This is a genomic window from Actinoallomurus rhizosphaericola, assembly GCF_024055675.1.
Classification (GTDB): Bacteria; Actinomycetota; Actinomycetes; order Streptosporangiales; family Streptosporangiaceae; genus Actinoallomurus; species Actinoallomurus soli.
In genome coordinates this window covers 1-115,343 of record NZ_JAMXMW010000014.1, presented here as the reverse complement: position 1 = coordinate 115,343, position 115,343 = coordinate 1, and the positions used below count along the sequence as shown (strand labels likewise).

At 71.6% G+C, this 115,343-nt stretch carries 104 protein-coding genes (1 of these 104 running past the window's edge); 60 read left to right on the top strand and 44 right to left on the bottom strand.

The window, feature by feature from the left end; all coding sequences use genetic code 11:
- The 13 genes from NE234_RS28325 to NE234_RS28265 form a co-directional block, all read left to right on the top strand.
- A protein-coding gene (locus NE234_RS28325) for an L-rhamnose mutarotase (protein ID WP_252783723.1) crosses the window boundary here: on the top strand, positions 1-26 show its final stretch. 292 nt of this gene lie to the left of the window's left edge; the window shows 26 of its 318 coding nt (coding positions 293-318); the start codon falls outside the window, past its left edge; the stop codon is at positions 24-26.
- A gap of 19 nt (positions 27-45) precedes the next feature.
- Positions 46-1,209, top strand: coding sequence for an L-rhamnose isomerase (rhaI, locus tag NE234_RS28320; RefSeq protein ID WP_252783722.1), 1,164 nt, complete (start codon positions 46-48; stop codon positions 1,207-1,209).
- 1 nt (position 1,210) lies between these two features.
- Positions 1,211-3,250: a bifunctional aldolase/short-chain dehydrogenase gene (locus NE234_RS28315; protein ID WP_252783721.1), complete on the top strand. Its 2,040-nt coding sequence runs from the start codon at positions 1,211-1,213 to the stop codon at positions 3,248-3,250.
- A gap of 370 nt (positions 3,251-3,620) precedes the next feature.
- Positions 3,621-6,212, top strand: coding sequence for an alpha-L-rhamnosidase-related protein (locus NE234_RS28310; RefSeq protein ID WP_252783720.1), 2,592 nt, complete (start codon positions 3,621-3,623; stop codon positions 6,210-6,212).
- A gap of 107 nt (positions 6,213-6,319) precedes the next feature.
- A complete protein-coding gene (locus tag NE234_RS28305; RefSeq protein WP_252783719.1) occupies positions 6,320-9,505 on the top strand; it encodes a family 78 glycoside hydrolase catalytic domain in 3,186 nt (1,061 codons plus the stop codon).
- A gap of 68 nt (positions 9,506-9,573) precedes the next feature.
- The gene (locus tag NE234_RS28300) at positions 9,574-10,980 is read left to right on the top strand and encodes an L-fucose/L-arabinose isomerase family protein (RefSeq protein ID WP_252783718.1); all 1,407 of its coding nucleotides are present in this window, start codon (positions 9,574-9,576) and stop codon (positions 10,978-10,980) included.
- 49 nt (positions 10,981-11,029) lie between these two features.
- Positions 11,030-14,995, top strand: coding sequence for a family 78 glycoside hydrolase catalytic domain (locus tag NE234_RS28295; RefSeq protein ID WP_252783717.1), 3,966 nt, complete (start codon positions 11,030-11,032; stop codon positions 14,993-14,995).
- A gap of 43 nt (positions 14,996-15,038) precedes the next feature.
- Entirely contained in the window at positions 15,039-18,041 is a 3,003-nt protein-coding gene (locus NE234_RS28290; RefSeq protein WP_252783716.1) for a glycosyl hydrolase, read from the top strand.
- Positions 18,042-18,150: 109 nt separating this feature from the next.
- Positions 18,151-20,205, top strand: coding sequence for an alpha-L-rhamnosidase-related protein (locus NE234_RS28285; RefSeq protein ID WP_252783715.1), 2,055 nt, complete (start codon positions 18,151-18,153; stop codon positions 20,203-20,205).
- A 44-nt stretch (positions 20,206-20,249) separates the two neighbouring features.
- Positions 20,250-22,766: a glycoside hydrolase family 127 protein gene (locus NE234_RS28280; protein WP_252783714.1), complete on the top strand. Its 2,517-nt coding sequence runs from the start codon at positions 20,250-20,252 to the stop codon at positions 22,764-22,766.
- Positions 22,763-25,888, top strand: coding sequence for a family 78 glycoside hydrolase catalytic domain (locus NE234_RS28275; protein WP_252783713.1), 3,126 nt, complete (start codon positions 22,763-22,765; stop codon positions 25,886-25,888). The genes NE234_RS28280 and NE234_RS28275 overlap by 4 nt, the downstream gene beginning before the upstream one ends.
- 100 nt (positions 25,889-25,988) lie before the next feature.
- The gene (locus NE234_RS28270; RefSeq protein ID WP_252783712.1) at positions 25,989-28,652 is read left to right on the top strand and encodes a family 78 glycoside hydrolase catalytic domain; all 2,664 of its coding nucleotides are present in this window, start codon (positions 25,989-25,991) and stop codon (positions 28,650-28,652) included.
- A gap of 133 nt (positions 28,653-28,785) precedes the next feature.
- Positions 28,786-29,151 (top strand): hypothetical protein, encoded by a 366-nt coding sequence (locus tag NE234_RS28265; RefSeq protein WP_252783711.1) that lies wholly within the window; start codon positions 28,786-28,788, stop codon positions 29,149-29,151.
- A gap of 6 nt (positions 29,152-29,157) precedes the next feature.
- Here NE234_RS28265 and NE234_RS28260 read toward each other — a convergent pair whose 3' ends face one another.
- The 5 genes from NE234_RS28260 to NE234_RS28245 form a co-directional block, all read right to left on the bottom strand.
- Positions 29,158-29,691, bottom strand: a complete 534-nt coding sequence (locus NE234_RS28260; protein ID WP_252783710.1) for a hypothetical protein — start codon at positions 29,689-29,691, stop codon at positions 29,158-29,160.
- 145 nt (positions 29,692-29,836) lie between these two features.
- On the bottom strand, positions 29,837-31,681 hold the full coding sequence (locus NE234_RS28255; RefSeq protein WP_252783709.1) for a DUF2075 domain-containing protein: 1,845 nt from the start codon (positions 31,679-31,681) through the stop codon (positions 29,837-29,839).
- A 522-nt stretch (positions 31,682-32,203) separates the two neighbouring features.
- On the bottom strand, positions 32,204-33,010 hold the full coding sequence (locus tag NE234_RS28250; protein ID WP_252783708.1) for a hypothetical protein: 807 nt from the start codon (positions 33,008-33,010) through the stop codon (positions 32,204-32,206).
- Between the two features lie 572 nt (positions 33,011-33,582).
- Positions 33,583-33,723, bottom strand: coding sequence for a DUF397 domain-containing protein (locus NE234_RS46090; RefSeq protein ID WP_406567085.1), 141 nt, complete (start codon positions 33,721-33,723; stop codon positions 33,583-33,585).
- Positions 33,720-34,541: a helix-turn-helix domain-containing protein gene (locus NE234_RS28245; protein ID WP_252783707.1), complete on the bottom strand. Its 822-nt coding sequence runs from the start codon at positions 34,539-34,541 to the stop codon at positions 33,720-33,722. The genes NE234_RS46090 and NE234_RS28245 overlap by 4 nt, the downstream gene beginning before the upstream one ends.
- A 145-nt stretch (positions 34,542-34,686) precedes the next feature.
- Here NE234_RS28245 and NE234_RS28240 point away from each other — a divergent pair, with 145 nt between their 5' ends.
- From NE234_RS28240 to NE234_RS28230, 3 genes are read left to right on the top strand one after another with little or no spacing between them, the layout of a single operon-like run.
- Complete coding sequence (locus NE234_RS28240; RefSeq protein ID WP_252783706.1) at positions 34,687-34,995, top strand: hypothetical protein; 309 nt, start codon at positions 34,687-34,689, stop codon at positions 34,993-34,995.
- A 2-nt stretch (positions 34,996-34,997) separates the two neighbouring features.
- Positions 34,998-35,399, top strand: a complete 402-nt coding sequence (locus tag NE234_RS28235; RefSeq protein ID WP_252783705.1) for a hypothetical protein — start codon at positions 34,998-35,000, stop codon at positions 35,397-35,399.
- On the top strand, positions 35,399-35,998 hold the full coding sequence (locus tag NE234_RS28230; protein ID WP_252783704.1) for a DUF6879 family protein: 600 nt from the start codon (positions 35,399-35,401) through the stop codon (positions 35,996-35,998). Before NE234_RS28235 ends, NE234_RS28230 begins: the two co-directional genes overlap by 1 nt.
- 9 nt (positions 35,999-36,007) lie before the next feature.
- Here the strand turns inward: NE234_RS28230 and NE234_RS28225 are convergent, their stop codons facing one another.
- Entirely contained in the window at positions 36,008-36,355 is a 348-nt protein-coding gene (locus NE234_RS28225; protein WP_252783703.1) for a hypothetical protein, read from the bottom strand.
- Between the two features lie 194 nt (positions 36,356-36,549).
- Between NE234_RS28225 and NE234_RS28220 the strand changes: the two genes are divergently transcribed.
- Entirely contained in the window at positions 36,550-37,107 is a 558-nt protein-coding gene (locus NE234_RS28220) for a dihydrofolate reductase family protein (RefSeq protein WP_252783702.1), read from the top strand.
- Between the two features lie 115 nt (positions 37,108-37,222).
- Here NE234_RS28220 and NE234_RS28215 read toward each other — a convergent pair whose 3' ends face one another.
- Positions 37,223-37,654 carry a TIGR03667 family PPOX class F420-dependent oxidoreductase gene (locus NE234_RS28215; RefSeq protein ID WP_252783701.1) on the bottom strand — a complete coding sequence of 144 codons (432 nt, stop codon included), beginning with the start codon at positions 37,652-37,654 and terminating at the stop codon, positions 37,223-37,225.
- A 213-nt stretch (positions 37,655-37,867) separates the two neighbouring features.
- On the opposite strand from NE234_RS28215, the gene NE234_RS28210 reads away from it, so the two are divergent.
- From NE234_RS28210 to NE234_RS28195, 4 genes are all read left to right on the top strand, one after another.
- Positions 37,868-38,728 (top strand): GON domain-containing protein, encoded by an 861-nt coding sequence (locus tag NE234_RS28210; RefSeq protein WP_252783700.1) that lies wholly within the window; start codon positions 37,868-37,870, stop codon positions 38,726-38,728.
- Between the two features lie 130 nt (positions 38,729-38,858).
- On the top strand, positions 38,859-39,383 hold the full coding sequence (locus NE234_RS28205) for a MarR family winged helix-turn-helix transcriptional regulator (RefSeq protein WP_252783699.1): 525 nt from the start codon (positions 38,859-38,861) through the stop codon (positions 39,381-39,383).
- 11 nt (positions 39,384-39,394) lie between these two features.
- Positions 39,395-40,099, top strand: coding sequence for a DUF998 domain-containing protein (locus tag NE234_RS28200; RefSeq protein ID WP_252783698.1), 705 nt, complete (start codon positions 39,395-39,397; stop codon positions 40,097-40,099).
- A 341-nt stretch (positions 40,100-40,440) separates the two neighbouring features.
- The gene (locus tag NE234_RS28195; protein ID WP_252783697.1) at positions 40,441-41,850 is read left to right on the top strand and encodes a hypothetical protein; all 1,410 of its coding nucleotides are present in this window, start codon (positions 40,441-40,443) and stop codon (positions 41,848-41,850) included.
- Between the two features lie 176 nt (positions 41,851-42,026).
- Here NE234_RS28195 and NE234_RS28190 read toward each other — a convergent pair whose 3' ends face one another.
- The 3 genes from NE234_RS28190 to NE234_RS28180 all read right to left on the bottom strand — a co-directional run bounded on the left by NE234_RS28190 (position 42,027) and on the right by NE234_RS28180 (position 44,715).
- On the bottom strand, positions 42,027-42,491 hold the full coding sequence (locus NE234_RS28190) for a hypothetical protein (RefSeq protein WP_252783696.1): 465 nt from the start codon (positions 42,489-42,491) through the stop codon (positions 42,027-42,029).
- 98 nt (positions 42,492-42,589) lie between these two features.
- A complete protein-coding gene (locus tag NE234_RS28185) occupies positions 42,590-43,522 on the bottom strand; it encodes a carbohydrate kinase family protein (protein ID WP_252783695.1) in 933 nt (310 codons plus the stop codon).
- Complete coding sequence (locus tag NE234_RS28180) at positions 43,519-44,715, bottom strand: cytochrome P450 (RefSeq protein WP_252783694.1); 1,197 nt, start codon at positions 44,713-44,715, stop codon at positions 43,519-43,521. Before NE234_RS28180 ends, NE234_RS28185 begins: the two co-directional genes overlap by 4 nt.
- Positions 44,716-44,820: 105 nt before the next feature.
- On the opposite strand from NE234_RS28180, the gene NE234_RS28175 reads away from it, so the two are divergent.
- Positions 44,821-45,666, top strand: a complete 846-nt coding sequence (locus tag NE234_RS28175; protein WP_252783693.1) for an SAM-dependent methyltransferase — start codon at positions 44,821-44,823, stop codon at positions 45,664-45,666.
- Between the two features lie 22 nt (positions 45,667-45,688).
- On the opposite strand, the gene NE234_RS28170 is transcribed toward NE234_RS28175, so the two are convergent.
- Complete coding sequence (locus tag NE234_RS28170; RefSeq protein WP_252783692.1) at positions 45,689-46,918, bottom strand: cytochrome P450; 1,230 nt, start codon at positions 46,916-46,918, stop codon at positions 45,689-45,691.
- Between the two features lie 229 nt (positions 46,919-47,147).
- Between NE234_RS28170 and NE234_RS28165 the strand changes: the two genes are divergently transcribed.
- Positions 47,148-47,792: a GNAT family N-acetyltransferase gene (locus tag NE234_RS28165; RefSeq protein WP_252783691.1), complete on the top strand. Its 645-nt coding sequence runs from the start codon at positions 47,148-47,150 to the stop codon at positions 47,790-47,792.
- 93 nt (positions 47,793-47,885) lie between these two features.
- On the opposite strand, the gene NE234_RS28160 is transcribed toward NE234_RS28165, so the two are convergent.
- From NE234_RS28160 to NE234_RS28150, 3 genes are all read right to left on the bottom strand, one after another.
- Positions 47,886-48,665: an SDR family oxidoreductase gene (locus tag NE234_RS28160; protein WP_252783690.1), complete on the bottom strand. Its 780-nt coding sequence runs from the start codon at positions 48,663-48,665 to the stop codon at positions 47,886-47,888.
- Positions 48,666-48,735: 70 nt separating this feature from the next.
- Positions 48,736-49,314, bottom strand: coding sequence for a TetR/AcrR family transcriptional regulator (locus tag NE234_RS28155; protein WP_252783689.1), 579 nt, complete (start codon positions 49,312-49,314; stop codon positions 48,736-48,738).
- A gap of 44 nt (positions 49,315-49,358) precedes the next feature.
- Positions 49,359-50,222, bottom strand: a complete 864-nt coding sequence (locus NE234_RS28150; protein WP_252783688.1) for a helix-turn-helix transcriptional regulator — start codon at positions 50,220-50,222, stop codon at positions 49,359-49,361.
- 157 nt (positions 50,223-50,379) lie between these two features.
- Here NE234_RS28150 and NE234_RS28145 point away from each other — a divergent pair, with 157 nt between their 5' ends.
- Complete coding sequence (locus NE234_RS28145; protein WP_252783687.1) at positions 50,380-51,303, top strand: NADP-dependent oxidoreductase; 924 nt, start codon at positions 50,380-50,382, stop codon at positions 51,301-51,303.
- A gap of 67 nt (positions 51,304-51,370) precedes the next feature.
- On the opposite strand, the gene NE234_RS28140 is transcribed toward NE234_RS28145, so the two are convergent.
- Together NE234_RS28140 and NE234_RS28135 are read right to left on the bottom strand one after the other, a co-directional pair.
- Complete coding sequence (locus NE234_RS28140) at positions 51,371-53,350, bottom strand: ABC transporter ATP-binding protein (RefSeq protein WP_308206939.1); 1,980 nt, start codon at positions 53,348-53,350, stop codon at positions 51,371-51,373.
- Positions 53,347-55,080 (bottom strand): ABC transporter ATP-binding protein, encoded by a 1,734-nt coding sequence (locus NE234_RS28135; RefSeq protein ID WP_252783686.1) that lies wholly within the window; start codon positions 55,078-55,080, stop codon positions 53,347-53,349. The genes NE234_RS28140 and NE234_RS28135 overlap by 4 nt, the downstream gene beginning before the upstream one ends.
- 312 nt (positions 55,081-55,392) lie before the next feature.
- Between NE234_RS28135 and NE234_RS28130 the strand changes: the two genes are divergently transcribed.
- Positions 55,393-56,346 carry a hypothetical protein gene (locus NE234_RS28130; RefSeq protein ID WP_252783685.1) on the top strand — a complete coding sequence of 318 codons (954 nt, stop codon included), beginning with the start codon at positions 55,393-55,395 and terminating at the stop codon, positions 56,344-56,346.
- A 137-nt stretch (positions 56,347-56,483) separates the two neighbouring features.
- Here NE234_RS28130 and NE234_RS28125 read toward each other — a convergent pair whose 3' ends face one another.
- The 3 genes from NE234_RS28125 to NE234_RS28115 are packed head-to-tail and all read right to left on the bottom strand — an operon-like array spanning position 56,484 to position 60,344.
- Positions 56,484-57,479, bottom strand: a complete 996-nt coding sequence (locus NE234_RS28125; RefSeq protein ID WP_252783684.1) for an aldo/keto reductase — start codon at positions 57,477-57,479, stop codon at positions 56,484-56,486.
- Between the two features lie 49 nt (positions 57,480-57,528).
- Positions 57,529-58,281: a DUF429 domain-containing protein gene (locus NE234_RS28120; protein WP_252783683.1), complete on the bottom strand. Its 753-nt coding sequence runs from the start codon at positions 58,279-58,281 to the stop codon at positions 57,529-57,531.
- Positions 58,282-58,304: 23 nt separating this feature from the next.
- Entirely contained in the window at positions 58,305-60,344 is a 2,040-nt protein-coding gene (locus NE234_RS28115) for a translocation/assembly module TamB domain-containing protein (RefSeq protein WP_252783682.1), read from the bottom strand.
- 105 nt (positions 60,345-60,449) lie between these two features.
- On the opposite strand from NE234_RS28115, the gene NE234_RS28110 reads away from it, so the two are divergent.
- Positions 60,450-60,947, top strand: coding sequence for an LURP-one-related/scramblase family protein (locus NE234_RS28110; protein WP_252783681.1), 498 nt, complete (start codon positions 60,450-60,452; stop codon positions 60,945-60,947).
- Positions 60,948-61,072: 125 nt separating this feature from the next.
- On the opposite strand, the gene NE234_RS28105 is transcribed toward NE234_RS28110, so the two are convergent.
- The 3 genes from NE234_RS28105 to NE234_RS28095 form a co-directional block, all read right to left on the bottom strand.
- Positions 61,073-61,768 carry a nucleoside triphosphate pyrophosphohydrolase gene (locus NE234_RS28105; RefSeq protein WP_252783680.1) on the bottom strand — a complete coding sequence of 232 codons (696 nt, stop codon included), beginning with the start codon at positions 61,766-61,768 and terminating at the stop codon, positions 61,073-61,075.
- Positions 61,769-61,796: 28 nt separating this feature from the next.
- The gene (locus NE234_RS28100) at positions 61,797-62,747 is read right to left on the bottom strand and encodes a DNA polymerase domain-containing protein (protein ID WP_252783679.1); all 951 of its coding nucleotides are present in this window, start codon (positions 62,745-62,747) and stop codon (positions 61,797-61,799) included.
- Positions 62,748-62,812: 65 nt separating this feature from the next.
- Positions 62,813-64,012, bottom strand: a complete 1,200-nt coding sequence (locus NE234_RS28095) for an MFS transporter (protein WP_252783678.1) — start codon at positions 64,010-64,012, stop codon at positions 62,813-62,815.
- Positions 64,013-64,846: 834 nt separating this feature from the next.
- Here NE234_RS28095 and NE234_RS46085 point away from each other — a divergent pair.
- Positions 64,847-65,074, top strand: a complete 228-nt coding sequence (locus NE234_RS46085; protein WP_406567084.1) for an ArsR family transcriptional regulator — start codon at positions 64,847-64,849, stop codon at positions 65,072-65,074.
- Positions 65,075-65,083: 9 nt separating this feature from the next.
- Positions 65,084-65,587, top strand: a complete 504-nt coding sequence (locus NE234_RS28085) for a MarR family winged helix-turn-helix transcriptional regulator (protein ID WP_252783676.1) — start codon at positions 65,084-65,086, stop codon at positions 65,585-65,587.
- A 39-nt stretch (positions 65,588-65,626) separates the two neighbouring features.
- On the opposite strand, the gene NE234_RS28080 is transcribed toward NE234_RS28085, so the two are convergent.
- Entirely contained in the window at positions 65,627-66,778 is a 1,152-nt protein-coding gene (locus NE234_RS28080) for an epoxide hydrolase family protein (protein WP_252783675.1), read from the bottom strand.
- Between the two features lie 203 nt (positions 66,779-66,981).
- On the opposite strand from NE234_RS28080, the gene NE234_RS28075 reads away from it, so the two are divergent.
- Complete coding sequence (locus tag NE234_RS28075; RefSeq protein ID WP_252783674.1) at positions 66,982-67,800, top strand: SDR family oxidoreductase; 819 nt, start codon at positions 66,982-66,984, stop codon at positions 67,798-67,800.
- 15 nt (positions 67,801-67,815) lie between these two features.
- On the opposite strand, the gene NE234_RS28070 is transcribed toward NE234_RS28075, so the two are convergent.
- Complete coding sequence (locus tag NE234_RS28070; protein ID WP_252783673.1) at positions 67,816-68,487, bottom strand: FadR/GntR family transcriptional regulator; 672 nt, start codon at positions 68,485-68,487, stop codon at positions 67,816-67,818.
- A gap of 23 nt (positions 68,488-68,510) precedes the next feature.
- Here NE234_RS28070 and NE234_RS28065 point away from each other — a divergent pair, with 23 nt between their 5' ends.
- The gene (locus NE234_RS28065) at positions 68,511-69,761 is read left to right on the top strand and encodes a CynX/NimT family MFS transporter (RefSeq protein WP_252783672.1); all 1,251 of its coding nucleotides are present in this window, start codon (positions 68,511-68,513) and stop codon (positions 69,759-69,761) included.
- Positions 69,762-69,783: 22 nt separating this feature from the next.
- A complete protein-coding gene (locus tag NE234_RS28060; RefSeq protein ID WP_252783671.1) occupies positions 69,784-70,728 on the top strand; it encodes an MBL fold metallo-hydrolase in 945 nt (314 codons plus the stop codon).
- Positions 70,729-70,738: 10 nt separating this feature from the next.
- Here the strand turns inward: NE234_RS28060 and NE234_RS28055 are convergent, their stop codons facing one another.
- Positions 70,739-71,548, bottom strand: a complete 810-nt coding sequence (locus NE234_RS28055) for a M15 family metallopeptidase (protein WP_252783670.1) — start codon at positions 71,546-71,548, stop codon at positions 70,739-70,741.
- A gap of 46 nt (positions 71,549-71,594) precedes the next feature.
- Positions 71,595-72,323: an SDR family NAD(P)-dependent oxidoreductase gene (locus NE234_RS28050; protein ID WP_252783669.1), complete on the bottom strand. Its 729-nt coding sequence runs from the start codon at positions 72,321-72,323 to the stop codon at positions 71,595-71,597.
- A gap of 330 nt (positions 72,324-72,653) precedes the next feature.
- Between NE234_RS28050 and NE234_RS28045 the strand changes: the two genes are divergently transcribed.
- Positions 72,654-73,541, top strand: a complete 888-nt coding sequence (locus NE234_RS28045) for an MBL fold metallo-hydrolase (protein ID WP_252783668.1) — start codon at positions 72,654-72,656, stop codon at positions 73,539-73,541.
- Here NE234_RS28045 and NE234_RS28040 read toward each other — a convergent pair.
- A complete protein-coding gene (locus tag NE234_RS28040) occupies positions 73,503-74,363 on the bottom strand; it encodes an ATP-binding protein (RefSeq protein WP_252783667.1) in 861 nt (286 codons plus the stop codon). The two genes, NE234_RS28045 and NE234_RS28040, sit on opposite strands and share 39 nt — an antisense overlap.
- A gap of 147 nt (positions 74,364-74,510) precedes the next feature.
- Between NE234_RS28040 and NE234_RS28035 the strand changes: the two genes are divergently transcribed.
- The 3 genes from NE234_RS28035 to NE234_RS28030 are packed head-to-tail and all read left to right on the top strand — an operon-like array spanning position 74,511 to position 76,314.
- The gene (locus NE234_RS28035) at positions 74,511-75,323 is read left to right on the top strand and encodes a DUF5753 domain-containing protein (RefSeq protein WP_252783666.1); all 813 of its coding nucleotides are present in this window, start codon (positions 74,511-74,513) and stop codon (positions 75,321-75,323) included.
- Positions 75,320-75,427: a DUF397 domain-containing protein gene (locus NE234_RS46080; protein ID WP_406567083.1), complete on the top strand. Its 108-nt coding sequence runs from the start codon at positions 75,320-75,322 to the stop codon at positions 75,425-75,427. The genes NE234_RS28035 and NE234_RS46080 overlap by 4 nt, the downstream gene beginning before the upstream one ends.
- 38 nt (positions 75,428-75,465) lie before the next feature.
- Positions 75,466-76,314: a GNAT family N-acetyltransferase gene (locus NE234_RS28030; protein ID WP_252783665.1), complete on the top strand. Its 849-nt coding sequence runs from the start codon at positions 75,466-75,468 to the stop codon at positions 76,312-76,314.
- Between the two features lie 40 nt (positions 76,315-76,354).
- Here NE234_RS28030 and NE234_RS28025 read toward each other — a convergent pair whose 3' ends face one another.
- Entirely contained in the window at positions 76,355-76,570 is a 216-nt protein-coding gene (locus tag NE234_RS28025; protein ID WP_252783664.1) for a hypothetical protein, read from the bottom strand.
- A gap of 122 nt (positions 76,571-76,692) precedes the next feature.
- Positions 76,693-77,442, bottom strand: a complete 750-nt coding sequence (locus tag NE234_RS28020; protein WP_252783663.1) for a nucleotidyltransferase family protein — start codon at positions 77,440-77,442, stop codon at positions 76,693-76,695.
- A gap of 223 nt (positions 77,443-77,665) precedes the next feature.
- Here NE234_RS28020 and NE234_RS28015 point away from each other — a divergent pair, with 223 nt between their 5' ends.
- The gene (locus NE234_RS28015; protein WP_252783662.1) at positions 77,666-78,541 is read left to right on the top strand and encodes a DMT family transporter; all 876 of its coding nucleotides are present in this window, start codon (positions 77,666-77,668) and stop codon (positions 78,539-78,541) included.
- The gene (locus tag NE234_RS28010) at positions 78,538-79,428 is read left to right on the top strand and encodes a DMT family transporter (protein WP_252783661.1); all 891 of its coding nucleotides are present in this window, start codon (positions 78,538-78,540) and stop codon (positions 79,426-79,428) included. The genes NE234_RS28015 and NE234_RS28010 overlap by 4 nt, the downstream gene beginning before the upstream one ends.
- Here the strand turns inward: NE234_RS28010 and NE234_RS28005 are convergent.
- Positions 79,385-80,701, bottom strand: a complete 1,317-nt coding sequence (locus tag NE234_RS28005) for an MGDG synthase family glycosyltransferase (protein WP_252783660.1) — start codon at positions 80,699-80,701, stop codon at positions 79,385-79,387. The two genes, NE234_RS28010 and NE234_RS28005, sit on opposite strands and share 44 nt — an antisense overlap.
- Before the next feature lie 188 nt (positions 80,702-80,889).
- On the opposite strand from NE234_RS28005, the gene hpnC reads away from it, so the two are divergent.
- The 7 genes from hpnC to hpnH all read left to right on the top strand — a co-directional run bounded on the left by hpnC (position 80,890) and on the right by hpnH (position 88,747).
- A complete protein-coding gene (hpnC, locus tag NE234_RS28000) occupies positions 80,890-81,720 on the top strand; it encodes a squalene synthase HpnC (RefSeq protein ID WP_252783659.1) in 831 nt (276 codons plus the stop codon).
- 4 nt (positions 81,721-81,724) lie between these two features.
- Positions 81,725-82,582 carry a presqualene diphosphate synthase HpnD gene (hpnD, locus tag NE234_RS27995; RefSeq protein WP_252783658.1) on the top strand — a complete coding sequence of 286 codons (858 nt, stop codon included), beginning with the start codon at positions 81,725-81,727 and terminating at the stop codon, positions 82,580-82,582.
- Positions 82,579-84,030 (top strand): hydroxysqualene dehydroxylase HpnE, encoded by a 1,452-nt coding sequence (gene hpnE, locus NE234_RS27990; RefSeq protein ID WP_252783657.1) that lies wholly within the window; start codon positions 82,579-82,581, stop codon positions 84,028-84,030. Before hpnD ends, hpnE begins: the two co-directional genes overlap by 4 nt.
- Positions 84,027-85,040, top strand: coding sequence for a polyprenyl synthetase family protein (locus tag NE234_RS27985; protein WP_252783656.1), 1,014 nt, complete (start codon positions 84,027-84,029; stop codon positions 85,038-85,040). Before hpnE ends, NE234_RS27985 begins: the two co-directional genes overlap by 4 nt.
- A complete protein-coding gene (gene shc, locus NE234_RS27980) occupies positions 85,040-87,091 on the top strand; it encodes a squalene--hopene cyclase (protein ID WP_252783655.1) in 2,052 nt (683 codons plus the stop codon). The genes NE234_RS27985 and shc overlap by 1 nt, the downstream gene beginning before the upstream one ends.
- The gene (locus NE234_RS27975; RefSeq protein WP_252783654.1) at positions 87,088-87,678 is read left to right on the top strand and encodes a phosphorylase family protein; all 591 of its coding nucleotides are present in this window, start codon (positions 87,088-87,090) and stop codon (positions 87,676-87,678) included. The genes shc and NE234_RS27975 overlap by 4 nt, the downstream gene beginning before the upstream one ends.
- Before the next feature lie 64 nt (positions 87,679-87,742).
- Positions 87,743-88,747: an adenosyl-hopene transferase HpnH gene (hpnH, locus tag NE234_RS27970; RefSeq protein WP_252783653.1), complete on the top strand. Its 1,005-nt coding sequence runs from the start codon at positions 87,743-87,745 to the stop codon at positions 88,745-88,747.
- A gap of 40 nt (positions 88,748-88,787) precedes the next feature.
- On the opposite strand, the gene NE234_RS27965 is transcribed toward hpnH, so the two are convergent.
- The 4 genes from NE234_RS27965 to NE234_RS27950 form a co-directional block, all read right to left on the bottom strand.
- On the bottom strand, positions 88,788-89,123 hold the full coding sequence (locus NE234_RS27965) for a hypothetical protein (protein ID WP_252783652.1): 336 nt from the start codon (positions 89,121-89,123) through the stop codon (positions 88,788-88,790).
- Between the two features lie 8 nt (positions 89,124-89,131).
- Positions 89,132-90,154 carry an SDR family oxidoreductase gene (locus NE234_RS27960; protein WP_252783651.1) on the bottom strand — a complete coding sequence of 341 codons (1,023 nt, stop codon included), beginning with the start codon at positions 90,152-90,154 and terminating at the stop codon, positions 89,132-89,134.
- A gap of 127 nt (positions 90,155-90,281) precedes the next feature.
- A complete protein-coding gene (locus NE234_RS27955) occupies positions 90,282-91,280 on the bottom strand; it encodes an alpha/beta hydrolase (RefSeq protein ID WP_252783650.1) in 999 nt (332 codons plus the stop codon).
- Positions 91,281-91,435: 155 nt separating this feature from the next.
- A complete protein-coding gene (locus NE234_RS27950) occupies positions 91,436-91,930 on the bottom strand; it encodes a universal stress protein (protein WP_252783649.1) in 495 nt (164 codons plus the stop codon).
- 106 nt (positions 91,931-92,036) lie between these two features.
- Here NE234_RS27950 and NE234_RS27945 point away from each other — a divergent pair, with 106 nt between their 5' ends.
- Positions 92,037-92,450 carry a MarR family winged helix-turn-helix transcriptional regulator gene (locus tag NE234_RS27945; RefSeq protein WP_252783648.1) on the top strand — a complete coding sequence of 138 codons (414 nt, stop codon included), beginning with the start codon at positions 92,037-92,039 and terminating at the stop codon, positions 92,448-92,450.
- Between the two features lie 54 nt (positions 92,451-92,504).
- On the opposite strand, the gene NE234_RS27940 is transcribed toward NE234_RS27945, so the two are convergent.
- Positions 92,505-93,533, bottom strand: a complete 1,029-nt coding sequence (locus NE234_RS27940) for a mechanosensitive ion channel family protein (RefSeq protein WP_252783647.1) — start codon at positions 93,531-93,533, stop codon at positions 92,505-92,507.
- 242 nt (positions 93,534-93,775) lie between these two features.
- Between NE234_RS27940 and NE234_RS44555 the strand changes: the two genes are divergently transcribed.
- Positions 93,776-93,901 carry a hypothetical protein gene (locus NE234_RS44555; RefSeq protein ID WP_256529509.1) on the top strand — a complete coding sequence of 42 codons (126 nt, stop codon included), beginning with the start codon at positions 93,776-93,778 and terminating at the stop codon, positions 93,899-93,901.
- Positions 93,902-93,991: 90 nt separating this feature from the next.
- Positions 93,992-95,623, top strand: a complete 1,632-nt coding sequence (locus NE234_RS27935; RefSeq protein ID WP_252783646.1) for an alpha-amylase family protein — start codon at positions 93,992-93,994, stop codon at positions 95,621-95,623.
- A 5-nt stretch (positions 95,624-95,628) separates the two neighbouring features.
- On the opposite strand, the gene kynU is transcribed toward NE234_RS27935, so the two are convergent.
- On the bottom strand, positions 95,629-96,804 hold the full coding sequence (gene kynU, locus NE234_RS27930) for a kynureninase (RefSeq protein WP_252783645.1): 1,176 nt from the start codon (positions 96,802-96,804) through the stop codon (positions 95,629-95,631).
- A 12-nt stretch (positions 96,805-96,816) separates the two neighbouring features.
- Entirely contained in the window at positions 96,817-97,665 is an 849-nt protein-coding gene (locus NE234_RS27925) for a tryptophan 2,3-dioxygenase (protein WP_252783644.1), read from the bottom strand.
- Positions 97,666-97,798: 133 nt separating this feature from the next.
- Here NE234_RS27925 and NE234_RS27920 point away from each other — a divergent pair, with 133 nt between their 5' ends.
- A complete protein-coding gene (locus NE234_RS27920; protein ID WP_252783643.1) occupies positions 97,799-98,254 on the top strand; it encodes an Lrp/AsnC family transcriptional regulator in 456 nt (151 codons plus the stop codon).
- A 132-nt stretch (positions 98,255-98,386) separates the two neighbouring features.
- On the opposite strand, the gene NE234_RS27915 is transcribed toward NE234_RS27920, so the two are convergent.
- Positions 98,387-98,839, bottom strand: a complete 453-nt coding sequence (locus tag NE234_RS27915; RefSeq protein WP_252783642.1) for a cysteine dioxygenase — start codon at positions 98,837-98,839, stop codon at positions 98,387-98,389.
- 256 nt (positions 98,840-99,095) lie between these two features.
- Between NE234_RS27915 and NE234_RS27910 the strand changes: the two genes are divergently transcribed.
- Positions 99,096-99,293, top strand: a complete 198-nt coding sequence (locus tag NE234_RS27910) for a DUF3072 domain-containing protein (RefSeq protein WP_252783641.1) — start codon at positions 99,096-99,098, stop codon at positions 99,291-99,293.
- A gap of 113 nt (positions 99,294-99,406) precedes the next feature.
- On the opposite strand, the gene NE234_RS27905 is transcribed toward NE234_RS27910, so the two are convergent.
- The 4 genes from NE234_RS27905 to NE234_RS27890 form a co-directional block, all read right to left on the bottom strand.
- Positions 99,407-101,056, bottom strand: a complete 1,650-nt coding sequence (locus NE234_RS27905; protein WP_252783640.1) for a long-chain fatty acid--CoA ligase — start codon at positions 101,054-101,056, stop codon at positions 99,407-99,409.
- Between the two features lie 206 nt (positions 101,057-101,262).
- A complete protein-coding gene (locus tag NE234_RS27900) occupies positions 101,263-103,812 on the bottom strand; it encodes an FtsX-like permease family protein (RefSeq protein ID WP_252783639.1) in 2,550 nt (849 codons plus the stop codon).
- Entirely contained in the window at positions 103,812-104,624 is an 813-nt protein-coding gene (locus NE234_RS27895; RefSeq protein ID WP_406567081.1) for an ABC transporter ATP-binding protein, read from the bottom strand. Before NE234_RS27895 ends, NE234_RS27900 begins: the two co-directional genes overlap by 1 nt.
- A complete protein-coding gene (locus NE234_RS27890) occupies positions 104,621-104,854 on the bottom strand; it encodes a hypothetical protein (protein ID WP_252783638.1) in 234 nt (77 codons plus the stop codon). The genes NE234_RS27895 and NE234_RS27890 overlap by 4 nt, the downstream gene beginning before the upstream one ends.
- A 165-nt stretch (positions 104,855-105,019) precedes the next feature.
- Here NE234_RS27890 and NE234_RS27885 point away from each other — a divergent pair, with 165 nt between their 5' ends.
- The 3 genes from NE234_RS27885 (at position 105,020) to NE234_RS27875 (ending at position 109,128) form a co-directional block, all read left to right on the top strand.
- Complete coding sequence (locus tag NE234_RS27885; protein WP_252783637.1) at positions 105,020-106,273, top strand: sensor histidine kinase; 1,254 nt, start codon at positions 105,020-105,022, stop codon at positions 106,271-106,273.
- Positions 106,261-106,914, top strand: coding sequence for a response regulator (locus tag NE234_RS27880; protein ID WP_252783636.1), 654 nt, complete (start codon positions 106,261-106,263; stop codon positions 106,912-106,914). Before NE234_RS27885 ends, NE234_RS27880 begins: the two co-directional genes overlap by 13 nt.
- 138 nt (positions 106,915-107,052) lie before the next feature.
- Positions 107,053-109,128 carry a glycoside hydrolase family 3 C-terminal domain-containing protein gene (locus NE234_RS27875; protein WP_252783635.1) on the top strand — a complete coding sequence of 692 codons (2,076 nt, stop codon included), beginning with the start codon at positions 107,053-107,055 and terminating at the stop codon, positions 109,126-109,128.
- Between the two features lie 91 nt (positions 109,129-109,219).
- Here the strand turns inward: NE234_RS27875 and NE234_RS27870 are convergent, their stop codons facing one another.
- Complete coding sequence (locus NE234_RS27870; protein ID WP_252783634.1) at positions 109,220-109,819, bottom strand: LURP-one-related/scramblase family protein; 600 nt, start codon at positions 109,817-109,819, stop codon at positions 109,220-109,222.
- Between the two features lie 114 nt (positions 109,820-109,933).
- A complete protein-coding gene (locus tag NE234_RS27865) occupies positions 109,934-111,460 on the bottom strand; it encodes a UxaA family hydrolase (protein WP_252783633.1) in 1,527 nt (508 codons plus the stop codon).
- A 348-nt stretch (positions 111,461-111,808) separates the two neighbouring features.
- Between NE234_RS27865 and gvpJ the strand changes: the two genes are divergently transcribed.
- From gvpJ to NE234_RS27825, 8 genes are read left to right on the top strand one after another with little or no spacing between them, the layout of a single operon-like run.
- Positions 111,809-112,234 carry a gas vesicle protein GvpJ gene (gene gvpJ, locus NE234_RS27860; protein ID WP_252783632.1) on the top strand — a complete coding sequence of 142 codons (426 nt, stop codon included), beginning with the start codon at positions 111,809-111,811 and terminating at the stop codon, positions 112,232-112,234.
- Positions 112,231-112,968, top strand: coding sequence for a GvpL/GvpF family gas vesicle protein (locus NE234_RS27855; protein ID WP_252783631.1), 738 nt, complete (start codon positions 112,231-112,233; stop codon positions 112,966-112,968). Before gvpJ ends, NE234_RS27855 begins: the two co-directional genes overlap by 4 nt.
- A 1-nt stretch (position 112,969) precedes the next feature.
- Positions 112,970-113,206, top strand: a complete 237-nt coding sequence (locus tag NE234_RS27850; RefSeq protein WP_252783630.1) for a gas vesicle protein GvpG — start codon at positions 112,970-112,972, stop codon at positions 113,204-113,206.
- 6 nt (positions 113,207-113,212) lie between these two features.
- Positions 113,213-113,596, top strand: a complete 384-nt coding sequence (locus NE234_RS27845) for a gas vesicle protein GvpO (protein WP_252783629.1) — start codon at positions 113,213-113,215, stop codon at positions 113,594-113,596.
- Positions 113,593-113,976, top strand: coding sequence for a gas vesicle protein (locus tag NE234_RS27840; protein ID WP_252783628.1), 384 nt, complete (start codon positions 113,593-113,595; stop codon positions 113,974-113,976). Before NE234_RS27845 ends, NE234_RS27840 begins: the two co-directional genes overlap by 4 nt.
- Positions 113,969-114,742, top strand: coding sequence for a GvpL/GvpF family gas vesicle protein (locus tag NE234_RS27835; protein WP_252783627.1), 774 nt, complete (start codon positions 113,969-113,971; stop codon positions 114,740-114,742). Before NE234_RS27840 ends, NE234_RS27835 begins: the two co-directional genes overlap by 8 nt.
- The gene (locus NE234_RS27830; protein ID WP_252783626.1) at positions 114,739-114,969 is read left to right on the top strand and encodes a gas vesicle protein; all 231 of its coding nucleotides are present in this window, start codon (positions 114,739-114,741) and stop codon (positions 114,967-114,969) included. Before NE234_RS27835 ends, NE234_RS27830 begins: the two co-directional genes overlap by 4 nt.
- Positions 114,950-115,240, top strand: coding sequence for a gas vesicle protein K (locus tag NE234_RS27825; RefSeq protein ID WP_252783625.1), 291 nt, complete (start codon positions 114,950-114,952; stop codon positions 115,238-115,240). Before NE234_RS27830 ends, NE234_RS27825 begins: the two co-directional genes overlap by 20 nt.
- Positions 115,241-115,343: the final 103 nt, after the last annotated feature.

Genomic DNA, 115,343 nt, shown 5'->3' with positions numbered 1-115,343 from the left:
TCGCCGAAGTCTTCCATCTCGACTGACGATCGGGGATCACGAACAATGACAACCGACAGGGCCCAGGTCAAGGCGGCACTGCGCAGGCAGCGCATCGAGACGCCGTCGTGGGCGTACGGCAACTCGGGCACGCGCTTCAAGGTCTTCGCCCAGCAGGGCGTGCCGCGCACGCCACAGGAGAAGATCGACGACGCCGCGCAGGTGCACCGCTTCACGGGCGTCGCGCCGACCGTCGCGGTGCACATCCCCTGGGACAAGGTGGACGACTACGCGGCGCTGGCCGAGCACGCCCGCGAGCGCGGCGTCACGATCGGCGCGGTCAACTCGAACGTCTTCCAGGACGACGACTACATGCTCGGCAGCGTCACCAACCCGGACCCGAAGGTACGGGCGAAGGCGCTGAAGCACCTGCTCGAGTGCGTCGACATCATGGACGCGACCGGCTCGCGGGATCTGAAGCTGTGGTTCTCCGACGGCACGAACTACCCCGGCCAGGACGACATCCGCGCCCGGCAGGACCGCCTCGCCGAGGCCCTGGCCGCGGTGTACGAGCGGCTCGGCGAGAACCAGCGGTTCCTGCTGGAGTACAAGCTGTTCGAGCCGGCGTTCTACACGACCGACCTGCCGGACTGGGGCACGTCGTACGCGCACTGCCTCAAGCTCGGCCCGAAGGCGCAGGTCGTCGTCGACACCGGGCACCACGCGCCGGGCACGAACATCGAGTTCATCGTGGCGTTCCTGCTGCGCGAGGGGAAGCTCGGCGGCTTCGACTTCAACTCCCGCTTCTACGCCGACGACGACCTGATGGTGGGCGCCGCCGACCCGTTCCAGCTGTTCCGGATCATGCACGAGGTGATCCAGGGCGGAGGGTACACCGACGACGTCGCGTTCATGCTCGACCAGTGCCACAACATCGAGCCGAAGATCCCCGGTCAGATCCGCTCGGTGATGAACGTGCAGGAGGCCACGGCCAAGGCGCTGCTGGTCGACGTCGAGGCGCTGCGCGAGGCGCAGCAGAACCGCGACGTGCTCGGCGCGAACGCCGTGTTCATGGACGCGTACAACACAGACGTCCGCCCGCTGCTCGCGGAACTGCGCGAGGAGATGGGCCTGGACCCGGACCCGATGGCGGCCTACGCCCGGTCCGGCTACTTCGAGAAGATCCGCGACGAACGCAAGGACGGCCAGGCGGCCGGTTGGGGGGCTTGAGTTGAGCATCGTCGACGACCTGCTGAAACGCTGCCACGAGCTGGGTTCCGACCCGCGCAACACGAACTACGCGGGCGGCAACGCCTCGGCGAAGGGCGTACAGCCGGACCCGGTGACCGGCGGTGACGTCGAGCTGATGTGGGTGAAGGGTTCGGGCGGCGACCTGGGCACGCTGAAGGAGTCGGGCCTGGCGGTGCTGCGCCTGGACCGGCTGCGCGCCCTGGTGAACGTCTACCCGGGCGTCGAGCGCGAGGACGAGATGGTCGCCGCGTTCGACTTCTGCCTGCACGGCAAGGGCGGCGCGGCACCGTCGATCGACACCGCCATGCACGGCCTGGTCGACGCCGCGCACGTCGACCACCTGCACCCGGACTCCGGCATCGCGATCGCGACCTCCGCCGACGGCGAGGAGCTGACCCGCCGCATCTTCGGCGACCGCGTCGTGTGGGTGCCGTGGCGGCGGCCCGGCTTCCAGCTCGGCCTCGACATCGCGGCGATCAAGAAGGACAACCCGCAGGCCATCGGCTGCGTCCTGGGCGGCCACGGCGTCACCGCATGGGGCGACACGAGCGAGGAGTGCCAGGCCAACTCCCTCGACATCATCCGCACCGCCGAGGCGTACATCGCCGAGCACGGCCGGCCCGACCCGTTCGGCGCGGTCGTCCACGAGACGCTGCCGGAGGCCGAGCGGCACGAGCGCGCCGCCGCGCTGTTCCCGCTGATCCGCGGGCTGGCCTCGACGGACCGGCCGCAGGTCGGGCACTACACCGACTCGCCGGAGGTCCTGGACTTCGTGGCGCGGGCCGAGCACCCGCGGCTCGCCGCGCTCGGCACCTCCTGCCCGGACCACTTCCTGCGCACCAAGGTCCGGCCGCTCGTCCTCGACCTGCCGCCGACCGCCCCGATCGAGGACGTCAAGGCCCGCCTGCGCGAGCTGCACGAGGCGTACCGGGAGGAGTACCGCGCCTACTACGAGCGGTACGCCACCGAGGACTCCCCGGCGATGCGCGGCGCGGACCCGGCGATCGTGCTGGTCCCCGGCGTCGGCATGTTCAGCTTCGGCAAGGACAAGCAGACCGCCCGCGTCGCCGGCGAGTTCTACGTCAACGCGATCAACGTGATGCGCGGCGCCGAGGCGCTGTCGACCTACGCGCCGATCGCCGAGTCGGAGAAGTTCCGCATCGAGTACTGGGAGCTGGAGGAGGCCAAGCTGCGGCGCATGCCGAAGCCGAAGCCCCTCGCCACCCGCGTCGCGTTCGTGACCGGCGGCGGCTCCGGCATCGGCGCGGCCACCGCGCGCCGGCTGGCAGCCGAGGGCGCGTGCGTCGTCGTCGCCGACCGCGACGCCGCCGCGGCCGAGAAGGTCGCGGCCGAACTCGGCGCGTCGGCGCTGCGCGCGACGGACGTCGCGATCGCCGTGGCCGCGGACGTCACCGACGAGGCCGCGATCACCGCCGCGCTGCGCGAGGCGGTCCTGGCCTTCGGCGGCGTCGACCTGGTCGTCAACAACGCCGGCCTGTCGCTGTCCAAGCCGCTGCTGGAGACGACGGTCGCGGACTGGGACCTGCAGCACGACGTCATGGCGCGCGGCTCGTTCCTCGTCTCGCGCGAGGCCGCCCGCATCATGATCGAGCAGGCCATGGGCGGCGACGTCGTCTACGTCGCCTCGAAGAACGCCATCTTCGCCGGGCCGAACAACATCGCCTACAGCGCGGCAAAGGCCGACCAGGCGCACCAGGTGCGCCTGCTGGCCGCCGAGCTCGGCGAGCACGGCATCCGCGTCAACGGGATCAACCCCGACGGCGTGGTGCGCGGCTCGGGCATCTTCGCCGGCGGCTGGGGCGCCAAGCGCGCCGCCGTCTACGGGGTGCCGGAGGAGAAGCTCGGCGAGTACTACGCCCAGCGGACCCTGCTCAAGCGCGAGGTGCTGCCGGAGCACGTCGCGAACGCGGTCTTCGCCCTCACCGGCGGGGACCTGACCCACACCACCGGGCTGCACGTGCCGGTGGACGCCGGGGTGGCCGCGGCCTTCCTCCGCTGACCCGCCCAGTGCGGGGCGGCCCCGCCACCGGCCGCCCCGCACGGCATCCGTCCTCCCCGCCCGCTCCTCCGCCCTTCCGCCTCGTCGCTCCCTGCGCTCGCCCGCCTCTCCGCCCGCCGCCCGAACCTCAACGCGATCCTCCGCCCACCCGAGCCTCGCCGCCCTCCGCCCCTCGCCGCCTGAGCCCCTCCGCTCGACACCGATCCGTACCGCTGCCCGCCGCCGCACACCGTCGTCTCCGTGCGCGCCCGTCCTCTTCGCCGTCCACCGCGCCGTCCGCGATCGCCTCTCACGTCGCTCGCCGGCCACATCGGGGTTGTTCATTCCGCTGCATCCAGAAAGGGAGCCCGAACGGATGCGAATGCGCTCGATGCTTCGACCACGCCCCCTGCACGTCCTCGCCTGCCTCGCGCTCGGCGCGACGAGCACGGTCGTGGCCCTCTCGCCCGCGCGGGCCGACGGGCAGGAGGCGGCCGCGGCGAACGCGGCGACGGCCCTCGCGAGCCTGCCCGCACCCGACTGGCGCAAGTACGTGCAGGGCACGTCGCACGCCGAGGTGTCGCCGGTGCGCATCGTCTCGAGCACCGGCGACGTGACGAACCCGGAGGGCCTGCTCGGCGAGGGCACGACCACCCTGCACCGCGAGGCGCCGAAGCCCAAGCCGGCCTGGCCGTCCGGCACCTCGGCCACGGCCTCCTCTTATCACGCGCCCAACGGCGGCAACGACGGCACGCCCACCTCGTACGAGCCCGGCCACGCCGTCGACGGTGACGCCAAGACGTTCTGGAACGACGCGAACCCCGACACCTATCCGGCCTGGCTGCAGATCACCAGCCCGGCGCCCGTGAAGCTGCCGGGCATCACGGTCCTGTCCAACAGCGACGGCGTCCCGATGGACTTCACCGTCGCCACCTGGAACGGCTCGGCCTGGGTGACCCAGGCGACGGTGACCGGGAACACCGACGTCCAGCGCGCCGTGGCGTTCCCGCAGGAGGTCACGACCGACCAGGTACGGATCACGGTCACCAAGGACCAGCCAAGCTCGCGGGGCGACTTCACCCGCATCAACGAGGTCTGGCCCGGCGTCGTCTCCGATCCGGCGCAGGCGAGCGTCACCCTGGACTTCGGCAAGGTCGTCGTCGGCTACCCGACGCTCCGGTTCAAGGGCGCCTCCGACGACCACCCCGGCGTACGGCTGGCGTTCTCCGAGACCCTGCAGTACCTCACCGACCGGTCCGACTTCACCCGTTCGGACTTCTCCGGCGGCCCGGGCACCGACCAGTACGCGCCGCCCGAGAAGTCCACCACCTGGACCGACGCCAAGGGGTGCCAGAGCGGCACGAAGGTCTGCGCGGACGGCCTCCACGGCTTCCGGTACATGAGGATCAGCCTGGACGCGCTGCCGAGCGACGCACCCGTCGCCGAGCCGTACGGCACCGTGAAGCTCAAGGACGTGACCCTCCAGTCGACGGCGCTCTCGGGCGGGCCCGGCGCGTACCGCGGCTGGTTCGAGTCCTCCGACGACGCCCTGAACCGGTACTGGTACAACGCCTCCTACACGAACGAGCTGATCACGGACACGTTCCGCCCGACCGACGTCGAGCCGCGGAACGCCGACAGCCCGAGCCTGGACGGCAAGCTGGTCCTGCAGGACGGCGCCAAGCGCGACCGCGACCCGTACGTCGGCGACGTCGCCGTGTCGGGCCGCACCGACTACCTCACCCACGCGGTGCCCGAGGCGGCCCGCAACGTCCTCGCCGACCTGGCCGACCACCAGCGCGCGGACGGCTGGATCCCGCCGGCGTCGATCAACGACTACACGCTCCCGCTGTTCGACTACCCGCTGTGGTGGGTGACCTCCAGCTCGGACTACGTGCTCTACTCCGGCGACACCGCGTACGCGGCGAAGTACTACCCGAACCTCGTCAAGACCCTCGACACCTGGTACCCGTCGGTCACCGACGCGCGCGGCCTGCTGTCCAAGGGCCTGAACGGCACCGGCGGTTACGGCGACTACGCCTTCCTGCCCCGCACCGGCGAGGTCACCTACTACAACGCCCTCTACGTGCAGGCGCTGAAGGACGCGGCCGGCCTGGCCCGCTCGCTCGGCCACGTCGCCGACGCCGACCGCTGGCAGCAGCGCGCGCAGGACGTCGCGAAGGCGATCAACACGTACCTGTGGGACGCCAGGACCGGCGCGTACCTCGACTCGGGCACCGGCGCGGTCCGCCACGGCCAGGACGGCAACGGCCTCGCGATCGTCGCGGGCGTCGCCTCCCCGGACCAGGCGGCCGCCGCGCTCGGTCACCTCGCCAAGGCCACCGCCCAGCCGTACGGCAACGCGTTCATGGACAACGACACGCTCGTGTCGGACGGCAGCAAGCGGGTCTACGCCTTCACCTCCTACCCGGAGATCCAGGCGCGCTTCCAGTCCGGCCAGGCCGACTCCGCGATCGAGGAGATCAAGCGGCTGTACGGCTGGATGACGGCCCACGACCCCGGCATCACCGACTGGGAGGGCATCGGCGAGAACGGCTCGCTGTACGAGGGCGCCTACACCTCCATGGCGCACGGCTGGTCGACGGGCGTGGTGCCCGCGCTGAGCAACGACCTGCTCGGCGCCGTGCCGACCGGGCCGGGCTTCGCCACCTGGACGGTCGCGCCGAACCCCGGTTCCGTGCAGTGGGCCCGCGGCGTCCTGCCCACCCCGCACGGTGACCTGCGGGTGACCTGGACCCAGGGCCACAGGGCGATCCTCACCCTCGCCGTCGACGCGCCCACCGGCACCTCCGGCGACATCGCGGTGCCGACCGGCGGGAGGCAGGTCGTCGTCCGCGTCGACGGCGAGGTCGCCTGGGACGGCACCGCCGCGCTCGCCCACCGGGCGACGACCGACGGCGCCCACGTCACCCTGCACGGCTTCGGCGCCGGCCACCACACCATCCAGGTGACCGGCCGGTGACCCGGGCCGCCCGCACCTGAGGAGACCACGGCGGGCGGCGGCCCCGGCCGCCCGCCCGCCGCATCGGGGAGTGTCCATCCGCCGGATCCCAGAAGGGAAACCCGAGAATGCGACTCGTACCAAGGTCCACCCGCCTACCACTGTCCGTCCTCGCCATCGCGTCCGCCACGCTCATGACCACGACCGTGGCCGGCGCCGCCCCCGCGTTCGCCGCGTCCACGCCCGTACGGGTGGCCGCGACGACGACCGAGCGTGCGACCGACCCCATCGGGATCGACGCCGCCCGGCCGCGCCTCGGCTGGCGGCTGGACTCGGCCGCCCGCGGCCAGTCGCAGACCGCGTACGAGGTCGCCGTCGGCTCGAAGCCGCGCGCGGCCGACGTCTGGGACAGCGGGCGCGTGCAGAGCCCGCAGTCCGTGGACGTCGCCTACGGCGGGCCCGCGCTCGCGCCCGCCCACCGGTACTACTGGCGCGTCCGCGTCTGGGACGCGCAGGGCAAGGCGACGGCCTGGAGCAAGATCTCTTACTTCGAGACGGGCCTGTCCGCCAAGGACTGGACGGCGTCGTGGATCGGCGGCTCGGCCACCACGCCGAGCCTGTCGGGCGCGCACTGGATCTGGTACCCGGAAGGAGACCCGGCCTCCAGTGAGCCCGCGTCGACCCGGTACTTCCGCCGGACCGTCGACCTCGGCAGCGGGGCGATCACCCGCGCCCTGTTCACCCTCACCGCCGACGACGGCTTCACGCTGTACGTCAACGGGACGCGGATCGCCGCCTCGCCCCAGGTCACCGACTCCTGGAAGCAGGGGCAGCTCGCCGACGTCACCAAGGCGCTGCACCCGGGGACCAACACGATCGCGATCGCGGCGGTCAACACCACCGAGAGCCCCGCCGGGCTGATCGGCCGGCTGCGCGTCGAACGCTCCGGCGCCGCGCCCGTCGACGTCATCACCGACGGGTCGTTCAAGGCAGCCAAGGACGCCGCGGACGGGTGGGAGAAGCCCGGCTTCGACGACTCCTCCTGGCCCGCCGCCAAGGACACCGCCGCCTACGGCCAGGGACCGTGGGGCACGCAGGTCATCGAGCCGTCGCAGCCCGTTCCCTACCTGCGGCGCGGCTTCACGGTGACCAAGCGCGTCGCCGCCGCCCGCCTGTACGTCAGCGCGCTCGGCCTGTACGAGGCCCGCATCAACGGCCGCCGCGTCGGCGACGACCACTTCAACCCGGGCTGGACCGACTACACCAAGCGCGTGCAGTACCAGACGTACGACGTCACCGCGCTGCTGCGGCGCGGCGACAACGCGATCGGCGCGCTGCTCGGCGACGGCTGGTACTCCGGCAACATCGGCTTCGCCGGCACGCACGTGTACGGCACGCGGCCCTGGTTCCTCGGGCAGCTGCGGATCGACTACGCCGACGGCACCTCCCAGACCGTCGGCACGGACGGGTCGTGGAAGACCGCGCCCAGCCCGATCGCGGCCTCCGACATCTACATGGGCGAGACCTACGACGCCCGGAACGAGCAGTCCGGCTGGGACGGTCCCGGCTTCGACGACTCCTCCTGGCAGGCGGCCGAGACGGGCACCGGAGTGAAGGCGAACCTGGTCGCGCAGTCCGCCCCGCCGGTCCGCGTCCAGACGGTGCTGCACCCGAAGAAGATGACCGAGCCGAAGCCCGGCACGTACATCTTCGACCTGGGCCAGAACATGGTCGGCTGGAACCGGCTCACCGTCTCCGGCCCGGCCGGCACCACGGTGACGATCCGCAACGGCGAGGTGCTGAACCCCGACGGCACGCTCTACACCACGAACCTGCGGAACGCGGCCGACACCGACCGGTACACCCTCAAGGGCGGCGGCACCGAGACGTACGAGCCGCGCTTCACCTACCGCGGCTACCGGTACGTCGAGGTCACCGGCTACCCGGGCAAGCCCGATCTGGACGCGGTCGCGGGGGTCGTCGCGAACGCCGACGCGCCGCAGGCCGGCACGCTGACCACCTCCGACCCGCTGGTCAACCAGATCCAGCACAACATCGTGTGGGGCCAGCGCGGCAACTTCTTCAGCGTCCCCACCGACTGCCCGCAGCGCGACGAACGCCTGGGCTGGACCGGCGACATCACCGCGTTCGCGCCCACGTCCACGTTCAACATGGACGCGGACACGTTCCTGGCCAAGTTCGCCACGGACCTGACCGACGCGCAGCACTCCGACGGGTCGTTCACCAACGTCGCGCCCGACGTCGGCAACACCGGCTCCGGCACGGCCGCCTGGGGCGACGCGGGCGTCGTCGTCCCGTACACGCTGTGGCAGCGCTACGGCGACCTGCGGGTCGTCCGGGACCACTACGACGCGATGAAGAAGTGGATCTCCTACCTGGAGAGCCACAGCAGCGGCCTGATCCGGCCCAACGAGGGCTACGGCGACTGGCTCAACGTGAACGACGACACCCCGAGAGACCTCATCGGCACCGCCTACTTCGCGCACTCCACCGACCTGATGGCGCAGATGGCGGAGGCCGTCGGCGACTCCGCCGGCGCGGCGTCCTACCGGGCCCTGCTGGGCCGGATCAAGGACGCGTTCGACGCGAGGTTCGTCACGCCGGACGGCACCGTGGGCAACGGCAGCCAGACCTCGTACGTGCTGGCGCTCACCTTCGGCCTGCTGCCGGACGCGCAGACCGGCCCGGCGGCGGACAAGCTGGTGGCCAACATCGACGCGCACGACGGCCACCTGACCACCGGGTTCCTGGGCACCGGAGCGCTGCTGCCGGTACTGACCGCGACCGGGCACACGGACGTGGCGTACCGCATCCTCGGCCAGAAGACCTTCCCGTCGTGGGGCTATGAGATCGGCAACGGCGCGACCACGATCTGGGAGCGCTGGGACGGCATCAAGCCCGACGGCACCTTCAACGACCCGGGGATGAACTCCTTCAACCACTACGGGCTCGGCGCGGTCGGCGACTGGATGTACCAGAACATCGGCGGCATCGCCCCGGCCGCGCCCGGCTACCAGCGCACGATCATTCGGCCGCGTTCCGGCGGGTCGCTGACGTCGGCGTCGGCGAGCTACCGGTCCGCCTACGGCGACATCGCCACCCGGTGGCGGCGGTCGGGGAGCCGCTTCAGCCTCGACGTCACCGTGCCGGTGAACACCACCGCCGAGGTGTGGGTGCCGGCCAAGGACGCGAGCAAGGTCACCGGGGACGGCGCGAAGCCCGTCCGGTCCCAGGACGGCTACGCCGTGTTCGACGTCGGCTCGGGCCGCTGGCACTTCGACAGCCGCGGCTGAAAGACCGGCGGCGGGCTCGCGGAACCGGCCACCGCGGGCCCGCCGCCTCACAAAGAAGGAGAGAGAAGATGACCGACACGAAGGTCCGCGTAGGACTGGTCGCGGGTGGACTCGGCGCGTACTGGCCGCAGTTCCCGGACCTGCTGCCGCAGCTGAAGCGGTCCGCCGAGCGCGTCTCCGAGCGGATGCGCGCGCTCGGGGCGGACGTCGTGGACGTCGGCTTCATCTCCGACGCGCAGGAGGGCGCCGCCGCCGCGGAGCGGCTGCGGGTCGCGGACTGCGACCTCATCGTCGGCTTCCTGACGACGTACATGACCGCGACGATGCTGGTCCCGATCGCCCAGCGCAGCGGCGCCCCCGTCCTGCTGATCAACCTGCAGCCGACCGAGTCGATGGACCACGCGACCTTCGACACCGGCCAGTGGCTGGCCTACTGCGGCGCGTGCCCGCTGCCGGAGATGGCCAACGCGTTCCTGCGCTGCGGCATCCCGTTCCGTTCGGTGTCGGGGTACGTCGAGGACGAGCGGGCCTGGGCGAAGATCGGCCGCTGGGTGCGGGCGGCGGGCGTACGGGCGGCGCTGCGCCGGGGCCGGCACGGGCTCATGGGCCACCTGTACCCGGGCATGCTCGACGTCTCCACCGACCTGACCCTCGTGCCGGCGAACTTCGGCGGTCACATGGAGGTCCTGGAGTTCGACGACCTGCGGGTCCGCGTCGAGAAGGTCACCGACGCCGAGGCGGAGGCCAAGAAGAAGGAGGCCGAGGAGGTCTTCGAGCTGGCCGACTCGGTCAACGACGAGGACTTCTCCTGGGCGGCGCGCGTCGCGGCCGGCCTCGACCGGCTGGTCGCGGACTTCGAGCTCGACAGCCTCGCCTACTACCACCGCGGCCTGGACGGCGAGGTCCACGAGCGCCTCGGCGCGGGCATGATCCTCGGCGCGTCGCTGCTGACCGCGCGCGGCGTCCCGGCCGTCGGCGAGTACGAGCTGCGCACCTCGCTGGCGATGCTGATCATGGATCGGCTCGGCGCGGGCGGCTCCTTCACCGAGTTGCAGGCGCTGGACTTCCAGCGGGGTCACGTCGAGATGGGCCACGACGGCCCGGCGCACCTGGCCATCAGCGACTCCAGGCCGCTGCTGCGCGGCCTCGGCGTCTACCACGGCAAGCGCGGGTGGGGCGTGTCCGTCGAGTTCGACGTCAAGCACGGACCCGTGACGGCGTTCGGTCTCCGCCAGGGCCGCGACGGCCGGTTCGCGTTCATCGTCTCCGAGGGCGAGGTCGTCGACGGGCCGCTCCTGCAGATCGGCAACACGACCTCGCGCGTCGACTTCGGCTGTGACCCGGGGGAGTGGACCGACGCCTGGAGCGCCACCGGCATCTCGCACCACTGGGCCCTCGGCACCGGCCACCGGCTCGCCGACCTGCGCGCCCTCGCGGACCTGATGGAGATCGAGTTGATCCACGTACGCCCCTGAGCTTCGCCACCACGCACACGTCGGGGGACGTTCTTTTCGAGGAGAAGGTGTGACGATCACCGCACACATGCGCGGGATGCCACGGCTGCTGGTGCCGGTCGCGCTCGCGCTCGCCGCGGTCCTGGCGCCGGGAGCGCCGGCCCGCGCGGACGCCGCGCGGCTCGGCGCGACCGGCCTGCGCACCGACGCGCTGGCCACCGCGCTCGGCATCGACGACGCCACGCCGACGCTGAGCTGGCGGCTCACCGCGCCCGGCCACGACGAGGCGCAGGCCGCCTACCAGGTCCAGGCCGCCTCCACCCGTGACGGGCTGGACCACCCCGACCTGTGGGACTCGGGCCGGGTCGCGGCCACGAGCGCGAGCGCCGTCTACCGGGGCGCGGCGCTGAAGTCGCGGGAGCGCGTGTGGTGGCGCGTCCGCGTCTGGGACGCGGCCGGCCGGGTCTCGGCCTGGAGCGATCCGGCCTGGTGGGAGATGGGCCTGACCGCCAAGGACGACTGGTCGGCCAAGTGGATCGGCGACGACCGGTGGGTGAATCGTAAGCCCACGCCCGTCACCGTCAAGGTGCCCGCGCAGGACGCCCGGTACGTCCGGGTGGACGTCACGAAGCTGGGGCTGCCGATCGTCGAGGGCGGCTCGCTGCTGTCCCGGCTGCAGCTCGCCGAGATCGTCGTCGCAGACTCGGCGCACCCGGACGCCGACCTGGCCGAGGGCGCCACCGCCACCGCCTCCGACGTGCGCAGCTATCCCGGCAAGTGGGAGCCGGAGTACCTGACCGACGGGTCGCTCAGCACCGAGCAGGCGCCGTTCGGCTACACCAGCAACGCCTACAAGTCCCAGGACCCGGGCCACGACATCTGGGTGCAGCTCGACCTCGGGCAGACCCGGCACTTCGACCAGGTCGTGCTCTACCCGCGCACCGACACGATGACCGACGACGGGAAGACCCCGAACTTCCCCGTCGACTTCACCGTGCAGACCGGGGACGACACCGCGAACCTGCGCACCGTCACCACGGTCACCGGCCAGGAGCCGCCGCCGGCCTACCACACCGACTTTCCGCCGCTGCCGATCCTCGCCAAGCAGTTCGACCTGGGCAAGGACGTCCGCGACGCGCGGCTCTACATCACCGCGCTCGGCCTCTACGACGCCACCATCAACGGCAGGCCGGTCAGCGACGCGGTGCTGGAGCCGCCGAACACCGACTACCGCAAGCGCGTCGTCTACTCCACGTACGACGTGACCCGGCTGCTGCGCACGGGCGGCAACGCGATCGGCGTCCGCCTCGGCAACGGCACCTACAACGTCGCCCCCACCGCCGACCGGTACACCAAGTACGTCGGCGCGCAGGGCGCGCCGCGCCTGCTCGCCCAGCTCGAGGTGACGCTGAAGGACGGCACGACCCAGAGGATCGCCACCGACGCGTCCTGGCGCAGCGACCTGGGACCGACGACGTTCTCGCAGTGGTACGGCGGCGAGGACGAGGACGCCCGCCGCGACCGGCCCGGCTGGGACGCCCCCGGCGCGGACCTGTCCGGCTGGCGGCCCGCCGTCGAGACCGCCGACCCGGGCATCGCCGTCGCCGCGCGGACGTCCCCGCCGATCGTCCCGGTCGGCCGGGAGCACACCGTGGCGATCACCCACCCCGAGTCCGGGACGTACGTCTTCGACATGGGCGCCAACGTCTCGGGCTGGCCGGTGCTGCACGTCAGCGGGCCGCGCGGAACGACCCTCACGATCAAGCCGGGGGAGCGGCTCGGCGACGACGGCCTCGTCGACCAGGGCACGATGATCGCCGGCGGCGACCGGCAGCCGCCCGTCGAGGACCACTACACCCTCGCCGGCGGCGGCACGCAGACCTGGCACCCGCGCTTCGTCTACCACGGCTTCCGCTACCTCCAGGTGACCGGCCTGCCATCGGCGCCTACCACGGGTGACGCCGAGGCGATCGTGCTGCGCGCCGACAACGCGGCGGCGGGCACGTTCAGCAGCTCGGACCTGCTGTTGAACGACATCCACAAGATCACGCAGGCGTCGATCGCCGGCAACATGTTCAGCATCCTCACCGACTGCCCGGACCGGGAGAAGCTCGGCTGGTTGGAGCAGACGCACCTGGTGCAGGGGTCCGTCGCGCGCGACTTCGACGTCGAGGCCTACTACCGCGACTTCCTGCAGAACGTCGCCGAGGCCCAACTGCCCGACGGGCACGTGCCCGACATCGCTCCCGAGTACGTCGTCTTCAGCGGCTCGGCCCGCGACGACCCGAACTGGGGCAGCGCGATCATCATGGCCGCCTGGCAGCACTACCAGTCCTACGGCGACGTCGGCACGCTGCGCACCTACTTCCCGGCCATGGGCCGGTACTTCGACTACCTGACGTCGAAGGCGAGCGGGAGCCTGCTGAACTACGGCTACGGCGACTGGGCCGGCACCGACTCCTCCACGCCGGTCGGCATCGCCGCGAGCTACGGCTACTACCGGGACGCCGTCGCGCTCGGAAAGATCGCCCGGCTTCTCGGCGAGGACCCGTCCAAGTACGACAGCGCGGCCGGCAAGATCGCCGCGGCGTTCAACACCAAGTACCTCAAGGACGGGACGTACGGATCGGGCAGCCAGGCCGGTGATGCGTTCGCCCTGGACATGGGCGTCGTGCCCGCCGACCAGCGTCAGGCCGTCACCGACCACCTGGTCACGTCCATCGAGGACAAGGGCTACCACCTGACCGTCGGGGAGATCGCGCTGCCCGCGGTGTTCCGGGTGCTGTCCGCCGCCGGCCGGGACGACGTGCTGCTGAGGATCGCTCAGCAGGTCACCGCGCCGAGCTACGGCTACCAGGTGGTGCACGGCGCGACCACGCTGACCGAGTACTGGGACGGCCCGACCGGCTACGGCTCCCAGGACCACTTCATGCTCGGCGCGATCGACGAGTGGTTCAACGCGGGCCTGGCCGGCATCCGGCAGGCCGACGGCGGCGCCGGCTTCACCGACCTGGTCATCCGCCCGGCGGTCGTCGGCGACCTCACGAGCGCGAGCGGGACGTACGAGACGCCGCGCGGCCAGGTCGCCAGCTCCTGGCGCCGCGAGGGCGGCACGCTGCACCTCGACGTGACCGTGCCGCCGGGCGCCCCGGCGCGCGTGGAGGTCCCGCTCCTCGGCGGGGACCACGTGACCGCCACCCCGGGCGCGAAGTGGGTCGGCGTGCAGAACGGCCACGGCGTCTACGAGGTCGGCTCCGGGCACTGGTCCTTCACCGCCGTGACCGCCTCCTCCGCCACGCAGGACCGGCAGCAGCTGGCGGTCGAGCCGCCGTTCGGCGTGAACGTGCCCGTCCTGCCCGGATCGGCGACGTCCGCGAAGTTCCGGGTCACGAACCTGGAGGACCGCGCGGTGACCGTCCGCCCGGGCGTCTCGGCCTCGGCCGGCTTCACGGCCTCGGTGTCCGGCGGCCCGGTGCGCGTCCCGGCGCACGGCTCCGTCCAGATCCCGGTCACGCTGAAGCAGGACGACACGGGCGTCTCGTCCGGGACCGTCACCCTCAAGGCCGGTGACGATGGCGCGTCCGCGCCGGTCGCCCTGACCTCGAACCTCGTCCGCGCCGCGACCATGTCGGCCTCCAGCACCCACAGCGGCTCCGCCCCCGCCTGGGCGAACGACGGAGGAACCGACTCGGAGGTCTGGCTCAACGGCGTCGGCGGCTGGAACGATGACACCGCGGGCGAGTTCCCCGACACGCTGACGGCGACGTGGAACGCACCGGTCACCCTCGGCCGGGTGCGCGTCCTCACCCTGGACAGCGCCAAGTCGTCGGCGGCCAAGTCCGGCATCCGGGACTTCGACCTCGAGGTGCGCACGGGGGACACCTGGCGCACGGTCGCGACGGTCAGCGGCAACACCGCGGGCACCGTCGAGCGGACCTTCGACCCCGTCCAGGCGTCGGCGCTGCGCGTCGTCGTCCACGACTCCAACGACCACAAGTACAGCCGGGTGATCGAACTCGAGGGCTACGCCTCGTGACCGGCATCTCAGCACAACCCCTGCAGCACCGAAGGATTCATCGATGAAGACCGAATCGCCGGCGGGCGGGTTCAGCCGCCGCGGCTTTCTCCTGACGGCCGGCACCGTCACCGCGGCCGCGGCCCTCACCTGGGGCTCCCCTCTCGGTGAGGCCGTTGCCCGCGCCGCGGGCACCGGGACGGCCGGCAGGTTCGCCCGGCCCGACACGGCCGTGGGGCCAAAGTTCCGCTGGTGGTGGCCGGACGGCAACGTCGACCCCGACGAGATCCGCCGCGAGGTGGACCAGATCGCCGACGCCGGCTTCGCCGGCGCGGAGATCGCCGCCGTCCACCACAGCATCGCCGACAAGTCGGTGCTCGACCCGGCCGGGCACGGCTGGGGCACCCCGGCGTGGGTCGCCGCGGTCGAGGCGGCCCTGGACCAGGCGCAGCGGCGCGGCGTGACGATCGACCTCACGATCGGCCCGTCCTGGCCCGCCGCCGTGCCGACGATCACCCCGGACGACACCGCGGCGGTCAAGGAGCTGGCGTACGGCGCGGTCAACGTCGCGGCCGGCGCGACGTACAACGGCCCGGTCCCGGCCCCGAGCCGGGCGCCCTCCTCCGCGGCGAAGGTGAGCAAGCTCGTCCTCGTGCAGGCCGCCCGGGTGAACACGGCCAACTCCACCCGCAAGGAGACCGGCCTGGACCTGGCCTCCGTGCAGGACCTGACCGGGCAGGTGTCGAACGGGCGGCTGTCCTGGACCGCGCCGTCCGACGGCTCCTGGGTGATCATCAGCCACTGGGAGCGGGGCTCGGCGCAGACGCCGGAGTCCGGGCCGCACACCGTTCCGGCGGCCTACGCCGTCGACCACTTCAGCGCCGCCGGCACCAAGGCCGTCACCGACTTCTGGGAGAGCCACATCCTCACCCCGTCGGTGCGCGACCTGATCAAGCGGGCGGGCGCCACGCTGTTCGAGGACTCGATCGAGATCGAGACCAAGGCGCTGATGTGGACCCCCGACCTGCCCGCGGAGTTCGCCGAGCGCAAGGGCTACTCGGTGCTGCCGTACCTGCCCGCGATCACGCAGGACAACGGCAACCAGCTCTACGCGTACGAGGCCGCGCTGACCCGGCGCGTCCGCTACGACTACTGGGACGTCATTTCCCAGCTGTTCAACGAGAACCACATCACGGCGCTGCAGGACTGGGCGCACTCGGTCGGCCTGGAGTTCCGCTGCCAGCCGTACGGGCTGAACACCGACGCGATCGCCTCGGCGGGGATCCTCGACGTGCCGGAGGGCGAGTCGATCGGGTTCCACAACCTCGACGACTGGCGGAGCCTGGCGGGCGGCCGCGACATGGCCGGCCGGAAGATCCTGTCCGGCGAGATGGGCGCCTACACCGGCGGCGCGTACAACACGACGTGGAAGAAGTTCCTGCTCACCGTCGGCGGTGCGTACGCGGCCGGGCTGAACCGCAGCGTCATCCACGGGTTCTCCTACGCCACCGCGCCGAACGTGAAGTGGCCCGGCTACGCCGCCTTCACCCCGTACAGCGGGGCGATCGGGTACGCCGAGTCGTGGGGGCCGCGCCAGCCCACCTGGCGGCACATCAAGGACATCTCCGGTTACCTGCGCCGCGTCCACCAGGTGCTGCAGACCGGCACGCCGCGCGTCGACGTGGCGGTCTTCCGGCAGACCGGGTACTCCAAGACCGGCATCGGCGTGTCCTGGTTCACCGCGACCGGCATCACGCTGGGCTGGAACCACCAGTTCATCAGCGCGCCGCTGCTGGACCTGCCGAACGCCGACGTCCACAGCGGCCGCCTCGCCCCCGACGGCCCGCAGTACAAGGTCGTCTTCATCGAGGGTGACCACTTCTACACCATGGACTCCACCCTGCAGCTCGGCGTCGCACAGAAGCTGCTGAGGTTCACCAAGGCGGGCCTGCCGATCCTGCTGCTCGGCGACTGGTCCGCGCCGGTGGTGCCGGGCGTGGGGTCCGACGCCGAGAACGCCACGCTGCGGTCGGTCGTGGCGGACCTGCTCAAGCAGCCGAAGGTCAAGGTCGTCGCCACCCTCACCGACGTGCCGGCCGCGCTCGCCGCCCTCGGCGTCACGCCGGACGTGTCCTACGCGCAGAGCTCGACGCTGCTGAACTTCCACCGGTACGACGACAAGGACAACGTCGACTACTACTACCTGTGCAACGGCAAGCACGCCGAGACCGTCAAGCCCGCGGTCGCGCCGATCGACCACCAGGTGTCCTTCACCCGCAACCACAAGAACGCCGTGCCCTACCTCCTCGACCCCTGGACCGGAGAGGTGCGGCGGGTCGCCCTCTACACCGAGGACGGCGACAAGGTCACGCTGCGGGTCGCCCTCCAGCCCGGCGAGGTCATGATCGTCGCGCTGGCGAGCCCCGGAAGCCTCGGCGACGCGCCCGGACGGACGCACGCCACCGCCACCGAGGCCGCCGAGGTCGTGCTCGCCGACGGCAAGCTCATGGCCCGCGCGACGAAGGGCGGCACCTACGCCACCACCCTGTCCACCGGCACGACGGTACGGACGGAGATCCCGGACGTCCCCGCGCCGATCACGCCCGCGAGCTGGCAGCTGGAGGTCGAGGACCTGCAGCCCGGCGCGTCCGCGACCGAGACCAAGACGGTCATGCACCAGCTGACCCTGGACACGCTGCAGCCATGGCCGAGCATCCCCGAACTGGCGGACGTCTCGGGCATCGGCCGCTACACCACGACCGTCGAGCTGCCCCGGCCCTGGACCAGCGCGTACGGCGCGTACCTCCAGCTCGGCCAGGTCTTCGACACCTGCCGGGTCACGGTCAACGGCAAGCAGTTGCCGCCCGTCGACCAGATCAACCCGGTCGTAGACGTCGGCCCGTACCTGCGGGCCGGGACCAACACCATCACGGTGGAGGTCGCGACGACCCTGAACAACCGGCTGCGGGTCTCCGACCCGACGGTCTACGGCGTGGCGTCGCGCCAGGCGTACGGGCTCATCGGCCCGGTCAGCCTGGTCCCGTACGCGCAGGCCGTGATCGCCTAGCCGGTTCCCGACCCCGGGCCGGGCGCGGGGATCCTCCGTCTCCCCGCGCCCGGCCCGGCCCTCCCCGCTCAGATTCACCCTTCCGCACCACCAGAAATCCGAGGTCGCAGTGAGCCCCTGGAAGCGACGCCACCGTCTCGCCCTCACCGTCGCCGGACTGGCCGCCCTGGCCGCGCCCGCCCTGACCGTCCCGCCGGCCCTCGCCGGGACCACCGCCGCGAAGGCGGTCGGGGCCCACCCGTGGGACGCCTACAACCTCTCGCCGAAGACCCGGACCGTACGGCCCACGGCGATCTACAAGACCAACGGCACCGTGACCGACCCGTCCGCCGTCCTGAGCGGCGAGACGACCCGGATCAGCGGCAACGGCTCGTACCTCACCCTCGACTTCGGCAAGGACGTCGGCGGCCTGGTCACGTTGCACTTCGCCGGCTCCGACGGCGCTCAGCGGGTCGGCCTGGCGTTCAGCGAGTCCTCCGACTACGCCGGCACCGACACCGACGCCTCCACCGGCGGGCCGCGCAAGATCGACGGCAACCTCTACGCCGACGTGAACGGCCCGACCACCTACACCACGCCCGCCCAGTACCAGCGCGGTGGCTTCCGCTACCTGACGCTGTTCACCACCTCGGACGGCAGCGTCGACCTCGACGGCGTGTCCGTGCACTTCACCGCGGCGCCGGCGATGAAGAACCCCGCGCAGTACGCGAACTACTTCTACTCCAGCGACCCGCTGCTGAACCGCATCTGGTACGCGGGCGCCTACACCGTCCAGCTCAACACGATCGACCCGAAGACCGGCCGCACCTGGGAGCCGCCGGCCGCGCTGTGGGACAACACCGGCGACGTCGGCGTGGGCGACACCATCCTCGTCGACGGGGCCAAGCGCGACCGCACCGTCTGGCCGGGCGACCTCGGCATCGAGATCCCGACGGCCTACGCCGCCTTCAACGACACCGTCTCGGCGCGCAACGCGCTCACCACGATCTTCCAGCACCAGAAGAGCACCGGTGAGCTGCCGTACTCCGGCCCGATGATGAACAAGTACGGCTCCGACACCTACCACCTGTGGACGCTGTCGGCGAGCTACGACTACTACCGCTACACCGGCGACTCGGCGTGGCTGACGAGCGTCTGGGACGCCTACAGGCTCGGCGTCGACTACAGCCTCGCCAAGATCGACGCGAACGGCCTGCTGTCCATCACCGGCACCGGCGACTCGGTCCGCATCCTCACCAAGGGCGAGAACTTCACCGCCAACGCCCTGCTGTGGCGGGTGCTGAACACCGGATCGGAACTGGCCACCGCGCGCGGCGACGCGGCGCTCGCCGCGTCGTACGCGAACAAGGCGGCGGCGCTGAAGACCGCGATCAACAAGTACTTCTGGGACGACGCCGCCGGGGCGTTCAAGTACTACCCGACCCAGACGATCCACCCGCAGGACGGCAACTCCATCGCGGTCTGGTACGGCCTCGCCGACGCGGACCAGGCCCGGCGGATCAGCGCGCAGCTCACCACGAACTGGAACGACGTCGGCTCCACCGCCCCGGAGAACAAGGGCAACCCCGGCGTCTTCTCCGGCTCGCTCGAGGTCAACGCGCACTTCGCGGCGGGCGGCCAGGCCGCCGACCAGGCCGGCGTGGACCTGATCCGCCGCGAGTGGGGCTACATGCTGAACAACCCGGAGGGCACCCAGAGCACGTTCTGGGAGTCCTACCGGGCGGGCGACACGTGCCTGTTCTGCAGCAACTACGTCAGCCTCGCGCACGGCTGGGCGACCGGCCCGACGCCGGCGCTCAGCTCCTACGTCCTCGGCGTCGCCCCCGACACGCCCGGCGGGACCACGTTCCACTTCATCCCGCACGTGGCCGCCCTGACGTTCACCCGGGGCCGGGTGACCACCGAGCACGGTCCCGTGGACGCCTCCTGGCGGATCCACAAGGGCGAGTTCAGCGCGCACCTCGCCGCGCCGAAGGGCACGACCGGCCGCGCCGGCGTCCCGACGCTCGGCAAGCGGATCCAGGTCTTCGTCAACGGGCACCTCGCCTGGAACGGCACCAGGGCCACGGCCTACGGCGCGCACACCGACGGCGGGTACGTCTACCTCGAGGGCCTGACCGCCGGTCACTACACGATCAAGACCACGGCGCTGGGGGGCAAGTGACCACGCGGAAGCGGATGAGCGCGAAGGGGACGAGCACTAGGGGGATGAGCACGCCGTTCTCCCGGCGCGGGTTCCTCGGCGCGGCGGGCGGCGCGGTCGCGGCCGTCGGCCTGGCCTCGCCGGCCCGTACGGCGCTGGCCGCCGACGGGGCCGCCGCCGTGGCGTCGGCGGCCCCGTCCGCCGCGCCGTTCCCGCTGAGCGAGGTCGCGCTGCTGGCGAGCCGGTTCTCCGACAACATGACCCGGACCTGTGCGTACCTGAAGTTCGTCGACGCGGACCGGCTGCTGCACATGTTCCGGGTCAACGTCGGCCTGCCGTCCACGGCGCAGCCGTGCGGCGGCTGGGAGGCGCCGAACGTCCAGCTGCGCGGCCACTCGACCGGGCACCTGCTGTCCGCGCTCGCGCAGGCGCACGCGAACACCGGCGACGACGCGTACGCCGCCAAGGCCCGCTACATCGTCGGCGAGCTGGCGAAGTGCCAGGCGGCGGCGCCGGCCGCGGGCTACACCACCGGGTATCTGTCCGCCTTCGAGGAAAAGGTTTTCGATCAGCTCGAGGCGGGCGGGAGCCCCTGGGCGCCGTACTACACCCTGCACAAGATCATGGCAGGACTGCTCGACCAGTACCGGCTCAGCGGCAACAGGCAGGCCCTCGACGTGCTCAAGGGCATGGCCGCCTGGGCCGACGCCCGCACGTCCAAGCTGACCCACGACCAGATGCAGAGCGTGCTGCGCGTGGAGTTCGGCGGCATGAACGAGGTCCTGGCCAACCTCTACCTGCTGACCCGGGACCCGGCGCACCTGAGCACCGCGCAGCGGTTCGACCACGACGCGGTGTTCGGCCCGCTCGCCGCGCAGGAGGACCGGCTGGCCGGGCTGCACGCCAACACCCAGATCCCCAAGATCATCGGTGCGGTCCGCGAGTACGAGGCCACGGGCGACACCCGCTACCTCGAGATCGCGCGGTTCTTCTGGAAGACGGTCGTCGAGCACCACAGCTACGCCATCGGCGGCAACGCCAACGCGGAGATGTTCTGCCCGCCGGACCAGATCGTCTCCCAGCTCGGCGAGAACACCTGCGAGAACTGCAACAGCTACAACATGCTGAAGCTGACGCGGCTGCTGTTCTTCCACGACCAGCGCCCGGAGTACATGGACTACTACGAGTGGACCCTGTACAACCAGATGCTCGGCGAGCAGGATCCCGAGTCCGCGCACGGGTTCTGCACCTACTACACCGGCCTGTGGCCCGGCACGCAGCGGCAGGTGAAGGGCGGGCTCGGCGCCGACCCCGGCAGCTACAGCAGCGACTACACCAACTTCTCGTGCGACCACGGCACCGGGATGGAGACGCACACGAAGTTCGCCGACTCCATCTACTTCCGGACCGGCCACACGCTGTTCGTCAACCTGTTCATCCCGTCCGAGCTGGGGTGGGCCGAGCGCGGCGTGCGCATCCGCCAGGAGACCCGCTTCCCGGACGAGGAGACCACCCGGCTCACCGTCAGCGGGGAGGGCAGGTTCAGGATGAAGATCCGCATCCCGGGCTGGGCGCGCCACGCCCGGGTCCGGATCAACGGCCGGAACGCCGGCGCGGCCCCCTCCGGGAAGTACCTCAGGATCGAGCGGCGCTGGCGCGACGGCGACACCGTCGAGGTCACGCTGCCGATGGGCCTGGACTGGCGCAAGGCCCCGGACAACCCGCAGGTCCAGGCGCTCAGCTACGGCCCGGTCGTCCTCGCCGGCGGGTACGGCACGACGCAGCTCAGGACGATCCCGGCGATCGACCCGGCGTCCGTACGGCCCGGTGGCGACGACCTGACGTTCACCGCGAAGGCGGGCGGCTCCGACGTGACCCTCATCCCGTTCTCCGAGATCCAGCACCAGCGTTACACCGTGTACTGGGCGGTGCCCCCGGGCCCGGCCAAGCCGCGCCTGACCGCGCGCTATCCCTTCGACGAGGGGAGCGGTACGACGTCCAAGGACGAGACCGGGACCTGGCCGGACGCCACCCTCGTCGGCGGCGCGACCTGGTCGGGCGACGGCGCGGTCGCCCTGGACGGCAAGGACGGGCACGTCGTCCTGCCGCCCGGCCTGATCAGCGGCATGGCGGCCCTGACCATCACCGCCTGGGTCAACCCGGCGGAGCTCGCCAACTCGGCCCGCGTCTTCGACCTGGGCTATCACAAGGACACCTACCTGTTCCTCACCGTGCGCACCGGCCTGGGCAAGGCCCGCTTCGCCATGAAGATCGCCGGGATGTCCGCCGAGGACTACGTCGACGCCGCCGGCCCGATCCCGGCCGGCACCTGGACCCACGTCGCCGTCACCATCGCCGACGGCAGCGCGGTCCTGTACTTCGACGGTGCGGAGACCGGCCGCAACGACGCTCTCGTGATGAGCCCGCTGCTGCTCGGCGTCACCCAGCTGAACTACCTCGGCCGTTCGCAGAACAAGAGCCACCCGTACCTGCACGGCCAGGTGGACGACTTCCGCGTCTACAACCACGCGCTGAGCGCCGCCGACGTCGCGGCCCTGCACGCCCAAGGAAGGAACTCGTGAGCACCACCCCTCTGCGGCGGATCTCCGCGGTCGCCGCGATCGTGGCCGCGTGCGGCACGGCCACGGCCGTGCCCGCGTTCGCGGCCGCCGACCCCGCCGTCACCGGGCTGCGCGCCGGCGACCTGTCCGACCGGCTCGGCATCGAGGACACCACCCCGCCGCTGACCTGGCAGCTGACGAACTCCGGCACGGACGTCACCCAGAACGCCTACCAGATCCAGGCGGCCACCAGCGCGGACGGGTTCGCTCACGCCGACCTGTGGGACACCGGCCGGGTCGCCTCCGCCGACCAGCGCGTCGACTACGCCGGCAAGGCGCTCGGCAGCCGTACCCGCGTGTACTGGCGGGTCCGCGTGTGGACCACGCACGGCGGCGTGTCGGACTGGAGCGACCCGGTGTGGTTCGAGACCGGCCTGACCTCGGCCAAGGACTGGTCCGGTCAGTGGATCACGCACCCGGACTGGCGGTTCAAGGAGAAGCGGCCCGACCCGATCGTGGTGAAGCTGCCCGAGACGACCGCGCGCTACGTCCGGCTGAACGTGACCAAGCTGGGCCTGCCGCTGGTGGAGAACCTGCCGGACAAGACCTACCGGCTGCAGCTCGCGGAGCTGGAGGTCCGCGACTCCGCCGGGGCCAACCTGGCCGCGAACACGACGGTCACCAGCAACGACACCGGCAACCAGGTCAACCACAAGTACCTGCCGAAGTACCTGACCGACGGCACCGAGACGACCGACCAGGAGCTCGCGGGCTGGTCCAGCTCGGCGCACACCTCCGACGACGTCTCCGCCAAGCCGATCACGCTGACCGTCGACCTGAAGTCGGCCAAGACGTTCGACCAGGTGCTGCTGTTCCCGCGCACCGACGTCCCGGCGGCCGGGGACAAGGTGCCGTTCGCGCCCGTCGACTACTCGGTCTCGACCGCCGACGACGTGGGCGGGACGTTCACGACGCAGAAGACGGTGACCGGCCAGGAGCCGCCGCGGTCGCCGGTCCCCGAGGCGATGCCGATCTTCGCCAAGGACTTCTCGCTGCCGTCCGGCATCCGCTCGGCCCGCCTGTACGTCGCCGGTGAGGGCGTCTACGAGGCCGCGCTGAACGGCCGCCAGGTCGGCGACGCCGTCCTCGAACCGGGCAACACCGACGTCACCGACCAGGTGCCGTACGCGACGTACGACGTCACGAAGCTGCTGCGCGAGGGCGACAACGCCATCAGCATGAAGCTCGGCAACGGCACCGCCAACGTCATCTCCACCGTCGACCGGTACCGCAAATTCGCCCTCACGCAGAGCGACCCGGAGCTGATCGCCCAGCTCGAGGTCACCCTGGCCGACGGCAGCGTGCGCCGCATCGTCAGCGGCACCGACTGGCAGACCACGCTCGGCGGCACGACCTTCTCCAACTGGTACGGCGGCGAGGACTTCGACGCCCGGCGCGAGCCGACCGGCTGGGAGCGCCCCGGCGCCAAGCGCGACGGCTGGGGCCAGGCCATCGCGGTGCCGGGTCCGGGCGGGGCACTGACGGGCCGCCTCCAGGAGCCGGTGCGCGTCCAGGAGACCCTCCAAGGCGCCAAGGTCGGGTCCGGCAATGGCTACCAGGTCTTCGACCTCGGCCGGAACATCGCCGGCTGGCCGGAGCTGACCATCCAGGCGCCCGCCGGGACGACCGTGCGGATGTACCCGTCCGAGAGCCTCACCAACGGCCGCGCCAACCAGTCGACCAGCAACGTCGGCGCCCCGATCTGGGACGAGTACACGACCGGGAGCGACGGCACGGAGACCTGGCACCCGCACTTCTCCTACCACGCGCTCCGCTATGTCGAGCTGCGCGGCGTGCCCGACGGCGCGACCGTCTCCGTCCGCGGCCTGGCGATGCACGCCGACAACGCCTCGGCCGGGTCGTTCTCCTCGTCCAACGACGTGATCAACGGGATCCACACGCTGATCCGCCGGGCGATCGAGAACAACACGCAGAGCATCCTCACCGACTGCCCGAGCCGGGAGAAACTCGGCTGGCTGGAGCAGGACCACCTCGTCTACGGCTCCCTCGTCGACAACTACGACCTGGCGGCCCAGCTCCGCAAGGTCGTACGGGACATGGCCGAGGCCCAGACCGACACCGGCCTGATCCCGTCCACGGTGCCGGACTACACGGTGCTCGCCGGCGCGTACCGCGACGACCCGAACTGGGGCGGCGCGTTCGTCGTCGTGCCGTGGAACCTGTACCAGACCTACGGCGACGCCGACACGATGGCCACGTACTACCCGGCGATGCAGAAGTACGCCTCCTACCTGGAGGCCCGCGCGGTGGGCGGGCTGACCGACTACAGCCTCGGCGACTGGTACACCCCGGACAGGACGTTCCCGAAGTACGTCTCCGGGACGTACGGCTACTGGCGGGTCCTGGACACCATGTCCAAGATCGCCGGTGCGCTCGGCAAGACCGATGACGCGGCGGCCTACCGGGCCAAGGCGGACGCCAGCGCCAAGGCCCTCGCCGACAAGTACTACGACCCGAACACCGGGACGTTCGCCGGCGGCGGCCAGGGCGCCGAGGCGCTCGCCCTCGACATGGGCGCCGTCCCGTCGGACCAGCGGCAGCGGCTGCTCGACCACCTGGTCGCCGGCATCCAGGCGGCCGGGTACCACCTGCTGCTCGGCGAGATCTCGCTGCCCAGCGTGTTCCGCGTGCTGCCCGACGACGTGATCTACAAGATCGCGACGCAGACGACCAGCCCGAGCCTCGGCTACCAGGTCGTGCACGGCAACACCACGCTCGGCGAGAGCTGGGACGGCGGCAGCGGCCAGTCCCAGGACCACTTCATGCTGGGCTCGATCGACGCGTGGTTCACGAGCAACCTCGCCGGCATCCGGCAGGCGCCCGGCTCGACCGGCTTCCGCAGGCTGCTCATCGCCCCGTCCGTCGTCGGCGACCTGACCCGCGCCGAGGGCCGCTACCGGACACCGTTCGGCGAGGCCCGGTCGGAGTGGACGAAGGCGGACGACGGCGGCATCCGGCTGAAGGTCACCGTCCCGCCGGGCAGCTCCGCCGAGGTGCACGTCCCCGGCTCCGGCGAGGTCCGGCAGGTCGGTTCCGGCGTCTGGGTCTTCCACTCGAAGTGACCCCTGCGCCGCTCCCCGCTCGCGTACGGGCGGGGAGCGGCACATCACCGACATGACCGCGGCCGACCGGCGGCCGCGTGTTCGCAAGGAGGAAGTCACGTTGAGAAGGCGTTTCCTCGCGGCCCTGACGGCCGCCGGAGCAGCCACCACCGCGGTGGCCGCGCTGCTGCCCGCACCGGCCTGGGCCGGGCAGAACCACGCACCCCAGGCCCCGACCGGCCTGACCGTCGGCGACCAGACCCGGCCGCTCGACGTCGAGGGCAGCCCGGCGTTCGGCTGGCTGCCCCGCGACGTCGACCCCGGCGAGGTCCAGAGCGCGTACCAGATCAGGATCTCCGCCGGGGACAAGACCGTGTGGGACAGCGGCAAGGTCGCCTCGTCCCAGGAGTCGTACGTCCCCGGGCCGGGCGACCTGCCGCACGGGAGCGGCTTCGCCTGGACCGTCCGCACCTGGGACCGCGCCGGCGAGGCGTCGCCCTGGGCGAAGCCCGCCGAGTTCGACACCGGGATCGCGGACGCCGACTGGCAGGCGAGCTGGATCCGCCGCACGACGGGGGAGAAGGACGACTACACGTACGCGCGGAAGGAGTTCGCGGTCGGCGCGAGCCCGATCGTCCGCGCCCGCGCGTACGTCGCCGCGAGCCAGCAGTACGACCTGCACGTCAACGGCAGGCTGGTCGACCGCGGCGCGGCGTTCTCCTACCCCGGCGAGGGCTACTACAAGGCCGTCGACATCACCCGGCTGCTCAAGCCGGGCAAGACGGCCGCCGTCGGCGCGCTCTACCACTGGTACGGCCCCGGCCAGGGCCGCCCGTCCGGCGAGCCCGGCCTGCTGATGCGCGTCGTCGTCGACCACGCCGACGGCTCGCGCGAGGTCGTCGTCACCGACGGCTCCTGGAAGGTCGCCCGCGCCAACTGGAAGACCACGAAGTACCGCAACGGCGACGGCCGCGACTACATCGAGGACATCGACGGCACCACCGAGCCGCTCGGCTGGGACAAGGCCGGCTTCGACGACTCCTCCTGGACGGCGCCGCAGGTCGTCGGCGCGCACCCGGCGGGCGTCTTCACCCACCTGCAGGGCCAGGAGTCCGCGCTCGCGTACGAGACGGTCCACCCGGTCACGGTGACCAGGCTGGCCTCCGGCGCGGTGGTCGCCGACTTCGGCAAGATCATCCCGGCGGTGCCCGTCGTCCGCTTCGAGAACGGCGTGAAGGGCACGGCGGTGACGATGACCGCCGGCTACCTCCTGGCCGGCGACGGCACGGTCTCCAACTCCAAGCACGACAACCAGACCACCGACCTGACGTACGGCTACACCGAGCGGGACGGCGACCAGACGGTCCGCTACTACACCTACGAGGGCTTCCGCTACCTGCAGATCAACGCCGACGTGCCGGCCGACGACATCAGCGCGATCGTCCAGCACACCGACGTGCCGTCCCGGACCCGGCTGGAGACCTCGAACAGCGGCGTGAACGCGGCGTACGACCTGATGCAGCGGTCGGCGCTGTACGACTCGCAGGAGCAGTTCCTCGACACCCCGACCCGGGAGAAGGGGCAATTCCTCGGCGACTCGGTCGACGTCTCCCTCGCCACCATGTCCGGCTGGGGCGAACGCCGCCTCACCCGCAAGGCGATCCGCGAGTTCATCGCGTCGCAGACCCGCTACTGGCCGGACGGCCGGCTGAACGCCGTCTACCCGAACGGCGACGGCAAGCGCGACATCCCGGACTACACCGAGATGTTCCCCGGCTGGGTGTGGGAGTACTACCTGCAGTCCGGCGACGCGGGCACGCTGAGCCAGGCGTACCCGGTGATGGCGGCGGTGGCCGACTACGTCCGCCGCTACATCGACCCGTCGACGGGCCTGGTCACGAAGCTGGCCGGCGGCTCCGGCGCGTACCTGAACGGCATCATCGACTGGCCGAACCGGTACGGCTACGACACCGACGCGGTCGCCCGCACGACCGTGAACGAACTCGCCGTCGACGTGCTCAACGCCACCGCCCGCGCGGCCAAGGCCCTCGGCAAGGACTCGTCGTCGTACGAGCGCGACGCCGCCACCCTGACTGGGGCGATCAACGGCAAGCTGCGCCGCGCGGACGGCGTCTACATCGACGGACTGGAGTCGGACGGCTCGCAGAGCACGCACGCCTCCCAGATCGCCAACGCCTACGCGGTCGCGTTCGGCCTCACCTCCGACGCCACGGTGACCGACCAGGTCGCGAGCCTCGGCCTGCAGATGAGCCCGATGACGGTCCACTGGCTGATGGCCGCCCTGGCCGACCGCCCGGAGGACTTCGTCACCCGCCTCACCGACCCGAACGGCATCGGCTACGGCAAGATCCTGGCGTCCGGCGGCACGTTCACGTGGGAGTCGTGGGAGGCCCCGCAGACCGGCGACAGCCTGTCGCACGGCTGGGGCGCGTCCCCGGTGATCGACGTCCAGCAGGACCTGCTCGGCGTCGCGGTCACCGCGCCCGGCGCGGCGGCGATCCGCGTACGCCCGCCGGCGTCCGGCCTGACCGCGGCCTCCGGCACCGTCCCGACCCAGCGCGGCGACGTCCACGTGTCCTGGCACCGCTCGGGTGACAAGATCACCGTGTACGTCGACGTCCCGGTCAACGTCACGGCCGAGATCGACCTGCCCACCACCGGCACGGTCAAGGTCAAGGGCGAGGCCGACTACGTCGGCCGGCAGAACGGCCGCACGGTCTACGAGACCGGCTCCGGTTCCCACACCTTCACCGCCCAGGGCTGACCCGCCGCCCGTCCGTCTCTCCTCCGGGAGGAGAGACGGACGGGCGGCCCCCGTGCGGCCGGTCGGCGACTACACGGGGGGGCGTGGACGGGCGTAGCATCCGTGCTACGCCGCTGCCGTGTGGGGTGATGTGATGTCGAGCTTGTTCCGCTCGTACATCGGTGGCTTCAACATCCCCATGAAGGGCGGGTCCGGGCGCATCGACCTCAGCCGACCGCTCGCTCGCCTGGACATCCGTCCCCGCCGGGTGAGCTTCCATCCACGAGGTCTGTTCAAGCTCGTCTTACAGCCGCGATCGGTACCGTTCAGGATGATCCAGGTAGCCTTTCCCGTCGCTCCGGTCCTCTTCAGCGGCCCGGGTGTCGGCATGAGCTGCTCCGATGGCGACTACTACTTCTGGACGCGACGCGCCGATGAAATCTTGTGCCTCCTGGAGTCAGCCGGAATCACTGTGGACGCCGCTCCGCGATACGTGCGGCTGAGGTCATTGACGTTCTGACAAGCATCAGATGCCGATGGTCACGGTCCCGACGTCCGTGAGCTGGGAGACGCCGGTGCTGCCACAGGCGGTCAGGTCCGGTTCCAGCCCGGTGCCCGTCGACTTCGCCGGGTTGGGGGTGAACGTCCCCGAGGTGATCGCGCCCAGAGCCGCGACGACGATGTTGCCGTTGACCCGGCTGACGACCCGGTTGTAGGAGAACGTGCTGGGCGCGATGGCGCTGTTGTTCCAGTGGAACACGCGGGTGCCGCTCCCCGATGACAGGACGCTCGTACATGTGGCGTTCGGCGCGGTACCCGACTCGGCGTAGTAGCCGGTCGGGGCCGAGCCGCTGGTGCAGTTGAAGAGCTGCCCGCTCACGGTGAACGTCACCGTCTGCGGACTGGTGGTCAGCGGCGGGCTGTAGGTGACGACCTCGCTGAGCGCGCAGACCTGGTCCAGCCCGATCGCGTGCGCGGCCGGAGCCGTTCCCGCTAACACGGGCGCCGCTGCGAGCAGACCTGCGGCCGCGCCAGCGGTCGTTCCCCTGGTGATCCTCATTTTGACCCCTCGATTACGTCATTACGCTCCGGTTATGCGTAGTTTCGCACGGTAAGGAGTATGCGTGCCGGATGCGGCCGGGGGCAATGCGTGTACGACCCTGAGGCCGGAACCGGCCGCGCCGAGCAACGCCGGTCCAATGACTTCAGCGGGACGGTCTCGCCGCATCAGCACCGTGTTCGGCGAGCAGTTCGGCGAGGAACTCTCGTGTCTGTGGGTCGACTGCGTGAATGACCGTGCCGACCATGCCACGCGTCAGCAGGACCTTGTAGATGTTGCGGATGTGCCGCTCACACTGCGCGTCGGTCACGGCCCGTCGTTTGAGCTCGGGGTCCGCGTTCGCCTCTCGTACGGTGATGAGCCGGCCGTCGCGAGCGACGATGTCGGGGCCCAGGATGACGCCCGACCAGTCGTATTCGAAACCCTGCGCGGTGTAGACGCAGCCGACCTGCTCGAAGCCTCCGTCGAAGGTCGCCCACAGAGCACTGGGCGGTGCCATGCCGACCGCCCGATCGCCCTTGACGTTCCACGGTCTGGCCCAGTCGCCGATACGGACGTCGTTCACCAGGCCATCGGGCTTCGAGTCACTCCACGGCCAGCAGTAGCCGGCCGAGATCCGAGCGGAGTAACCGTCTTTCAGCCTGTCCCGGAGGAGGTTCTCCATTTCCCACGGCGAGTCGGCGAGCCGCACCTCGAAGTGGTCATCGCCGGACCACTCCTCCGGGCCGCCGGGCTCCAGATCCAGCAGGCGGAGCACCCACTCCTCGTACTTCCGGCTGCCACCGCACCGGAACTGGCCGTCGAGGGGGACATGCTCCACCTGGATGCCCATCGCGGCTGCATGAGACTTGATCGCTTCAACGGTGCCGATCTCATTCGGCTTCACGACTTGATGCTCATCGAGCAGGAACACCGGCACCCGCGCGGCGGCGATCAGCTCATCGACCTGAGGTCGGCCTGTCCGTTGCGCCGCTTTCGTAAAGCGGTTGTCGGACGTCTCACGGATACGGTGTGCCTCGTCGCAGATGAGCACGTCGATGCCGTTCCGCTCCGCATCCGTGAAGCTGTTGAAGTACTTGAACAGGTTCTTCACCCGGGACGAGCCCTTGCCGACGTGCCGGCGCATCGTCTGCGTGAACGACCGGGATCCGGTCGCGTGCAGGACGGAGTAACCCTGCCGGGACAGGTCGCCCAGCAGGGACAGGGCGATGACGCTCTTGCCGCTGCCAGGCCCACCGGTGACGATGACGACCTCTTTGGTGTCCGACCGGCGGGCCTTGCGCACCGCGTGCTGCACCATCTCGTACGCCAGCCGCTGCTCGTCGAGCAGGATGAACTGCTCGCGGTTCTTGATCTCGTCGGCTGCCAGCTTCAGCAGTTGCTTCGACGGGCGTACCGCTCCGTTGAGGAACCGGTCCGCGGCGTCCGCTCCACTCTCGGGAGCGAACTGCGCGCGCAGGTACTCGAGGAACGCGCCGCGGCGGGTCTTGGTGAAGAGCCGGGTGCGTTCGCTGGTGGCCAGCGCGAAGAGGTCCTGTACGTCGAGGTCGGCCGCGTTGTGGAGATAGGCGACACCCCGGACCGCCTCAGGGTGCTCGCTCAGGGGAGCGACGAAATCGGCGATGTAGTCGCAGTATCCCTGGACTTGGAGCAGGGGATGACCGATCGGATTGTGAAAGCCCTCGACGAGCACGAGATGCTGGTCGTCCTCGTACGACTCGGCCTGGCTCCACTGCTTCAGTTCGACGACGACATAGAGGTCTCCGCCGGTCCGTGCGTCGACACCCGCGAGCACGACGTCAGCGCGCTTGCTGGTCAGCGGCAGCTGGTATTCGACGAGCATTTCGACTTTGCCAAGGCCCGCCTCCACGAGGTCCCGGGCCAGCACGGGCAGGCTGCGCGGCCAGGAGTTCCTCTCCGAGGGGGAGGGGTACCGGCCCGTTGTCGCCTTCAGCTGATTCGCGAGGATGTCCGCGAGCTGCCGTTCCATCGGTGAATCGACCAGCCTCTCGGCGGGCACCCGAAGCGCCGTCACGAACTTCCCCCAGGCAGCACGAAGAACTCGTGCGGGTGGGGGCGTGTCCGCGATCAAAGCCGATCGGCGGAAGCCCGTCGGGCCGCATCCTCAACGAGGGACGACCCTACAGCGGGCCAACGACACTATGAAGGTCTTCGCGACGCTTTGCGAGCTTGGCGTCCGCAGGAGTGCTCAACGAGAGGGCTTCGCCGGCCCTCCGCAGCGCGTATGGCTCCCAGCGAAGAGCCAGGCATCGCAACATCGGCATGCTCCTGCTGGGCGAAGAGGACCTCGTTGCGGCCGCCGAGGTCCTCCGGCCGCTGTGCGAGGACCTGTGCCTGCTGTACTTACGGCGCCGAGCACGAAGACAGCCAGGAGGTCCGCGAAATGCTCACCCGCCTCGATCTCGGCTGACAGGCGGGCGAGGGCAGGGCCGCAGCCTGTCGAGGCAGGGCCTTTTGCGCAGAACCGAAGCCGCTGCGATCGCCTCAGTGATCAACGTTCATCGGGAATCATGTCCGATCCTGTCGGAGCATCTTCGGGGCGGGGAATCTCCTCGTTCTCCTGATACCCGTGGTTCGGTGGCGTGTCCGCAGGTGGTGGTGACGCTGAGGTGACTGTCTGCTGGGTTCTCTCAGGGGCGTCCCATGACTCGGGGGGCGGGCCGAGGATCTTCTTTGCCGCCTTAATCACCAACCACCCGAACAGGAAGTTCCCGCCTGCCCCGATGCCTCCCCCAATTAGCATAGGGGCCTGCTTGCCGAGGACGAGTCTGCCCTGCTTCGTGCCGTACTTGGTCACGAAACGCGGGCCGAAGATATCGTTGACCGCGTTGATCGCCGACATCGGAATCGACCGCACGATCTTCTTCCCCCAATAGGGCGCTGTGCGACCGATCAACGGCTCCAAGACGGTACTCGCGGCGGCGTTCCCAATGAGGGCCGCAGTCACCAGAGGGATGCGTCGCTCGATGTCTCCGGCATCCAGACCGTTGATCTCGGCGACAGACAGCGTGTACAGGACCGAGGCATCCAAGAACGAGAGCGGGCCGTTGGAAGCGACGGGAACTTGGGCCCGTCCAGTCGGGGCAATCGCCGCCGCGCCTGCGCGTGCGCCTGCGGCCGTGACAAAACCGAGATAGAACTTATTTAAATAAGAGATGAGCTCTGCGGGAGACTTGCCATGCTGGATGCTATGGAGATGCGCGACGATCTCGACTGCCAACTGGCGTTGATCATCCAGCCTCTTGCCAAGGCCTGCTTCCATAACGGCCTGGAGATCGAATTTCTGTTGTTCTGTCACGAATGAATTATGGCAGAGAGTCCCTCCCCGAGTTCGACTTTTCCTTTTCGGCCAGGTAGGCGGCTGCGGGACACGACAAGCCCGCCAACGTGGGGGACTCACTCAGTAATCCGGTCATCGCGGACGATCGCATCGAATCGGATACCCGGGTGGGTGGTTGCCTTCCCCTGCATGTCCCGCCGGCGGTTACTTTGTTCCTCCTGAGGGGACAGCCTCCAATGCGATGGTCACCTCACCCCAGGGGCATAACGCACTATCGGGACATGTCGGGCGTTACCGGGGGCACCTTGTTCCCGCAGCCGTCTACACACAGAAGAATTCCTGTCGCGTCAGTAGACATCCCAGAAAAAGCCCCATCCACCCAGGCGCCAGCCCGAACCAGATTCGACCCGTGCCGGTGGGACATACGCCCAGCCGACGGCAGCCCGCAGGCATCACGGAAAGCACGCCAGAGCCGGATTCTCTCGCCTGTGTAGACACCCGTGGAAGACGGCGGGCCGCCTGGGGGCGGGATCTGTCGGGGCTGTCTGTTGCGTCCCTGCATCAGGCCGGATTGCAGACCGGGCGGGTGACTAGGCTTCGCCGACCGAACTGCTCTCCGGCTGGGTGATCACGCTGGCCAGGTCGGCTACCTCCACGCAGTCAGCACCACCCTGTGCGGTGTAGGTACTTTTACGCCACCGGGTTGTGGTCGGTGCCTCAGGGATCGTCATCCCAGGTTCTCCAGCGTCTTCTTGATGATCTTCAAAGAATCGCTTCGAGGGTACGCCTCGCCCATGACAAGATCGAAGCGGGCGCGATACTCGTTGACTGCAGCGGGCTCTTGAGTGAGCTGATTTATGCCCGGCCCCTCATGGTAGGCGATCTCCGTTCCGTCGGTAAGGGTCAGGGTGACGAACATTCCATCGAGTCCGGCGTAGGTCACCGATGCGAACGGGAGTATCCGTACTTGAATGTTCGGTGAGTCTGCGAGCTCACATAGCTTGATCAGCTGCGCTCGCATCACATCGGGTCCACCGATGACGCGTTGCAAGGCCGACTCGTCGAGGACGAACCACCCCTTTGCCGGGTCCGGCCGATCGAACGCTGCGGCTTGCCGCTCCATACGGCCGGCCACCCTCTCCTCGAGTGTGTTGGGGGTCTGACTGGTGGCCATGAGCGCCCGCATGTAGTCCTCGGTCTGAAGCAGCCCGGATACGACTTGCGGGGTGAACGCTCGGATGATCGCGGCTTGTGCTTCGAGTTCTACGTACTGGGGGAAACCTGGTAGGAGGGCTCGAGCGCGTCGGTACTTCCGGATCTTCTCCCACTGCCGGTGGAACATACCGGCCGTATCGAAGAACGTATCGAGGTCCTGGGCGAAGGCTTCGGATGGTGGCTTCTCGCAGGTCTCGACCTTGTAGATCCACTGCGGAGTGCAGCCGAGCGCATCGGCGAGCTTGTTCCGGGACAGGACGCGATCTTCACGCCTGAACCGCAGTTCGTCGGCGAACGTCTCGACCAGAGAATTTTGGCCGCGTTGAGCAGGCATCGAATGCCTCCTGATCCTGACACCCGTTCTTCGCGACTCCTGCAACGGGTGACGTACGGGGGGATGAGGGTTCGTAGCTCACCGTAACGCGCCGTGTGAGCCTGGTCACCGAATATCCGGGCGACGAATCAACGGAGAGCCAAGGATGAATCGGTACACATCAGAGGACATTCGCGCATATGCCAAGTGGCTGACGCAGGAATGCCAGGCGGCCGGGTTGAGGGCCGAGCAATACGGGGCGGAGATTTTCATCCACGGTGCAAGCAATCACCTCAGCGAGCGGATCGCCTGCCGACCGGACGCGCAGGGCGACCTCAGGTGGCACTGGTCGTGGGGCGTGCCGATCGGCCGCGTCGACGACTCGGCCCGGCTCCTCGACGTCGACGACGTCCAGGAGCTGGTCCGGTCGATCAGCAAGGTCGTCTGCGTCCCGCTCCGCCCGAGCGGGATGTGATGATGACCCCCGAACAGCGGCTTATGCGCTCGCTTCCCGCGCTGCGCGCCCTCGTCGACTCCCTGTCGACGCGCTCCCCGTCGGAGGCACGGGAGCTCCTGCACCTCGACTTCCTCATCCGGAAGTATCCGGCCGCCGCCCGGATGAGTCTGCAGCGTCGGCAGCGGACGCACCCCGAGCTGCCGGCGCCCCCGGGGTGGTCGTCGGTGCTGGACACCGGCGGCCTCCCGCTCTGGAGGTGGGCGGGCGGGCCGGTCTGTGTCGCGGCCACGGACCCGGACCAGCTCCGCCTCCTGGAGGTGGCGCTGGCGCGGTTCGACGAGATGACCGCCGAAGAGCTCCACGCCTACCTTCACGGCTCACCGGACACGGCGCGGTGTCGCGTCCGGAGGGGTGATGCCTGATGCTCGATCGGATCACCGACCTGCCGGGGACCGAACTGTGCCTGGCCTCCTACTCGGACGCCTTCGACGAGGCGTACGAGGGGCTCGTCTTCTGGAAGCTGGAACGGCGTCAGACATTCCGGGAGCCAGGGGTTCCGAGCTGGGAGGCCTTCGCATCAGGCGACTGGAATCGCGCCCTGAAGCTCAATGAGCGGGAACGCGACGCTGTGAGAGAGAAGGTGGCCGACGACCGGCGGCGCGGGGTCGAGTCGCGGCGACTCCGAGTGGTGGAGCATCCGGTCACGCCGTACCTCCAGTGGGAGATGCAGTACTTCCGGCTCCTCGCCGAGGCGGGCGAGGATCTGCGGGTGGTCGACGCACCCGCGGTACGCCATCTCGAGGCCGACCGTCTGCTGCCGGAGATCGTGATCCTCGGTGACCACGTCCTGTTCGAGGTCCTGTACGACCCGGAGGGAACGGCGTACGGCGCTCGCCGAATCGACGATCCCGGAGCGATCGCAAGAGCCCGGACGGAACTCGCCGACCTGTACCTGGCCGCCGAATCCCTGCTCGATTACTTCGAACGGGAGATCGCAGTCCTTCCGCCTCCGGCTCTCTGACATGGGAGTTCAGGCTTTTGCTTCGAGGGCATCGGCTCGGTGCCGGAGGTCTGCGGCGATGTGGTCCCAGTCGGGGCCGTGCAGGTACAGGCTGTCCGCCGCCTCGCGCATCAGGGCCGGTTCGTCGGGCCGTTGCAGCAGTACGAGCCGGTAGGCCAGGTTGCGGACCCACACGGGAAGGTGACCGTCGACCAGATGCGGAGACAGTTCGCGGAGCATGGCCAGGATCGCGTCGGCGTCGGCGAACGTCAGCTCCTCGACGAAGTAGTGCTCGTGGTGCTCGAGGCCGCAGCCGGCTGTCGGCCGGTACTCATCGCCGTACAGGCAGCGAGCGTGCTCCGTGAGACTGGCGTGCATGGTCGGGAGCCTACGGCCGGCCGGCCCCGAACAGCGTGGCTCACGAAATTGTCGGACGGCCGTGGTGTCATCTGTGCAGTCGACGACCGCGGTCGGGTCAGGTCACCGGGACTGATCATTTTTTCGGTGATAGCGGGAGGTCTCTGCTCCCTTCCGGCTCACGTCGCGCGTCACCATCGGGAGAGGGGACCACCATGGGCACGATCAGCGTTCACGAGTTCGTCAGCCTGGACGGCGTGTTCGAGAATCCGAGCTGGACGGCGGACTACGGCTTCACCGAGGGGATGGGACGGGCGATCGCCCGTATGACCGAGTCCAGCTCCGCCATCCTGCTCGGCCGCACCACCTACCAGATGTTCGCCCCGGCCTGGTCGACCCGCACCGCCGCGGAGGACCCGGGCGCGCCGTTCTTCAACGACACCCCCAAGTACGTCGTGTCGTCCACCCTGACCTCCGCCGAGGAGTGGCAGAACTCCACCGTGCTCGGCGCCTACGATCCGCAGGCCATCCGCAAGCTGAAGGACGAGGTCGCGGACGGCATCTACATCAGCGGCAGCGGCACCCTGGTGCGCGCGCTGCTGGCCGACGGCCTGGTCGACGAGCTGAACCTGCTGGTCTACCCGGTCGTACTCGGGTCGGGGGCCAGGCTCTTCCCCGACGGGACCCGGCGCACCTCATTGGCCCTCACCGGCCAGGAAAGGTTCGAGAACGGCGTCATGCACCTGACCTACGCCCCAGCGGCGACCTCCTGATCGGCCGGTCTCAGGGCAGTAGGGCCGGCCTGCCCATGGTGGCGCGCGCTTCCAGTTCGGCGAGTGCCTTCGGCCCCTCGGCCGGCTCATAGGCGGTGGGCCGGCCGGGGTCGGGTCAGAGGCCGCGGACGCGGGTGAGGTGGATGCGGACCGGGACCGAGAACCTTTCGGCGAACTTCTCGGCGCCGCCGAAGCGCGCGTCGATGGCCTCGCCGTACTTCTCCAGCCACGCGGGGTTGTCGGGCACCGCCGGGTGGTCGTCCAGGATCTCGGCGGTGCCGGTGAGCACGACGATGTCCTCGCCGCCGTTGCCGTCGAAGTTGAGCGAGACGAGCGGCTGTCGCCGGATGTTCGCCAGGCGCTTGGCGTCCTTCTGGCTGTAGATCAGCAGGCTGTCGCCGCCCTCCCAGAGGAACCCGACCGGGTTCGGCTGCGGCGCACCGTCACGCCCGACGGTCGTCAGCCAGATCATCGTCTCGTGGGTGAGCCTGCGGCGGACGCGCTGGCCGTAGGGGGTCGCCTGATCAGGAATCGTTAAGCTCGCCACGGGCCGATCCTACCCGGGGTTCGAACAGGTCCCCCGCTGCTCGAAAGCGCCCTGGAATGGCGCGGATTCGTCGTCGCCGGGAACCTGACGTGACCCCGCATCTCGCCCGACACTCCGAAAGTCGCACACTTCGCGCGTTGAACGGCCGGCTCTTAAGCGGACGTTAACGTCCTGATCGCAGTCGTCCACTCGCTCGCGAACAAGGGACATTCAATGGCTGGATCGTCAATTCGGATATCGGCTCTTCTGGCGGCGGTGTGCGCCGCCCTCCCGGCGACGGGCGGGGCACCGGCTCACGCCGCCGCGGCTCCCATACAGCTGTTCAACAGCTGCCAGGACATTCACCAGGCGATTCCGATCGCGCGGGACGGAACCTACCTGCTGTACAACAACGGCAACATCTTCACCGCGTACTGCTACCACATGTCCACGACGCCGACCGAGTACATCGACCTCGCCAGGACCGGGCAGGGCGTCAACTTCTCGCAGTACACCGCGGGCGGCGCATCGCCGGGCACGAACGTCCGGACGGCGTTCACCAAGGTCCGCGTCGACCCGAAGTCGCTGACCGTCGACATCGGCGACCTGACCTTCGCGGCGTCCACCGGATCGCTGCGGCACGGCGGGACGGCCGTGACCAGCATGCCGTACGGGGTCGCGATGTCATGTACCTCGCAGGCGGACGGAACGGGCAACATCGACCTGCAGGACACGCCGTTCCGGGTCGACAACGCGTTCGCCACCGGTGGGTTCAACGCCTCCGGATCGGCGACTCCGAGCGTGAACGGCCAGGTGATCGACCTGCGCGGCGGCGGCTACTGCGGCTGGGAGACGTCGGCTCCACCGCTGTACAACCCCTTCAACCCGAGCCCGGGCCTCTACCACCTGAAACTGAGCTGCGCGCAGAACGGCGTGCTTCCCGCCCGCCGTCAGCTCTGCCTTCACCTGGGCGGCACGGCCGGGCTGACCACGCAGGTGCGGCGGGAGCGCGGGCAGGCCTTCGTCATCGTCCGGCACAACGGCCGCCCGGTGGCGGCGTCGGACATCAGCGGCCGGATCCACGCCGTGGCCTGACCTGCGCTCGTAGCGTGAACCCCTCCCGATGCCGGGCCGGTCGATGCCGGCCCGGCATCGACCTGTGCGGATCGCATTGCTTCGATTTTCGAAATATCCTAAAGTCTGACCTATGTCAGACCGAGAGATCGTGGTCGCGAAGTTGACCGCCGCGATCCGGCGCTACCAGCGCGAGATCGACGCCCTTGACCAGGCCGTGGCAGAGCGGCTGGGCGTCAATCGAACCGATCTGCGATGCCTCGACCTGCTCCTTGACCGGCCCATGACCGTGACCGAGCTGGCCGAGCACGCCGGTCTCAGCCAGTCGGCGATGACGACCGCCCTCGACCGCCTGGAAACCGCCGGCTACGCCTGCAGGGCCCGTGACGCGAACGATCGGCGCCGCATCCAGGTGCAGCTCACGGACGCTTTTCTCGCCCGTATCGCCGAGATCTTCGAACCGTTCGCGGCCGAAGCCACCGCCGATCTCGATCGCTATTCCGTAGCCGAGCTGGAGACCCTGGTCCGGTTCTTCGCAGACGGGTCCGAGCGCCGAGCTCGCCACGCCCGGCGCATCCGCAACGCGTCCATTCCACCGGCGGCCCGGCGACCGGGGGCTCACCGAGAGGCAGCCGGCCCGGACTCCTCGCCGGAGCCGGCCCCTCCCAGCCTGTGAAGGGGAAGCACATGACCGGCATCCGACCTGCCGCCCGGGTCGTACCCGTACGACCCGCTTACCGGTCCCTCGCCCGATGGGGCCTGATCGGCCTGATTTCAGAGATCGTGGCCGTGTGCACCTGGCTCGTGGCCGGCGCGTGGCAGGGGCCCGCCTACAGCCCGGTTCACGACGACATCAGCGACATGGGCGCCCTCACGGCTCCGCACGTCTGGGCTTTCCTCATCCCGCAGGCGCTCGCCGGCGCCGGAAGCATCGCATTCGCCCTGTTCGGGTTGCGCCCCGCACTGATCCATGCCGGGCGAGCCGGCCGATCGGGTCCGTGGCTGGCCGCACTCTCGGGGATCCAGGACCTGACCGACGCGGTGTTCCGGCTCGACTGCCGTGCCGCCGACGGCTGCAGCCAGGCCCAGGCGAGTACTTCCTGGCACGCGCAGGTGCACAGCGCGATCGGGTTCGCATGCGTCCTCCTGCTGATCGTCACGCCGTTCGTGCTCGCCCGCCGCTTCAGGCGTCTGCCACAGTGGCGCCGCTTCGCCGCGCCCACCGTCCTGCTGGGCGTCGTCTTCGTCGCCGGCCTGATCGTCATACTGGCCCCATCCACAGCCGCGTATCAGGGTCTGACCCAGCGAGCGATCGCACTCGGCGGCGCGGTCTGGGGCATCGCCGTGGCCACCCACGTCGCCCGGCTGGGACGAGCGAATTTCCACCTTTAGGTACTGCCGCGGGTCGACGATCACTCATTACGCTGGCTCAGCCGCTATGGACGACGAAAGCGCACCCGCCGATTCGACTCGCCTAAAAGGACGAATCCCGGCAGTGGTGATGGTGCAGGCGGCGTAGTCCCCAGATCGGCGTGAAGTCCATACCCCCACCGCGATCGCCGGTGGACGACAAATGATGGATATCGTAGATGCGAGCATTGATACCCGTAGCAGTCTCCGGGGCGGCCCTGATATGCGCGTCGGCCTGCGGCGCGTCCGACCGGCCGACGCGAACGGCGGCGGACCTGCCCGCCGCATCGGCCCGATCGGCCGCCGCACCGGGGTGTGACGGGGTGGCCGTCGGTCCCGCGCAGGAGGTCGTCTCGGTCGCCGACCGCCGGCGGCTGGGACTGGATGCCTGGCCCGACACGGCGCTGGGCGTCGTCAACGACGGAGGCGGCAGGTACCGCTTCTTCGCGACCGGCACACCCGGCTTGCGGCCCCCGCAAAAGGTCACCGTCACCAGTGGGACGCTCAGCGACCCGGTGGCCGACGGCGTCCGCAGCGCCCAGCCTGTGGCGAACGTGCCGAGCGGCTATGACTACGCGGGCGGTGGCCCGGTCTTCCGCGATGCCCGAAGCGGACAGGTGCTGGAGATGCTGCACCTCGAGCGTCCGTACGGGAACGATCCGTCGAAGTTCTACACCGAACTTCATCTCGGACGTGTCGATCCGAAGACGGGAAAGGTGGTGCGGCTCGGCGAGATCGTGCGCCCGCACGTCGATTTCACCACTGCGCAGAAGACGCAGACGACGATCGACCTGGGTGCGCCCTCGTTCAGTGTGACGAGAGTCGGCAAGATCTCCTACCTGTACGTCTATTTCTCGGATGCCGCGGCCGACGGAGCAGGGCGCATCGCTTTCACCGGACTCTCGGTCGCACGCGCGCCGATCACCGCCGTACTGGCCGCGGCGAAGCGAGGAAAGGTGAGCGCGTGGAGCAAATATCAGGGCGGCCGGTGGGCACAGCCGGCGCTGGGCGGAGCGTCTGCCGACATCAATGCGGGCCGACCGATGGCCTGGGCGCCGGATGTGGCCCGCGGCGCCGGGCGGACGATCATGGTGACCGGTGAGTCGCCGCATGACATGGTCCTGTCCACCTCCGCGAACGGTGTGAGCGGATGGTCCACGCGGCATCCGCTGTGGCGTGACCCCGACTTCTTCGACGCCTACCCGACCATCGTTGCGGGCGGCAGCACACCGAACGCGCCCGGCAAGACCTTCTTCGTCTACTACACCCAGTGGCAGAGCGCCGAACCGGACTGGTCGACGGCCCGGCTGATGCGGCGCACCGTACGGTGCACTCAGGGCACGCAGGCGACCGACGTCGCCCTGGTCCGCTACAGCAATGGGGCACGGCATCAGGTCACGACCGGACCGGCCCCGGCCGGCTTCCACGAGGAAGGACGCTGGTACCTGCGTTCTGCGCAGGAACCGGGCACCGTTCCGCTGTACGGCTGCCGCAACGGCCGAGACGATCAGTTCCTGTACAAGAGCGCCGACTGCGGTGGCTCCCAGTATGCGATTCTCCAGACTGAAGGCTGGATCTACACGAAGCGTCCCGCCAGTCCGTCCGTACCTCTCTACCGGTGCCATATCGCCGGGCTCGGAGATCACTTCGTCTCCGAGCGGCCGGACTGTGAGGCGCCCGGGAACGCGGACGTCACCCAAGAGGGCCTGTTGGGATACGCACTCGACCATTGATCGTCGAGCAGCCGGCCGAAGAGGTCCGGCCGGACTCGTCGTGCAGCGCCCGCCGGAGCGGTACGCGGACGGGCCCGCAGGCCGAGGGTGGCCGGCGGGCCCGACCCGGCGCCCGGCCGGGGATCGCGGCGTGGGTCGGCGCCTGCGACTCCCGGACGGGGACGGGAAGCGTACGGTCAGGAGGCCGGGTCGTCGTCGTGCACGGTGATGTGCGCGAAATCCTGGCCGACCACCGCGTTCACGGGAGCGACCACGAACACCTTGTAGACCGTGTCGGTCGTCGTCTCCGGGACGGTGTCGCCCTGAACCGGGACCTTCACCGCGACCTCGGTACGGCCCGGCTCGATGACGACCTGCTGGGCCGCGTTGGCGATCTGGGTGCCGGTTCCAGCCAGCGTCTGCACGCTCGCGGTCACCGGGACCCTGCTCGCCTCCGACAGCTTCAGCGTGACCGTCGCCGTACCGGGGCCGTCGCCCTCGTTCACCGTCGTCCCCTCGATGGAGACCTGCGGGAGCGTGGTCGGGCCGCCCTTGCCGACCGCGGAGTCCTGGAACGCCAGGTCGGACAGGAACACTCCGCCCGTGGCCGAGGCGCTGGAGATCTCCACGCGCCGGATGTCGTTCACCGCGACGCCGGTCATTGACGAGCAAGGGTGGCAACGATCTTCGCGCCGTCGGTTGCGACGGAATTACCGTCCTGTTACCCCGCGACGGCTGTTACGCGGGAGTCGGAGGCCCGTCACGCCTTCTGGAGCGCCTCGGCGGAGATGAGGGCGGTCGAGCCCGGGGCCGTACAGGCGTAGGCGCCCGCGACCGCGCCGAGGCGGGCGCACTCCTCCACGTCCCGGCCGGCGAGCCGCCCGTAGAGGAAGCCGCAGACGAACGCGTCGCCCGCGCCGTTGGAGTCCACGACCGGCGCGGGCGGCACGGTCGCCGGGACGTGCCGCGGGGTGTCGCCGCCGTCGCGCGTCAGCAGGTACGCGCCGTCCGTGCCCGCCGTGGCCACCACGATCTCCGCGCGGCCCTCGCGCAGGATCTCCCGCATCACCCCGGGAAAGCCCTCGCCCGTACCCGCGGCGCTGAAGAAGACCAGGTCGGAGCGCAGTGCGAATTCCCGCTGGTGGTCGTTCAGCCCGTCCCAGTCGTGCAGGTCCGTGGAGACCGGGACGCCGAGCTCGGCGAGGTCGTCGTAGAGGAAGCGCGCGAAGTTCATGATGGACAGGTGAACGTGCCGGGCCCGGCTCACCCACGGCAGGTAGTGCTCACGGGGCATCCGCAGGTCCGCCGGGTCCCGGCCGTCGTAGAAGGACATCCGGCGGCCGGACCTGTTCACCAGGTTCACGGCGCGGCGGGTGCCGGCGGGGGAGATCAGCGGCGCGAACTCCACGTCCCCCTCGGCCAGCCGCTCGTGTACCTGCGCGCCGATCCAGTCGTCCCCGATGTAGTCGAGCAGTGCGGCCGACAGGCCGAGCGCGCGGGCGCCGAGGGCGACGTTCCCGCCGGTCTGGCCGGGCCACTCCTCGATCGGGGGGACGCCGACAGAGTCGGCGGGCGGTGCGAGCAGCGTGGGGACGCGCACGATCGTGTCCACTCCGCTGCCGCCGACCACGACGACGTCGTACGACTCCTGCTGCGGGACCATCCGCCCCTCCTTGTTGATGTGCTGCCTCACCGACGGGTGGTGACCGCGGTCGGGAGGGCGGCGAAGCCGCGGTTGTTGCTGGCGTGGATCCGCCGCAGGCCGTCGGCGTCGATGTCGTAGCCGGCGACGACCTGGACCATCTCCTCCAGGGCGATGCGGGTCTCAAGCCGGCCCAGGTTGGCGCCCAGGCAGTGGTGCCGGCCGTTGCCGAAGGCCAGCGACGCGCCGGTGTCGCGGTCCAGGTCGAAGCGGTCCGGGTCGGGGAAGACCTCCGGGTCGCGGTTGGCCGAGCCGACGAGCAGCAGGACCCGCGCCCCCTCCGGAACGGTCGTCCCGTGCAGCCGCACCTCGGTCGTCGTCGTACGGGCGAGGGCCTGGGACGGAGGGTCGTAACGCAGGGTCTCCTCGACCCAGTCCGCCACGCGGCCGCCGAACGCGCGGGCCCGCTCGTCCGGGTGCCGCCAGGCGGCGTACCAGGCGTTGCCGAGCGTCAGCATGGAGGTCTCGATGCCCGCGCCGACCAGCAGGATCAGCACCCCCACGATCTCCTCGGGGGTGAGCCGGTCGTCCCCCTCGGCGGCGTTCAGCAGGCCGGACAGCAGGTCGTCGCGGCGCTCCCCGGCTCGCTCCTTCGTCAGCTCCGTGTAGTAGCCGACCAGCGCGCCGATCGCCTGCAGCGCTTCGGGCGGCAGGTCGGACGACTCGTCGTCGCGGTACATGATGGCCGCGCCCAGCCGGCGCACCTCCTCACGGTCGGCCTCGGGAACGCCGACCAACTCGGAGATCACATCGGTGGGGAAGGGGCCCGCGAAGTCGGCCATGAAGTCGAACGTCCCCCCGGACGCGAGCCGATCGACGTACGAGCGGGCGATCTCCCGGAGCCGCGGCTCGAGCTCCTGGACGCGGCGCTGGGTGAACGCCCGCGACACCAGGCCGCGCATGCGCGTGTGCCGGGGCGGGTCCATGGCGACGAAGGAGAAGAACCGCTCGGCGTCCGACCCCCAGAACGCCGGCTCGATGCGCAGGCCGTTGACGCTGGAGTACGTCGTCGAGTCGCGCAGCGCCGCCAGCACGTCGGCGTGCCGGGACAGCACCCAGATGTCGTCCGCCTCGTCGCGGAAGACCGGTGCCTCGTCCCGGAGCCTGGCATAGACCGGATAAGGGTCCTCGTGAACGTTGAAATCGTACGGGCTGTAACTCAGGTCCATCGCCAGCCGCTCCATCGCCGGAATCCGTCGAGATGATCATTCCGTGGGAAGCGGCGCGCTGCCACCGTTTCTCCGGTAAGGCCACGGACACGGTGATCACACCTCGATACGATGCTCGCCGTGAACACGGACGACGTGGATCGACGGTTCCGGGACGCCGAGCGGGCGCCCCGCGGGGTCGACACGAGCAAGGCGCACCCCTCGCGAAGGTACGACTACTGGCTCGGCGGCAAGGACAACTTCGCGATCGACCGTGAGTCGGCCGAGGCGGTGGCCGCGGGATTCCCGACCGTCCGGCTGGCCGCCGTGGAGAACCGTAAGTTCCTGCGCCGGGTCGTGAATCACCTGGTGCGTGACGTCGGTGTCGACCAGTTCTTGGACATCGGCACCGGGCTGCCGTCGGCGGGCAACGTCCACGAGGTCGCGCAAAGCGCCGATCCCCGGGCCCGGATCGTGTACGTCGACAACGACCCGATCGTGCTGACGCACGCCCGCGCCCTCCTGACGAGCTCGCCGGAGGGTGCAACCGCCTACCTCGACGCCGATCTGCGCGACCCGGAGAAGATCCTCACGCACCCGGACCTGCACCGCACGCTGGACCTGTCGCGACCGGTCGCGCTGATGATGGTCGCCGTCCTGCACTTCATCACCGAGGACGAGGACCCGTACGGTGTGGTGCGCACGCTCGTCGGGGCGCTGCCGTCCGGGAGCCACATCGTGATCACGCACGGGACCAGCGACCATCTCACGCCGGAGGAGCTCGCCGAGACCGAGGAGGCGAACCGGCGCAGTGGGGTGCCCTTCCGGCTCCGGTCCTCCGAGGAGTTCGCCCGGTTCTTCACCGGCCTGGACGTCCTGGACCCCGGCATCACCTCCGTCGTCGACTGGCGGCCCGACGAGCCGGCCGGGCGGCGTCCGGCCGTGGAGGACGTCTCCATGCTGTGCGCCCTCGCGCGGGTGCCCTGACCGGTCCGGACCGGTCCTCCGGTCAGCCGCCGACGACGTGCGTGGGCCGGAAGCGCACCGGCAGCGCCGACAGGCCGCGGATGTGGAAGGCGGGCCGCCACTCGAGCTCGTGCTCCGGGACCGCGAGCCGCACGTCCGGGAGCCGGTCGAGGAGCACTTCGACGGCGGTCTGCGCCATCACCTGGGCGAGCTCCGGCGCCGGGTGCGGACAGCCGTGCTCGCCGGTGCCGAAACCCAGGTGGGCGTGGTTCCCGGCCGCGTCACCGTGGGCGTCGGGCCGGATCCGCGGGTCGGTGTTGGCGCCCGCCGGCCCGACGACGACCACGTCGCCGGCGCGGATCGTCCGGCCGCCGAGCTGGGTCTCCCGGACCGCCCAGCGGGCCGGGGCGGTCTTCACCGGAGAGGCCTCCCACATCACCTCGTTCAGCGCCTGGCCGACGCTGCGGCGGCCACCCGAGAGGGTCAGCGAGAAACGGTCGTCGGTCAGCATGAGGCGGAGCGTGTTGCCGATCCAGTGGGCGGTGTTCTCCTGGCCGCCGGAGAGCACGACCAGGAGATCCTGGATCAGCTCCTCGTCGGTGACGTCGGTCGCGTTCGCGATCATGTGGGACGTCACGTCCGCTCCGGGCCACTCGCGTTTGCTCGCGAGGAGGCTCGTCATCCTCACGACGTACCGGCCGAACGCCTCGATCGCCTCTTCCCGGCCGTCGTTCATCTTCTTCATGTCATCGGCGAAGGCGACGAGTTCGGAGTCGGGCAGCCCGAGCAGGCTGCCCATGACCAGCACCGGCATGTGGTAGGCGTACTGTTCGATCAGGTCGGCCTCGCCCGCGGTGGCGAACACGTCGATCAGCCGGTCGGAGAACCGCTCGCAGTCGGCGCGCAGCTCGAACTGGTCCACCTCGGCGAGCGCGGCGCTGACCGCGCCGGCCCGGCGCGCGTGAACGGGCCCGTCGAGGAACATCAGGATGCCGGGCAGGTACCCGAGGTTCTGCGGCGGCACGTACTCCGGGCCGTGGCAGCGGTACGGGTCGCGGGCGAACAGCTGGGAGTCGGTCAGCACCCGGTGGGCCTCGCGGTAGCCGATGACCAGCCACGCCGGCTCGCCGCCCTCGAGGAGGACCGGCACGACCGGCCCGTGATCGCGTCGCATCTCCCGGTACAGCTCGTCGGTGTCCTCGACGAAGCGCCGCCCGTACAGTGGCACCGCCCCGGATTGCGTGCCTGTGAACTCCGGCTCCGGCGCGGTCACGATGCGCTCCCTTCGACCATCTTCTTCACCTGTGACACCGATCGACCCGAGAGTGACCGGCCGCACGTAGGACGGCGATCCTAGCCATGAAACAGCCGCATTGGCCATATCTGTCCAGCTTGACCGGCGTTTTTACGGAATGTCCGAACGAACGCTTATCCGAACGGCGTTCAGCGACAACGACGAAAAACGGGTGCGGCCGGCGGAGGCCCTCTGCAGAATCGTCGGCATGACATCTCCGCACTGGCCCCTGTTCGGTCTGCGGCTCCGCACTCCCCGGCTACGACTGCGCGTCCCGACTCCGGCGGACCTGGACGCGCTGGCCGACCTCGCGGCGGAGGGCGTCCACGACCCGGACACGCAGCCGTTCGCCATCCCCTGGACCGACGCGCCGCCCGCCGAGCGAGCGCGCGGGCTCCTGCAGTACCACTGGTCGGAGTGGGCGGCCTGGCGGCCGTCGGCCTGGACGCTGAACCTGGTGGTCGATCTCGACGGCACGATCGTCGGGACCCAGGGGCTCATGGGAACGGACTTCTCGATCCTCCGTGAGGTCTCGACGGGATCCTGGCTGGGCCGCCGCTACCAGGGGCAGGGGATCGGCACGGAGATGCGCGCCGCCGTGCTCGGCCTGGCGTTCGACGGGCTGGGCGCGGAGCACGCCGTGTCCGCCGCCTTCGCCGACAACGCGGCCTCCTTCGCGGTCTCCCGCAAGCTCGGCTACCGCGAGGACGGGATCGAACGCCGCGTCGTCCGCGGCCGTCCCATGGTGGTGCGCCGGATGCGCCTCGACCGCGCCGGCCGGCCGGCGGCGCCCGTGACGATCGAAGGCCTCGCTCCGTGCCTGCCCCTCTTCGGCCTTCCGCCGGCGGGCTAGGAAAGCCCGGCCGCCCAGGTCGCCAGGGCGTCGTCGGTCAGGACGTGGTCGAGTCCGCGATCATCGCCGGCTCGGCCGTGCCGGGTCCGGCTGTCAGACGGTCTTGATGACGCCGCCGTCGGCGAGGTAATCGGCGCCGGTGAGGTTTCCGGCCAGCGGGGAGACGAGGAAGGTGACGAGCGCGGCCGTCTCCTCCGGCTCGGTGAGCCTGCCGGTGGTGATCCCCATGCGCTCGGGCACCCGGGCGAGGAACTCGTCCAGCGGTTCCCCGGCCGCGCGGGCGAGCTCGCCGGCGTAGCCGTCCGGGTCGCCCCAGTTCTGCGTCCTCGTCGGCCCCGGGCTGACGGTCAGAACACGTAGGCCCTGCGGGCCGAACTCCTCGGCGAGCGCTTTGCTCAAGTTCGTCATCGCCGCCTTGGCGGTGCCGTAGTCGACGGGCTGGAACGCCGCCCGCGCCCCGATCGACGAGATGTTCACGATCACGCCGCGCCGCCTCAGCAGGCCCGGCAGCAGCGCGCGGGTGACACGTACGGTGCTGAAGAGGTTCAGCTCGTACGTCCGCAGCCAGGCGTCGTCAGAGGTGCCGAGAAAGCCGCCGGCCCGCATGCTGTCCCCGGTGACGCCGCCGAGGTTGTTGACCAGGATGTCGGCGTCGCCGGCGCGCTCGGCGAGGACGGCGGCACCGTCCGGGGTGGTGAGGTCGACCGGCACCGTGGTCACCGCGCCGGCCGGCCCGCCCGGGTCGGTCCCGGCCGCACGGGCGGCGGCGACCACCCGCGCGCCCTCGCCGGCGAGTGACCGCACGATCGCCAGCCCGATGCCCTTGCTCGCGCCGGTGACGACGGCGACCTTCCCGTCGAGTCGCAGATCCATGACCGCTCCATTCTTGAATTACAGCTACAGAATCAGGGTGTGCGAACGGCACGCCGTGCCGAAGGATGTCTCAGAGGGCGCGCAGGGCCGTCTCGGCCATCGTCGCGAGCCGTGCCGGGCTCGGGTCCGCCTTGGCCAGCACCCGGATGCCGTTGATCGTCGCGAGGAGGAACGCCGCCAGCGCGGCGGCGTCGAGATCCGCGTCGATCTCGTCGGCACGCTGGCCCTCCTCGATCGTGCTGCGGAACGCCGCCTCCTGGCGGTCGAAGATGCGGCGCACGAGGTGGTGGACGACGTCGTCCTCGTCGGCGAACTCGACCGCCGCGTTGGCGGCCATGCATCCGCGCCGCTCCCCGTCCTCCAGGGCGGCGGTGACGACCAGGTCGAGGGCCGCCCGGAGTCGTGCCCGCGGCGACCCGGGTCCGTCCAGCAGCTCGATCAGCCGGACGGTCTCCCGCTCGTAGTAACGGCGCAGCGCCCGCTCGTAGAGCGCGTGCTTGCTGGTGAAGGCGTTGTAGAGGCTGCCAGGGCCGATGCCCAGCGCATCGCTCAGCCGCCGGGGCGTGGTGCCCGCGTAGCCATTGGCCCAGAACACCTCCATCGCCTTGTCCACGGCGGCGTCCGGGTCGAACCCTTTAGTGCGTGCCACGCCGTCACCTTAGCGCTTATTGGAACTATGAATCAAAAAACGAATCAGCGGCGTCCGGGGGCGGCCGGGGTGAAGTCGTCGTGGCCGAGGACGCGCAGCAGGCTGAGATGGTCGATGTTGGAGGTGCCCGGCGGCGGCGTGAAGATCGTGAGCCGCTGGTCCTCCGCCGGGCTCAGCAGCGTCTCGCACTCCAGCTCGATGGGGCCGATGGCGGGGTGGTCGACGCGCACGCGGCTCCTGCGGTTCACCGCGACCTCGTGCAGGTCCCACAGCGCGGCGAACTCCGAACTGACCTCGCGCAGCCGGGCGACCAGCCGGGTCGAGACGGCGTCGTTGCCCCGCCGGACCATGGAGGCCCGCAGGTCGGCGACGTAGGTGCGGCCCAGCTCATCGAGCTCCTCCGGCGGATAGATCGACCGGATCGTGGGATCGGTGAACCAGCGCCAGATGAAGTTCCGGTCCTCCTCGCGGACCGAGCAGATGCACCCGAGCAGCGCCTCGGCCATGGTGTTGTGGGCGAGCAGGTCGCCGAGGTCGTTGGTGATGTGGGCCGGGGTCCCGTGGAGCTGGTCCAGCAGGTAGAGCAGGCCGGGCCGGACGTGGTCGCCGGCCAGTCGCCCCGCGGGCGGCCGGTGTCCCGCCAGCAGGTAGAGGTGGTCGCGCTCGTCCTCGGTCAGGCGCAGCGCGTGCGCCAGCGAGGCGAGGATCTGCGGTGACGGCTGCGGACTCCGGGCCTGCTCCAGGCGCATGTAGTAGTCGGCGGACATCCCCGCGAGCTGGGAGACCTCCTCGCGCCGCAGCCCGGGCGTACGGCGGCGCGGCCCGGCCGGCAGGCCGACCTCCTGCGGGCGCAGTCGTTCCCGGGAACGGCGCAGGAAGTCGGCGAGCTGGTTGCGGTCCATCTGCATGGAGTCATCATCGCCGAGGTTCCGACCGGTGCCGGACGCTCAGCCAAGGATCGTCGATCCTAGGGAAAGCGGTCCACTACTCCCCGCCGTGTTCTGTTGGCAGCCTGATCGGTGTCCGGCCGAGAGACGGCCGGCGTCTCAGAGCAGGGAGTGCGCGATGCCGAAGGCAGTCCGGTTCGACGAGTACGGCCCCATCGAGGTGCTGCGGGTCGAGGAGGTCGACCGGCCGGTCCCCGGACCCGGTCAGGTCCTCGTCCGGGTGAAGCGTGCGGCGATCAACCCGGGGGAGGTGTCGATCCGTACGGGAGTGCTGCACGAGCGGTGGCCCGCGACGTTCCCCTCCGGCGAGGGCAGCGACCTCGCCGGGATCGTCGAGGAGGTCGGCGCGGGCGTCACGGGGTACGCGGCCGGCGACGAGGTCCTCGGGTTCACCGACGACCGGGCGAGCCACGCCGAGTTCGTCCTCGTCGAGGCGGCGAACCTGATGCCACGCCCGGCGAACGTCTCGTGGGAGCAGGCCGGGTCGCTGTACGTCGCGGGGACGACGGCGTACGCGGCGGTGCGCGCCGTCGCCCCGGGGCGGGGCGACACGGTCGTGATCTCCGCCGCCGCCGGAGGGGTGGGGACGATCGCGGTCCAGCTCGCCCGGCGCACCGGCGCGACGGTGATCGGTCTGGCGAGTGAGGCCAACCACCGGTGGCTGACCGACCACGGGGCGATCCCCGTCACGTACGGCGAGGGCGTCGCCGACCGGATCAGGGCCGCCGCTCCCGGCGGGAAGGTCGACGCGTTCATCGACGCCTACGGCTTCGGCTACGTCGACCTCGCGATCGAGCTCGGCGTCGCTCCGGACCGGATCGACACCATCAAGGACTGGACCGCCGCCGCGAAGCACGGCGTCAGGACCGACGCGAACGCGGAGGCGGCCACCATCGAGGTGGTCGCGGAACTGGCCGGGCTCATCGACAAGGGTGAGCTGGAGATCCCGATCGCCCGCACCTACCCGCTCGACCAGGTTCAGGACGCCTTCCGCGAGCTGGAGAAGGGCCACACCCGAGGCAAGATCGTCCTGGTGCCGTGACCCACGGCGGGGGGGGGGGGGGGGCGCCCCCCGGGGGGGCGGCCCGCCCCCCACGACCACGGCCCCGTCAGTCGACCTCGGCGACGGCCTGGGCGAACTGGGCCTGGTAGAGGCGGGCGTAGGCGCCTTCGGCCTTCAGGAGCTCGTCGTGGGTGCCCTGCTCGACGATGCTGCCGGACTCCATGACGAGGATGAGGTCCGCGTCGCGGATGGTGGACAGGCGGTGGGCGATGACGAAGCTGGTCCGTCCCTTGCGCAGGGAGTTCATCGCGCGCTGGATCAGGACCTCGGTCCGGGTGTCGACCGAGCTGGTCGCCTCGTCCAGGATGAGGATCGTGGGCCGGGCGAGGAACGCGCGGGCGATCGTGATCAGCTGCTTCTCGCCGGCGCTGACGTTGCCGCCCTCGTCGTCGATCACCGTGTCGTACCCGTCGGGCAGCGTGCGCACGAACCGGTCGACGTAGGTCGCCCGTGCCGCCTCCAGGATCTGCTCCTGGGTGGCGCCGGCCGCCCCGTACGCGATGTTCTCGGCGATCGTGCCGCCGAACAGCCAGGCGTCCTGCAGCACCATGCCGGTCCTGGCCCGCAGGTCCTCGCGGGTCATCTCGGCGACGTCCACGCCGTCGAGCATGATCCGTCCGCCCGTGACCTCGTAGAACCGCATCAGCAGGTTGACCAGAGTGGTCTTGCCCGCGCCCGTGGGGCCGACGATGGCTACGGTCTGGCCGGGCTCGACGGACAGGGACAGGTCCTCGATCAGCGGCGTGTCCGGGTTGTAGCGGAAGGACACGTTCTCGAAGACCACCCGCCCGCGTACCTCCTCGGGCCGTACGGGCGTCTGCGGGTCCGGCTCCTGCTCGTCCGCGTCCAGCAGCGCGAAGACGCGCTCGGCGGAGGCGACGCCCGACTGCAGCAGGTTCGCCATGCTGGCCACCTGCGTGATCGGCTGGGTGAACTGCCGGGAGTACTGCACGAACGCCTGCACGTCGCCCAGGGACAGCGCGCCCGACGCCACCCGCAGGCCGCCGACGACCGCGACGAGCACGTAGTTCAGGTTGCCGATGAACATCATCGCGGGCTGGATCATGCCGGAGATGAACTGGGCCCGGAAGCTCGACGCGTACAACGTGTCGTTGTGCTCCCGGAACGTCTCCAGGGACTCCTCCTGCCGGCCGAAGACCTTGACGAGGGAGTGCCCGGTGTACATCTCCTCGATGTGGCCGTTCAGCCGTCCCGTCGTGGACCACTGCTTGATGAACTGCGGCTGCGCCCTCTTGCCGATCCTTCCCGCGACCAGCACCGAGATCGGGACGGTGACCAGGGCGATCAGCGCCAGCAACGGCGAGATCGTGATCATCATGGTCAGCACGCCGACGATGGTGAGCAGCGAGGTCAGCATCTGGCTGAGGGTCTGCTGCAGCGTCTGGGCGAGGTTGTCGATGTCGTTGGTGACCCGGCTGAGCACCTCGCCGTGCGGCTGACGGTCGAAGTAGCTCAGCGGCAGCCGGGCCAGCTTCAGCTCCGCCTGCTCGCGCAGCCGGAACATCGACCGCTGCACGATCGTCGTCGTGAGACGCCCCTGCACCACGCCGAAGACCGCGGCGATCGCGAACAGCGCCAGGGCGATCAGCAGCACCATGCCGACCTTGCCGAAGTCGATGCCGTGGCCGGGCACGAAGTCGATCGAGTTCAGCATGTCCGCGAGGGTGCCGTGACCGGTGTGCCGCAGCTGGGCGACCACCTCCGCCTTGGTCCTGCCGGCGGGGAACCTGCGGCCGGTGACCCCGGCGAAGACCAGGTCGGTGGCGTGGCCGAGGATCCGCGGGCCGACGACGCTCGTCGTGACGCTCGCGGCGGCGAGCAGCAGGGTCGCGACGATGAGCGGCCGCTCCGGCCGCAGCATCCGCAGCAGCCGGCGGCTCGACCCGCGGAAGTTCAGCGACTTCTCGGTCGACTGCCCGGCCATGAACCTGGCCGGCCCGTGGGCCGGGCCGGACGGTCCCGGCCCGCGGCGGGGTACCGCGCGTTCGCCGTTCGGGGACGTCACGCCGCCTCCTGCTCGGTGAGCTGGGAGAGCACGATCTCCCGGTACGTTTCGTTGGTGTCCATCAGCTCGTGGTGGGTGCCGGCGCCGACGACGCGGCCCTCGTCGAGGACGATGATGCGGTCGGCGTGCCGGATGGTGGAGACCCGCTGCGCGACGATCACGACGGTCGCCTCGGCGGTCTCGGCGGCCAGTGCCGCGCGCAGGGCCGCGTCCGTCGCGTAGTCCAGGGCGGAGAACGAGTCGTCGAACAGGTAGATCTCGGGCCGGCGGACGAGCGCGCGGGCGATGGCGAGGCGCTGGCGCTGGCCGCCGGAGACGTTCGTGCCGCCCTGGTCGACCTTGGCGTCCAGGCGGCCGTCCATCTTCTCGACGAAGTCCCTGGCCTGGGCGATCTCCAGGGCGTGCCAGAGGTCCTCGTCCGTGGCGTCCGGCTTGCCGTACCGCAGGTTGGAGGCGACCGTCCCGGAGAAGAGGTACGGCCGCTGGGGAACGAACGCGACCGCGTCCGAGAGCGTCACGGGGTCGAGTTCGCGTACGTCGACGCCGTCGACGAGCACCGCGCCGGCGGTCACGTCCATGAGCCGGGGGATGAGGTTGAGGAGCGTCGTCTTGCCGCTGCCGGTGGAGCCGATGATCGCCGTGACCTCACCGGGCCGGGCGACCAGGTCGACGCCGGACAGGACGGGCTCCTCGGCGCCCGGGTAGCGGAACTCGGCGTCCCGCAACTCCAGGTGACCGTGCGTGCGCAGGGTCCGTACCGGCTCCGCCGGCGGGACCACGCTGGACTCGGTCTCCAGGACCTCCTGGATGCGCTCGGCGCACACCTCCGCGCGCGGCACCATCATGAACATGAAGGTCGCCATCATGACCGCCATGAGGATCTGCATCAGATAGCTGAGGTACGCGGTCAGCGCGCCGACCTGCATCGACCCGCTGTCGATCAGGTGGCCGCCGAACCACAGGACGGCGACGCTGGAGACGTTCACCACGAACATCACGAACGGGAACATCAGCGCCATCAGCCGGCCGGTCCCCAGCGACACGTCGAGCAGTTCGGTGTTGGCCGTCTCGAAACGCCTCTGCTCCGGGACGTCGCGGACGAAGGCCCGGATGACGCGAACGCCGCTGATCTGCTCGCGGAGCACCCGGTTGATCGTGTCGATGCGTACCTGCATGAGCCGGAACAGCGACCGCATCCGCGAGATGATCAGCAAGATCACCACACCGAGCACGGGGACGATCACCAGCAGCAGCGAGGACAGCGAGACGTTCTGGTTCAGCGCCAGCACGATGCCGCCGACGCCCATGATCGGAGCCGCGATCATGATCGTGAAGGTCATCAGGGCCAGCATCTGGACCTGCTGCACGTCGTTCGTCGTTCGCGTGATCAGGGAGGGCGTGCCGAACTTCCCCACCTCGCGGGCCGAAAACGACTGGACCCGGGTGAAGACGGCGGCGCGTATGTCACGGCCGAGGGCCATCGCCGTACGGGCGCCGAAGTAGACGGCGCCGATCGAGCAGACGATCTGCACGAGGGACACGGCGAGCATCACGCCGCCGGTGCTCAGGATGTAACCGGTATCGCCCTTCACGACACCCTGGTCGATGATGTCGGCGTTGAGGGTCGGCAGGTAGAGCGTGGCGAGCGTCTGCACCAACTGCAGCGCCACCACCAGGGCGAGCGGCCAACGGTAGGGGCGCATGTGGGCCCGCAAGAGTCGGATCAGCACACGGAACTCTCTCGGCAGGGGACGGCGACAGGAGACGCACCGGCTCTACGGTGACAAACCACTTCGAGCACGTGCAACCGGAAAAATACCGGCATGACGCGGCGTCAGGGCCAACCCACCGGCCCGCCGAACCCACGGCCAGAGACGTCGCCCGCAGTGTGCCGGAGCCTTCGCCGTCGGCAAGGTCACTTCCCGCCCGCACGAGCCGTTACGCGCCTGTGACCGGTGCAGTACCTGCCGGTGTCATCAGGTGCGCGTCTACTGAAGGAGAAGCGGCCATCCATGCCGATGCCCGGCCGGAGGGGAAGAACGGTGGCAGCGAGGAAGACGACATCCAGGAAGGGGCGCTCCGCCGGCAAGCCCGACGGGGCCCCGGCTCCCGAGAAGCGGAAGCCCTGGTACAAGGGCCTGTCCGCCTGGACGAAGACGGCGATCGTCGGCCCGGTGGCCGCAGCGGTCCTCGGAGCGGCGATTCTGAAGATCGTAGGACTCGCGGACGGGGGCGGTTCGCCGGCGGGCTCGAAACCCGACCCCCACAGTCCAGCCGTCATGATCAATCGCCTGCGCATGGAGCATCTCCCCGCTGAGGCATCGATGGCCACCGGCACGGTGGTCGACGCCGCTCAGGTGGATCAGGTCAACAAGGAGAACGGAATCATCAGGGGAGACGCGTTCGGCGAGGCCGGCGACCAGCGCCTGCGGGCGTTGGGCGCGGCGAACGTCGGCGTGGCCACCACGACGCTCGCGGTGACGGGAAATCGCAAGGGCTTAGTGCGGATCACCGACATCAGGGTGCTCGCTCAGTGCCAGAGCCCGCTCACCGGAACGCTGTTCTTCGCCCCGACCGAAGGCGGCGCGTACACGGCGAAGATCGGGTTCAACCTCGACAAGCCCGAGCCCACGGCCCAGAACGTCACCGGCGGCGGCGATGAGGGGGCGCCGAAGTTCACCGGCTCATACTTCCTCGACCACGAATACGACCTGGCGTTGGGCGAGCCGGCCACCTTCGTTCTCACCGCGACCACGACCAGGTATTACTGCCGGTATCGCTACCGGTTCGAACTCCTCGTGAACGGTAAGCCCGCCACGCAGGTCGTCCCCGATCACGGCGAGCCCTTGACGATCACGGCGCCGGCCTACGAACTCTCGACTGCGCGGGACGCGTACACGTTCTCCGCATATCGAGCGCTCTACGTGTCGCCGATGCTGACGAGCGGTAAGGCGACCGGCTGGTCCCCAGCCGATCCGGCATCGTATGAGTTCTGACGGGCCCGCCGTGCACGACGATCGGATCCAGGACGCCGCTGCGGGAACGGAGTCAGCCTCCCGCTGCCGGGGCGGGGCCGCGTGCCCCACCCCGGCGACGCACCGCAACGGGAGGCCCATGGCCCTGCGTCGCAGGTCTACCAGGCGAACGCCTCCGGCGCCGGGCCGGGCCCCGGGAAGATCTCGTCGAGCGCCTTGAGGAACTCCTCCGGCAGCTCCAGGGTGAGTGCCCGCAGCGCCGAGTCGAGCTGCTCCCGCGTGCGCGGTCCCACGATCGGCCCGGTCACGCCCGGACGGGTCAGCAGCCAGGCCAGGCCCACGTCGCCGGGTTCGAACCCGTGCTGCTCGCACAGGTCCTCGTACGCCTGGATCCGCTCCCGCTGCGCCGGGTCGGCCAGTGCCTCCGCGGACCGCCCGGACGTCGAGCGCGCGGAGCCGCCCTCGCGCTCCTTGCGGATCGCCCCGCCGAGCAGTCCGCCGTGCAGCGGCGACCAGGGGATCACGCCGAGCCCGTACGCCTCGGCGGCCGGGATGACCTCCATCTCGGCCCGCCGCTCCATCAGGTTGTACAGGCACTGCTCGCTGACGAGGCCGAGGGAGCCGCGCCGGGCCGCCTGCTCGTTCGCGCGGGCGATGCCCCAGCCCGGGAAGTTGGACGACCCGACGTACAGGATCTTGCCCTGCTGGACCAGGACGTCCATCGCCTGCCAGATCTCCTCCCACGGCGTCGCCCGGTCGATGTGGTGGAACTGGTAGACGTCGATGTGGTCCGTGCCGAGCCGGCGCAGGGAGGCCTCGACGGCGCGGCGGATGTTGACCGCGGAGAGCTTGTCGTAGTTCGGCCAGGGGTCGCCTTCCGCGCCCATGTTCCCGTACACCTTGGTCGCCAGGACCGTCTTGTCCCGGCGGCCGCCGCCCTTGGCGAACCAGGTGCCGATGATCTCCTCGGTACGGCCCTTGTTCTCACCCCAGCCGTAGACGTTGGCCGTGTCGAAAAAGTTGATGCCCGCGTCGAGCGCGGCGTCCATGATCGTGTGACTGTCGGGTTCGTCGGTCTGCGGGCCGAAGTTCATGGTGCCGAGCACCAGCCGGCTGACCTTGAGGCCGGTCCGCCCAAGCTGTACGTAGTCCATGACAGCACCCAAACACCTAGAGCGCACTCCAACGCAAGTGCGCTTGTGCTCAGGTGCCGGGCAGGAGGTCGTCGAGGGAGCCCGTGGGGAGGGCTATCCAGCCCTCCGACCGTGCCGTCTCCGCCTCGCCGGTTCCGGGGAAGGTGGCGAGGCCGCACCGGGCGGCGCGGGCGGTGAGGGCCGCGATGACCGCGTCGGTCGCGTCGTGCGAGCGGCGGCAGAGCGTCTCGTACGGGCCGAGGCCGAGCCAGGGGGCGGCGGCCAGCAGGGCGTCGACCAGACGCCCGAGCGCCGCGAGGTCGTGCGCGCGCTTGTAACCGCGGTACGGCAGGCCCCACAGTCTGAGGGACGCGGCCGGGTAGACCTCGACCACCACGCCCGTGCCGCACCGGTCCACCGGACGGCCCTCCCGGGCGAGGCGGGACAGGAGGGCGGCGCAGCGCATCGCCGCGTGGCCGATCCGATCGGCGGAGACGCTCAGCGGGGTCAGCCCGGTCCGCTCGCGGACCACCCGGTCGGTCAGCCGGAGCGCCAGGTTCCGGCGCCAGTCCCGGCCGCGCGTCCCGACCGGCACGTCCACGTTCCCGTACCGGTGCGCGGTGACGAACTCGACGAACGGGACCGGCCAGCCGAGCGGGCAGTCGACCCCGGCCTTGTCCGCCGTCAGCAGCGCGTCGACGATCATCCCGTCCTCGCACGCGAGCTCGATCGCGCGGACCGAGCAGCCGCCGGAGTCCCACTCCAGCCGGGCGAGCGCGGTGTTCCCGGCCTCCGCGGCCAGGTCCAGTCCGACCGTCAGCACGACCCCACGATAGGAGGGGCGGATCAGCGGCGGGTGATGACGCGGGCGACGCCGGCGGCGATGGTGGTGGCGAGGACCCAGCCCGCGGCGACCAGGAAGTACGAGAACCACTGCTCCGCGCCCGCCGGGTTGAAGGCGTTCTGCTGGCCCAGGTCGACGATGGGGAGCAGCAGGTCGAGCGTGTAGACGACGGGGTTGAAGTGCGGGGCCTCGCCGGCCTTCAGCGGCTGGGGATGGGAGGCCCCGTAGACGACGCTCCCCACGACGAGCAGCAGCGCCAGCCAGGCCACGGCCCGCCAGGACCGGTAGCCGTAGCCGACCGTCGCGTCCTGCAGGAAGCTCCACACCCGGCCGACCCGCGACATCGTGCGGCGCTGGTGCAGCTCGCGGGCGTACAGCACCCGGCGCGCCTGGCCCGGCTGGCCGATCCGGGTGTAGAAGGCGGCCAGCTGCTCGTACGGCTGCGGCGGGCAGCCGCCGGGGTCGCGGGACAGCCACGTCAGCCGTTCGGCGGCGGACAGGCGCGGCTCCAGCGCGTCGTACGTGAACCCGTCCAGCTGCAGGGCGGACGGCCAGTGGTCCGGATCGTCGCGCAGCACTCCCACGCGGGCGTGGTCGAGCTGGACGGCGCCCTCGACCGGTCCGGTCAGCGTCAGCTCGCCGACGGTGATCGTGCGGGCGTCGAGGGCGACGTCGCCGGGAGGAGTGAACCGCACCCGGTCCAGGATCAGCTCCCGGCCGATCCGGGCGCCCGTCAGCTTCACCCGGCCCTCGATCGTCATGCGGTGGCAGAACAGGTCCGCGCCGATCTCGGTACGGGACAGCCGGAGGGCGATGTCCGGAGCGCTCAGCCGTGCGTCGGCCAGCGTCATCCGGCCGCTGATCCGCGCGGTGCGGATCACCACCGCGCCCTGGGCCCGCACGCCGAGCATCACGAGCGTCCCCGTGGTGAGGCCGTCGGCGTTCAGGGCGGTGTCGTCCGGGCCGTCGTCGAGCCGGGCGTCCTTGAGGGTGACCCGGCGGGCGATCTCCGCGCCGGCCATGATGACCACACCTCGTGCCGTGAGCCCGTCGGCGTCCAGGTCGGCCATCGAGGCCCGTGCGACGTTCAGGGCGGTGCCGCCCGGATTGTCCAGGTGTGCGCCGGTGAGCGTGAGGTTGCCGCCGATGCGAGCGCCGACGAGCCGTACCGCGCCCTCGGCCGCGAAGCCGCGATGGGCCCACACGCCGCCGTCGACGGCCAGGCCGCCCGCGGTGAAGGCATCCCCGCCGGGATTGCTCAACCGGGCGGCCGCCAGATCGATCCAGCCGGCGATCCGCGCGTTCTGCAGCCCGAACTCCCCGCTCACGGCCGCCCCGCGCACGGCGAGCCAGCCGGCCACGGTCAGGTTGCTGCCGTCGAAGGCCCGGCCGCCGGGACGTTCGAGCCGCGCGTCGCTCAGGGACATCGAGCCCGTGAGCCGGGCACCGCGCAGCCGTACGGCGCCGTCGGTGGTGAAGCCCTCGTCGCACTCGACGTTGCCGTCGACGGCCATCCCGTCGGCCGCGAGCGCCACCCCGGCACTGTCCGGGCCCAGAGTCGCGCCGCGGAGGGTGACCTCACCGGTGATCTTCGCCCGGTCGAGCCGCACGCCGTGTTCGACCCGGCTCAGATGGAGGTTGAGGATGCCGTCGAGGCGCAGCCGGGCGCCGTTGAGGGCCGGGAGCCTGCTGCCGGTGATCCGCACCGTCTTCGTGCTCGCCTCGACGAACCGCAGCGGCTCCTCGAAGTAGCAGGCCTCGCACACGAGCGCGTACTCCACCGACGCGCCCATCAGGTCCAGCCGCCCGGTCACCCGCGCGCCGCGCAGCCGCAGCGCCGGATGGCGCCCCGGCTCCGCGCCGGCGGCGCCGAGCAGTAGTGCCCGGATCACCTCCGCGTCGACCGTGCGCTCCGGCCCCCACGACGCGCCTCCGGTCACGTCGTCCACGCCGGGATCACCGGTACGCAGGTCCGCCCAGTCCCCGGTGCGGAACCTCCGCCAGACGAGCTTCTCGGCCTCGGTCAGATGATCAAGGGGCACGGCGCCCATCTTCCGGGTGCATCACCGGAAAAGCCACCCGTTTCGGACGAGTGATCGTCGGCGAGACGGGGATCCTCCCGGCGAAGGACGGAGCGAGGAGGCGCCGTGAAGTTCGTGATGCGCGAGCGGATGTTCAGCATCGGCGACGATTTCTGGATCGAGGACGAGGCGGGCGAGCGCGCCTTCCTCGTCGACGGCAAGGCGCTGCGGCTGCGCCAGACGTTCGAGCTGAAGGGGCCCGGCGGGGAGGTCCTCGCCGTCATCCGGAAGAAGATGGTCAGCATCCGCGACACCATGCTCGTCGAACGCGACGGCGAGACCGTCGCGAAGGTGCACAAGAAGCTGTTCAGCCCGCTCCGCCACAAGATGGTGGTCGAGCTCGCCGACGGGCAGGAGTGGACCGCGACCGGCGACCTCATCGAGAAGAACTACCGGATCGAGGCCGACGAGGGCGTCGTCGCGCAGACCTCCCGCAAGTGGTTCCGGATCCGCGACACGTACGGGATCGAGGTCGGTCACCCCGACGTCCCGCTCGTCCTCGCCGTCGCCGTCGCGGTCGACGAACTCGCCGAGGACGACCGGCACCGGGACGGGGACGACTGAACGAGCGCGACGCCGGGCGGCCGTCGTCCGGACAAGCACCATCGACCTCGGCCGGGCCGGCTCCCGGGAGGGGGGAGGGCCATCGACCTCGGCCGGGCCGGCGGAGCACGTCCTGAGGAGCGCCGTCAGCCTCGGTCGGGGCGGCGGAGCACGTGACGCCGCTCGAACGACCCGTTGCGGGCTGCCTTGGCCGCGCGGAGCCGCTCCAGCTCGCCGGCCGTGACACCGCGCGCGGCGGCGAGGGCGTAGACCACCTCCAGGACGTCGGCGAGCTCCTCGACGTCACCCGACACCGCGAACTCCCCGGCCTCCTCGTACAACTTCGCCCGCAGGAGCATGAGGTACTCCCCGTCCCCGGCGGCCCGTACGTCGGGGTCACCGCCGTCGGCGCGGATGAGCTCCGGCACTCGGTCGCGTACGAGCTTCTCCATCCGCCCGGGGCCGGCCGGGGCCCGGTGGGTGAGCTCTCCATTGCGGCGGTCGATCGCCTGCACCCACTTCACCGCGACGGCGGCGGTCTGGATCAGCTCCGTGCGCAGGGCGCGCGGGTCGGTCTCGGCCAGCGCCTCGCAGAACTCCTCGGCGAGGATGTGCCGCCAGGTCAGCCGGGCGTCGGCCCAGGCCTCCCGGCAGTCGCGCTTGGCGGAGTCGGCCGCCGCCGTGTGCTCGCTCCCGGTGCCGTCCGGGAGGTCCTGCACGCCCCACATCGCGTCCTGCGCCGCGCGCTCGGCGGCGACGTCCGCGAGGACGCGGTCGAGGGAACGGGGAACGCCGGAGTCCCCGGGAGACGGGTCACCGTACGGCTCGTCGGCATCGCTCATGGGCCCAGTGTGACCCGGCGACCCGCCGTCAGGCGCCGGAACGCCGGGCGCGGGCCCGCCGCTTCCCCTCGTGCATCGCCTGGACCCGGGCCACCGGGATCGTACGGCCCTCGGCGACCAGGTCCGGATTCAGCGCCTGCGGACCGGGCATCCGCGCGGCCCACGGGTCGCCCTCGGTGAGCAGGCGACGCGCGGTCCGCATCGTGAAGTCCGCCGGTGTGACCTCGTCCAGGTCCTCCCAGGCGACGGGGAACGAGACGGGCACCCCCGGCCGTACGCGCGGGCTGTAGACGGCCACCACGGTCGCGCCGCCCGCGCGGGTCGAGTCGATGAACACCTTGCCGCCGCGGTCCTCCCGGATGAACGCCGTGGTGGCGAGCGCCGGATCCAGGCGTTCGGCGCGAGCTCCGATCGCCCGGGTCGCCGCGGCGGCCTCCTCCGCGGTCACCCGCCCGTCGACCGGGACGAACACGTGGACGCCCTTGGCGCCGCTGGTCTTGACCACGCCGGTGAGGCCGGCGTCCGTGAGGACCTCGCGGACGAGGCGGGCCGCGCGCACGGCGAGACCGAACGCCCCGTCGTCCGGCGGGTCGATGTCGAGCACGAGGTGGGTGACCCGGTCGCCGCGCAGGAGCGCGGGGTGGTACTCGACGGCGCGCTGGTTGGCGAACCACAGGAGCGTCCGGCGGTCGTCGCAGACCGCGTACGTCACCTCCCGGTGCGACGCCTCCGCCCACATCCGCACGGCCGGGATCCACGACGGGGCGTACTTCGGGAGGTTCTTCTGCATGAAGGGACGCTGCCCGCGCAGGGCACGGATCACCGAGAGCGGGCGCTCCCGCAGGTTCGGGATGATCCGGTCGGCGACCGCGTCGAGGTAGTCCACCAGCTCCCGCTTGGTCGCGTCGGCCCCATCGAACAGGGGCTGGTCCAGATTGGTCAGGGCCACCCCGTCGCGCTGCTCGCCGTCCCCGCTCATCGCTCCATCCTCCGCCGTACCGGACGGAGTCGTCCATGCCCGCGTCGGGCGCCGGCATGCCGGAGTCAGGCGGCCGACTGCGGAGAAGGCTCCGGTACGGGCGCGGGCTCGCCGCGCAGCCCGGGGGCGAGCAGGACGGTCACCGTCACGGAGGCCGCCGCCATCACGGCCATCGCCGTCGCGGGGGAGACGTGCTGGGCGACCGCCCCGGCGAGGGCCGCGCCGACGCCCTGCATGGTGAGCATGCCGGCGGAGTGCAGGCCCAGCGCCTGCCCGTGCACGTTCTTCGGCGTGAGGGCCATCAGGCGCTCCTGCAGCAGCAGGGTGGCGGAGTACCCGATCGAGGCGAGCGTGATCGCGGCCACGGCGATGGTGAGGCCCGGGTGGGCGGCGAAGACGAGGTACGGCGCGGCGAGCAGGAGACGCAGCGGCGCGTCGAGCGTCCGCCGCAGCCCCGGGGGGACGAACCGGCCGGTCAGTGTGTCGCCGAGCAGCATCCCCCCGGCCGCGAAGGCGAACAGCATTCCCGCGTGCCGTGGCGCGTACGGGATGAAGAGTGACTCACAGCCCACGATCAGGCCGTTCGGCACCCACATGGCGAGGTAGACGTACCGGCGGGGCCGCGAGGACCACAGGCTCGCGTTCGTCCGCCAGGTGGCGGCGATCGACGGCCGTCCCGCGGTCCGTGGCGGTCGGCTGCTGAGACGGAACCGGGCCACGGCCGCCGTGGCGAGGTAGAGGGCCGCGCCGGTCAGCAGCGTGCCGCGCGGGGACAGGGCCGTCACCAGCCCGCCGCCGACGGCGAACCCGCAGATCTGCGCAGCGCCGACCGACATGTTCAGCACGGAACGGCCGAGCAGGTAGCCCTCACCGGGAAGGATCTCGCTGAGCAGGCCGTACCGCACCCCGCCCCCCACCGCGCCCACGAGCCCCAGGAACATGATCACGGTGAAGACGGCCCACATCGGCAGGCCCGGGACGGCCAGCAGGGCGGTACCCGACCCGAAGGCGAGCGCCAGGCCCGCCGTCGCGGCGCGGGGCGGCAGCCGGTCGGCCGCCGACAGCAGCACCGTCGCCCCGATCACCTGCGCCAGCGACGGGCCGAACATGCTCAGCGCGGACAACAGCGGTGAGCCCGTCGCCGTGTAGACGAGCGTGCCCAGGGCCAGGCCGCTCACCGTCGACGCGGCGATCTGGACCGACGCGGTCGCGAACAGGGGGGTGAACTCGGGCGTGCGGAAGAGCCCTCGGTAGGTGGTCGGCATGATCGGGAGTGTCACGCCCTGCGGGGCGAGGCCGTTAACGTTTCGCGGGGAGGCGAAACATGGGCTGGTGGCGACTCAGCACGGACACACTGGCGGAGAGCCGGTTCGTCGTCTCGGCACTGGCCGAGACCACCGCGTGCCTCCTCGTGCTGCACAAGAACGCGGCCGCGCACCCCGGTGAGCGGGCGTGGCTCGACGCCCGTCTGCCCGCCTACCGGGCCCGCCTGGCCGGCGATCCGGTCACCGCGCTCCTCGTACGGTCCGCGCTGCGTCCGGGCTGGATCGCGGACTTCGTGGTCCCTCCGTCCTCCGGTGCGGCGGATCCGCCCTTCCACGACGAACTGACGGCGATCCGCGAGGTGCCCGCCGACCAGGTCCATCGGCATCTCGAGGTCGCGCTGCGGGGCCCCGTCCCGGTGCTGCTGCACCGGACGGACCTGGCCGAACGCCTCGCCGGCCTGCTGGAGTGGATCTGGGCTGAGATGGTCCGGCCGGATTGGGCGCGGCGCCGGCGCGTCATCGAGGCCGACATCGTCGCGCGGACCGCGCAACTCGGTCAGGCCGGATGGGCCGCCGCGTTCGAGGCGATGCGTCCGGGGATGCGCTGGCTGGGAGAGGGGCGTCTCCAGATCAACCGGTACGACTCCCCGCCCCGGGACCTGGCCGGAACGCGCCTGCTGTTCGTCCCGGTCACGCCGGGCGTCGGCTGGGTCTCCTGGAACGACCGCGACCGGCACGCCGTGATCTACCCCTGTTCCGGCGTGCTCGCCGGGCCCGAGCCGGCTCCGGTCTCCGACGCCCTGGGGGCGGCTGCTGGGGCCCGCGAGGGCGCGGGTGCTCGTCCTCCTGGACACGCCCAAGACCACGACGCAGCTGGTCGCCCTGACCGGCCAGGGACTGGGTTCGGTGGGCCGCCATCTGAGGATTCTGCTCGACGCCCGGCTCGTCCGGCGCCGGCGCGCCGGACGAGCCGTCCTCTACGACCGCACCGCCGCCGGCGAGGTCCTCATCCGCGCTCAGGCACCCCCCGATGACGGCAGCCCTTCGAATTCGAAGCAGTAGACTCCTGTCATGCCTGATTCACCGCCGTCGCTCGACCCCGTGCAGCTCGGCGCCTACTTCGCCCTCATCGAGGTGACCAGCCTGCTTCGGCACGCGGTCGAGCAGCAGCTGCGCGAGGCCGGCGATCTCAGCTATGTGCAGTTCCAGCTGCTGGCCCGTCTCGGAGACTCACCGACGGGCAGTCACCGCATGACCGACCTGGCCGACGGGGTCGTCTACAGCCGCAGCGGTCTGACCTACCAGGCGGGTCTACTCGAGAAGGCGGGCCTGGTCGTGCGCGCCCCCTCTCCGGACGACGAGCGGAGCATCACGGTCACCATCACCGATGCCGGCCGCGCGCTGCTCGCGAAGGTGCTGCCCGGTCACATCGAGGTCGTCAGCGGCCTGCTCTTCGAGCCGCTCTCGCGCGACGACGTCAAGGCCCTCGCCGGCCTGCTGGGGCCGGTGCGAGACCACATGCGCTCGACGCCGCCCCGCTCGGCGGCGCCGCGCCGCCGCAAAGGCGGAGCGTGACGGCACCGGGCGGGACGGCGTCTCCGCCGACCTCGACCGTCAGCCGGTCCGCAGCGGCCGGAAGAAGGCGCGCAGGTCGGTGACCACCTGCTCGGGCTCCTCATGCGCCATGAAGTGGCCGCCCCGCTCGGGCCGGTGCCAGTGGCGCAGGTCCGCGTACGCCCGCTCCGCGAGGCTCCGGGGCAGGGCCCGCAGCGCCGGTTCGTTGCTCAGCGTCACCGCCGCCGGGACGGTGATCCGCGGGACCGGCGCGTTGAGCGGATAGTCGTAGTACTGCCGGAAGGACGACCCGATCGTGCCGGTCGCCCAGTACAGGGTCGCGATCGTGCACAGGGTGTCCTTGTCCCAGCGGGCCTCCAGGTCACCGCCGCAGTCGCTCCAGTCGCGGTACTTGTCGATGATCCAGGCGGCCAGCCCGGCGGGGGAGTCCATGAGCGCCGCGGCGATCGTGTCCGGCCGGGTCCACATGATCTCGCTGTAACCGCCGTCCTTCTCGTCGTAGGCGCGCAGGTCGTCGAGGAACGCCTGCTCTTCGGCGGTCGGCGGCCGGTCACCGAAGTCCTCGGTGATCACCGCGGACGTCACGTGGACGCCGGCCAGGCTCTCGGGGAAGAGCGCGCCGAGCCATTGGGTGACGCCACCCCCGATGTCCCCGCCGAACGCCCCGAACCGTCGGTAGCCGAGGGTCTCGGTCATCAGCGCGTGCCAGATCTCGGCGACGCCCCGGCGGGTGAAGGGACCGTCCGGCAGTTCGGAGAACAGGAACCCGGGCAGCGAGGGGATCACGACATCGAAGGCGTCGGCGGGATCACCGCCGTACGCGGCCGGGTCGGCGAGGCGCCGGGCGACGGGCAGCATCTCGACGAAGCTGCTCGGCCAGCCGTGCGTCAGGACGAGCGGAAGCGGCTCGGGCCCGCCCTCGGAGCGCACGCCGCGTACGTGCACGAAGTGGACGCGCCGGCCGGCGACCTCGGCGCGGTGGTGCGGGTAGGCGTTCAGCGCTCGTTCGGCCGCGCGCCAGTCGAACGCGTCCGCCCAGTACGCGACGAGCTCGCGCAGGTAGCGGGGATCGGCGCCGGCCGCCCACGGAGTGGTGTCGGACGCGGTGGTGAAGCGCGTGCGGGCCAGGCGTGCGCGCAGGTCGTCGAGGACGTCGTCGGACACGGAGATCTGGAAAGGCGTGACTGTCATGCTTCCTTCACTGAGGAGTGTGTACGGACGGACACTCCCCGGTGCGGGTCAGACAGCCGCGTCGGCGAGGAGCGCCCGGAAAGGACCGGTCGTCGCCATCGGGCTCACCTCCTCGCGTCGTTCCGCTGCCCAGGACAGTACAGCGCCGGGGTCCTGAAGAAAAGCGCTCGGCTTTGGAACCGGCAGCCGTTAGCGTCCGGCGGATGGACGCGTCGCAGGATTCGGTATCGGACGGCTCGCGATCGTTGGCGGGCCGGGTGGCCGTCGTGACCGGGGTGAGCCGGCGGGCGGGAATCGGTTTCGCGGTGGCTCGGGAACTGCTCGCGGCGGGCGCCTCCGTGCTCATCCACTCGTGGACGCCCCACGACGCCGAGCAGGCGTGGGGCGCCGATCCGGCGGGAGTCTCCGGGATTCTCGCGGCACTCGGCGGCGAGGGACCCCGGCTCGCGCACGTCGAGGCCGACTTCGCCGACGCGGACGCGCCCGCGCGGGTCGTCGGGCGGGCCGTCGAGGCATTCGGGGCGGTGGACCTGCTGGTGGCCAACCACGCCCGAAGTTCGTACCAGAGCCTCACCGAGGTCACCGCCGAGGAACTCGACCTGTGCTGGGCCGTGAACGCGAGGGCGAGCCTGCTGCTCGCGCAGGCGTTCGCGGCCGCGCACGACGACGACCGGGGCGGTGGCCGTATCGTGCTGTTCACGTCGGGCCAGCACTTGGGGCCGATGAGCCAGGAACTGCCGTACGCCGTGAGCAAGGGCGCCATCCATCAGATGACGCTCAGCCTCTCGGACGCGCTGATCGACCGGGGGATCACCGTCAACACGGTGAATCCCGGCCCGGTCGACACCGGATGGGCCGATCCGGAGCTCACCCGTCGGGTGGGGCGTGCGCTCCCCGCGGGCCGCTGGGGGCGGCCGGAGGACGCCGCGCGTCTCGTGCGGTGGCTCGTCTCCGGCGATGGCGGCTGGATCACCGGTCAGGTCATCGACTCCGAAGGCGGGTTCCGCCGCTGGGCGATGTGACCCCGGGCCGCGGGGTCAGGGGTCGGTGCGGTGGGCGGTGTGGGAGGCGGCCTCGGTGGTGGCCGTGGCGGCGTCACGGGCGCGGATGGCGTCGAGCAGCCGGGAGTGGTCCATGTATCCCTCGGGCGACAGTTCGGCGCCGAAGTGCTCGCGCAGCGAGTCCCGGATCACCTGGCCGAGGTCCGCGTACAGCTCGGCCATCACCTCGTTGTGTGACGCGGCGACGACCGCCAGGTGGAAGGCGGCGTCCGCGTCGACGAAGGCGTCCCGGTCGCCGGAGGCCCAGGCATTCTCCCGCCCGGCCAGGAGGGCGTCGAGCCGGCGCAGGTCATCGTCCGTACGCCGCGCGGCGGCCAGTCCCGCCGCCGCGGCCTCCAGGGCGCCCCGTACCTCGATGACGTCGAGCCGGCCGACCTCGGCGAAGCGGCGCTGCATCACGCCGGACAGCTCGCTGGTCGCCACGACGTAGGTGCCGGAGCCCTGGCGGATGTCCAGCATCCCGTTGTGCGCCAGCGCCCGTACGGCCTCCCGTACGGTGTTGCGGGCGACGCCCAGCTGCTCGACCAGCTCCGGCTCGGTGGGGATGCGCGAACCGACCGGCCAGGCGCCGGAGGTGATCTGCTGCCGCAGCCGGGCGATCACCTCGTCCGACAGCGCGCCCCGGCGCGGGACTGGTGCGAGATTCATCCCATGATTCTACGATTGGCGCCATGTCGAAAAATGAGGCGGTTCGTCCGCATTACGCCGAACCGTCGCAGGACCTCACCACGTCGCCGCTCCCGAGCCGCAGGCTGGCGGTCGTGGCGCTGGTCCTCGCCGCGCTGAACCTGCGCCCCGCCGTCACGAGCCTGGGCCCCGTGCTCGAAGAGGTGCGCTCCGCGCTGGGGATGAGCGGCACCGTCGCCGGGCTGCTCACCTCGCTGCCGGAGGTGTGCTTCGCGCTCGTCGGCTTCGCCGCCCCGCGGCTGGCCCGGCGGTACGGCGCGGACGGGGTGATCGGGCTCGGGGCCGTGGCGCTCACGCTCGGCCTGCTCGCGCGGCCCTTCTCGTCGGGCACGGTCGTCTTCATCGCGCTGAGCGCCGTCGCGCTGGCCGGCATCGCGGTGACGAACGTGCTCCTGCCGGTCGTGGTCAAGCAGCGCTTCCCGGACCGGGTCGGCGCGATGACCGGCGTGTACTCCATGGCGCTCAACGTCGGCGCCTGCGCGGCCGCGGCGGGCACCGTTCCGCTGGCCCGGGCATTCGGCGGGCGGTGGGAGGCCGGTCTGGGCTCCTGGACGGTCCTCGCCGCCCTCGCCGTTCCCGCCTGGCTCGTCCTCGGCCGCCGTCGTGGCGCACCGCTCGCCGCCGCGCCGGGCGGGGCGGCGGGCGCACCGGGTGACGTGCCCGACGTGCGCATCACCCGGAGCCCCACGGCCTGGGCGCTGGCGGTCTTCTTCGGCCTGCAGGCCGGCGGCGCGTACGTCATCATCGGCTGGCTGCCGCAGATGTTCCGCGACGCCGGGCTGTCGGCGGAGGCCGCGGGCCTGCTCTTCGCGGTGACCTCCCTGCTCAGCGTGCCCCTGTCCTACCCGCTGTCCGCCCTCGCGGGCCGCCTGCGGAGTCAGAGCGGCCTGGCGGCGGGCCTTGCCCTGTGCGGGCTGGCCGGGTTCGCCGGGCTCTGGGCCGCGCCGGCCGGCGCGCCCTGGCTGTGGGCGGTGCTGCTCGGACTGTCCAACACCGCCTTCCCGCTGGCCCTGGCCATGATCGGAATGCGCGGTCGGGACGGCGCCACGGTGACCCGGCTGTCGGCCTTCGCGCAGAGCACCGGCTACCTCATCTCGATCCCCGTGCCCATCCTCGTCGGGGTGCTCTACCAGCACAGCGGCGGCTGGCGGACGCCGCTGGTGCTCATGGCCGTCCTCATGGTGCTGCAGCTCACGGCCGGCCTCGTCGCGGGCCGCGACCGCCGGATCGCCTGACACCGATCGATAAGATCGCCGGATGCTGAGCGAGGAGACGACGATGGCCGACGGCGGCGGACCGCGGCTCACCGAGGTGGCGCCGGGCGTGCACGCCTGGCACCAGCCGGACGGCTCGTGGTGGATCAACAACGCCGGAGCCGTGCACGGGGCCGACGGCGTGATCCTCATCGACACGTGCGCGACGGCCGAGCGCACCCGGCGATTCCTCGCGGCGGTCGACGCGGCGACCGGCGGGGCCCCCGTGCGGATGGCGGTGAACACGCACTTCCACGGGGACCACGCGTACGGCAACGCGCTGCTCCCCGGCTCCGCCGTGGTGGTCGGCCACCGGGCGACCCGCGAGGAGCTCCTGGCGGACTTCATCCTGCGGTCCACCCCGCCGATCTGGTCGCCGTCCCCCGACTGGGGCGTCTCGGACATCCGGCCGCCGGCGGTCGTCCTCGACGACGAGCTGACCCTGTTCACGGGCGAGCGGCGGATCGAGCTCCGGCATCCCGGACACCGCGCCCACACGGCCGGGGACGTGGTCGCGTGGCTGCCGGAGGAGCAGGTGCTGTTCACCGGCGACCTGGTCTTCCACGAGGTGACGCCACTCGTCCTGATGGGGTCCGTCGAAGGGGCGCTGCGCTCGCTGGACTGGCTGGCCGGCTTCGGCGCCCGTACGGTCGTGCCCGGCCATGGAGCGATCATCACCGGCGAGCTCGCGCCCGTCCTCGCGGCGCACGAGGCGTACTACCGCCTCATCCTCGACACCGCGCGGCGCGGCCGGGAGGAGGGGCTCACCCCCCTGGAGGCCGCCCGGACGTGCGACCTCGGGCCGTTCGCCGAGTGGCCGGACCGCGAGCGGGTCGTCCTCAACCTGCACCGCGCGTACGCGGACGCCGAAGGCGCCGAACTCGACCTGATCGCCGCCTTCACCGACGCCATCGCCTACAACGGCGGCCCGCTCCGCTGCGCCGTCTGAACCGCGCGGCTCAGCGCCGCCCGTGCAGCGAGGCGCGCGAGACCGGGAAGTCGAAGTAGGTGTTCGGGAACGGCTCGGGCTGGTAGGTGTAGTGCCACCACTCCTCGGCCAGGTTGACGAAGCCCGCGGCCTCCATGGCGTGCTTCAGCAGCAGCCGGTTGGCGTGCTGCGTGCCCTTGACGCGCGGGTCGAGGGTGTGCGCGAGCGTGTCGAAGCAGTCGAACCCGGTGCCCATGTCGATCGAGTCGTCCGGGAACCGCTCGGCCTTCGGCGCGTAGCAGGGCACGAGCCGCTGCCCGGGGCGGTACGGCGGCGTCGGCCGGGCGGGCAGCTTGACGACGGTGAGATCCATCGTGCTGCCCCGGCTGTGCCCGGACTTCTCCGCGATGTACCCGTCCGCGAACAGCCGCGACTTGTCGACGCGCGGGTAGAACTCGGCCTTCATCTGCGTGGCCTTCGGGTCCTCGGCCCACTTGACGAAGTCGTTCACCGCGCGCTGCGGCCGGTAGCAGTCGTACACCTTCAGCGAGTAGCCCCGCCGCAGCAGCCTCTGCTGCACCGTGTGCAGGGCCTGGGCGGCCGTCCTGGTCAGGATGCAGATCGGCTGGCGGTACCCGTCGATGGGCCGGCCCACGAAGTTGTGCTTCGTCGGGTAGCGCATCTCCTGGATGATCGTCGAGTCGACGTCGCTCAGCGCGACGAACCCCTTGGGGGCCTTCGGCTCCGTACGCGCCTGCGCCGCCGGGGCCGCGGCGGTCACGGCCAGCAGCGCGGCGAGGGCGACGGTCAGGCGGCGGACGACGGTGGCGGGTCTCTGCATCCCTCTGGCCTATCAGGTCCGCGCGCCGGGCGGAACCCTCCGTCCCTCAGCCGAACCGGCCGCTGAGCGATCGGAACACCCCCGGCGCCGCGCCCCGCAGGCGGGAGGGCAGGCGGAGCCAGCACGGCACGTAGCACTCCGCGCGGTCCCGTTCGATCGCCGAGACGACGGCCCGCGCGACCCGTTCGGGCGAGACCGGACGGGGCCACCGGCGGGCGTACGGCCGGCCGCGCCGGTCGAAGAACGGCGTGTCGACGACGCCGGGCAGCACGACCGACACGCCCACGTCGCGCACCTCGTGGCGGAGCCCCTCCGCGAAGACGATCAACCCGGCCTTGGTCGCGGAGTACACCGCCTCCTCCCGTACGCCCACGGCGCCGGCGATGGAGGACACGAACACCACGTGACCGCCGCCCCGCTCGACCATGCCGGGCAGCAGGAGCCGGGTCAGCTGGATCGGCGCGGTGAGGTTGACCGCGGCCAGCCGGTCGACGGCCTTGCCCGGCATGCGCGTCAGCGGCCCGGCCCACCCCGCCCCGGCGTTGCTCACCAGGACGTCGACCGGCCCGGCACGGGACGCAAGCCGGGCGACGTCCCAGGCCAGGTCGCCCGCCACCACCCGCCCGCCGGTCTCGGCCGCGACGGCGTCGAGCCGCTGCCGGTCCCGCCCCGCCAGGACGAGCCGGGCCCCGGCCCGCGCCATCTCCCGCGCGGTCGCCGCCCCGATCCCCGAGGACGCCCCCGTGATCAGCACCCGTGCCCCGCTCAACCGCATGCCCCAACCGTTCCCCGAGTGCATACGGCTGATCCCGGGTTCCGGCCATCCCATGCCACCGGTGAGGTGGCACGAGGTGATCCTTGAGCGCTTTCAGCGGCCGCAAAACGGTGCATCAGTCATCAAGGCAACGGTCTTCACCCGCATGCGGCAGCCGAGTATTCCCCAGAGAGAGCATGGTTCCGGAATCGTCAACCGCACATGAGCAGAGATATTCGAGAGCAGCGATTCCCGACAAAGTCAAATACATTCCACGATTGGTCATATCGCAGGGTGCGTGATATTCAAATAGGTGTTCACCGTCACCCGCCTGAGCGGAGGCATCACGCCATGAACGAGCCCTCGGCCGACGCCGTTTGGCGCGTCGATCACCGGTGCACCAACTGCGACGTCGCCCGGCAACTCGCACCGGAACTCATCGCCGAGGTCGCCGGCCGTTCCTCGATCGTCCGCCAGCCGCGCACCGACGCGGAGGAGAAGACGCTGTACGCCGCGGCATTCGCGTGCCACACCCGATCGATCCGGCACGGCCCGCGCGGACCGCACCCGGCATTCGATCCCTTTCCCCTGCGCCTTGCCGAACACGTCCACCTGTGCGGGCACAACTCGCCGCACACCGCCGGCGCGAACTCCTACCTGCTGCGCCGACCGGCCGGAAACCTGATGATGATCGACACGCCGCGCTGGAGTTCCGCCCTGGCCATGAAGTACGCGGCCCTCGGCCCGATCACCGACGTACTGCTCACCCATCGCGACCACGCCGCGCACGGCCGCCGATATGCCGACCGGTTCGGCGCCCGCCTGTGGATCCACGAAGGAGACCTGGCCGCCGCGCCGGACGCCGACGGCGTTCTCCGCGGCACCGAGCCGATCGAGATCGCCGACGGCGTGACCGCGCACCCGCTGCCCGGGCACACCGAAGGCAGCGTGCTGTACCTCGCCGACGACACCTACTGCTTCAGCGGTGACAGTTTCTACTGGTCCCGGACCGACGGCGACGTCGCCGTCGCCGAATCGGTCACCTGGTACTCCATCACCGAACTGGCCGCATCGCTGGCCCGTACGGCGCCGCGGACGCGCTTCGAATGGCTGCTGCCCGGCCACGGCGACCGCAAGCAACTGCCTGCCGACGAGTTCGCCCGCCGGATGCACGACCTGGCCACCCGCACCGCGGACCTCTCACCCCGGCCCATCGACTTCACCGCGACGCGCTGGTGACCCACCCCGACTCGCGCGGGCGTCGGCGCGCAGGTCCGTCGTGGCACGGCGGCCGCGCGGTGGAAGCGGACTCGACGGTCTCTTGATCGCCTGTTGCGCCTCCTCGACGCGGCAGACGAGGTGTTCGGCGACGTCCTGAAGGTCGGCGACGGGACGATGGACGCGGGCGCCGCCGGGCTCGGGGAAGTCGAAGCCCTCGGCTCGCGCCCACACGTTCAGGACATCTCCTCCGGGCAACGGGATGCCGACCAGGGAGACTCGCGTCTCGTGGCGGTGGCCGACGTTCTCGACGCCGCGTGCGGACAGTGCCGCGGCGAGGTACTGCGCGGCGGCGGAGGCGGTGAGCGGCCGGGTGGCGGTCCGCCACGGTCCGCCGAGAGGGAAGGCGCCCCACACCGCCTTTCCCGGACCGGCGCCGAGCCGGGACCGGGACCGGTGGGCGCCCCACGCGCCGGTGACCGTCCGGACGATGTCGAGTCCCTTGCCGTGTTCGGCGAGCAGGTCGTCCGGCCGCGCGGTGGGCCAGGCGGTCCGGCATCCGTCGAAGACCGCCACGACGAGTTCGGGGCGTGGGGTCGTACGGCCCCAGATCCAGAGTTCGGCCGGGACGACGGGCGCGTGCGGGCCGGGCCGGAGGCCGTGCTTGAGGGCGTTCGTGGCCAGTTCGCTGGCGGTCAGCACCGCGGTGTCGACGAGGTCACCGGGCAGGCGGAGCGCCGTGAGGGTGTCGTGGACCAGCGACCGGCCGATCGACGCGCAGCGCGCGTCCGGGGGCAGCCGCCACGCGGCGGCACCGCCTTCGGCGATTCTTGCGGCGGCCATATATCCGGGTTGCATGATATGCGCCATTTCTACCGCCCGTGTTGGTCGTTGATTTCTGCGTTCTCGCCAACACGGTGCCTTTCTCGACCTAAAGTCGTCTCGGTTGCCGACAAGTCCCGCAAGTCAGCGAAACGCCGAAGGATGGCCATGAGTTTCCGAGAGTCTCCGGACCCGAAGTCGTCGATGTGGGCGCTCATCGCCTACTACCTGCGGTTCTGTCGCCAGCAGCGCAAGCTGAACGGCGACCTGATGGGGGAGGTGCTCGGCGGTTCCAAGTCGACAGTTTCACGGCTGGAAACCGGCGAGATGCGACTCGACGAAACGCGAGCCAAGGCGATCGACCGTAAATGGCAGACCGGCGGAATATTCTCCCTCCTCGTCTGGTATGCCACGCTCGGCCATGATCCGGACTGGTTCAAGCAGTACCTCGACCTCGAAGCCCGCGCCAAGGTGATCAAGATCTGGCAGGTCAACCTGATTCCGGGTCTCCTCCAGACGCCCGACTACGCTCGAGCCGCCCTCCTGTCGGGCGGAGTGAGGAACCTCGAAGCGGAGCTCGAACACCGTCTGGCGCGCCAGGCGATCCTCGACGGGGAGGAGGCTCCGGTCCTGTGGGTCCTGCTCTCGGAGGGGCTGCTGGAGCTGCCCTGCGGTGGTTCGGCGGTGATGAAGGCGCAGCTCGCCTACCTCCTCGACGTCTCGGAGCGCCCGGACATCGGGGTGCGCGTCGTCCCCAAGTCGGTCGGATTCCATCCGGGTCTGGACGGGTCCTTCATGATCCTCAGACTGGCCGATCCATTCGGTGAGACGGCGTACGTCGAAGCCCCGGGGGGAGGTCGGCTTGTCCCCAATATCGAGGAAGTCGCCGCTTTCGCGCTACGTTACGAACGTATCGGGCAGCTTGCGCTGCCGGAGGATCCCTCAAGGGACCTGATCAAGCGCATCATGGAGGATCTGTGACAACTCCGAGGTGGCGGACGAGCAGCCGAAGCATGACCTCTGGCGGAGAATGCGTCGAGGTCGCCGTCGTTGAGCGTGACGCGTTGGTCACAATCGCCGGTTGACCTGAGAACCCAGCCGAATACTGGGCAGTATGGGGCTCATGGGCTGGGTTATGACCGGGGATATTGCGGAATATGACGAGACCGCTGGGTTCTTCCTCCGGTCCCGGCCGGTCGAGAACACCGTCCTGATCACCGTGGCGGAGTCCCTGCGCGCGCGGGGACTCACCGCATACGGGGACGCGCCGGCGGTGATGGGGTTCTTCCTGTCCGCCGGGTGCGTGGCCGGGGCGTTCGTGCACACGCCGCCGTTCCCGCTGCTGCTCAGCGCCATGCCGGAGCAGGCCGTCACCGAGCTGGCCAAGACCCTGGCCGCTGAGAGACTCCGGCTGCCGGGGGTCACCGGCCGCCACCAGCTCGCCGAGATCTTCGCCGAACGCTGGCGGGCCGAGACCGGATCCGGCTTCACGATCTGGGAACGCCGGCGCCTCTACCGGCTGGAGGAAGTGTGCGTCCCGGACACGCCCGGCCAGGCCCGCCTCGCCGAGCCCGGCGACCGCGACCTGCTTCTCGACTGGTACCACGATGCGGAGCGGGAGATCCGTAAGCGCCCCGGAGATCACGCGGCGGCCGTCGACGACCGGATCGCGTACGGCGGGCTGACGCTCTGGGAGCGGGACGGCACGCCGGTGGCGCTCGCGGGCCGGACCCGGATGGTCGCCGGGATGGTGCGGATCGCCCCCGTCTACACCCCGCCGGAGCACCGGCGGCACGGGTACGGCGCCGCCGCCACGGCCGCGGTCGGCCGGGCCGTCGTCGCGGCCGGAGCCGAAGAGGTCGTCGTCTTCGCCGACCTGGCCAACCCGGGGATCAACGCGATCCACCGGCGCATCGGCTTCCAGCCCCTGGACGACTACCTGGTGATCTCTTTCGGCGGGCGCGGCGCCTGAGGGACCGCGCCTCCGGCTCGCGGAGGCGCGGCGGCCCCCGTCACGACCCGCCGGCCACGCGGCTTCCCTCTTCGGCGGGCTCCTCGGCCGGTACCACGTCCGCCGTCGGTGCCCCCGAGACGAACGCGGCCGACAGCGTCAGCAGCATGGCCCACAGGCCGAAGAAGGTGAACGCGACGGCGCCGTACGGCCCCGTGATCCAGTAGATGAACAGACCCGCGCAGATGATTCCGATCCCCGTTAACGCGATGCGCATGGGTACTACTTTGCGGCGAGACCGGAGTGGCTGTCGAGTGGTTAAGACAGGGGAGGCGAGACCTGCGCCGAGGATTTCGGTGCCACCGGCGACGACGATCCACGGCGGTGACGGGGCGGCGTCTAGATCGCGGCTCCGAACAACCCCTCCGCCTGCCTGATCGCCGCTACGAGGGCGCCGGGTTCCGGGCGCAGTCCGGTGGTGATCGTGTCGATGCCGCGCAGGCCGGCGCGCTCCAGGAGACGCTTCTCGTTGGTGACCCACTCACCGCGCGCGGCCAGCACCGCGTGTGCCGTGTTCATGGCGGCGGTGGCCAGCGCCCCCGCGACCTCGGTGGCCTGACCGCGCCGGGCGTAGGCGTCCTCGGCGTACCGGAGCGTCACGGCCGCGCGGCCGCGCCACACCGGCGGGGCCGCCTCGCGCAGCGCCCGCGGGTACTCCGGGCGGGGCAGTGTGCCGCGCAGCACCTGGTTGACGGCGAGTTCGGCGACCACCAGGTAGCTGGGGATGCCCGCGAGGTGGAACATCAGCGGCTCCCAGTGGAAGCGGCCCTGCCGGGCCTCGGCGAGTTCGTGCTCGACGACGTCGAGGTCGCGGTAGTGGACGTCGACGCGCCGGCCGTCGATGGTGAGCCACGCTCCTCCGTTGAAGACCCCGCCGCCCCAGCCGCCGAGCTCGGAGACCTCGCCGTCCCAGCCGACGGCGCGCAGATCGGCCGGGTCGAAGCCGCCCCGGTAGTAGACGGCCAGATCCCAGTCGCTGTCCGGGTCGTGCGTGCCCTGGGCGCGCGAGCCGCCGAGAGTGACGGCCCGCACGGCGGGCAGGGCCGCGAGCCGGTCGGCGACGAGGTCGAGGAACGTGGCGTCGGTCATGAGGATCATCCTCTCGTCCCCGCCATGGACCGGTCATGCGGATATTTCTCGTTCCGGCCGGCCGGTCGGCCGGCCGGTCGTGGGGATCGTCCTCGTTCCGGCCACGGTCGCGGCCGGGCCGGCCACCGTCCCGAGGGCGCGGCGGGCCGATGGATTCGCAGGTCAGCCGGTAGGAGGCGGGGCGTAGGGGTACCACCCCCTACGTGAGTTCGGCGGGCGGCCGATGAAGACGTTCCTCGCTCTCGCGGCGGCCTGCTTCCTCGGCATCGGATTCGTGGCCCAGCAGCACGTGGCATACCGCGAGCCGCTGGACGAGATGCTGCGGTTCAAACTGCTCGCCCATCTCATCCGCCAGCCGGTGTGGCTCCTGGGTATCGCCGCGATGGTCTGCGGGCAGGTGTTGAGTGCGGTGGCGCTCGACGAGGCCGACCTGGGCCGGGTCGAGCCGCTGCTGGCGACCAATCTCATCTTCGCGCTCGTCATCGCCCACGGGGTCTACAAGGAGCCGCTCAGCCGGGAGGTCTGGCTGGGCGGATCGCTCGTCACGGGGGGAGCGGTGATCTTTCTGGCCTTCGGGCAGCCGCACGGGGGGCGGACCACGGGACCGTCGTCGTTCCGCTGGCTCGTGGCCGGCGCCGTGGTGGTGGTCGCGGCCGGGCTCGTGCTGGCCGCCCTCCCGCGTTCCCTGCGGACCAAGGCGATGCTGTTCGCGGCGGCGGCCGGAATGCTGTTCGGCGTGCAGGACGCGCTGACCCGCAGCTCGCTGCTGGAGCTGGGGAAGGGGGTGCCGGTCGCCCTGCGGAGCTGGCAGCCGTACGCCCTGATCATCATCGCCCTGCTGTCGCTGCTGCTCGCGCAGAGCGCGTTCGACGCGGCGCCGATCGGCATCTCGCTGCCGGCGATGACGGCGGTCGAGCCGATCATCGGCATCATCCTGGGGATCTTCGTCTTCGCCGAGCACCTCCGTCTCACCGGGCCCGCGATCGCGGCCGAGGTCCTCGGCCTGCTGATGATCGTCGCCGGGATCGGCGTGCTCGGCCGCTCGTCCTTCCTCGGCAAGCCGGGACCGGCCGTACGGCAGGACGGCGGCCCGGGATGATCTCCGTACTGTTCGCGGTCCTCGCCGCGGCGAGCAACGCCCTCGCGTCCGTGCTGCAGCGGCACGCGGCACGCCTGGCGCCCGAGGACGAGGCGTTCCGGCTCGCGCTGATCTGGGATCTCATCCGGCGCCCGGACTGGCTCGGCGGCATCGTCGCGCTGATGTTCGGGTTCCTGTTCCAGGCGGCGGCGCTGACCAGCGGGGAGCTGTCCCTGGTGCAGCCGATCCTCGTCATCGAACTGCCGATCACGATGCTGCTGCTGGCCGGTCTCTTCCGGATCCGGCTCGGCATGGAGTCCTGGCGGGCGGTCGCCGCGCTGACCGTCGGGCTGGCCGTCCTCCTGGCCTCCGCCGCCCCGTCCGCGGGGCATCGGCATCCGAACCGGATCGAGTGGGCGATCGCCACGCTGGTGACCCTCGGCCTGGCCGCCTACCTCGTCTCGGTGGCGAAGGTCACCCGCGGGGCGAGCCGCGCGGCGCTGCTCGGGGTCGCCTCCGGTCTGGGGTTCGCGTTCACGGCCGCGCTGATGAAGGAGGCGACCCATGTCCTGCCCGCGGGCCCCGTCGCGCTGCTGACCTCCTGGTCGGTGTGGGCCATGGTGGCGGCCGGGCTGGGCAGCCTCTTCCTCCTGCAGAACGCCCTGCACAGCGGCACGCTCGTCGCGGTGCAGCCCGCCCTGAACGTCTCCGACCCGGTCTCCAGCATCGCGTACGGGGTCGGCCTGTTCGGCGAGAACATCCGCCTCGGCGGGTGGGTGGTCCTGGAGCTCCTCGGCGTCGGCCTGCTCCTGTACGGCAGCAGGCTGCTGGCCCAGTCACCGCCCGTCTGCGACCACCCCCAGGTCAACCCGCCCGGTCCGGAGAGCGAGACCCGTCTGGGGCACTGACCGCCGCCTCGTACGGCGCGAGGAGCAGGTCCTCGGCCGGGGGCGCGTCGAACAGCGCCGCCGCGCGGGCGACCGGCCGGGCCCGTACGGCGGGGTCCGCGAGCCGGTCGAGCTCGGTGAGGAGGCGCCCGGCGTCCTCGGCGTGGACGCTGAGCCCGGCGCGGGCCATCGCCAGGACGCCGTCCCGGCCGTGGCCCGGGATCGGCCGGTACGACACGACCGGCAGCCGCGCCGCGAACGCCTCCCGGCACGTCAGCCCCGCGGCGTTGTCGACCAGGGCGTGGGCGACCGCCATCAGCTCGGGAAGATCCGTACGCCAGCCGAGCGCGACGGTCCCCTCGGCGGCGTCGAGCCGGGCGCGGAGCGCGTCGTTGCGGCCGCACAGCACGACCGGCATGTACCGGCCCGAGCGCGCGAGCACCCGCGCGGTCTCCTCGACCTCGCCGACGCCCCACGAGCCCGCCGAGACCAGGACCAGACGGTCCTCCGGCCGGGTGCCGAGCCGGGCGTGGACCGCCGCCGCGTCGGCCCGTGCGTTCCGGAACGCGGGCCGCGTGAGCGGAGCGTGGCAGGCGGCGGGACGACCCGTCGCGGCGGCGACGTCACGCGCCGTCTCCGGGCAGGGGCACAGGTAGCGGTCGACGCCCGGATGCAGCCACAGCCGGTGGGCCGCGAAGTCGGTGAGCAGCACCGCGCAGGGGACCGGTGACCGTCCCGTGCGGCGCAGGTGGCCGGCCGCCTGCGCGGCGAGGTGGAACGTCGAGACGACCAGGTCCGGGGCCCGCCGGCGCAGCAGGCGGGCCAGGCGCGCGGCGGCCAGCACGGTCAGCGGAGACGCGGGCGACACCGCCCGGCGCCCGGCGAAGACCGCGCGTGCCCGGCGCCCGGCGGGCGCTGCGCGTATCCGGTGGTCGGCGGGCGCTGCCCGTGTCCGGTGGCCGGCGGGCGTCATGCGTGTCCGGTGGCCGGCGGGGGCCGCGCGCGACCGGCGGCCGGGCACGAAGAACAGCCGGTAGATCAGGGCGTACGACCACGGCGCACGCCGCATCATCCAGCCGTACCAGGCCCGCAGGGCGCGCCCGAGGCCCAGCGGGAGCAGGTCGAGCACGTCGACGACGTCGGCGTCGTGACCGGCGGCCGCGAGCCGGGCGGCGAGTTCGGCGGCGACGGCGTCGTGACCGGCGCCCATCCCGGCGCTGAGGACGAGTACCCGGCGGCCGGTTCCGGATCCATTTCTGGGAATGCTCAGGTGGGCTTTCTCGGTGCTTTTCATTAGAGTTCCGTGAGTCCTTGTTGGCGGACCTTTTCCTCGCTCGACGGCGGCGTCGTCAGTATGAGTTCTCCCTGATGAGGGCAACCTGCTGATCTCTGAAGAGTCAAATCATCGTCGATATACGGTCTGCTCGGCTGTTATCGGCCGCCCAGTCGTTTACGTCGTCTCTCCAGGGAAATCGTGAAGCCGTGTCATCGGCAGAGGGTGTCATATACAAAGCGCGCCGCGAGAATTTCCCGGTCGCGTCGCGGCTGCTGCCGCGCGGGTACCGCCGGCACCTGATGGCGGTGTACGGCTTCGCCCGGTTCATCGACGACATCGGAGACGAGGCGCCGCCCGCCGACCGGCTCCGCCTGCTGGACGTCGTCGAGGACGACCTGGCACGTCTCTACGCCGGGCGCGTCGCGCAGGTGCCGGCCGTCGGAGCGCTGAAACGGACCGTCGGCGAGTACGGGATCCCGGCTGAGCCGTTCCGGCGGCTGATCCGGGCCGGCCGGCGCGACCAGGCGGTCACCCGCTACGAGAGCTTCGAGGACCTGCTCGCCTACTGCGAGCTGTCCGCGAACCCGGTGGGCCACATCGTGCTGCACGTGTTCGGCGCGGCGGACCGGCGGCGCTGCGCCCTCTCGGACCAGGTCTGCTCGGCGCTGCAGGTGATCGAGCACTGCCAGGACGTCGGCGAGGACTACACACGCGGCCGGGTCTACCTGCCGGGCGCCGACCTGCGCCGGTTCGGCTGCACGGACGACGACTTCGCACGCGCGAAGACCCCGGACCGGCTGCGCCGCGCGGTCGCCCTGCAGACGACCCGGGCCGGCGCGCTCCTGGACGCCGGGACCGCCCTGGTCTCGGAGCTGACCGGCCCGGCGCGCGTCGCCGTGGCCGGCTACATCGCGGGCGGCCGCGCCACGATCACCGCGCTCGTGGCCGCGGACCACGACGTCCTCGGCCGGGCCGTCCGCCCCCGGCGGACGCGGCTGCTGACGACGTGGCTGCGCGTCCTCGCGACAGGAAGGTGAGCCGGTGAGCGTATCCGACGCCTATCGAAGCTGTGAGCAGATCGTCCGCACGCAGGCGCGGAACTTCTCCTATGGCATCCGGCTGCTGCCGGGGCCGAAGCGCCGCGCGCTCAGCGCCGTGTACGCCTTCGCCCGCCGGATCGACGACATCGGGGACGGCGACGGGCCCGCCCACCGGCGGCTGGCGCGCCTGGAGGAGGAGCGCGCCGCCCTGCACCGCCGCACGCCCGACCCCGGCGACCCGGTGCTCGTCGCCCTCCGGGACGCCGCGCGCCGCCTGCCCATCCCTCTGGCGGCGTTCAACGAACTCATCGACGGGTGCGCGTCCGACGTGCGCGGCACGACGTACGCCCGCGCCGAGGACGTCGTCACGTACTGTCGCAGCGTCGCCGGATCGGTGGGCCGCCTCTCGCTCGGCGTCTTCGGCGCCGACGACGTCGAGGCCGCCACGCCGCTGGCCGACTCCCTCGGCATCGCCCTGCAGCTCACCAACATCCTGCGGGACGTACGGGAGGACCGCCTGATCGGGCGGATCTACATCCCGGCCGAAGACCTGGACCGCTTCGGCTGCACGCTCGACCTCGACTGCGACGGCGCCTTCACCGACCCGCCGGACCGGCTCGCGGCGCTGATCCGGTTCGAGGCCGACCGGGCCCGCGGCTGGTACCTGCGCGGCCTGCGGCTGCTGCCCCTGCTGGACCGGCGCAGCGCGGCCTGCACGGCGGCGATGGCCGGCATCTACCAGTCGCTGCTCGAACGGATCGCCACCGATCCGACCGCCGCCCTGGCCGCCCGCTCGGCGCTGCCGACGTGGGAGAAGGCCATGGTCGCCGCCCGCGCCCTGGTCGGGGCGGGCCGGTGAATCCGTCGGTGCTGGACGGGCGGCCCGACGCGCCGGGCCCCGACGGGCGGTCCGCGGCGGACCGCGCCGGCCGGCCGGCGCCGTCGAGCGCCCGGCGGCCGGTGGATCCGCCGGGCCGTCACGCCGCGACGGCGCCGGTCGCCGTCGTCGGCGGCGGCTTGGCGGGCATCACCGCCGCACTCGCGCTCGGCGAGGCCGGCCTTCCGGTCACGCTGTACGAGGCGCGTCCCCGGCTGGGCGGCGCCACCCACTCCTTCGAGCGGGACGGGCTCGTCGTGGACAACGGCCAGCACGTCTTCCTGCGCTGCTGCACGGCCTACCGCGGCCTGCTCGACCGGCTCGGCGGCACCGACCGGGTCCGCCTCCAGGACCGGTTCGACCTGCGGGTGCTCACGCCCGCCGGCCGGCCCGGCAGGCTCCGGCGCACGGCACTGCCGGGGCCGCTGCACCTGATGCCGGCCCTGGCGGCCTACTCGCTGCTGCGGCCGGCCGACCGGATGCGGGCCGTACGCTGCGCGCTCGCCCTGCGCCGCCTCGATCCCGCCGATCCGGAGCTCGACGGGATCGGCCTGGGGGACTGGCTGGCCGCCCACGGGCAGCGGGACACGGCACGGCGGGGCCTGTGGGAGCTGTTCGCCGTCGCAGCCCTGAACATCGGCGTGGAGGAGGCGGCCCTGGGGCCGGCCGCGATGGTCTTCCGCACCGCGCTGCTGGGCCGGGCGGACGCCGCCGACATCGGCGTGCCCGCCGTGCCGCTCGGCGACCTGCACGGCACGGCCGCGAAGGCGGCGATCGAGAAGCGGGGCGGCCGCGTACGGCCGGCGGCCAAGGTCACCGCGATCGAGCCCGGGCCGGTGGTCGTGGTGGACGGCGAGCGGATCGACGCGGCGGCCGTCATCGTCGCGACCCCGCACCGGCAGGCCGCGCACCTGGTGCCGTGGGACGCCGCCCCGGACCGGCAGCGCTGGGCCGGCCTCGGCGAGAGCCCGATCGTGAACGTCCACCTCCACTACGACCGGCCGGTCACCGACCTGCCGTTCGCGGCCGTCGTCGACTCGCCCGTGCAGTGGGTCTTCGACCGGACACGCGCCTCCGGCGCCCGTACCGGCCAGTACCTCGCCGTCTCGGTGTCGGCGGCGGACCGCTGGATCGACGAGCCCGCCGCGAAGCTCCGCGCCGAGTTCGTCCCGGCGATGGAGCAGCTGTTCCCCGCGGCCCGCCACGCCGGGCTGCGGGACTTCTTCGTCACCCGGGAACGCCGCGCGACCTTCCGCCAGGCGCCCGGCAGCGGCGCACTCCGGCCCGGACCCGACACACGGTGGCCCGGGCTGTACCTCGCCGGCTCGTGGACCGACACGGGCTGGCCCGACACGATGGAGGGAGCCGTGCGCAGCGGACTCACCGCCGCCCGTCTGGTCCGGAGCCGTCTGACGGGGGGCGCCTCATGACGGCGATCGCCCCGCCGTCGGTCTCCGGCGCCCGCTCGCTCGTCGAACCGGTGCTCCGCGACGCCGTCGCGCGGCTCGACCCGCTGACCGCCCGGGTCGCCGGGTACCACCTCGGCTGGAGCGATCCGTACGGCCGGCCCGCCACACCGGGCGGCAAGGCGCTGCGGCCCGCGCTGGCGATCCTGTCGGCCCGCGCGGCGGGCGCGGACGTCGGGTCGTGCCTGCCGGCCGCCGCCGCGGTGGAGCTCGTGCACGCGTTCTCGCTGCTGCACGACGACATCATGGACGGGGACCGCGTCCGCCGGCACCGGCCCTCCGCCTGGACCGTGTTCGGCCGGTCGGCCGCCATGCTCGCCGGCGACGCGCTGCTGGTCCTGGCCGGGGAGCTCCTCCTCGAACAGGGCACGCGCGGCGGGGTGTGGGCGGCGCGGGGACTGGCCGCCGCCACCCAGCGCCTCATCGCCGGGCAGGCGTCCGACCTGGAGTTCGAGGGGCGGCCCGACGTGAGCCTGGAGGAGTGTCGCCGGATGTCGGCGGACAAGACCGGCTCGCTGCTGGCCTGCTCCTGCTCGATCGGGGCGATGGTCGCCGAGGGGCCCGCGCACCTCGTGGCGGCGCTGGCGGCGTTCGGGGCGCAGGCGGGCCTGGCCTTCCAGCTCGCCGACGACCTGCTCGGCATCTGGGGCGCGCCGGAGGTCACCGGCAAGCCGGTCCTGGCCGACCTGCGGGCGCGCAAGAAGAGCCTGCCGGTCGTCGCCGCCATCACCAGCGGGACGACCGCCGGTGAGCGTCTGGCCAAGCTCCTCGCCCAGCCGGACCCGCTCTCGGAGGCCGAACTCGCCGAGGCCGCGCGCCTGGTCGAGGAGGCCGGCGGACGCGCGTGGGCCGAGGCGGAGGCCGAGCACCGGCTCGACGCGGCCGAGCGCCAGCTCGCCGCCCTGGACCTGCCCCGGGGCGTCCGCGAGGAGTTCGGGGAGATCATCCGTTTCATCGCATCCCGGGACCACTAGTGGACACAGACACCCGTACGACCGGCGCCGCCGTCGCTGTCACGGCGGACGTGACCCTCAGGGCCGACGTGGCTCTCAAGGCCGACGTCGCTCTCAAGGCGGCCTGCGACCACCTCCTCGGCCTGCAGGCCGAGGAGGGCTGGTGGAAGGCCGAGCTGCAGACGAACGTCACGATGGACGCCGAGGACCTGCTGCTGCGGGAGTTCCTCGGCGTCCGCGACCCGGAGGACACCGCCGAGGCCGCCCGCTGGATCCGATCCGAGCAACGCGCGGACGGTTCGTGGGCCAACTTCCACGAGGGTCCCGGCGACCTGTCCACCACGATCGAGGCGTACGCGGCGCTGCGGCTGGCCGGAGATCCGGCCGACGCCGCGCACATGCGGGCCGCCGCCGCCTTCGCGCGCCGGCACGGCGGGATCGAGGCCAGCCGCGTCTTCACCCGCATCTGGCTGGCGCTGTTCGGGCAGTGGCCGTGGACGGACCTGCCGGTCATGCCGCCCGAGCTGGTGTTCCTGCCGCCGTGGTTCCCGCTCAACGTCTACGACTGGGCGTGCTGGGCCCGGCAGACGGTCGTGCCGCTGACCATCGTGAGCGCGCGACGCCCGGTCCGGCCGCTGCCGTTCGACCTGGACGAACTGCGCACCGGCCGCCGGCCGCGCCGCCGCCCGCGACTCGGCTGGGACGGGTTCTTCGGCGCCCTCGACCGCGCGCTGCACCGCTACGAACGACGGCCCGTGCCCGGCCTGCGGCGCGCGGCACTGCGCCGCGCCGTCGAGTGGATCGTCGCCCGGCAGGAGCCGGACGGCTCCTGGGGCGGCATCCAGCCGCCGTGGGTGTACTCGCTCATCGCCCTCCACCTGTCCGGCTACGACGTGGACCACCCCGTCATGCGCCGGGGCCTGGACGCGCTCGACCGGTTCACGATCCGCGACGAGCGGGGCCGCCGCCTGGAGGCGTGCCAGTCACCGGTGTGGGACACCGCGCTCGCCGTCAACGCGCTGCGCGACGCGGACGTGCCGGGCGACCACCCCGCGCTCGTGCGGGCCGGCCGATGGCTGCTCGACGAGGAGGTCAAGGGCCCCGGCGACTGGGCCGTGCGGCGGCCGTCGCTGCCGCCGGGTGGCTGGGCGTTCGAGTTCGACAACGACGGCTATCCGGACACCGACGACACCGCCGAGGTGATCCTCGCGCTGCGCCGCGTCGCGCTTCCGGGCGCACGGCCCGCGATCGACCGGGGACTGCGCTGGATGGCCGGGATGGCGTCCCGCGACGGCGGGTTCGCCGCGTTCGACGCCGACAACACCCGTGAGCTGTGCCTGCGGCTGCCGTTCTGCGACTTCGGCGCGGTGATCGACCCACCATCCGCCGACGTGACCGCGCACGTCGTCGAGGCGCTGGCGCACGAGCGCCCGGCGGAGTACGGGGACGTGCTGCGCCGGGCCGTCGTCTGGCTGCTGGAGGCCCAGGAACCGGACGGCTCCTGGTTCGGCCGCTGGGGCGCCAACCACGTCTACGGCACCGGGGCGGTGCTGCCCGCCCTGGTCGCCGCCGGCGTGCGCCCGCAGCGGCCGTGCGTCCGGCGGGCCGTCGCCTGGCTCGAGCGCCACCAGAACGACGACGGCGGCTGGGGCGAGGACCTGCGGTCGTACCGCGACCCGGCCTGGATCGGGCGCGGCCACTCCACCCCCTCGCAGACCGCCTGGGCGCTCATCGGGCTCCTGGCGGCGGGGGAGCGCTCGGCGGCGGTCGAACGGGGCGTGGCGTGGCTCGTCGGCGCCCAGCGCGCGGACGGCACCTGGGACGAGCCCTACTTCACCGGGACCGGCTTCCCCGGTGACTTCTACATCAACTACCACCTGTACCGGCTCGTGTTCCCGATCAGCGCCCTCGGCCGCTACCTGAGCGCGGGTGGCTCCACGGACGGTTCCGCGAACGGTCCCCGGCACGGTTCGGCGGGCGGTCCTGCGGGTGGTTCCGTGGCCGGTGTCGCGGGCGGCTCCGCAGGTGGTTCCGTGGCCGGTGTCGCGGGCGGCTCCGCGGAGGGCACGTGAGCGGGCTGGTGATCTGCACCGCGCTGCGCGTCGAGCGGCGGGCCGTGCGCCGCGGGCTGCCGTCGTCCGCGCGCGACGTCCGCGTCGTACGGACCGGCCTCGGGCCGCGGCGCGCCGCCCGCGCGGCCGCCCGGCTGCCCGAGCACGCCGCGCTCGCGGTCACCGGGTTCGGTGGCGCGCTCGACCTCGGGCTGCGCCCCGGTGACGTGCTCGTGGCGACGGAGGTGCGGTTCGGCGAGCGGGTCATCCGGTGCGCGTCGGCCCGCCCGATCGCCGAACGGCTGACGCTCGCCGGCCTGGACCCGCGCACGGGACCGCTGTTCACCTCGCCGCGCCTCGTCACGGGCGGGGAGCGGCTGCGGCTCGCGGCGGCCGGCGTCCGCGCCGTCGACATGGAGACCGGGCCGCTCGCCGAGGTCGCCATCGGAAGGCCCTTCGTCGCCGTGCGCGTCATCGTCGACACCCCGGCCATGCCGTTGCTGCGGCTCGGCACCGTTCGCCGCGTCCGGATCGCCCGGAGCCGGCTGCGCCGCGTGACCCCGGTCCTGGTGGCCTGGGCGGGGACCACGGCGGAGGCGATGTCATGAGCGAGCGGAGCGCGCGAGCCGTGAGCACGGTGCCTCTGGTCACTTCCCCGGCGGAGGAGGACGCATGAGCATTCCGGTCCGTCAGAGCCTGCGCATCGGCGCGTACATCCTGGGCCGCAAACTGCGGCGCGTCCGGAGGTTCCCGCTGCTCGTGGAGCTGGAGCCGCTGTTCGCGTGCAACCTCGCCTGCGCGGGCTGCGGCAAGATCCAGCACCCCGCCGACGTCCTGCGCCGGCGCATGCCCGTCGAACAGGCGGTGGCCGCCGTCGAGGAGTGCGGCGCGCCGATGGTGTCGATCGCGGGCGGCGAACCGCTCATGCACCCGCAGATCGGCCGGATGGTCCGTGAGCTCGTCGCCCGCAAGAAGTACGTGTTCCTCTGCACCAACGCGCTGCTCATCCCCAGGAAGATCGACCAGTTCGAGCCGTCGCCGTACTTCGCCTGGACCGTGCACCTCGACGGGCTGCGCGAACGCCACGACGCCTCGGTGTGCAAAGAGGGCGTCTTCGACAAGGCCGTGGCCGCCGTCCAGGAGTGCCGGCGCCGCGGGTTCCGGGTCACCACGAACACGACGTTCTTCAGCACCGACAGCCCGCAGACGGTCATCGACGTGCTGAACTACCTGAACGACGACCTGGCCGTCGACCAGATGATGATCTCCCCGGCGTACGCCTACGAGAAGGCGCCGGACCAGGAGCACTTCCTGGGCGTCGAGGAGACGACGAGGCTGTTCCGCAAGGCGTTCGCCGGGGGCAACCGGCGGCGCTGGCGGTTCAACCACTCACCGCTGTTCCTCGACTTCCTCGAAGGCCGGGTCGACTTCCCGTGCACGGCCTGGGCGATCCCGTCCTACTCGCTGTTCGGCTGGCAGCGGCCCTGCTACCTGATGGCCGACGGATACGCCCGCACCTACCGGGAACTGGTCGAGGAGACCGACTGGGACTCCTACGGCCGCGGGCGCGATCCCCGCTGCGCCAACTGCATGGCGCACTGCGGCTATGAGCCCACGGCCGTGTTCGCCACCATGTCCTCCCTGAAGGAGACCCTGCGCGCCGTGCGCAGCGGCTGACCCACGTCACCTGGCCCGCACGATCATCTGGTCCGCGCGGTCACCGGGTTCGCGCGTGCAGGAGCGCGCCGGTCGCGAGAACGAGTGCGCCGACGCCGTCCACGGCGGCCGGGCGCCGCCACAGCGGCAGGAACGCCACGGCCCCCGCGCAGGTCGCCGCGTGCAGCAGGTCCACCGCGGCGCCGAGCCGCAGCACGGTCGGGGTCGGCCTGGCGAGGTCGATCCCCGCCTGCAGGGCGTGCCGGCCGCCGAGCACGCGCAGCACCCAGCGCTGCGAGGCCGTGGCGGGCCGGCCGGTGATCGTCTCCAGCACCGCGCCCGGCGCCGTGATCAGGACCGTGCCCCAGGTCAGCCGCGCGAGCGGTTGCGCCCTCATCGGCGCCGTCATCGTCCGTTCCGCAGAAGCCCGACGCCGGTCAGGCCCAGCGCCGCCCCGGCGCCGGCGGCCAGCAGGCCGCGGTGCTCCGCCGCCCAGGTCTGGACGCTGCGCGGGTGCGCCTTGTCGTCGAAGCTGCCGTGCGCGCCGAAGTCGCGCCCGTCGGGGCCGTCGGCGGGCTTCCAGAGGTTCGCCGGCTGGTTCGGGTCGCGGGGCTGGTCGGTCTGCTGCGCCTTGTACCCGGTCCGCGCGAGGTAGCGGTCGAGCAGGCTCGGGGCGATCCGGTTGGCCAGCAGTGTCGCCACCGTGCTGCCGCCCACCCAGTACTCCCGGCGCTTCGGATGGTCGGCGGCGTACACCAGCGCCCGCGCGGCGACCTCCGGCTGGTAGATGGGCGGGACCGGCTGCGCGTGTTTGGGCAGCTTGCTCTCCACCCAGTCGAACTGCGGGGTGTTGACCGCCGGCATGTGCACGATCGTCGCGTGGACGTTGCTCTTCCGGTGCAGCAGCTCGGTCCGCAGCGACTCGTGGAACCCCTGGATCGCGTGCTTGGCCCCGCAGTACGCCGACTGCAGGGGGATTCCGCGCTTGGCCAGCGCCGACCCGGTCTGCACGATGACGCCGTGGTCGCGCGGCAGCATGCGGTCGAGCGCCGCCTTCGTCCCGTACACGAACCCCAGGTAGGTCACCTCGGTGGTGCGCTTGAACTCCGCCGGGTCGATGTCCTTGAACTCGGCGAACACCGAGCTGAACGCGACGTTCACCCAGACGTCGATCGGCCCGAGCTCCTCCTCGACGCGGTCGGCGGCGCCGCGTACCTGCTCCCAGTCGGCGACGTCGGTGGGGATCGGCAGGGCCTGCCCGCCGGCGTCACGGATCTCCTCCGCCGCGGCTCGCAGGCCGGCCTCGCCCCGCGCCAGCAGGGCCACCTTGTCGCCGCGCGCTCCGAACTCCCGCGCCGCCGCGCGTCCGATGCCCCCGCTCGCGCCGGTCACCACGACGACGCGAGGTCTGCTGTTGCGGTCCGTCATCCCATCACCCCTCACGAGCGTTCGAGAACCCGCCGGACGGCCCACCGGGCCCGGCATGGCAACGCTCCGCCCCTACCCGCGAGCCTCGCGGGTTAACGGGACGACGAGGTCCTGAGGGGGCGACCGCTCAGGCGACCTTCTTCGCCTTGATCGCCTTCATCATCAGCGGCCAGGCGGTGTGCATCTCCGGCTGCCACGTCGACCAGTCGTGGTAGCCCTTCTGGTAGATGTGCGCGGTGACCGGGATGTGCAGCTTGTGGAGCCGGTCGACCATCGCGGTGGTCGTCGCTCCGCAGACGACCTCCTGCAGCTCGACCGCCTCGCCGCCCGCCGGGTCGTGCTCGCCGGGCAGGCCGGTGAGGCCGCTGGCGAGGTAGAGCCCGGTGCCCTTGAGCTTCGACGCGAGCTCGTACGGGTCGTTGGCCTTCCAGTTCCTGCCGTCGATGCCCGGGATGCCCCAGATCCGGAACGGGTCGTACTTCTCACTGGCCTCGAACATCACGAGCGCGGGCACGCCGGTCTGGGTGAGGTGGAGGACGCCGCTGAGCGAGACGGCGTACTTGAACATCCCCGGGTGCCGCGCGGCGTACTTGACCGCGCCGTACCCGCTGGAGGAGACGCCCATCGTGGCGCGGCGCGTGCCGGCGTGGTAGTTCCGCTCCATCAGCTGGAGCAGCTCCTTCGTGTGGAAGGTCTCCCACTTCGGGGTGCCGCGCCTGCCGCCGTTCCACCAGTCGGTGAACCAGCCCGCCCATCCGGTGTCGGGCATCACGACCATGACGTCGTACGACGCGGAGACCTTCGCGATGTCGGTGCTGCGGGTCCACGAGACGTACGTGTCCCGGCCTCCGTGGTAGGCGTACACGACGGGCCAGGACACCTTGGTGGCCCGTTTCCACGTGCGTGGCACCAGGACGCGGACCGGCACCGAGGCGCCCAGCGCGGGGGAGCGGACGGTCAGGTCGACGGTGCGCGCGTCGATCCAGTGCTCGGCGGTGATCTTCGCGCCGTCGTCGGCGGCGACCCGCTTCACGGCGCCGTCCGCCGTACCGGACAGGACGCCCACCGAGGCGGTGACCGCCAGGAGGACCCCGGTGAGGCCCCGCGTGAATCCGGCACCGACCATGCGACGACTCCCGCTTTCCGTGATCGTGCGACGAGGAGCCATCACCCTTGCGGAAACCGCGGCCCGTTCGCTGCGCGTGTCCGGCACGAAAACGGCGCGGCGATTGGCACGGGAGGACTAAAACGGGCCCTCCGTGCGGCGGTGCGGACGGTCCGTCACGGCGTGATCGCGAGATGGACGGAGTACTCCCGTGCCCGGGCGAGCCGGCGCGCCGGACAGCGGTGGAACAGCCGGGCCCACCGGCCGGTGCGGGGCGACTGCCCGACGAACAGCGCGTCGCCGTGCCGGGCCATCGTGACCTCGCGCAGGATCTTGTCGGGACGGCCCATGACGACCTGGAACTCCCAGGGGCAGGGGAGCGGGTCCAGGATCTGGACGCAGTCCAGCCAGGCCTGCATCTCGATGAGGTCCCGGCAGTCCCGGCTGGCCAACGCGGCGCCGGGGGCGACGAGCGCGGCCATCTCGCCGATGCTCGGCTGGCAGCGCACGTGCACGCACAGGATCCGCGCGTCGGCCTGGCCCGCCTCGTCGGCCGCCTGGCACAGCGCGGCCCGGCCGGAGTCGGATCCGTCCACGCCCACGACGTACAGCGGTCTGTGCCGCGCGTCCCGCTCGGCGCCGTCGGGGCTGGAAATGAATGACTCGTCCATGGTGGCCCGTCTCCTCACTCAGACTCCATAGTACGCTATATACATGACGGATCGGGGTCCTGTAACGACCGGAAGTGACGAAAAGGCCGACCTTTTCGAAGCCTTCGTGGATGCGGTGCTGGACCTCCTCCGCTCGGCCCGGCGTACGGGCGGCGCGGCCAACACGGTCCAGGGGGACGCCATCTCGGTGCCGCAGCTGGTCGTCCTGGGCGCGATCGACGTCGCGGGGGACCGCGGGATCTCGGCGGTGGCGGAGCGGGCCGGGCTGGCTCAGCCCACCGTGACCCGCGCCCTGGTCGCGCTGGAGCGCCGGGGGATGGTCGAACGTACGCCGCACGCCAGCGACGGGCGGAGCAGGTGCGTCGCACTGACGGCCGCAGGCCGGGCCGTGCTCGAGGAGAAGAGACAGGAGATCGTCGGCCGGTTCGCCGAGCTCTGGGCGGACCTGTCGGCCGGCGAACGGGACCACGCCGTGACCCTCGTCCGCCGCCTGTCCGCCATCACCGACCGGCTCGTCTGAACCGGCCGGCTCGTTCGAACCGAGTGGCTCGCCGGAACCGGCAGGCCGACGCCGTCAGCGGGGCTGGGCCGCGCTCGCGAGGAGGATGCCGCCCTGGGGGAACGGAAGGTCGATCCCCTCGTCGCGGAACCTGCGGTGGAGGCGCTTGATGAACTCGTGGACCACGACGTACTGGTCGGTGAACTCCCGGGTCCGGAGGTTGACCGAGAAACCGACGCTCGTCTCGCCCAGCGTGTTGAACCGGACCGAGGGCTCGTAGTCGGAGACGCCGCCGTCCACGGTGGCCATCACCTCCTGGGCCACGTCGAGGGTCACCTTCTCCACGTGATCCAGGTCGCTGTGGTAACCGATGACGACCTTGACGGAGATCGACATGTCCTGCGCGGGCCGGTGGAAGTTCGTCACGATGGCGTCGGCGAAGCGGGAGTTCGGCACGACCACCAGGTTGTCGGGGAGCTGGCGGATGGTGGTGTTCCGCCAGTTGATGTCGACGATGTAGCCCTCCTGGCCGCTGTCCAGCCGTACGAAGTCGCCCGGCTGCACCTTCCTCGACGCCAGGATGTGCACACCGGCGAACAGGTTGGCCAGCGTGTCCTGCAGCGCCAGCGCGACCGCCAGGCCGCCCACGCCGAGGGCGGTCAGCAACGGCGTGATCGAGACGCCGAGGCTCTGCAGGAGGATGAGCGCGCCGATCCCGACGACCACGACGCGGACGATGTTGACGAAGATCGTCGCGGACTGCGCGACGCCCGACCGGGCCAGCGCGATCGAGGAGACGACCCCTGCGGCGAAACGCGCGATCGCGATCGAGATGGTCAGGATGAGGACCGCCACGAGGGTGCGGCCCGTCGTCGTCCGGATGCCCGGCTTGAGGTGCAGCGTCAGCACTGAGATCCACAGGCCGAGGACGGTGCACGGCACCACCGCGAGGTCCCGCAGCAGCCTGACGAACAGGTCGTCCCAGGCCCACCGGGTGTTGCCCGCGCGGTGCGCCAGCCGGCCGAGGAGCGCGCGCAGGCCGAGTCCCGTTCCCGCCGCGGCGACGGTCACGGCCACGGCCACCACGAGTCGCTGCCAGTGCACGTTCGAGTTCCTCCACTTCGTCGGGATTGAGCTGGCCGGGAGGGCCGAGAATCAGCGAGCGTAGCCAGCCCGCCACCGTCATGCGGCGCTATGAGGCGGTTTCCGGCGAAAAGCCTGCTAGACGGCTTTTCAGTGGAATGTCGCACATGGGTGGTCACGCACCGCTCATCTCCAGGCTCACCTGCGGGGTGGCCGGGTGCGGCCAAGATCGTTACTGACCGGTTGACCTGGTCGGGTCCACCATGCGGACGTACCTGGCCGCCAAGGGCTACACCGACCTGTACCCGGCACTGCGCAAGAAGGCGAAGTCCAAGCAGGTGAAGCGGCTGCCGTTCAACCTGCCGGGCAAGGCCCTGCGCCGCGGGTAGCGGCGCTCCCGGTCGTCCGGGACGGGCCTGCGGACCAGGCCCGTCCCGTGGTCACGTGCACTGCGGGTAAAGCAGGGTAAAGAGCCGGCCATGACGGACAAGGCGACCAGTGACCTGTGGTGGAAGAACGCAGTGGTGTACTGCGTGGACGTGGCGACCTGGCTGGACACCGACGACGACGGCGTCGGCGACCTGTCCGGCCTGACCAGGCGGCTGGACTACCTCAGCGGCCTCGGCGTCAACTGCCTGTGGCTGATGCCCTTCTATCCCTCGCCGCTGCGCGACGACGGGTACGACATCACCGACTACTACGCGGTCGACCAGCGGTTCGGCAGTCTCGGCGACTTCGTCGAGATGCTCCGCACCGCCGACGACCTCGGCATCCGGGTGCTGGTCGACCTCGTGCTGAATCACACGAGCAACGAGCACCGCTGGTTCCGGGACCGGCCCGACTACTACGTCTGGAGCGACCACCCCCGCAAGGAGCCCAGCGAGGTCGCCTTCCCCGGCGAGCAGGACGGCACCTGGTCCTACGACGAGGCCAGAGGCCAGTGGTACATGCACCGGTACTACGACTTCATGCCGGACCTGGACATCACCAAGCCCGAGGTCCGCGACGAGATGAACAAGATCCTCGGCTTCTGGCTGGAGCTGGGCATCTCAGGCTTCCGGGTCGACTCGCTGCCGTTCATGATCGAGACGGTCGGCACCGACTGCCGGGACAACCCGGTCAGCTTTCTGCGGTCGATGGTCGAGTTCCTCGAACGGCGGCGCGGTGACGCCATCTTCCTCGGCGAGGCGAACGTCTCCCCGGAGGAGCAGCAGCGGTACTTCGGCCTCGACGGCGGCGAGGGCGTGCAGATGCTGTTCGACTTCCGCGGCTGCGCGGCCCAGTGGCTGTCGCACGCCCGCGGCGACGTCACCCCGCTCGCCGAGGCGCTGCGGAACCGGCCGGCGCACCCGGTCGGCGGCCAGTTCGCCAACTTCTGCCGCCACCACGACGAGCTGAACCTCGGCCTGCTCAGCGAGTCCGAACGCGACGAGGTCTTCGCCGCCTTCGCCCCCGAGGAGACCCACCGCGTGTACGGGCGCGGCATCCGGCGGCGCCTGGCGCCCATGCTCGGCAACGACCCGCGCCGGATCCGGCTCGTCCTCGCGCTCACCCTCGCCCTGCCGGGCACGCCGGTCATCCTGTACGGCGACGAGATCGGCATGGGGGAGGACCTGTCCCTGCGCGGCCGGCTCGCCGTCCGTACCCCCATGCAGTGGTCCGCCCGCCCGAACGGCGGCTTCTCGCGGGCGAAGGAGGTCTACCGCCCGGTGCTCGCCGACGGGGAGTACGGCTTCCGCGAGGTGAACGTCATCGGCCAGCGCCAGGACCCCGACTCCCTCTACTCGTGGACCAGCCGCGCGATCCGCGTCCGCCGCGAGTGCCCCGAGTTCGGCTGGGGCGAGTGGGAGATCCTGGACGTCGGCGACACGCGCGTGCTCGGCCTCGCGTACCGGTGGCGGGACGGCCGCGTCGTCACCCTGCACAACGTCTCCGCCGACCCGGTGCGCGTCAAGCTGCCCGACGACCTGGACCTGAGCGGCGTGGAGCAGATCCGCCAGATCTTCGGCGACGCGCCGGCGATCGAACTCGGCCGGGAGATCGAGCTGGCCGGCTACGGCTACCGCTGGCTCCGCCTCATCGACGACGAGGTGACCACCGCCATCATCTGAGGCCCTCAGCCGAGGACGTCCGCCAGGGTACGGGCGGCGTGGAGGGCGTCGGCGTGGCTGACGTACAGCGGGGCGAAGCCGAAGCGCAGGACGTCGGGGGCGCGGAAGTCGCCGATGACCTCACGGGCGATCAGCTCCGCCATGACCGCCTCGGCGCCGGGGTGGCGGAGGGACACCTGGTGGCCGCGCCGCTCGTCCCGTGGGGTCAGCACCTCGACCGTGCCCGGCGGCAGGAGCTCGGTCACGCACGCGACGAAGAAGTCGGTCAGCGACAGGCCCTTGGCGCGCACGTCGGCCAGGTCGACGCCGTCCCACACCTCCAGGGCGGCCTCCAGGGCGAGCAGGGACAGGATGTCCGGAGTGCCGCAGCGGCCCCGCTCGATCCCGTCGGCGGGAACGTAGTCCGGGGCCATGGCGAACGGCTCCCGGTGGCCGCTCCAGCCCGACAGCGGCTGGTCGAATGCCTCCTGCAGGTCACGCCGCACGTACAGGAAGGCGGGCGCGCCCGGTCCGCCGTTGAGGAACTTGTAAGTGCAGCCGACCGCGAGGTCGACCTCGAGGGCGTCCAGGGCCAGCGGGAGCACGCCGACGCTGTGGCACAGGTCCCACACGACGCGCGCGCCGGCCGCGTGCACGCGCGCGGTCACGGCGGCCATGTCGTGCAGCCGGCCCGTGCGGTAGTCCACGTGGTTGGCCAGCACCACGGCGGTCCGCTCGCCGAGCACCGCCGGGAGGTCGTCGAGGTCCGCGGTCCGCAGCACCCGGCCGGTCAGTTCGGCGACCGACGTCGCGATGTAGCCGTCCGTGGGGAAGGTGGCGGCGTCGACGACGATCTCGCGCCGGCCCGGCGCGAGCCGGACGGCGCCGACCAGCGCCTTGAAGACGTCGACGCTGGTCGAGTCGGCGACCACGACCTGGCCGGGCGCGGCGCCGAGCAGCGGCGCGATCCGCTCGCCCACCCGCCGGGGCGCCTCCCACCAGCCCTCCGACCAGGACCGGATGAGCCGGCCGCCCCACTGCTCGCGGACCACCCGCTGCATCCGGTCGGCGACGCGCCGGGGCGGGGCGCCGAGGGAGTTGCCGTCGAGGTAGACGGTGCCGGGCGGAAGGTCGAACTCCGCGCGCAGGCGCGCGAGGGGATCCTCGGCGTCGAGCTTGGCGGCGCGTGCGGTCAGGTCCATCAACGTGATCCTTCAGACGTGGGAGCGGGCGGTCCACAGCTCCGGGAACAGGTCCCGGCGGGCGCGCTTCTCCAGCCAGGACACCCCCGCCGAGCCTCCGGTCCCGGTCTTGGCGCCCATCGCGCGCCGCGTGGCCATCAGGTGGTCGTGCCGCCAGCCGGTGAACTCCTCGGCGACGTCGGTCAGCGCCTCGCCGAGCCGCAGCAGCTCGCCCTCGTCGGTCGCGTAGATCTTCGCCCAGACGTCCTCGACGGCGGGGGACGGGGCGTACGGGCGGGTGAGGTCGCGGTTCAGCACGTCGTCCGGTACGGCGTGTCCCCGTCGCGCCAGCAGCGCGAGCGCCGCGTCGTACACGCCGGGCTCGGTCAGCGCCCGTGACAGCTCGGCGTGCTGGGCGGGCACCGACCGGTGGGGGACGAGCATCGACGCGGACTTCTCGCCGAGCAGGAACTCCACCTGCCGGTACGCCGCCGACTGGAAGCCGGAGCCCTCGCCGAGCGCGTCGCGGAAGGCGTTGAACTCCCGTGGTGTCATCCGCGCGATCGGCAGCCAGGCGGCCCGCAGCGCCTTGACGTGGAGAACGCAGCGGTGCAGCGCGGTGGTGGCCGCGCGGACGTCGTCGCCGGCCAGCCGGTCCCGTGCGTACTTCAGGTCGAAGGCCAGCAGGCCGAAGTACAGCTCCATGACCTGCGTGACCACGAGGAACGACCGCTCCAGCGGCTCGTCGGTGACCGGCCGCTGGAGGTCGTGCAGCGTGGCGGCGTGGACGTAGTCCTCGTACGGCGTGGTGCCGCCGAAGTCGAGCCTGGGCTCGTCGGCGGAGTGCAGGACAGGGCAGCCGGACAGTGCATCGGCCGTCACCTCGGACCTCCTTCGTCACTCGGGGCACTGACCATTGTGTGCGGGACGATTCAGACATCAAAGGGGCGATGGGAGGCACAAAGTCCCTGTTTTCTTACGAATGCGAGCAGATCCGGCGGTTAGGCTTACGTGCATGAAACCGGACCTCGACGCGGTGGACTGGGCTCTCCTCGGGGCGCTCCAGGAGGACGCCCGGCTGTCGTACAACGAGCTCGCCCGCAGGGTGCACCTGTCCCCGCCGACGGTCGCCCAGCGGGTCCGCCGGCTGGAGGAGGCCGGGGTGATCACCGGCTATCACGCCCGCGTCGACCCGGCGGCGGCCGGTTTCCCCGTCGTCGCCCAGGTCCGGATGAAGTGCTACGGCGCTCGCTGCATCACCGTGCACCCCGAGCTGCTCGACGACATCCCCGAGGTGCTCCAGGTGTCGCGGCTCACCGGGGACGTGTGCTCCATGGTCCTGATCGCCACCACGTCGGTCGCCGAGCTCGAGCGCATCCTGGTGCGCCTCGCCTCGCACGGCGAGACGAGCTCGGCGATGGTCCTGTCCACGCCGATCGCCTGGCGGCCGCTCGCGCCCGCCCGCTCCTGACGTCCGTCACGACGACGTCCGTCTGCATGACGGTCGCTCGCCGAGTGGTCGGCGCCGTCGCCGCCCCTGGAAGGCGGCTGACCGCCCACGGGAGGAGGATCCCCATGGACGGCCGGCCCGGAAGCCCGCGGATCACCAGTCGTCCGCGCTCTCCTCCACCAGCTTGATCAGGGTGCCGTCGACGAGGTCGTAGCGGTTCATCACGGTGAGCCGGGGCGAGTACACGTGAACGCTGACCGCCGGGGCGGCCGAGGCGTTGGTCACCGAATGGATGTAGTCCCGGCCGAACTCCCGGACGTCGCCGGGCCCCAGGTCGCGTTCGACGGTCAGGTCGTGTTCGCGCAGGCTTCCGAGGGCGACGGCGAAGGCCCCTCGGGAACCCCCGTGGTCGTGGAAGCCGGTCGACTGGCCCGGGAGCCAGCTGAGCAGCCAGATCTCGTGATCGTCGTCTTGGTGGAGGCGCTCGTACCAGCGCTCTTCGGTACTCAGGCGTACGCGGTGGATCCACTCGTCGGGGGCGGCCGCCAACCGCCGGGCGACGTCGGCCAGGCGGGTCCGGGCGGGCGCGGATGTGCTCGCGGGCATGTGGTGCTCCTGTTGACTCTGAGGGCCGTTCGGTTCACGCGGGTACGGGCGTGGTACACAGCGCGCTCGCCTGCCGTCGCAGGTCGACGTGCAGGTTCAGCCAACGGGGAACCTCGGAGTGCATGGTTCGAGCATGGCCGGAATTGCCTACCTAGTCAACCGGAATACTCGATATCTTGCCGCCCGGTGGGACGGGGTTGGCAGGCATCGGACCGGGTAGTGCATCGAACCTGAGTTCGAGGATTGAGGAGGGGGCATGAGTGAACGGCCGGTGGAGAAGGACCCGGAGGACTGGGCGACGGGGGACGAGCCGATGACCGGACCGCAGGAGTCCTACCTGCGCACTCTCGCCCGCGAGGCGGGCGAGGACGTGCCGGAGAACCTGTCCAAGGCGCAGGCGTCCGAGCTGATCGACGAGCTGCAGGGCCGCAGCAAGCGCCTGCAAGGCGGCTGACCGGGCCCGCCCCCACGCCGGTGAGCGGGCCTGCCCTGAACGACCGGTGAGCAAGCCTGCCCTGGACGAGCTGATCGGTCACATGGGGTGATCGTTCCGTTGGGGTGCGGCCGTCAGAGGCGTTCGACCTTGACCTCGTCGGCGCGGTAGCGGGCGCGCAGCGGCTTCTTGTCGAACTTGCCGACCGTCGTCTTGGGGATCTCCCCGACGAACGCCCAGTTCTCCGGGACCTGCCAGCGCGCCACCTTGCCGGACAGGAAGTCGGCCAGCTCGGCCGCGGTCGCCGAGGCGCCGTCGCGCAGGACGACGAAGGCCAGCGGGCGCTCGTCCCAGCGCGGGTCCGGGATGCCGATCACCGCGGCTTCGAGCACCGCCGGGTGGGAGACCAGGTGGTTCTCCAGCTCGACCGAGGAGATCCACTCGCCGCCGGATTTGATGACGTCCTTCGCGCGGTCCGTGATCTGGAAGAAGCCGCGGTCGTCGATGGTGCCGATGTCACCGGTGCGCAGCCACCCGTCGTGGAACTTCTCCGGCGCCGGGTCGCGGTGGTACGAGCCGGTGATCCACGGCCCGCGCACCTCGATCTCGCCGACGGACTCGCCGTCCCAGGGGAGCTCCTCGCCCGCCGCGTCGACGATCCGCATCTCCACGCCCGCCGCCACGCGGCCCGACTTGAGGCGCCAGTCGACGTCCTCCGTGGTGCCCGGCTCGACGCCGGGCGGAGGGAAGGCCATGCCGCCGAGCGGGCTCGTCTCGGTCATGCCCCAGCCCTGGATGATCCGGAGGCCGTACTTCTGCTCGAAGCCCTCCAGGAGCGCGCGGGGCGCGGCGGCGCCGCCGGAGGTGCCGGCCCGCAGCGAGGACAGGTCGAGCTCGTGGTCGGCGCCGTAGTTGAGGATCGCGCTCCAGATGGTCGGCACGGCCGAGGAGACGGTGCTCCGCTCGGCGGCGATGAACGCGGTGAGGTGCTCCGGTTGGAGGAACGGGCCGGGCATGTGCAGCGTGGCGCCGGACAGGAACGCGGCGTACGGCAGGCCCCAGGCGTTGACGTGGAACATCGGCACGATCGCCAGCACGCGGTCCGCATCGGTGATGCCCATCAGCGACGCCGACATGGCCACCATGGCGTGCAGGAACGTCGAACGGTGTGAGTAGACCACGCCCTTCGGGTCGCCCGTCGTGCCGCTGGTGTAGCACATCGACGCGGCCGACCGCTCGTCCAGCTCCGGCCAGTCGAACCCGGGCTCCTCGGCCGCCAGCAGCTCGTGGTAGCGCAGCACGCGCGCGTCGCCCAGCGCGGACGCGTCGCCGTCGCCCACGACGATGAACGCCTCGACGGTCGGCAGCCGGTCGGCGACCCGGGCGAGCAGGGGGACGAGGGTGTCGTCGACGAGGATGAACCGGTCCTCGGCGTGCCCGATGATGTGCGCGAGCTGGTCGGGGAACAGCCGGATGTTCAGCGTGTGCAGCACCGCGCCCATCCCCGGGACGGCGAAGTACGCCTCCAGGTGCTCCTGGTTGTTCCAGCAGAAGGTCGCCACCCGGTCGCCCGCGCCCACGCCGAGCCGGGTCAGGGCCGCGGCGAGCCGTTCGGCGTTCTCCGCCACCTGCCGGTACGACGCCCGGCGCGGCTCCCCGCCGCCCTTCCAGGTCACGCATTCGCTCCCGCCGTACACGCGGGCGCCGTGCCGCAGAATCGCGGAAACGGTGAGGGGGAACTCCTGCATCGTGCTGGCGAACATCACGGCCCTTCCGACGGACATACCGACCGGTCGGTAGCAGGTTAGGAGCGGCACCGTCACCCCGTCAACGATGTCCCGTTACATGAGGTTCACCCCGATCAGCCGACTGCCGCTCCGGTCACCGCCGAGGATTCTGGTCGCCCCCACCACCAGAATCCTCGGCGCACAGACCGAGGGCGGCCGCCCATCCGGCTCATGGGCCTGCCCGCCGGCTCGCGGGTGGCGGGTCAGGAGCGTTGGGCGAGGACGTCCGCGGGGGCGGCCCGGAGCGCGCCGCGTACCGGGATCTCCGTGGCGAGCCAGGCGATGCCCGCGACCGTGGCGGCGCAGGCCGGCAGGAGCCAGACCGGCCCGGCGGCCCAGGGCCGGCCGAGGAACCCCGCGCCCAGCAGGGCCAGCGGCACCACGGACAACGCCGCCCCCGCGCCGACGGCCGCGACCGCGACCAGCGCCGCCTCGCGCCGTACCATCGCGACGATCTGCCGGGGAGTGGCCCCGATCAGCCGGAGCGCCGTGAACTCGTCGCGGCGCTGCGCCGCGGCGGCCGCCAGCCGGTTCGCCACCGCGAGCAGGACGTAGCCCAAGAGCACGGCGAGCACGACGACGTTCACCCAGACCTCCGGGGGCGTCGGCGCGTTCCTGATCGCGCCGCGCGCGTCGTCGGCCCGTACGCCCGGCTCCCGCGCGGCGAGCGCGGTGAGCGAGTGGCGTACCGCCTCGGCCCGCCCGGGCACGGCGCGGACCAGGATCCGGTCCACCAGGTCGGCCGTCGTGTGACCGGCGGCCAGGTCGCGGGAGACGACGACGTCCCCGAAGCCGAGGCTGCGGTCGTACGACGCGACCACCTGGGCGGCGGCCCGCGTTCCGTCGCCGAGGATCACGGTGACGCGATCGCCGACCCCGGCGCCCCGGGCCATCGCGGTGGTCCTGCTCACCGCGATGGTGGCGCCGGTCAGCCGGCCCAGGTCGCCGGCGCGCCGCTTCAGGTCGAGGACGGCCGGGAGGTCCGGTCCGGCGACGAGCGCCTGGTACGACGCGACGGTCCGGTCGCCGTCCTCGCGGTACGGCCACAGGACGGTCGTCGTGGCCACCGGCACGGCGGCCGCGACGCCGGGCGTCGCGCGGATCTCGTCGGCCAGGCCCGCGGGGACCCCGCCGAGCGCGGGCGCGGTGACCGTGACGTCGGCGTGCGTCGCCGCCCTCGCCTGGTGGGTGGTCGCGGCCAGCAGCGTGGTCTGCGTGAGCGCGTAGCTCAGCGTGAACGTCACCGCCATGCCGAGCGCCGTCACCGCGCCGCCGACCCGCAGCGCGTAACCGTGGCCGTTGCCGACGGCCAGCCAGGTGGCCGGAGACGTGCGGGGCGGCAGCCGCCGCAGCAGCGCGCCGCTGCCGCGCTGGACGAGGGCCGGGCCCGCGAGGCCGAGTCCGATGACCGCCAGGAGACCGGCCGAGCCGGTCGCGGCCGTCGCCTCGGCGGTGCGCAGGAACAGCGGCACCACGCTCAGCGTCATCCCGGCCAGGATGATCAGCAGCCCGATCCGGGTGCGCACGGCCGACGGCGTACGGGGCTCGGCGCGCGACTCGGCGACGGCCTCGGTCGCCGCCATCCGCGACGTGCGGAACGCGGCGCCCAGCGCCGACACCCGCACCGCGACGGACAGCAGCAGGACCGCCGCGACGGCCGGGAGCGGGCTCCAGGCGAGGGGCAGGCGTCTCGGCAACACGCCGTGGTCGGCCAGCAGGCCGCCGAACCGGCCGGCGAGGACGTATCCGAGCGCCACGCCGAAGGGCAGCGGAAGCAGCGCCACCACCCCGGTCTGGGCGGCGATGAGGCGGCGGACCTGCCGCGGCGTGGCGCCGACGGCCCGCAGGAGGGCCAGGTCGCGGCGCTGCCCGGCGATCGACACCGAGAGCGCGCCCGCGACGACGAAACCGACGATCATCAGCACGACCCCGCCGATCGAGCCGGCGAGCAGGAACAGCACCGTACGGCCCGTCGCCGCCTCCGGCTCCTCCACGTCGCCGCGCGCCCTGCCCGACGCCACCGTGAGGTCGCCGTGGCCGTCCGCCCGCAGGGCGCCGCGGACGCGGGCGGCCAGGGCACCCGGATCGGTGCCCTTCGCGGCGCGCAGCGCCACCAGGTCGACCGTTCCGCGCCTCGGGCCCGCGTCCCGGCCCGCCAGGTGGGCCGCGACGGCGTCGCCGAAGTAGACGGCGGGCGGGCCGTCGACGACGGCGGACACCCGGTAGCCGCCCCGCCGGCCGGCGGCCACGACCGTCACCCGGTCGCCGGGGTGGACGCCGGCGCGCGCCGCGGTGGCGGCGTCGAGCGCCACGTCTCCGGAGCCGGCCGGGGGAGTGCCCTGGAAGGAACCGGGCCCCGGTAGCGTCCGGGACGACCAGCCGTGCCCGGCGGTACGCGGATCTCCGGCGTCGACGACGGCGCCGTTCCGCCCGATGACGGCGGCGGGCAGGCTCAGGTCGCCGACGGCGGAGGCGACGCCGGGCAGCGCGGCCAGCAGGCCGGCCGGCCGCGCCGGGACCGGCGCGCGTTCGGGCAGCGGTTCGTCCAGGTCCCCGTCCTGGGCGACCGACTGCCGGGCGGCGACGACGACGTCCGCCCCGGCGAGACGTTCGACGGGCAGGTGCGAGCGCAGGCCGGACTCCGCCAGCACGCCCGTGGCCGTCAGGAACGCGGCCCCGCCCAGCACCGCGCCGACGATCGCGACCAGCGCGCCGGTCCGGCCGCGGGTCAGGAGAAGCGAGATCCGCAGCATCATCGGGCTCCCAGCGAGGTGAGCCGGGCGGCGAGCGCCGGCGCGCCGGGCTCGCGCATCACGTCCACGATGCGGCCGTCGGCCATGATCAGGACCTCGTGGGCGCGGGCCGCCGCGGCCGGGTCGTGGGTGACCATCACGATGGTCTGGCCGAGTTCGTCGACGATCTCGCGGAGGAGCGTGAGGACGCCGCCGGAGCTGCGGACGTCCAGCGCGCCGGTCGGCTCGTCGGCGAACACGATGTCGGGCCGCGCGGCCAGCGCGCGGACGATCGCCACGCGCTGCTGCTGGCCGCCGGACAGCTCCGCGGGGCGCCGGTGCAGGACCTCTGCCAGGCCGGTGCGGCCGACCAGCGCGCGGATCCAGTCCCGGTCGGGGGCACGGCCGGCCAGGCGCAGCGGGAGGGTGACGTTCTGCTCGACGGTGAACGCCGGGAGCAGGTTGTACCCCTGGAACACGAAGCCGATCCGGTCGCGGCGGAGCACGGTGCGCCGGGCCTCGTTCAGGCCGGAGACGTCCGTGCCGCCGACCGTGACCGTGCCCGATGTCGGGGTGTCCAGCCCGGCCGCGACCTGCAGCAGCGTGCTCTTGCCGGACCCGGACGGCCCCATCACGGCGAGGAACGTTCCGCGGGGCACGGTCAGCGACACGTCGTCGAGCGCGGTGACCGCGACCGTGCCCGTGCGGTACACCTTCGTGACCCGGTCCAGGCCGATCACCTCGCCCGTGGGCGCCTGCCGGACGCCGGCCGCCTCCCGCCGTCTCACGCCCGCCTCCGCCGTCCGGACGCCGGCCGCCTCGCGCCGTCTCACGCCCGCCTCCGCCGGGACCGGTCCGCGAGCAGGCCGGCGATGCACAGAATGGTCACGACGCCGCATGACACGCTCACCGCGACGGGCAGCCCGCTCATCGAGGTCACGGCGTTCCCGGCGGCGCTGACCACCAGGACCGTCCAGAGGAGCGCGCGTCGCGCGCCGATGCCGTTCCGGTCCGGAGTGCCGGGGTCCGTCCGGGGGCCGCTGAGCCGGTATGGGTCGTTCATCGTGAATCCTCCCTTAGGTCTGACCCCGACGCTACGGACGGCTGTGACCTGCGGCGATCCCACGTGCTACCCGGTCGTGGTACAGCAGGCACCACTCTTCGGGCGTTACGTCACCAACGGTCGCTATCCGTCATAAAGTGGCTACCGATCTTCGGGGAGGAACGGATGGCGGACGGGAACGACGGCGCGCTCAGACGCGCGCTGCGCGACCCGATCGAGGCGCTCGCGCGGCTGGTCGGCGGCCTCGGCACCGCGACCCTCGCCCTGCTCACCGCCCTCGTGCTGATCGTCGTCGGCGTCCTCTGCCTCGTCGGCGTCGGGCTGCCGCTGCTGCCGTGGGCGCTCGCCGCCGTGCGCGCGGTCGCCGACCGGGAGCGCGAGCGGCTGAGCCGGTGGGGCGAGGAGATCATCAGCCCGTACGACGCGTGGCCGAGCGGCTGGTCCGCCCGCCTCCGCGCCGCCGCCAGGGACCCGGCGACCACGCGCGACCTGCGCTGGCTGTTCACCCACGCGGTGTTCGGGCTCGTCCTCGGCCTGTTCGGTGCGCTCCTGCCGCTGCTCGCGATCGAGGACCTCACCCGCCCGCTCTACTCGTGGGCGCTGCCGCCCGGCGAGGTCACCACCTCGGTGGGCATCTCCGCCGGCGGATGGACCGGGATGGTGTCCAGCGTCTCCCTGGGCGCCGGGTGGGTGGCGATCCTGGTCGGCCTGGGCCCGGCGATGGCCCGCCTGCAGGCGCGGCCCGGGAGGCGCCTGCTCGCGCCCCATCCGAGCATCGACCTGTCCGCGCGGGTCGCGGAACTGACGGCGACGCGTGCCGCCGCCCTCGACGCCCACACCGCCGAACTGCGCCGGATCGAGCGCTCCCTGCACGACGGCACGCAGAACCGGCTCGTCGGCGTGGTCGTCCTGCTGGGCGCCGCGCGGCGGGCGCTGAAGAACGACCCCGCCCTCGCGGACGGCGCCCTGGAGCAGGCGCAGTCGGCGGCCGAGCAGGCGCTCGCGGAGCTGCGCGCGGTCGTCCGCGGCATCCTCCCGCCCGTGCTCGAACAGCGGGGGCTCGGCGGCGCGCTGGCCGCGCTGGCGGCCGGGTGCGCCGTGCCCTGCCGCGTGTCGGCCGACGTGCACGGCTCCCGGCCCGCCTCCGTCGACGCGACCGCGTACTTCGTCGTCGCCGAGGCCCTCACCAACATCTCCAAGCACAGTCACGCCCGGCACGCGACCGTCGAGGTGCGCCAGACCCGGGACCGGCTGTTCCTGCGCGTCGAGGACGACGGGCGCGGTGGCGCCGACGAGAACGCCGGGAGCGGCGTCGTCGGCATCCGCCGCCGCGTCGAGGCGCACGACGGCCACATGACCCTGACCAGCCCGCCGGGCGGGCCGACCGTTCTCGAGGTGGAGTTGCCGTGCGTGTTGTGATCGCCGAGGACGACGCCCTGCTCCGCGCCGGGCTCCAACTGCTGCTGCGCGGGGAGGGGTTCGAGGTCCTCGCCGCCGTCGACACGCCGGACGCCTTCCTCGCCGCCGTCGACGAGGCCCCGCCCGACATCGCCATCGTCGACGTGCGCATGCCGCCCACCCACACCGACGAGGGCATCAAGGCGGCCGTGGCGGCCCGGCGCCGCCACCCGAAGCTCGCCGTCCTCGTGCTGTCGGCGTACGTCGAGGAGAGCTTCGCGACCGACCTGCTCGCCGAGGGCACGAACGGCATCGGCTACCTGCTGAAGGAGCGGGTCGGACGGGTCGAGCGGTTCCTCGAGGCCCTGCACCGGGTCGCCGAGGGCGGCACGGCCATCGACCCGGAGCTCGTGGCCCAGCTGTTCGCGCACCGGCGCGCCGACGATCCCCTGGACCGGCTGACGCCGCGCGAACGCGACGTGCTGGCGCTCATGGCCGAGGGGCTCGGCAACATCGCCATCGCCAAGCGCCTGGTCGTGACCGAGGGCGCGGTGCACAAGCACATCCGCAACATCTTCGCCAAGCTGGACCTGCGGCCGACCGAGCACACCGACCGCCGCGTCGCCGCCGTCCTGCAGTACCTGGACAGCACGGGGCGGTAGGAGAGACCTCCGGTCGATCCGGACGAGTGATCGCCAGGTACGGTTGCGCCCCTTTCTGACTCGAATGTCAGATTCATTGACTCATCGGATGTCTTGGTGTTTTGGTGGTCCCCAGCTCCTGACCTTCGAGGAGGACCATTGAGACGCCTGCCCGTCGCGATCGCGGCGGTGGCCGCACTGATCGGGCCGCTCGCCGCCGCGCCGGCCGCCCTGGCCGGGCGGTTCCCCGCGCCCACGCCGGAGCAGCGTGCCGCGGCACTCGTCGCGCAGATGACGCTGGACGAGAAGATCACGCAGACGCACACCACCGGCAAGGGCGCCGGCGGGATCTCCCGGCTGGTGCCCGGCATCCCCCGGCTCGGCATCCCCGACTTCCTCATCAGCAACGGCCCGGCGGGCGTCGGCACCGGCGCGGTGGGGACCCAGCCCGACGCCACGGCGCTGCCCGCCCCCGTCGCCCTCGCCGCCGGCTTCGATCCGGAGCTGGCCCGCCGGTACGGCGTCGTCGAGGGCAGGGAGACCGCGAACGTCGGTCACAGCCTCCTGGAGGCGCCCGACGTCAACATGGTCCGCGTCTACCGGAACGGCCGGGCGTTCGAGAACTACGGCGAGGACCCCTACCTCGCCGGCCGGCTCGCCGTGGCGAACATCCAGGGCATCCAGAGCCAGGGCGTGCTGGCCGAGGTGAAGCACTACGCGGCCAACGACCAGGAGACCGGCCGCAAGACCATCAACGAGAACATCGACGACCGCACCCTCCACGAGATCCACCTGCCCGCGTTCGAGGCGGCGGTGAAGGAGGGGCACGTCGCCTCGGTGATGTGCGCCTATCCCTCGGTCGACGGCTCGTTCATGTGCGAGAACAAGCACCTGCTGACGGACGTGCTGCGCGGCCAGTGGGGCTTCCGGGGTTTCGTCCAGTCCGACGCCAGCGCCACGCACACCGCGGTCGGCTCCGCGGACGCCGGGCAGGACCTCGAACTGCGGGACAACGGCCCGTACGACGAGGAGCTCAAGCAGGCCGTCCTCGACGGCGAGGTGAGCATGCGGCAGCTCGACACGATGATCGAGCGCAGGCTCGCCGTCGAGATCCGCGCCGGGCTGTTCGACCACCCGCGGACGGTCACGCCCATCGACGCGGCGGCCGGGGGAGTGGTGGCGCGGTCGGTGGCCGAGCAGACCGCCGTGCTGCTGAAGAACACCGGCGCGACCCTGCCTCTCAAGGCGAGCGCTCTGCACTCGATCGCGGTGGTCGGGCCGTACGCCCAGGTGGCGCACCCGGGCGGCGGCGGAAGCTCGCACGTCGATCCGCTGTACACCGTCAGCCCGGTCGAGGGCATCGCGAAGAGGGCCGGCGCGGGCGTCACCGTCCGGAGCTCGGACGGCTCCGACCCGGCCGAGGCGGTGAAGCTGGCCGGCTCCTCGGACGTCGCCGTCGTGATCGTGGGCGACGCGGAGAAGGAGGGGACGGACCGTACGAGCCTGTCCCTGCCCGCCGGCCAGGACCTGCTCGTCCGCTCCGTCGTCGCGGCGAACCCGCACACGATCGTCGTCCTCGACAGCGGCGCGCCCGTGCTGATGCCGTGGCTCGACGGCGTCCCCGCCGTCCTCGAGGCCTGGTACCCGGGCGAGGAGGACGGCAACGCGCTCGCGGCGCTGCTGTTCGGCGACGTGAACCCCTCCGGCAAGCTGCCCGTCACCTTTCCGCGCAGCGAGAGCCAGACGCCCACGAGCACGCCGGACCGGTACCCGGGCGTGAACGGCGACGTGAACTACTCCGAGAGGCTGGAGGTCGGCTACCGCTGGTACGACGCGCAGGGCGAGCAGCCGCTGTTCCCCTTCGGGTACGGCCTGTCGTACACGAGCTTCGCGTTCCGTCACCTGAAGGTGTCGCCGCACCCGGACGGGCACGGCCGGGTGACGGTGAGCGTGGACGTCCGCAACACCGGATCCCGTACGGGTGCCGAGGTCGCCCAGGTCTACGTCTCGGCGCCGCCGTCCGCCGGTGAGCCGCCGAGGCAGCTCAAGGGCTTCGTGAAGGTGACGCTGCGCCCGGGCCGGACCACACGTGTGACGGTGCCGCTGGACGCGCGGGCGTTCTCCGTCTGGGACGCCGCGTCGCAGCGGTGGACCACCGTCGGCGGCCGCCACCTGGTCTCGGTCGGCGACTCCTCGCGGAACCTGCCGCTGTCGGCGCCGGTCCTCGTCCGCTGAGCAGGGGTCCGGCCGGCGCGTCACCGGCCGGACCTCCCACGCGCCGAGCGGCCCGGCGGCCTGTCCACCGCCGGGCCGCCCGACGGCGGGATCAGCGGTGCTGAAGGGCGTCCAGGGCGACCGCCTGGGCGATGACCAGGCGACGGTCCAGGCGCGGGTCCTTGATGTCGACGACGTACTTGTCGCGCAGCGCGAACTTCTTGTCCACCGAGAACGTCTCCTGCCCGTTCGCGGCGAAGTCGAAGTGGTACGGCCAGGCGAACGGGAGGCTGTCCACGTAGGGGATGAAGTCCCAGACACGGCGCAGGATCGCGACGAACTTGCTGCGCTCCGAGCCGGTCGTCACGCCGAGGCCCGGCTGCTCCAGGTGCCAGGTGGAGGCCAGCAGCGAGGCCTTGAAGTCCTTGCGGAAGTTGCCGATCGCCTGCCCGCCCGGGTCGGTGACGTCGTACGTCGCGCCGAGGTCGAGGCGCTGCCGGGCCTTGAAGCCGAAGAGCGGGTGCTGCTTGGCGTCGTCGCTGTAGAAGGTGACCTGCTCCTTGAACGCCAGGCGCTTCTGCTGGGCGAAGGCGATGAGCTCGCCCTCGGACCCGTCCGGGTTCTCGGCGTGCACCTCGTACTGGTTCACCATCAGCCGCACGCGCTGGCGGATCAGCAGCCGTCGCTGCCCCTGGAACGTCTGGAAGTCCATCTATCCCCGTCTCCGTACACGGTCCATTGGAGCAGCAAAGGTACAGAACAGGTAAAGGACGCACCAAGGCGCTGTTGTGATCGGTGTCGAAACCGAGATCTGAGCTCGGCCGCCTCACCTCACCGTGCCGAGCCGCCAGGGCACGAACTCCTCGTCGCCGAAGCCGAGCTCCTCGCTGCGCGTGCGGCGGCCGGACGCGGTCGCCAGGACGAGATCGAAGATCCGCCGGCCCATCTCGGCGACGTCGCACTCCCCGTCGGCGATCAGGCCGCAGTTGAGGTCCATGTCGTCGGTCATCCGCTCGTACAGCGGCGTGTTGGTGGCGAGCTTGAGACTGGGCGCCGGCTTGCACCCGAACACCGACCCGCGGCCCGTCGTGAAGCACAGCACGTGCGCGCCCCCGGCCACCATCCCGGTCGCGTTGACCGGGTCGTAGCCGGGCGTGTCCATGAACACCAGGCCCTTGGCGGTGACGGGTTCGGCGTACTCCACGACGTCGGCCAGGTTGGACTGACCGCCCTTGGCGGCCGCGCCGAGCGACTTCTCCAGGATGGTGGTCAGACCGCCGGCCTTGTTGCCGGGGGACGGGTTGTTGTCCATCGAGCCTCCGTGGCGGGCGGTGTACTCCTCCCACCAACGGACCCTTCGGACGAGCTTTTCCCCGACCGCACGGCTGACCGCGCGCCGTACGAGCAGGTGCTCGGCGCCGTAGATCTCCGGCGTCTCCCCGAACACCGCGGTGCCGCCGTGCCGGATCAGCAGGTCCGCGGCGGCGCCGAGGGCGGGGTTCGCGGTGATGCCGGAGTAGCCGTCCGAGCCGCCGCACTCCATCGCCAGGACGAGTTCGGAGGCCGGTACGGGCCGCCGGCTCACGGTGTTCGCCGCCGGCAGCAGGTCCGTGATCCGGGCGACCCCCTCGGCGACCGCCGCCCGGGTGCCGCCGGACTCCTGGAGCGCCATCGCCACCACGGGCGTGTCCGCACCGACTCCCCACTCTTCGGCGAGGGACCGTACCCGGCCGGCCTCACGGCCGAGGACGAGGAAGCCGGCGAAGTTCGGATGGCGCGCGTAGCCGGTGAGGGTGCGCCGCAGCACGGCGGCCTCCTCGCCGTGCTCGCCGGCCGTTCCGTCGCCGAGGGCGTGGGGCAGCGCCACGACCCCGTCCACGGCGGGGTAGGCGTCGAGGAGGCCGGGCAGGCCCTCCTGCCTGCGGAACCGCTCGGCGATCCGCCGGGCGACCGTCACCGAGTGGCCCCCCGCGGTGAGGACGCCGATGTGGTTGCGGGTGGCCACGCGGCCGTCGGACCGGACGATCCCGTCGAAGGTCGCCCGTTCCCCGGCGGGCACCCTCTCCTCGGGCCGGGCGGCGACGCCGTACTCGTACTCCCGGTCGAAGATCTGGAAGCCGAGGTTGTGGGTGTGCACGTGCTCCCCGGCGGCCACCGGACGCGTCGTGAACCCGATGACCTGGCCGTACTTGCGCACCGGGGTGCCGGCGGGCAGATCGCGCAGCGCGACCTTGTGACCGCGCGGCACGTCGTCCCGTGCGACCAGGCCGTCGCGGACGGGCCTGCCGGCCACGAGATCCTCGGTGGCCAGGGCCACGTCGTCGTCCCGGTGCAGGGTCAGCAGGGCGGTCATCCGTCACTCCATCCGCGAAGGCGAGCACTGTCCGATATCTTCCCCCGAGCCGTCACGGCGGCGGAACCCACCGGTATTTCGGCGCCCGGAACATTCGCCGGACCGTGGCCGCCCGTCAACGCTGCGTGACAGTTTCCGGAGGTTTAGAACCTTCATTTCTACGCGTCGTGCAAGCCCGCCTCCGCTCCGTCGAACACGACTCCGACACGCCCGGTGACCTCGGACGTTGGTTACGGACGCCGTAGACCCCCTGTCTGTTTGGAGGTGATTTGTGCGGGTAGCCGCTGGACCAAGCCGGCCGAACCGCGGGTACCGGTTCCGGCCGGACCAACGAAGAAGGGAATGAACATGGGCAGCGGGCAGATAGCCCAGCGCGGCGCTCCGGTACAACAGTCCTCCGGTGGTGGCGGCGGCGGTCTCGCCGACGTCGTCGAGCTGATCCTCGACAAGGGCCTCGTCATCGACGCCTTCGTCCGGGTCTCCCTCATCGGCATCGAGATCCTCCGCATCGACGCGCGCGTCGTCATCGCCAGCGTCGACACGTACCTGCGCTTCGCCGAGGCGTGCAACCGCCTCGACATCGCCAACGACGGCTCCAGCGCCGGTCTCCCCCAGATGATCGGCCAGATGACGGAGAGCGGCGCCAAGCGCAAGACCAGGGGCGCGCTGCAGGGCGCCGGTGAGACGCTCCGCGACAGCCTCGGCCGCGGCCAGGACAAGGAGAAGGCCGGCTCCCGCCGGAAGAAGGACGAAGACGACGAGGAGGAGTCGTGACCGTGCAGTACGTCTACGGCGTCACCGACGCCGACGTGGAGGTCCCCGGAACGCTGACGGGGATCGACGGCCAGGAGGTGTCCCTGGTCACCCACGGACGCTGCGCCGCCCTGGTGAGCGACCTGGCCGCCGACCGGCCCCTCGGCACGCGTGACGACCTCATGGCCCACCAGGCCGTCCTCCAGCAGGTGGTCGAGGCGGGCGGGACCGTCCTGCCCTTCCGCTTCGGCGGCGCGCTGACCGACCGGGACGCCGTCGTCGAGGAGCTCCTCAGCCCCCACGAGGACACGTTCGTCGAACAGCTCGGGTCCCTGCGCGGCCAGGTCGAGGTGCGGATCAAGGCGCGGTACGTCGAGGACGCCGTGCTGCGCGAGATGGTGCAGGACGAGCCGGAGATCGCCGAGCTCAACCAGCGGGTCCGCGAGCTCCCCGAGGACGCGGCCTACTACGACCGGGTACGCCTCGGCGAGCTCATCGCGCAGGCCTTCACCCGGCGCCGCGAGAACGACGGGCAGGGCCTGCTCGACGCCCTGGCGCCCCGCGCCACGGCGGTCGCGCAGCGCGAGCTGTCCCGCGAGGACGACGTCCTGGACGCCGGCTTCCTCATCGACCGCAAGGAGCGCGAGGAGTTCGAGAAGCTCGTCGACGAGGTCGGCAAGGAGATCGACGGGCGCATCCGCCTGCGCTTCGCCGGGCCCCTGCCGCCGTACGACTTCGTCGGCCAGGAGAGCTGACATGGGACTCTTCTCGGGGCTGGTGCTGTTGCCGCTGGCCCCGGTGCGGGGGGTCGTATGGCTCGCCGAACAGGTACAGGAACAGGCCGAACGCCAGCTGTACGACCCCCAGCGCATCGTCCGCCTTCTCGAAGAGGTGGCCGAGGCCCGTGACGCTGGCGAGATCAGCGAAGAGGAGGCCGCTCGCCAGGAGGAGGAGCTGGTGAACCTGCTGGCAGAGGGGTCTCGCCGGAGGTAGGTGACCATGCCCCAGAGCAGAAGCACCCAGAGTCAGAGCGGCCAGAGTGAAGGGGGCCAGAGCCAGAACGGCCGGAGCCAGAGCGGCCGGAGCGGCGGCCGGAGCGGGAACGGCCGGCGCAAGAAGGGCCTGGCCCCCGAGGAGGTCGCGCGCACGGCCGTCGAGCACGTCGTCGAGATGACGGGCCGCGAGAGCGAGGGCGTCATCGCGCTGGAACGGACCGACGACGGCTGGAAGGTCGGCGTGGAGGTCGTGGAGTCCGGCCGCATCCCGGACACCAACGACATCCTCGCCGTGTACGAGGCCGAACTCGACGACGAGGGCAACCTGCTCTCATACCGGAGGACCGCCCGCTACTACCGCGGGCGGTTCGATAGGGACAAACGATGACAGAAGTGACGTGGGCCGGCGGCTCGCGCTCCGCGGCGCCCCAGCAGAGCGGGCCGTCCTCGGCCAATCTGGCCGACATCCTCGAGCGGATCCTCGACAAGGGGATCGTGGTCGTCGGCGACATCCGCGTGAACCTGCTCGACATCGAGCTGCTGACGATCAAGCTTCGGCTGCTGATCGCGTCCGTGGACCGCGCGAAGGAGATGGGGATCGACTGGTGGGAGCACGACCCGACCCTCTCCTCCAAGCACAACGACGTGATCGAGGAGAACCGCCGGCTGCGTGAGCGCCTCGCCGCGCTCGAGGGCGGCGAGGAGAACGGCCAGAGCCGTGCGGTGGAGGAGAAGGCGGAGGAGAAGGCGGAGGCGGATCGTGGCTGACGTCGGCGTCTACCTGTACGGAGTGGCGCAGGACCTCTCACCCGACACCCTCCGCGACCTCCCCGGCGTGGCCGGCGCCCCGGTGCGCACCGTCGCGGACGCCGGGTTCACGGCGCTCGTCAGCACCGTCGACCTGGAGGAGTTCGGGGAGACGGCGCTGCGGCGCAACCTGGAGAGCCTGCAGTGGCTGGAGGCGACGGCACGGGCCCACCACGACGTCGTCGACACGGTGGCGCGGGCGGCCCCCACCGCTCCGGTGCGGATCGCGACGGTCTACCGCGACGACGACCGCGTCCGTGAGCTGCTGCGGGAGCGGAGGGACGAGCTCACCGAGGTCCTCGGGCGGGTCGTCGGCCGGGTCGAGTGGGGCGTCAAGGCGTACGGGACCGCCGAGGCGGCGCAGGAGCCGTCCGGCGGGGACGACGCCGCTAACGAGAAGCCCGGCATGGCCTACCTGCGGCGCCGGCGACTCCAGCAGCAGAGCCGGGAGGAGGCGTCCCGGCGCCTCGCCGAGCAGGCGCAGGAGATCCACGCCACGCTGTCCGAGCACGCGGTGGCGAGCCGGCAGCACCCGCCGCAGGACCCGCGCCTGTCCGGGCACGAGGGGACCATGATCCTCAACGTGGCGTACCTGCTCGATGAGGACCGCGCCGAGACCCTGGCCGCCGCCGCCGACGAGCTGGCGGCCCGGATGCCCGGCGTACGCATCGAGCTCACCGGCCCCTGGCCCGCGTACTCCTTCACCGAACTGGACGCGTCGTCGTGAGCGTGGGGGAGGACGTCGAGCGCGCCGTGGCGGTCCGGCAGGACCCGCGGGCGCTGCCGTCCGAGCGGATCGCGCTCGTCGATCTGCTGGACCGCCTGCTCGCGGGCGGCGTGGTGATCGCCGGTGACGTCGTCATCTCGATCGCCGAGATCGACCTCGTCCGGGTGTCGCTGCGGGCCCTGATCACGACGGTTAAAGAGGAATACGATGACATCCTCCCTCACTGAACGGCTGCGGACGGACCCGGAGACCGTCGAGCACGACCTCGCGGCCCTGGTCCTGACCGTGATCGAGCTGATCCGGCAGCTGATGGAGAAGCAGGCCCTGCGCCGCGTCGAGGAGGACGAGAGCCTCACCGACGACCAGGTCGAGCAGCTGGGCCTGGCGCTGATGCGGCTCGACGAGGCCATGGAGCGCTTGAAGGATCACTTCGGGCTGACGGCCGAGGACCTCAACCTTGACCTGGGGCCGCTCGGGACGCTCCTGCCCGAGGCCTGACCGGGCCGTACGAACGACGCCCCGGTCGTACGAACGACGTCCCGTTTCGTACGAACGTCCGGCGGCGGGGGGGGGGGGGTCGTGTTTCCCCCCCCGCCCCGCG

Excerpts from the sequence above, each read along its gene's own strand:
- NE234_RS28240 (WP_252783706.1), top strand. The coding sequence starts at position 34,687 with ATGAATCGGTACACATCAGAGGACATTCGCGCATATGCCAAGTGGCTG.
- NE234_RS28290 (WP_252783716.1), top strand. The coding sequence starts at position 15,039 with ATGAAGACCGAATCGCCGGCGGGCGGGTTCAGCCGCCGCGGCTTTCTC.
- NE234_RS28085 (WP_252783676.1), top strand. The coding sequence starts at position 65,084 with ATGCCTGATTCACCGCCGTCGCTCGACCCCGTGCAGCTCGGCGCCTAC.
- NE234_RS28220 (WP_252783702.1), top strand. The coding sequence starts at position 36,550 with ATGGGCACGATCAGCGTTCACGAGTTCGTCAGCCTGGACGGCGTGTTC.
- NE234_RS28150 (WP_252783688.1), bottom strand. The coding sequence starts at position 50,222 with ATGCAGATGGACCGCAACCAGCTCGCCGACTTCCTGCGCCGTTCCCGG.
- NE234_RS28165 (WP_252783691.1), top strand. The coding sequence starts at position 47,148 with ATGACATCTCCGCACTGGCCCCTGTTCGGTCTGCGGCTCCGCACTCCC.
- NE234_RS28210 (WP_252783700.1), top strand. The coding sequence starts at position 37,868 with ATGGCTGGATCGTCAATTCGGATATCGGCTCTTCTGGCGGCGGTGTGC.
- NE234_RS46090 (WP_406567085.1), bottom strand. The coding sequence starts at position 33,723 with ATGACGATCCCTGAGGCACCGACCACAACCCGGTGGCGTAAAAGTACC.
- NE234_RS28015 (WP_252783662.1), top strand. The coding sequence starts at position 77,666 with ATGAAGACGTTCCTCGCTCTCGCGGCGGCCTGCTTCCTCGGCATCGGA.
- NE234_RS28035 (WP_252783666.1), top strand. The coding sequence starts at position 74,511 with ATGAGTTTCCGAGAGTCTCCGGACCCGAAGTCGTCGATGTGGGCGCTC.
- kynU (WP_252783645.1), bottom strand. The coding sequence starts at position 96,804 with ATGGACCTGACCGCACGCGCCGCCAAGCTCGACGCCGAGGATCCCCTC.
- NE234_RS28190 (WP_252783696.1), bottom strand. The coding sequence starts at position 42,491 with ATGACCGGCGTCGCGGTGAACGACATCCGGCGCGTGGAGATCTCCAGC.
- NE234_RS27920 (WP_252783643.1), top strand. The coding sequence starts at position 97,799 with ATGAAACCGGACCTCGACGCGGTGGACTGGGCTCTCCTCGGGGCGCTC.
- hpnH (WP_252783653.1), top strand. The coding sequence starts at position 87,743 with ATGAGCATTCCGGTCCGTCAGAGCCTGCGCATCGGCGCGTACATCCTG.
- NE234_RS28005 (WP_252783660.1), bottom strand. The coding sequence starts at position 80,701 with ATGAAAAGCACCGAGAAAGCCCACCTGAGCATTCCCAGAAATGGATCC.
- NE234_RS28245 (WP_252783707.1), bottom strand. The coding sequence starts at position 34,541 with ATGCCTGCTCAACGCGGCCAAAATTCTCTGGTCGAGACGTTCGCCGAC.
- NE234_RS28095 (WP_252783678.1), bottom strand. The coding sequence starts at position 64,012 with ATGCCGACCACCTACCGAGGGCTCTTCCGCACGCCCGAGTTCACCCCC.
- NE234_RS28200 (WP_252783698.1), top strand. The coding sequence starts at position 39,395 with ATGACCGGCATCCGACCTGCCGCCCGGGTCGTACCCGTACGACCCGCT.
- NE234_RS28255 (WP_252783709.1), bottom strand. The coding sequence starts at position 31,681 with ATGGAACGGCAGCTCGCGGACATCCTCGCGAATCAGCTGAAGGCGACA.
- NE234_RS28055 (WP_252783670.1), bottom strand. The coding sequence starts at position 71,548 with ATGCAGAGACCCGCCACCGTCGTCCGCCGCCTGACCGTCGCCCTCGCC.
- NE234_RS28235 (WP_252783705.1), top strand. The coding sequence starts at position 34,998 with ATGACCCCCGAACAGCGGCTTATGCGCTCGCTTCCCGCGCTGCGCGCC.
- NE234_RS27870 (WP_252783634.1), bottom strand. The coding sequence starts at position 109,819 with ATGGACTTCCAGACGTTCCAGGGGCAGCGACGGCTGCTGATCCGCCAG.
- NE234_RS28025 (WP_252783664.1), bottom strand. The coding sequence starts at position 76,570 with ATGCGCATCGCGTTAACGGGGATCGGAATCATCTGCGCGGGTCTGTTC.
- NE234_RS28260 (WP_252783710.1), bottom strand. The coding sequence starts at position 29,691 with ATGAGGATCACCAGGGGAACGACCGCTGGCGCGGCCGCAGGTCTGCTC.
- NE234_RS27840 (WP_252783628.1), top strand. The coding sequence starts at position 113,593 with ATGACAGAAGTGACGTGGGCCGGCGGCTCGCGCTCCGCGGCGCCCCAG.
- NE234_RS28225 (WP_252783703.1), bottom strand. The coding sequence starts at position 36,355 with ATGCACGCCAGTCTCACGGAGCACGCTCGCTGCCTGTACGGCGATGAG.
- NE234_RS28070 (WP_252783673.1), bottom strand. The coding sequence starts at position 68,487 with ATGAATCTCGCACCAGTCCCGCGCCGGGGCGCGCTGTCGGACGAGGTG.
- NE234_RS28080 (WP_252783675.1), bottom strand. The coding sequence starts at position 66,778 with ATGACAGTCACGCCTTTCCAGATCTCCGTGTCCGACGACGTCCTCGAC.
- NE234_RS28180 (WP_252783694.1), bottom strand. The coding sequence starts at position 44,715 with ATGGAGCGGCTGGCGATGGACCTGAGTTACAGCCCGTACGATTTCAAC.
- NE234_RS28050 (WP_252783669.1), bottom strand. The coding sequence starts at position 72,323 with ATGCGGTTGAGCGGGGCACGGGTGCTGATCACGGGGGCGTCCTCGGGG.
- NE234_RS27910 (WP_252783641.1), top strand. The coding sequence starts at position 99,096 with ATGAGTGAACGGCCGGTGGAGAAGGACCCGGAGGACTGGGCGACGGGG.
- NE234_RS28230 (WP_252783704.1), top strand. The coding sequence starts at position 35,399 with ATGCTCGATCGGATCACCGACCTGCCGGGGACCGAACTGTGCCTGGCC.
- NE234_RS27965 (WP_252783652.1), bottom strand. The coding sequence starts at position 89,123 with ATGAGGGCGCAACCGCTCGCGCGGCTGACCTGGGGCACGGTCCTGATC.
- NE234_RS28030 (WP_252783665.1), top strand. The coding sequence starts at position 75,466 with ATGGGCTGGGTTATGACCGGGGATATTGCGGAATATGACGAGACCGCT.
- NE234_RS27915 (WP_252783642.1), bottom strand. The coding sequence starts at position 98,839 with ATGCCCGCGAGCACATCCGCGCCCGCCCGGACCCGCCTGGCCGACGTC.
- NE234_RS27935 (WP_252783646.1), top strand. The coding sequence starts at position 93,992 with ATGACGGACAAGGCGACCAGTGACCTGTGGTGGAAGAACGCAGTGGTG.
- NE234_RS27850 (WP_252783630.1), top strand. The coding sequence starts at position 112,970 with ATGGGACTCTTCTCGGGGCTGGTGCTGTTGCCGCTGGCCCCGGTGCGG.
- NE234_RS28045 (WP_252783668.1), top strand. The coding sequence starts at position 72,654 with ATGAACGAGCCCTCGGCCGACGCCGTTTGGCGCGTCGATCACCGGTGC.
- NE234_RS28125 (WP_252783684.1), bottom strand. The coding sequence starts at position 57,479 with ATGGACTACGTACAGCTTGGGCGGACCGGCCTCAAGGTCAGCCGGCTG.
- gvpJ (WP_252783632.1), top strand. The coding sequence starts at position 111,809 with ATGGGCAGCGGGCAGATAGCCCAGCGCGGCGCTCCGGTACAACAGTCC.
- NE234_RS27985 (WP_252783656.1), top strand. The coding sequence starts at position 84,027 with ATGACGGCGATCGCCCCGCCGTCGGTCTCCGGCGCCCGCTCGCTCGTC.
- NE234_RS27955 (WP_252783650.1), bottom strand. The coding sequence starts at position 91,280 with ATGGTCGGTGCCGGATTCACGCGGGGCCTCACCGGGGTCCTCCTGGCG.
- NE234_RS28265 (WP_252783711.1), top strand. The coding sequence starts at position 28,786 with ATGTCGAGCTTGTTCCGCTCGTACATCGGTGGCTTCAACATCCCCATG.
- NE234_RS28160 (WP_252783690.1), bottom strand. The coding sequence starts at position 48,665 with ATGGATCTGCGACTCGACGGGAAGGTCGCCGTCGTCACCGGCGCGAGC.
- NE234_RS27960 (WP_252783651.1), bottom strand. The coding sequence starts at position 90,154 with ATGACGGACCGCAACAGCAGACCTCGCGTCGTCGTGGTGACCGGCGCG.
- NE234_RS28305 (WP_252783719.1), top strand. The coding sequence starts at position 6,320 with ATGCGACTCGTACCAAGGTCCACCCGCCTACCACTGTCCGTCCTCGCC.
- NE234_RS27845 (WP_252783629.1), top strand. The coding sequence starts at position 113,213 with ATGCCCCAGAGCAGAAGCACCCAGAGTCAGAGCGGCCAGAGTGAAGGG.
- NE234_RS27950 (WP_252783649.1), bottom strand. The coding sequence starts at position 91,930 with ATGGACGAGTCATTCATTTCCAGCCCCGACGGCGCCGAGCGGGACGCG.
- NE234_RS28280 (WP_252783714.1), top strand. The coding sequence starts at position 20,250 with ATGAGCACGCCGTTCTCCCGGCGCGGGTTCCTCGGCGCGGCGGGCGGC.
- NE234_RS27905 (WP_252783640.1), bottom strand. The coding sequence starts at position 101,056 with ATGTCCGTCGGAAGGGCCGTGATGTTCGCCAGCACGATGCAGGAGTTC.
- NE234_RS28100 (WP_252783679.1), bottom strand. The coding sequence starts at position 62,747 with ATGAGCGGGGACGGCGAGCAGCGCGACGGGGTGGCCCTGACCAATCTG.
- NE234_RS28310 (WP_252783720.1), top strand. The coding sequence starts at position 3,621 with ATGCTTCGACCACGCCCCCTGCACGTCCTCGCCTGCCTCGCGCTCGGC.
- NE234_RS28105 (WP_252783680.1), bottom strand. The coding sequence starts at position 61,768 with ATGAGCGATGCCGACGAGCCGTACGGTGACCCGTCTCCCGGGGACTCC.
- NE234_RS28065 (WP_252783672.1), top strand. The coding sequence starts at position 68,511 with ATGTCGAAAAATGAGGCGGTTCGTCCGCATTACGCCGAACCGTCGCAG.
- NE234_RS28010 (WP_252783661.1), top strand. The coding sequence starts at position 78,538 with ATGATCTCCGTACTGTTCGCGGTCCTCGCCGCGGCGAGCAACGCCCTC.
- NE234_RS28020 (WP_252783663.1), bottom strand. The coding sequence starts at position 77,442 with ATGACCGACGCCACGTTCCTCGACCTCGTCGCCGACCGGCTCGCGGCC.
- NE234_RS28075 (WP_252783674.1), top strand. The coding sequence starts at position 66,982 with ATGGACGCGTCGCAGGATTCGGTATCGGACGGCTCGCGATCGTTGGCG.
- NE234_RS27890 (WP_252783638.1), bottom strand. The coding sequence starts at position 104,854 with ATGAACGACCCATACCGGCTCAGCGGCCCCCGGACGGACCCCGGCACT.
- NE234_RS27825 (WP_252783625.1), top strand. The coding sequence starts at position 114,950 with ATGACATCCTCCCTCACTGAACGGCTGCGGACGGACCCGGAGACCGTC.
- rhaI (WP_252783722.1), top strand. The coding sequence starts at position 46 with ATGACAACCGACAGGGCCCAGGTCAAGGCGGCACTGCGCAGGCAGCGC.
- NE234_RS28060 (WP_252783671.1), top strand. The coding sequence starts at position 69,784 with ATGCTGAGCGAGGAGACGACGATGGCCGACGGCGGCGGACCGCGGCTC.
- NE234_RS44555 (WP_256529509.1), top strand. The coding sequence starts at position 93,776 with ATGCGGACGTACCTGGCCGCCAAGGGCTACACCGACCTGTACCCGGCA.
- NE234_RS28040 (WP_252783667.1), bottom strand. The coding sequence starts at position 74,363 with ATGGCCGCCGCAAGAATCGCCGAAGGCGGTGCCGCCGCGTGGCGGCTG.
- NE234_RS27885 (WP_252783637.1), top strand. The coding sequence starts at position 105,020 with ATGGCGGACGGGAACGACGGCGCGCTCAGACGCGCGCTGCGCGACCCG.
- NE234_RS28145 (WP_252783687.1), top strand. The coding sequence starts at position 50,380 with ATGCCGAAGGCAGTCCGGTTCGACGAGTACGGCCCCATCGAGGTGCTG.
- NE234_RS27900 (WP_252783639.1), bottom strand. The coding sequence starts at position 103,812 with ATGCTGCGGATCTCGCTTCTCCTGACCCGCGGCCGGACCGGCGCGCTG.
- NE234_RS28300 (WP_252783718.1), top strand. The coding sequence starts at position 9,574 with ATGACCGACACGAAGGTCCGCGTAGGACTGGTCGCGGGTGGACTCGGC.
- NE234_RS27865 (WP_252783633.1), bottom strand. The coding sequence starts at position 111,460 with ATGACCGCCCTGCTGACCCTGCACCGGGACGACGACGTGGCCCTGGCC.